The sequence below is a fragment of the Kitasatospora sp. NPDC022856 genome (assembly GCF_055561235.1).
The window spans coordinates 114,042-227,495 of the sequence record NZ_JBVHHE010000014.1; the positions used below are offsets into that span (position 1 = coordinate 114,042).

Sequence of the window (113,454 nt, forward strand, 5' to 3'; positions counted from 1 at the left end):
CGTCCGGCACCTGGACGTCGGCCCCGGGTACATCCTGCGGTTCGGCAACGCCTCCGACGGCCCCTGTTGCACCCTGAGCGCCCTGCACAAGCCGACCGCGGTCAGGGACCCGCAACCCTCCGCGCTGACCGCCATCACCGGCCTGGACCGGCCGCCGACCAGCGTCCGCCGGCTGCCCGCCAAGGTGATCCGGATCGGCCGGGCGCCCGACAACGACCTGGTGCTCGGCGACCTGTCCGTCTCCCGGCACCACGCCGAACTGCGCGCCCATTCCGACGGCCGGTACGAGATCGCCGACCTGGACAGCCACAACGGCACCTACCTCAACGGCCTGCCGATCCGGCAGGCCCTGGTCGGTCCCGCCGACATCGTCGGCATCGGCCACTCCGCCTTCTGCCTGGTCGGCGACCAGTTGCAGGAGTTCGTCGACACCGGCGACATCGACCTCGACGTCGAAGGCCTCACCGTCGAGGTGGGCGACGGCCGCGTCCTGCTCGACAAGGTCTCCTTCCCGGTCGGCCAGCACTGCCTGCTCGCCGTCGCCGGTCCGAGCGGCGCCGGCAAGTCCACCCTGCTCAACGCTCTCACCGGCCTGCGTCCCGCCGACCGCGGCACCGTGCGCTACGACGGCCGCGACCTGTACCACGACTACGCGGAACTGCGGCACCGCATCGGCCTCGTGCCGCAGGACGACATCCTGCACACCCAGCTGACCGTCCGCCGGGCCCTCGGCTACGCCGGTGAGCTGCGCTTCCCCGGCGACACCGCCCCCGCCGAACGCTCCGCCCGGGTCGAGGAGGTGATCACCGAACTCGGTCTGACCAAACGCGCCGACCAGGTGATCTCCACCCTCTCCGGCGGCCAGCGCAAACGGGTCAGCGTCGCCCTCGAACTGCTCACCAAGCCGTCCCTGCTCTTCCTCGACGAGCCCACCAGCGGCCTCGACCCGGGCATGGACCGTTCGGTGATGCAGATGCTGCGCGGCCTGGCCGACGACGGGCACACCATCGTCGTGGTCACCCACAGCGTGCTCAGCCTCGACCTGTGCGACCGCCTGCTGCTGCTTGCCCCCGGCGGGCGCCTCGCCTGGTACGGGCCGCCCGGCGAGACCCTCGACCACTTCGGGTTCAAGCACTGGTCCGAGGCCTTCGAGGCGTTCGAGAACGAGACCGACCGCGACTGGGCGGGCCAGTACCGCGCCTCGCCGCCGTACAAGCGCTACATCGCGGGCGCGACCGCACGGCCGCCCCAACCCGGGCAGCTCGGACAGGCCGGGCAGCCCGGCGGCGCCGCTCCGGCGGCCGCCGTGGTGCAGCCCCTGCCCAAGCCCAAGCCGCGCGGCTGGAGCAAGCAGGTCTCCACCCTGGTACGGCGGTACGCCACCGCGCTCTCCGCCGACCGCACCTTCCTCGCCGTCATGATCGCTCTGCCGTTCGTCATGGGCGCCCTGACCCGGGCCCTGGCCGGCAGCCGCCTCGACGACTCCACCGCCCTCAACACCCTGCTCATCCTCTGCGTCAGCGGCGTACTGATCGGCGCCGCCAACGCGGTGCGCGAACTGGTCAAGGAACGCAGTATCTACCAACGCGAGAGAGCCGTCGGCCTGTCCAGATCCGCGTACCTCTGCTCGAAGATCGTGGTGCTCGGAACCATCACCGTCGTCCAGTCGGTGGTCCTCACCATGGTCGCCCTGGCGGGGGTGCAGCTCGGACCACCGGGCACCGAGGGCGTCCTGCTGCCCCCGCTGCTCGAAATCACCCTCGCCGTCGCCCTGCTCTCGGTGACCGCGATGATGCTGGGCCTGGTGATCTCGGCGCTGGTGAAGAAGGAGGAGGTGACCATGCCGCTGCTGGTGCTGGTCGCCATCGTCCAGGTCGTCTTCTGCGGCGCACTGCTCCAGCTGAACGGCGCGCCGGTGCTCAATCAGCTCTCCTGGCTGGTCCCCTCCCGCTGGGCCTTCGCCGCGATGGCCGCCACCCTCGACCTCGGCGCGGCCTTCCCGGCCACCTTCAGCGACGACCCGCTCTTCACCCACTCCGTCGGCACCCTGCTGCTCGACCTGGGCATGATGGTCGTCCTCTCGGTGCTCTGCGGGGTGCTGGTCAGCCGACTGCTGCGCCGCCACGAGCCCGCCATCATGCGCGGGTAGCGAAAGCCACGGTGGGCGGGGTCGGGACGCGGGGCACCCCCACGACCGGGCGCACCCCTACGACCGGGTGGCCGCCTACGAGCAGGTCACCGGTACGAAGGCCGCTCCCCCGCCGGGCGGTTCGAGCACACGGCAGCCGAGCCGGTGCAGCCGGCGCAACACCGCGCGGGCCTCGCGGTCGTTCAGCGAGAAGACGAACGGGCCCGGGAGGAGCAGGGTCCCGATCCGGCCTTGCTCCACGTGTCTTTCGAGCCGTTCGAGTCCCGGCGGGCCGTCGGCCGGGCGGCGGCCGTCGTCCAGATAGGTACAGGGCCCCGGCAGCCCGTGGTCCCGCGCGAGCAGTTCCAGGGCCTGGCGCCGGCAGTCCGTCCCGGCCGGGTCACGGGGGTGGCAGCGGAGGTAGAGCGCGGTTCGCGCAGGATCTACCGGCCTTCCCTTGCCAATGAACATGCCACTCACCTGCCAGTGATCTCGGAGGAACCCCGTGCGGACCGCCGACTCCACCGGACACCACGGAACAGTGCGGGATACATGGCGGCCGGTACCTGTTCCGAGCGAACATTCCCTACGCATGCGGCCCACGAGAGGGTGGGGGCGGCCGGGTCCCGCAGCCGGCGCGGTGGCCGGGCGGGCCGTTCTCGTCGGGCTGACTGCGGTTACCTCCCCGGCGAGGTGGCAGGATGCGTGGCATGGACATTCGCCGCAGGAACAACGTGAGATTCGCCGGCCCCGCCGACGGGCCGGTGGTCGTGCTGGCGCACGGGTTCGGCTGCGACCAGAACATGTGGCGCCTGATCGTGCCGGCCCTGGCAGAGCGGTACCGGGTGGTGCTGTTCGACTACGTCGGTTCCGGTGGGTCCGACCTCTCGACCTGGAGCGAGGAGCGGTACTCCTCGCTCCGGGGCTACGCGCAGGACGTGGTGGAGGTGTGCGAGGAGCTGGACCTGCACGACGCGGTCTTCGTCGGGCACTCGGTCAGCGCGATGGTGGGGGTCCTGGCCGCCGAGGCGGCGCCGCAGCGGATCGGCGCGCTGGTGATGGTGGCCCCCTCACCGTGCTACATCGACGGGGAGGACTACCGGGGCGGCTTCAGCACGGAGGACATCGAGGAACTGCTGACCTCCCTGGAGTCGAACTACCTGGGCTGGTCCTCCGCCATGGCACCGGTGATCATGGGAAACCCGGAGCGGCCGGAGCTGGGGCAGGAGCTGACGAACAGCTTCTGCGCCACGGACCCGGACATCGCCCGGGTCTTCGCCCGGACCACCTTCCTCACCGACAGCCGCGGGGACCTCGCGAGCGTCCGGGTGCCGACCCTGGTCCTGGAGTGCTCCCAGGACGTGATCGCCCCACGCGAGGTCGGCGCGTACGTGCGGTCCGCGATCCCCTCCTCGCGCCTGGTCACCCTGGACGCCACCGGACACTGCCCGCAGCTGAGCGCGCCCGAGGCCACCGCCGAAGCGATCCTGGCCTTCCTGGAGGAGCGCCGGTGATGACCCGCCCCGGTGACGGACCGGAGCGGGCGGGAGCCGGCGATCAGGCCGCGACGACGGCCGCGTTCAGCGCTCTCCTGGAGGACAGCGCCGAGGACCTGTACGAGTCCGCGCCCTGCGGCTACCTGTCGACGCTGATGGACGGCACCATCGCCAAGATCAACACCAGCCTGCTCGACTGGCTCGGCCTCGAACGCGCGGAGGTGGTGGGCCGGATGCGCTTCGCCGACCTCCTGACCGTCGGTGGAAAGCTGTACCACGAGACGCACTTCGCGCCGCTGCTGCAGATGCAGGGCGAACTGCACGGCATCGCGCTGGAGATGAGGACCGCGGCCAGGGGCCTCCTGCCGGTGCTGGTGTCCTCCGTGGTCAAGCGCGGCACCAGCGGGAAGCCGCTGCTGATCCGCAGCACCGTCTTCGACGCGTCCGACCGCCGCGCCTACGAGGCCGAACTCCTGCACCGCCGCCAGGACGCCGAGCGGGCCCGCGCCGAGGCGGAGCGGGCCCAGGCGGAGGCGGAGCGGGCCCGGGCGGAGGCCGAGCGGGCCGGCGCCGAGGCCGAGCGCGCACGGGCGCAGGCCGAAGCCGCCCTGCGGCAGGCCGAGGCCGACCGGCAGCGGTTGGCCGAGGCCCTCACCGTCCTGCAGAAGTCCCTCGTCCCCTCGTCACTGCCCGCCGTACCGGGGCTGGAGGCCGCCGCCTACTACCACACCGCCTCCCCCGACCGGCTCGGCGGCGACTTCTACGACCTGTTCCCCCTCGACGACGGCCGCTGGGCGTTCTTCCTCGGTGACGTGTGCGGCAAGGGGCCCCAGGCCGCCTCCCTCACCTCGCTCACCCGCTACACCCTGCGCGCCGCGGCCCTGCACGACCCCGAACCCGCCATGGCACTGACCACCCTCAACGCCGTCCTGCACGAGCACTACGCCGCCGCGGGCGACCCGCGCTACTGCACCGCCGTCTTCGGCGTCGTCGAACCCGCCGACGACGACGGCCGCGTCGGCGTGCGCATCGCCTCCGGCGGCCACCCCCCTGCCCTCGTCCTGCGCGCCGACGGCAGCACCGAGTACCTTCCCACCCCGGGCGGCCTGCTCATCGGCATCCTGCCCGACGCCCCGTTCACCACCGCCCGCACCACCCTGGCGCCCGGCGAGACGATCCTCCTCTACACCGACGGCCTCACCGAGGCCCGCACCGGCCCGACCCGGGAAAGCCTCTTCGGCGACGACGCCCTGCTCGCGTTCGCCGCCGACCACGCCCCCGCCCCACCCGACGAGACGATCAGCGCCCTCACCGCACTGCTGAAGAGCTTCGGCGACGGCCTGGACGACGACACCGCTCTGCTCGCCCTCGGCGTCCCCGCCACCGCCTCCCCCATCCGCCCGACGACGAACCCACGGCGATGAACCCACTGAACATCACCCACCGCGACGCGCCCACCGGCCCCGCTCTGCAGGTCGTCGGCGACCTCGACTACGAACACGCTCCCACCCTGCGCGCACGCGTGGAGTACCTCGCGCTGCGCCCCGGCCAGTGCCTGGTCATCGACCTGTCCGGCGTGGAGTTCTGCGACTCCAGCGGCATCACCGCCCTCCTCGCCGCCCTCCGCCACACCCAGGCCGCCGGTGCCGAGCTGACCCTGACCGCAGTGCCCGAGAACACCCTGCGCATCCTCGCGATCACGGGACTCACCCAGATCTTCACCATCGTGTGAGGACGGGGCACCGAGCGGGCGCGGCCGACCGCCCCGGCGACGGCTCCGGGACGGCTCCGGGACGGCGAGTCCGAGCACACGCAGCGGTTCGTCCGGGCACTCGCCCTGCGTCGACCCACGTCCGCGGCGCGTACGACCGCGCCCTGGACGTGGGGAGTTCCGGAGCCAGCCGACGTCAGGCTCCGGAGCGAGCGGCTGTCAGGCGGAACCACCCCGACGGGAGGGCCTGGCGTGCCTCGGCCTGGGGATCCGGTCGTCCCGGACCACCGCCGCCCGTGGCCGCCGGTGGTGGTGCGCCGGGGACGGAGCCGTGGCGGCCAGGATCGCCGCCAGCACCAGCGGGCCGAGCAACAGCACGAGGTTCACGGTCATGTGCGCCTCCCAGGGGTTCCGGAGCGGACACCGGCCGTCTGCCCCACACCTCCGGGCCCATGCCGAGCCGGCTCAGACTCCCCGCTGCCGTCCGTACGCGGCGCGCCGGGCCGCCGTCACTGCTGGAACGGACTCGGCTCCCAGGCGTGCCCGCCGATCGGGTAGACGAACAGCGGCCGGCCCTTCACCGCGCTGGTGCGAAACGGCGTGCCGTGGCCCAGGTCGACCGGGACCGTCCCCTTCCGGTCGCCGCTCGACCACTCCAGTTCGAGGTACCAGCTCACCTCGTGCGAGGTGGTCTCGGCGGAGACCTCGATGACCTCCGGGTCGTTCTCGCTCACCTTGACCGGCAGACCGGTGCTGCCCTCGGTCACCACCGCCCGCGGGTGGGCCGCGTCCAGATCGAGGTCGTAGGAGTGGACGTCGACTCCGCTGCCGCAGCCCTCGCCCATGGAGTAGGCGTTCCAGGCGAGGGGAGGTCCGATCCGGACGACCCGGACGTTGAGCTTCGAGAGCACCACGGTGTCCTTGCCGGTGCCCTGCACGACGACCTCGATCGACTGGTAGTGCCCAGGAACCGCGCCGACCTGGGAGACCCAGCCCGCCACGTCCGGCAGCTCGGGCGGGCGGGGGACCTCGGACGGCGGGCGGTCCACCACGTACTGGTCGCAGGCGGTGTCCCAGCCGGACGGCCGGACCGAGACCGTGAACGGGGGGCTCGTGTCCGCCCCGCCGGTCGGCCCCGGCGAGCCCGGACCCGCTCCGGCGGACGGGGAGGCAGGGGCGGAGGCGGAGACCGGGGCGGAGGCGGAGACCGGGGCGGAGACCGGGGCGGAGGCGGACGGCGAGTCGTCAGCGCCCGGGGCCGGGGAGCCCGCGGACGACTCCAGCCCCGTGGCGACGGCCCCGACGGCGGCCAGCACCGCGGTGACCGTCACCGCGGCCAGGATTCCCCGCCGGCGGAGCCGCCTGAGCCGCTGCGCGGCCCCGGGAACCGGGTCCGGTCCGACGCGGTCGGCGACCACCGGCACCACCTCGGCGGCACCTGCCGGGTCCGGAGCCTCCGGCGTCACCGAGATCACCGGCGCGACCGAGGCCGCCGCTTCCGTCCGAGTCCCCGCCGGATCGGCCGGTCCGGACCCCGGTGACGTCCTGCTCCCCCGCGCCGCGTGGACGATGACCCACAGTCGGTACAGCTCGACCAGTTCCTCCGGCGTCGCCCTGCACAGCCGCGCGAGGAGGTCCAGCGGGGCGAACTCCGTCGGTACCACGTCGCCGGTGCAGTAACGGTGGAGCGTCGAGGTGCTCAGATGCAGCCTCTTCGCCAGCGCCCCGTAGCTGAGCCCCGAGCGGCTCTTCAGCTCCCCGAGCAGCCGGGCGAGCTCGTCCCGCTCCCCCATCTCCCCCAACCCCTCCGCCACCGTTCCTCCGCCCCGCTCTTCCCTGTCCGCAGTGCTCGCGCCGTACGGTCTCCGGCCGCTTCCGGCGGTCGGACTCGGCGCTGTGGCGCCCCGCCGCGGCCGGATAACCGTGAAGCGATCTTCGGAAGAGAAGCACGCCACGCACCGTCCCACGGTTCCCGAGGCAGGTCTCGCCGTTGCGCCGTCCCGTGGACGCGTCCCAGGAAGGTTACGTCCTCCCAGCTCAAAGCCGGTAAAGCCGTCCCCGCGTCCCAGACCGCCCGGCTGCCGTTGCGGCTGGGACGAAGCGGCCGAGAAGCTTCCGGCGAACACCGAAGAGGAGCACAAGTGAGCACTGTTCAGGCACCCCGGACCGCGATACGCCCCGGCGACCGTTTCAACCGCGGCGCGGTGGCGCTGACGATGGGCGGCATCCTGCTGCTGACCGCGGCCTGCGGCGACGACGGGGGCAAGGGCGACGAGGCCCCCCGGGCAGCGGGCACCGCCGCCGCCGACGGGCCGGCGGCCACGGCCACGGCCACGGCCCTGCCCAAGACCTCGGCCGCCGTGCTGGACGTCGCGCCGAAGGACGGCGCCCGGGGCGTCGCACCGGACGCGCTCCAGGTGTCCGTCTCCCACGGCAGGCTCACCAACGTCGACGTGACCGACAAGAACGGCAAGCCCGTCCCCGGCTCGATCAGTGCGGACGGCACCGGCTGGAAGCCGGCCGCCGCACTCGCCCCCGGCACCGCGTACACGGTGAACGCCCAGGCGCTGGACGCCGACGGCCTCGCGGCCGCCTCCACGAGCACCTTCACCACCCGCACGCCCGACAAGCAGGTCTCCACCAACGACAACATCGCCGACGGCCAGACCTACGGCGTGGGCATGATCGTCAAGGTGGAGTTCAGCAAGAAGATCACGAACAAGGACGCCGTCGCCAAGGGCATCACCTTCGAGACCGACAACGGCACCGAGGTGAAGGGGCACTGGTTCGGCGACGACCGGCTGGACTTCCGCCCCGCCGACTACTGGAAGCCCGGTACCAAGGTGACGATCCACTACCGGCTGAAGAGCGTCGAGGTCTCGCCCGGCGTCTACGGCGACGTGGACAAGGACGAACCGTTCACCGTCGGCCGCTCCCAGGTCTCCACGGCCGACTCGGCCGCCCACACATTGACGACCGTCCGGGACGGCAGGAGCACCACCGTGCCCGCCACGCTCGGCGACGACAAGCACCCCTCGTGGGGCGGCACCATGGTGATCATGTCCAAGGAGAAGGTCACCCACATGAACTCCCGGACGGTCGGCCTCGGCGACGAGTACGACATCCCCGCCGCCCCGCACGCGATGCGGCTCACCAGCAGCGGCACCTACCTCCACGGCAACTACTGGTACAAGGGCGACCCGTTCGGCAAGGCGAACACCAGCCACGGCTGCGTCTCGCTCAAGGACGTGGAGGGCGGCAGCGACACCTCCGTCGCGGGGGCGTTCTTCAACAACTCCCTGATCGGCGACCTGGTCACGGTCGTGAACACCAAGGAGAAGACCGTGGCGCCCGACAACGGACTGGGCGGCTGGAACCTCCCCTGGGCGAACTGGTAGACCCCGGCGGCCGTTTCATCCCCCGGGGAATCGCGTGCGCTGCGCACGGTCGTGCCCGGCGGCTCCGTCGAGGTCCACGACGAGCTCGCCCCCGACGGCCGCGTCCGCCGCATCGAGGAGACCACCCTCATGCTCGCAGGCACCGACGGCGACCGGAACCCGGGCAGCGCCCGCCGACACCCCGCGCCGACCCTCGATCGTCTCGCCGGGACCGGGAGACGGTCCTCGCGCCCGCCGGGTGTGGCGCCCTCCTCCGGTGCGGAGCGAGCGCCACACCCGGGCCCGGTCAGCCCGGGAGGGTGTCGCGCAGGCGCTTCCTGTCCGGCTTGCCCACGGGGGTGAGCGGGATCTCGGGCACCAGGTGCAGGGCCTCCGGGGCGTAGATGCGGCCCTGGCGGGCGGTGACGAAGGCCCGGATCTCGTCCAGCTCCGGGCGGTGTCCCGGGGCGGGGACGACCACGGCGTGGACGTGTTCGGCCTGCTGGGCGTCGCGCAGGCCGAGGACGACGCACTCGGCGACGGCCGGGTGGGTGAGGAGCAGGTCCTCCAGCTCGGAGGGGTAGACGTGCCCGCCGACCACGATGATCTTGTCGGTGAGGCGGTCGGCCAGGTAGAGGAAGCCGTCCTGGTCGAGGTGGCCGATGTCGCCGGTGTTCAGCCAGCCCTCGCGCAGCACCTCGGCGGTGAGGTCGGGCCGCTTCCAGTACCCCGCCATGAGGGTGCGCGAGCGGACGTGGATCTCGCCCAGCTCACCGGCCGGCAGCTCGGTGCCGTCGCCGGAGCGGATCGCCACCTCGACGCCCGGGAGGGGGCGGCCGACGGAGAGCCGGCCGCCGTGCCCGACCCGGTCGTGCTCGTGCGGGCCGAGGGCGGCGATGTTCTGCGCCTCCGACATCCCGTAGCCGCTCGCCAGGATCGGCCCGAACACCTTGATCGCCTCGCGGACCCGGGTCGGTGAAGCGACGCAGCCGCCGTACAGGATCCGCTCCAGGCTGGACAGGTCGGTGCCGGTGATCGCCGGGTGGTCCAGCAGCCGGTAGAGCAGCGGAGGCAGGACCCACAGATCGGTGATGCGTTCGCGCTCGACGGCGGCCAGCACCTCTCCGGGGTCGAAGGAGCGCTGCAGGAACACCGAGCCGCCGTGGTACAGCGTCAGATCGGCCAGCACGCCCGCGAGATGGGCCAGCGAGGTGGCCGCCAGGAGGCGGCGCTTGTCACCCTGCGGGCCGAACGGGACGTCGAAGACCCTGCGGTAGGGGCCGTGCAGACTGAGGATGCCCTTCGGGATGCCCGTGGTACCACCGGTGTGCCGGATGCCCAGGTCGTCGTCCGGGCCGACCCGCACGGCCGGGGGCTCGGCGGGCCGGCGGGCGGCGGCGGCGATCACGTCCTCACCGATCGCGTCCCCGCCGACCACCCCCGGGCCGGGGCCCAGGGTCAGCACGGTCGGCACGTCGACCAGGGCGAGCAACTCGGGTGCGGTCGCGTACCGTTCGGCATCCACGAGGAGGACGGCGGTGTCGACGCTCGTGACGATCTCGGCGAGCACCGGGGCGCTCATGCCGTCGTACAGGTTGACCAGCCGGGCGCCGGCGAGTCCGGCGGCGTAACGGGCACTGAGCGCCTCGGGTGTGTTGCCGGTGAGCAGCGAGACGGTAGAGCCCCGGGTGACGCCCCGGGCGAGGAGTTCCTGGGCCAGGCGGTAGGTGGCGTCGACCAGTTCGCCCGCGGTGATCGTGGCACCGTCGGCGGTGGTGACGGCCGGCCGATCGGGGTCGCGGGCGAGGGACCGGAGGATCAGCGCGGGGGCGCTGACGAACTCCGCGTCGTACATGGCCACTTCTTCTTTGTAGTTTGCAACCATATCGACAGGCTAACCCCAACCCGGCTGCCGCGATGCCGATTCGGGGACGGGGTGCACACCGGCCGGGCACCGCTCCGGCCGGCCGGCCGGGCGAACCCCGCCCCATCCGCCGGGCAAGTCATGGGCAAGGCGCGGTAAAGGCTGTGCGCAGCTCCTTGAGGGATCCGACGGCCCGTCAGTAACGTCATGGCCACTTCAGCAGATGGTGGGTCCGCCCACATCCCGCACGCATGTCTTGACCCCGACAACGAGAGGCGCCCCTCAGACTCGGGGCGCCCCGGTCCCCGTACAGCGCGCCGCACCAGCCGGCCCGCGGCCGACCGCCGGGGCCGGCCCGCACATGCCGAGTACCGTCAGCACGGGCCCGAGCCCGTACCGGCGCGCACCCCCGCCGGCACCGGCCGCGCCCTCGTCCCACGGAGGGCCGACCTTTGCGCCACCACTCCCCCCGCAGCCCGCGTCCGTCGCGGCCGCGCGAACTCCTCGCCGTCCTGCCCGCGCTCGCCGTGGCGGCCACCGGCCTGCTCGCCGTCGCCCCGCCCGGCGCAGCGGCCGCCACCTCCGACGCGTCCGGATCGCCCTCCTCCGGGTGGACGGCCACCGGCACCGGCGACAGCTGTACCGGCATCCAGCTGCTCGGCAATCCCGGCTTCGAGACCGGCAGTGCCGCGCCCTGGACCACGACCGCCGGCGTCATCGACAACGCCGGTCGGGAGCCCGCCCACAGCGGCGGCTGGAAGGCCTGGCTCGGCGGCTACGGCTCGTCCCACACCGACACGCTGTCCCAGTCGGTCGCCCTCGCGGCCGGCTGCCGCGCCACCCTCGGCTTCCACCTGCACATCGGCACCGCCGAGTCCGGGGCGACCGCGTACGACAGGCTGACGGTGTCGGCCGACGGCACCACGCTGGCCGCCTTCAGCAACCTCGACGCCGCTCCCGGCTACACCCTGCGCGGCTACGACCTGTCCGCGTTCGCCGGCCGGACCGTGACGATCACGTTCACCGGTACCGAGGACCCTTCGCTCCAGACCACCTTCACCGTGGACGACACCCTCGTCCGCACCTCCTGACCGCCGCCGAACGGCTGCGGCGCCCGGTCGCGGCCCAGCCGAACGCCCCCGCCCGCGCGGCGGGCGGGGCGCAGGACTCGGCCGGGACGCGCTCTCACCTACCGTATTCGCTCCATCACCCTCGGCGGCGGCTTGCTTCATGAGTCGAATGATCGACTGAGAAGGTGCTGCGGAATCCTTCGGAATCGGCGGGCCCTGGCGTACCTTCAAGGAAGCAGAGGCCAATCGAACAGTTTGTTCGTCCACTTGTTGAACTCAAGGCCGAGGCGGTCAGAGGAGGGTTCCATGGTCAGCAGTACCGGCGACGGCCCGGTCCGCGGCGGGAGGCCCACGGCGAGGTCCGGCCGGACGACGGGGCGGATGTGGATCCGCACGTACCGGGTGGACGCCGACGGGCGACCGCTGGACGCCGTCGAGCGGCGGGAGGAGTACGCGCCCGTCGCCCCGGTGCCGCTCGCCAAGAGCACCTGGCCGCCCTGCGCGTGCCCCCGGCACAGCGCTTCGCGGTCCGCATAGCTCCCCGGGGCCGCCGGCGACGCCGACGACGGCGGCCGGGCAGGTCCGGCGACCGCCGCTCACGAGGTGCGCCCACAGCGGCAGGCCTCCGGCCCTTTGTCGGGTTCCGCAAGATCCCTTTCCGGCTCGGGCGCGGCTCAGTACTCGTTCTTGATGACGAAGTACGATCCGCGGATCGTCCCGGCGAGCTTCGACTTCTGGCGGGCGAACTTGAACCGCTGGGCGAGCTCCTCCGGAACGTCCATCCCGTCCGAGAGCTTGAACCCGACCGCTCGCTTCCCGGCATCGTCGACGGTGTACATCACGTTGACCGACAGTCCGCTCTCGTAGAAGACGTAGGCCATCCGGATGTCCTCGACCTGGAAGGACGTGGCCTCCAGGGGCCTGGACGCGATGACGATCTCGCGTTCCTCCCGCAGGATCCGGTGCACCCAGTCGACGACCTCCGCGGCCTGGTCCGCGGGTTCCACGGTGAAGACGTGGTCGTACTTGTTCTTGAAGTAGCGGGCCTCGTTCGCCCGCAGGCCGGCGAGTGCGTCCGCGACGGGCGACGACTCCAGGCCGACGGTCGATACGGTGCCGAAGTCCACGGCGTAGGTCATGGCGGATTCCTTCCCAGGGGCACGGGCGGACGGCAGGGGCTTGGGGCGGTCCGCGCGAAGGGCGAGGTCACGCCCCCGAAGCGGCGCGGAACGGCTCGACCGGCGGGCGTGCCGTGCGGTGGTTCCCGCGCGGCTCCGGCGACGAAGGCGCGTCCCGGCGGGCGCCGTCCGCGGTTCCGCCCCGCACGGCTTCACCGGCGCCGATCGTACTGGTCCGCAATGCCGCGGGCCCGGAGCGGCCGACCGGCGTGTCCACCGTGCGCGAAGGGCCGGTGATGCCGATGCCGCCGAAGTCGCGAGCCGGGCTCGACCCCAGGCCGCCGGGCTCCGGACTTCGCGACCGCCCCGCCGACCCATTGGGTAGTTCGCGGTAAAATGTCGGAAACGGCACCACATCGACCTTTCGTGACCACAACGACGGCTCGGGCCATGACCCGGTCACCACGCCCGGGTCGGGCGCTCGGATCCACCGGACCCGGTCGTCCGAACCGCTCCGGACGCGGTTCATCGGCTCGGCACCCCATGAACCGTCGGCCCGGACACCGCGGAGGCACGCCCGAGCAGCAGCGATCACGCCGCACGGACCGGCGTCGCGCCCTGGAGCGTCGAGCGTCCGCACCCGACTCCACGTACCACGGGCAGGTGATCACATGAGTTCGGTGCCGCCCTCACGAGGTGGTGCGCGCCCGGCCGGAGCGGTCCCGGAGACCGTGGAGGCACACCGGGCGGGCGACGCCCCGGTCGGGTCGCTGCACTTCATGGGCGACGCCCTGCTGGCCTGTGACCGGGACTGGAACGTCACGTACGCCAACGCCGAAGCAGAAATGATCTTCGGCCCCTTGTCCTCGCTGCTGGGCAGCACGCTATGGAACGCGGCGCCGCAAGCCGTCACGGCAGGAGTGCGGAACCTCTTCCGGCGGGCCACGGCGGACAGCGCGCCGGTCGAGGACGAGAGACGCCTCGAATCGACCGGGCGTTGGTACCGCTTCCGGCTCATCCCGGTCGCCGAAGGCTTCCTGGTCTTCCTCACCGACGTCACCGACCGCCCCCCGCACCGACGCCGCAACGCCGCCGGACACTCCGCCCGCGTCACCCAGCTGACCGGCGCCCTCGCCCGCGCCATCACCGCGGACGACGTGGTCAGCACCGTCGCCGAACACGTCCTGCCGCCGTTCGACGCCACCGGTCTGATCATCCAGGCCCTGGAGAAGGGTCGCCTGCGGGCCGTCGGCTGTGCCGGGTACCCGTCGCTGTTCACCGATCTCCTCAACAGGGCCGGGCCCACCGACGCGGCGGAGGGTACTCCCGTCCACGACATCATCGCCGATCCGCACACGCTCCTCTTCTTCCCCTCTCCGGAGGAGTTGGTCACCAGTTACCCCGCGACGACGGAGTTCGTCGCCGCCGGAGGGAAGAAGTCCTGGGCCTTCCTGCCGCTCATGGTCTCCGGCCGCCTCATCGGGTTCTGCTGCATCAGCTGGAGCCGGCGGCGGAACCTGAACAACAGCGAGCGAGCGCTGCTGGGCGCACTGGGCGCACTCATCGCCCAAGCGCTGGAACGAGCCCGCCTCTACGACGCCCACTACACCCGGGCCAAGGAACTGCAACGCGGAATGCTCCCGCACGCACTGCCCTCCCTCCCGGCCGTCACCGCCACCGCCCGATTCGTTCCCACCAGCGGCGACATCGGGGGCGACTGGTACGACGTCATCCCCCTCAGCTCGGGGCGGGTCGCGCTGGCCATCGGCGACGTCATGGGCCACGGACTGTCCGAAGCGGTGACGATGGGACGCCTGCGCACGGCGGTGCACACCCTCGCCGCCCTCGACCTGCCGCCCGACGAACTCGTCGCCCACCTGAACGACATCGTCGGCGGCCTCGGCGACGACTTCTGTGCGACCTTCCTCTACGCGGTGTATGACCCTGCCCCGGCCACCTGCACCTTCACCAGCGCCGGCCAGCCCCCGCCCGCCATCGTGCACCCCGACGGCACGGTGCGGCTCCCGGACATCGCCGTCAACCCGCCCCTGGGCACGGCGACACCCCCCTTAGACACCACCGAACTCGACCTCCCCGCCGACAGCCACATCGTGCTGTACACGGACGGCCTGGTCGAGTCGCGAACCTGCGACCTGAGCACGGGAATCGACCGGCTCGCGGCCATTCTCACCACGGCCACCGGCGCCGACGGATGGCTGCCACCCGACACCGACCGCGGCGAGGTCGCCAGGGGCCTCGACCTGATCGGGGACGCGGTCGTCTCCGGCCTGCTGCCCGCCGGACAGTCCTGCGACGACGCCGCCCTGCTCATCGCCCGCACGCACCGCATTCCGAGCCGCAACATCGCCTCCTGGCAGCTGTCGGACTCGGCCCGGGCCGCCGGCGAGGCCAGACACCACACACGCGACCGACTCACCGAGTGGGGGCTGAACGAACTGGTACCCACCAGCGAACTCCTCGTCAGCGAACTGGTGGGCAACGTCGTCCGGCACGCCAACGGCCCCGCCCACCTCCGCCTGCTGCTCACCGACGTCCTCATCTGCGAGGTCATGGACGACAGCCCGACCACACCCCATGTCCGGCACGCCTCCTACACCGACGAGGGAGGACGCGGCCTCCAGTTGATCGCCGCGCTCTGCCACCGCTGGGGCACCCGGCACGAAGCCAGCGGGAAGCGCATCTGGACGGAGCAGCTCCTCCCCTCCTGAGAGCGCGACCGACAGCGCGGCACACCGGCCCCGGCCGGGGCCGCCGCGCGTCCTGGTGACGGCCTTGCGTCACCCGAGCCGCTGCTCAAGGGTGCGCAACTTGACTTCCAGCCGGTCCAGTTGAGGGAGCTCCTGAAGGCCGTCCCCGGCACCGGGGCCGGCGGACCCCTGGCCACCGTCACCGGTGCGGTGCCCATCAACCTTGGCTCCGGGTGCCGCGGACGGCAGGAGGGGCCGGGAGTCGAACGCGGTGACGCGCTCGTCGCCGGAGGCGGCTTCCGCACCGGGCAAGCCGGCAGCGGCCGCTCCGCCGTGGAGCCGGCCACGGCGGAGCGGCCCGCCGAACACACCACCCCGACGGGTGATAGCCTTCAGCTCGGCCCGTTCGCGCCGGGCCGCGCTGCGGGCGCGCAGCTTGGCGGCCTCCTTCGACTGGCGCTCCTCTCGGACCTCGTCCACGGCCTCGTCGAGGCTGCGGACGTTCTCCAGCAGCATCAGTGACCAGACCGCGAACGTCTCGCGCGGGGCCCGGAGCCAGCGGACGATCCGGATCTGCGGCAGCGGGCGCGGGACGAGGCCCTGCTCGCGCAGCGCGGCCCGGCGGGTCTGCTTCAGCGCCCGGTCGAACAGGATCGCGGCCGAGACGGACATGCCGGAAAAGAACTGCGGGGCGCCGTCGTGGGACACGCCGCGCGGGGCGTGCACCCAGTTGAACCAGGCCGAGGCGATCGCGAACACCCAGACCAGCAGGCGCGAACCGAACGCGGCGTCACCGTGACTGGCCTCGCGCACCGCGAGTACGGAGCAGAACGTCGCGGCGCCGTCCAGGCCGAACGGGACGAGGTACTCCCACCCGCCGGACAGGCCCAGGTTCTCCGTACCGAAGCCCACCAGGCCGTGGAACGAGAGCGCGGCGGCGACGCCTGCGCAGCAGAACAGCAGGACGTAGGAGGAGATCCCGTAGACCATCTCCTTGCGCCGATGACGCTCCTCGGTGCGCTCCCAGGAGTCACCCGAGTCCTCGGCCCTGCCGTTCCTGAAGCGGAGGATCGCCACCAGAACGGCGCTGAACACCAGTGCCACACCGCCGATGACGGCCCACAGCAGTTGTACGGACGAGAGTGTCATTCCGGGCCCCGGCCTTCCGCAGGTCGATGGGAACAGGTCGATGAGAACGTCGATGCCAGCCCGAGCCGCCCGGCCCCGCCCTTGGCGGCCGGGCCGCACCGGTACGATGTCGGGACGTGACTCGACGACCGTCCAGAGAGCCGGTCGGACACGCCGTCCCACCCATTGACCGAACCGTTGTCAACCGGTCCCCCCGGCGTCATCCACGGGTGTACAGCCGGGACGCGGGTCGTGGCAGGCCCCTGCGAGCCGGGCCCGGCGACAGGACGTCGTTCTTCCCGTGATCCGCTGACCGCCCGGTCCCCCGGCCGCCGCCGCGCCGGATCGTGGCGGGGCGGTGTCGAACTCGGTCGGCCGACGGGGTTTGCCCGACGTGATCGGGGTCAGAAGGGCGTCAGGGCGTCGCACCTCCCGACCGGGCCATCCCCCCGGGTCGGTCGGGGTCAGCGCGCGACGCCCGTGCGGTTCCCAGGACCGTCGCCATCCCCCCGGTGGCGGCCCTGGGTCCGCCCCGCCCGGCTGCCATGCGTCGGGCGTGGCCGGGGCGGCACAGCCCCCCGGCCACCGATCGCCGACGCGGACGGCCGACGGCCTCTCAGGTGGCAGCGGAGTTCCCAGGTGGGCCCAAGGTCCGGCGGACGGCGTCGCGCAGCCAGTGGTGGGCCCGGTCGGCCGCGTGGCGCGGGTGCCACGCCATGCCGATCGTCACGGGCGGCAGTGCCAGCGGGATGTCCAGCAGGCGCAGTCCGAGGGCGAGCGCGTCGTCGGTGAGGGGCGAGGGCGCGGCACCGGGGAGTGCGGCCGGTACGAGGCAGACGACGTCACTGCGGGCGGCGAGGGTCATGGCGGCCAGGTGGCTGGGGAGGACGACACCGACCCGCCGCCGCAGGTCCTGCTCGGCCAGGGCGGTGTCGAGGGGGCCGGTGAACCGGCCCCGGCGGCTGACCGCGACGTGCGGGGCGGCGGCGAGCCGAGCCGCGGTCAGGGGTCCTTCGGTCAGCGGATGGCCGGGCCGGACGGCCGCGACCATTCGCAGGCCCACCAGTTCCTCGACCCTGGTCTCGGGGTCCACGTGGTCGATGGACCCCACCTCCAGGTCGATCCGCCCGTCACGAAGGGCCGGGCCGGCCTCCAACTCCTCGGCCAGGAGCCGGAACGAGACTCCCGGCGCCTCCCGCTCGGCCAGGCGCAGCAGCCCGGGGGCCAGGGCCGCGCCGACCAGGTCGGCCGCCTGGAGGGTGAAGGTGGTGCGCAGGGTGGCGGGGTCGACGCCGGTCCCGGGGCTGAGCAGGACTCCGAGGCGCTGCACCACGGCCGCGGCCTCCTCGCGCAGGGCCTGGGCGCGCGGGGTGGGGACCATGGTCTGGCCGGCCCGGACCAGCAGCGGATCCTGCAGCGTGCGGCGCAGACGGGCCAGCGTGCGGCTCATGGCGGCGGGCGAGGTGTGCAGCCGGGCGGCGGCGCGGGTCACGCTGTGCTCGGCCAGCAGGGCGTCCAACGCGACGGCGAGATTGGCGTCGAGGACCGGATCCGGGCTGCTCACCAGCATCATTCCATTTCAGTCAATGATTGCGTGCCGAAGTTCCCATTGTGGCAGCACTGGAGTCCTCAGCAGGATGGGGGCCTACCGACCGGCACGAACCACGAGGTTTTCATGATCGTCATTACCGCTCCCACCGGCAACATCGGCCGTCCGCTGCTGTCCCGGCTCCTGGAGTCCGCGCCCGCCGCGGGCGAGGAACTGCGCGTCGTCGTGCGCGACCCCGACCGGCTTCCGGACGCGGCGCGCGGACGCGTGGAGGTGATCGCCGGCTCGCACGGGGACGCCGAGGTCGTCGACCGGGCCTTCCGGGGCGCGGACGCCGTCTTCTGGCTCGCCCCGCCGGACGCCTCCCTCACCCCGTACGACGCCTACAGCGGCTTCAGCGGACCCGCCGTGCGGGCGCTCGCCGACCACGGCGTCGGCCATGTGGTGGGCGTCTCGGCGCTCGGCCGCGGCACCCCGCTCGCCGACCGGGCCGGCCTGGTCACCGCCTCGCTCGCGCTGGACGACCTCATCGCCCACAGCGGTGTCGCCTACCGGGCCCTGGCCAACCCGTCCTTCTTCGAGAACCTGCTGGAGGAGGCCGACTCGATCCGCGAGACCGGCGTCTTCACCGACGTCGTCGACGCCGACCGCAAGGCCCCGTTGGTCGCCGCCGCCGACATCGCGGCCGTCGCCGCCGGTCTGCTGCTGGACCGCTCGTGGACCGGCAACGGCAGCGTGCCCGTCCTCGGGCCGCAGGACCTGTCCCCCAACGACCTGGCCCGCATCATGACCGAGCAGTTGGGCCGCCCGGTCCGCTACGAGCGCCAGGCCTTCGACGACCTGTACACCACCCTCGTCCACTACGGCCTCGACGAGGCGTTCGTCCGGGGCATCGTCGACATGAAGCGGGCCAAGGACCAGGGCCTGGACGCCGGTGTCGTCCGTACTCCGGACACCGCCTCCCCCACCGGCTTCGAGCAGTGGTGCGCCCGGACCCTCAGGCCCGCCGTCCTCTCCTGAGGCCCCGCCGGCCTCTCCCGAGGCCCCACCGTCCGCCGCCGGGACCCCCGGTGGCGCGACGTACCGAGACCACCTGCCGCTCTGGAGGCACCCCGATGTCCGCTGAAGTCACCGAACCGCCGGTCACGGCGTTCATGCTCGTCAAGACCACCCCCGAGTGGCTCGCGCTGACCGTCCCGCAACGCGTCGAGGCCTTCACCACCCAGGTCCTGCCCGCGATCGAGGCCAGGACCACCGGTGTCCGGTCACGCTTCTACGACACGGAGTTCTACTCCGCGCGCGTCACCGACGTCTGGGTGTGGGAGGCCGACAGCCACCACGCCTACCAGCTGCTCATCGACGCACTGCGCGAAACCCCGTTCTGGGACCGCTACTTCGAGGTCGTCGATCTTCTCGTCGGCACCGAGAACGGCTACGCCCGCACCTACGGCCTGGAGCCCGTCGCCACCATCGCCACCTGACGGACCGGCCACCCCCGCGCCGCCCTCCGCCGTCACCGGCCGGAGGGCGGCGCGGCCGCGTCCCCGGGCCTGAGGCCGCTCCCCCACACACCCGCCCCGGCCCACGCCCCCGACAGGGGTGGGGCCGGGGCGCGGTCACCGCGGCTGGGCGCCGATCCGGGGCGAGCCGCCCACCGGGCGGCGGCGCCACCGGGCCGCGACGGCGAGCGGATCGCGCGCCCGCGCGGCCCGCCACGGGTGTCAGGTACGACGGACGGCCCGGCGGCCGGCCCCGACGCTTGTACGGCGACGCCGGGGGGTGAGCGCGTGGGTGAGCGTCAGCACGAGGACGGCGGCCTCGCAGGCGAGCGCGGCCGGCCCGAACCGGCCCTGCCACTCGATGATGCCGACCGCCACCCGCACGGGGACCATGGTGTCGAACAGCAGGTAGCCGGCGAACGCGGCCGCGGCCGGCACGACGCCGGCGATCCACGTCCACGGCGTGCCGCGCACGCCGAGCGGGACGGCGAGGAGCAGGCACAGGGCGCTGAGGCCGGCGACCACCGAGACGTCCGGGTTCTGGCCCCAGAGGGCGGCCACCAGCGGCACATGGAGCGCACCCGTCATCACCAGGGCCGCGGCGGCGGGCCACCGGAGCGGCGGGCGCTCCTCGCGGGGCCGTGCCCTCGACAGCACCCGCGCCGGCGGCAGAGCGGCGGCGTCGGGCGGGGCCTGCTCCGCGACGGCCGCCAGGGGTTCCGTGTCGTCACCGCTCGTCGAGGGCCCGGCCGGCCGGTCCGCGACCGGAGCGGGCCGGAGCAGCTGGACGAGGTGGGCGACATCGGCCACCGGGCGCAGCGACGCGGCCGCGTGCAGGGCCGCCTGGATGCCGCTGTCGGCTTCGGCCGCGAGCAGGGCGGTGAGGTGGGCGACGTCGCCCGTGGGTCTGGTGAGGACGGCGGCGCGCAGGATCTGGTCGGCGCCGGTGCTGTCGCGGGGTCTCAGGAGGATCAGGAGGCGGACCAGGTCCTCGACCGGGCGGGCGGCGACCGCTCCGTGGAGGACCGGGGCCAGGGTCGGAGTGTGGGCCGGGTTCAGGTGGCAGAGCAGATCGGCGACTTCCTCCACCGGGCGGCTGGCCGCGGCGCTCATCATCGCCGCCGCGAGGTCGCCGCCGAGCGGGACGGGGGACGGCTGGTTCACCCGCAGGGGAACGGGGGTGAGGTCGGGGGCGGCGGTGTCGGGTACGGGACCCGACCCCGAGACAGGCAGGGTTATGGTCAGGGGGCGGGACATCGAGGTCTCCTGGATCGGGGGAACGGGCCGGCGCCGGGCCGGGCGGGCGAAGGAAGCAAACGGATCTGCCCGGTTCAAGCCTGGCCCGCATTACGCCGACTGCCACTCCAGGCGATCATTCGGGCGACGCCCGAGCCGCACCGGTGCGGCGGGCCGGCGTTTCCCTCCCCGGTGGGCCGTCCCAGCACGGCCGCCTGCCGCGGCGACCACCCTTTCGGGGAGGACCTGGTCCGGACACGCGGCGGCGGGGGGGGGGCCCCCCCCCCCGGGCCCCCCCCCCCCCCCCGGGCCGGATCCTGAGGGCGTGACCTACCAGCGGTACCACCGGTGGCGCCGGCCCGAGGAGTGCGTACCACGGGCCACGAAGCCCACCAGCCACAGCACCAGTACGGCGATCGCCACCCACCAGAGAATCTTCAGTGCGAACCCGGCGCCGAACAGGAGCAGAGCGAGCAGGAGAACGAGAAGAAGGGGAACCATCGGAACCTCCGCAGTCGGTGTCGAGCACCCGACTGCCCCGGGGGCCGCTCGCCTATTCGTACGAATCTTTCCGGCGGCCCGGGGCAAGGGCCTCGCTTGTTCGGCGGCGGCGGGCCGTCGGCGACCGTCGCGGACGCCCCGCTCGCCGACCCCGCCTGCGTGATCGGCGGGCGCGGGGGACAGTGGTCCGAGGCGTGACGATCCGGTCCGCCCCCGCGCGTACCGGATCCCTCCGACGGAAGGTGCAGCAGTGGCAACCGACTACGACGCCCCGCGTACGAACAGCGACGACGAGGAGGTCGACAGCGTCGAGGAGTTGAAGAGGCAGCGTGCCGAGCGTTCCGGCGGGGCGCCGGACGTGGACGTGGCGGAGGAGGCGGAGTCCGTGGAGCTGCCGGGCGCCGACCTCTCCGGGGAGGAGCTCACCGTCCAGGTGGTGCCCGTCCAGGGGGACGAGTTCACCTGCGCGCGGTGCTTCATGGTGCACCACCGCAGCCGCTTCTCCCGTGAGGAGGACGGGCAACCGGTCTGCCGGGACTGCGTGCCCGCCCCCGGCGACTGACCGGGCGGGCGGCCCGCTAGGTGCACCAGAAGAGGAACGGCGTGCAGGTGGGCGTCGGCTTCGCGGTGACGGTGGCCGAGGGGTGCGGAGCGGCCGTCGAGGGCTGCGGGGCGGTGGGCGGGGCCGTGCTCGAAGCGGCCGGGACGGGAGGCGGCGACTCCGGGGCACGACTGCTCGTCGGCGCGGCCGGGGCGGTGCTCCTGGTGGCCGGGGCGGTGGCGGAGGCGGTACGGCTGGCGCCGGTGCGCTGTGTGGTCGGCGCGGCCGGGACCGTGGTCACGCCCGTCGCGGTGGGGGGCTCGGCGGAGGTCGGGGCACTCGGCGTGGGCGTCGCGACCGGCCCGCCCGCGGCCGGCGCGGGCGAGGCGCCCTCACTGCCGTTCGCGGCGAGGGCCGCGACACCGAGCCCCGCGACTGCCAGGCCGACGACGGAGAGCGCGAGCACGCCGGCCCGCCGCGCCGGCCGGCGCCCGGAACGCCGGGACCGGGCCGGTGCGGCGGACCGGCCGGCCGCCGGAGGCGGGGGAACAGCGGGCGGTGGCACGGCGGCCGGTGCTCCCTGGGACAGCGTCAGAGTCGCGTCCGGCAGGGTCTCCCGGGTCGCCGCGGGGGCCCCGCAGCCGGGGCAGGTCATCGCGCCGTTCAGATGGCGGCGGCAGGGTGCGCAGTAGTCCATGTGGTCTTCCCGTGCTGCCGGGGTGGCCGGCCCACACCGGTCGTCGGCGGCTCCGCGCACGTCGTCGTACGCATGCGGAGCCTAGGCAGCCCGGCTGTGAGGGTTCCAGACCCAGCTGTGACGCTTCTGCGAAGATTGCGCACCCTCCGGAGCGGCGAGTCCCCGTACCCGCGGCCGGGATGGGAGGAGGGTCCGACAGCACGGCCGCCATCCGCGAACGCCCTCGTGCCCCGTAGGGCGCACGGCCGGACGTCCGCCGGGCGTGGGGCGACGGTGGACGTCGGGGGCCGGGGCGGACCTGCCGGGCCGTCACGGCGTGCCGGTGAAAGCGCGCCGGTAGGCGCGGGGCGGGACTCCCCGGCGCCGCACGAACTGTTCGCGCAGGACGGCGGCGCTACCGTAGCCGACCCGGCGGGCGATCTCCTCGACCGGCAGGTCGGTGGCTTCGAGGAGTTCCTCGGCCCGGCTCAGGCGCAGGTCCCGCAGCCAGGCGTGCGGGGTGGTGCCGGTCGCGGCGGTGAAGCGGCGGGCGAAGGAGCGCCTGCTCATCAGGGCGCGGCGGGCCAGTTCCGTGACGGGCAGGGGCTCGTGGAGGTGCTCGCGGGCCCAGCCGAGGACCTCGGCGAGCCGCTCGTCCTGACCGTTCCCGGGGACGGGCGCGGCCAGGTACTGGGCCTGCCCGCCGTCGCGGTGGGAGGGCAGCACCATGTCGCGGGCGACGGCGTTGGCCAGGGCGGCGCCGTACTCCCGCCTCAGCAGGTGGAGGCAGAGGTCGAAACCCGCGGCGGCTCCGGCACCCGTGACGACGTCTCCGTCGTCGATGTAGAGCGCGTCCGGGTCCACCGTGACGTCCGGGTAGCGGCCGGCGAGCAGGTCGGCGAACCGCCAGTGGGTGGTCGCCCGCCGGCCGGTGAGCAGTCCGGCGGCGGCGAGCGCGAACGTACCGACGCAGTGGGCCGCGACCACGGCGCCGCGCGCGTGCGCGGCCCGCAGCGCGTCGAGCACGGCGGGGGCGGGCGGTTCACGGAATCCGGCCCCGGGCAGCGCGATGAGCAGATCGGCGCCGGCGAACCGGTCCAGTCCGTGCGGGACGGCGAGCGGCACTCCGCAGTCCGTGGGCACCGGTCCGGGGCGGTCGGAGCAGAGGGCGAAGTCGAAACCGGGCACCGCCGCTCCGTGCGGACCGAACACCTCGGTGACGATGGCGACGGCGAGCATGCCCACGCCGGGCGGGACGTAGGCGGCGACGGTCCGGAAAGGCGGCACGCAGGCAGTGTCGCACAGGGTTGGCACGAATCCTGCGATCACCGGCAGACGTGCCACTCGTGAGCCGCCGTCAAGACCGGAAGGATCGAAGCCATGACAGACGCACCGCTCGGCCGCAGCGCCGCCTTCAAGGTCCTGACCACCGGATACGTGGGCTCCACCGGCCCCGGGGTCGCCGCCACCGTCTCCTACGTCTCCGACGCCGGACGGCACGTGATCTTCGACCCGGGCATGGTGGCGAGCCGTGACCACATCCTCGCCCCGCTCGCGGAACTGGGCCTCGGCCCCGACGACATCACCGACGTGGTGCTCAGCCACCACCACCCCGACAACACCATGAACGTGGGCCTCTTCGGCCGGGCCCGGGTGCACGACCACAAGGTCGAGTACCTGGGCGACCACTGGACCAACCGGGACGCCGAGGGCTACGAACTCACCCCGTCGCTGCGGCTGATCCGCACCCCGGGCCACAGCCCCGAGGACATCACCCTGCTGGCGGGCACGGACTCGGGCGTGGTGGCCTTCGCCGGCGACCTGTGGTGGCACGCCGACGGCCCGGCGGACGACCCGGTGGCCCCGGACCGCGAGGTGCTGCGCACCTCCCGGCTGCGGGTGCTGGCCGCGGCGGACCTGATCGTGCCCGGCCACGGCGGGCCCTTCGTGGCGGACGACACCACCCCGCGGTAGCGGTCCGGCCGGCCCGGTCGGGCGCCGCCCGGCGGAGTCCACCGGGACCCGGAACCGCCAGGACACGAGGACGCGTCCTCGCCCGTACGAACTGCGCCGATCCCAGGGGGCCGTCCGCACTCGCACGAGTGCGCATCACCACGACGGGCGGGCCGAGTCGTGGGGCCGGTGGTGCCGCGCCGCGCGACCGGGCCGCCCCGCCGCCCACGCCCACCGGCGTCGAACCCGAACGCGGCACAACGGCGAGCCGAACGCCGCGGAACGGGGAGCCGATCGCCGACGAAGGAAACCTCCGGCGCTTCGGCGGGCGTCATGGACCGGTCGGTGATGTCGGCGCGTTCCCCTTGCGGGAATGCGGGACGCGCCACCGGTTCCCGCGTGCGGACCGGCCGGGTTCGGCGCAATCCCGGCCGGTCCGACCCGAGGGCGCCCGCGGGGATCTCCAGCCCGCCCTCCTCGGCGCGGTCGCCCAGGTGGGCGCCCTGCTCGGCGGCGCTCCGGAGGTCCGTCGGCGGGGGTTCGGTTCCGCCGGCCCCGGCCTCGGAATCCGCTGGGCAGAGGCGGTCGGCCGACGAGTCGCCGGGCCGCTCGGAGCCGGTCCGGAATTCCCGGTCGGCGCCGACCGGACCCCGCGCCCGGGCGGCCCGTGACGATGGATCACCGGCGCCGTCGGGCACGTCTCGGAGCGGGCGGACGCGCGGCGTTCCGACCGGTACCGATTCCCCGCGACCAGGGAATCCGGCCGACGCCGGATATCGCCCGTTCCGGCGAACACCGGAAATTCCTCGGACATACTTCGCGCCGGTTCGCCCAGGGCATTTGACGGATTCTCGGCCGAGGCCGAGGACATTCCGTCCGGCTCCGTTCCGGATCGAATCACCGTCGGGCCGGTCCGCTGATACCTGTCCCGCGGCATCGGCCGGGGCAGCGCGGACCGACCGGTCTGCGCCGGCCCGGCGTCCGGCCGGCGGGGCGGACACCCGGGGGCGGACACGCGGGCCGTCAAGCGACCGCGCGGGTGGGTCTCCGCCACCGCCGGGAGCGAGCGCTCCGGCCGGCGCCGGTCGCGCCGCCCGGGACGGGGGGCTTGGGTCCAATGTCGGTATTGTCCGCGAACCAACGTCTGCGACAAGCGATTTGAGTAACCGCCAGCTCTGCGCCACGGTCACTTTCGGCAGGTCGCGACCGTCCCGCCGGGCGCCGCCGAACAGTCCCTCGATGGTCTACGCCAATCCTTGACAGCGCTCACGTGGGTGCCACAGGATGATCGCCAGCCGCCGCTTACCCAGGGCGCGGAACAGGTGATTCATCCACTTCACACAGGCCGTTCACGGGGGACGGGCTGTCGACGCCCGCAATGACGCGGGCGGCACAGTCATGTCGAAGTCTGTACACAGTTCCCTGTAGCCGCCGCATGCCATCTGCCGAACTGGCCGGGGGGCTTTCGCCTGCCCTCTCGCAGGCCCGGTCGGCCGTGCCACCAGACGAGATGAGGTTTCGTCAGACGTGCAAGGCAATGCAGACACATCAGCCATACCCGCCGTACGAGCAGTACCCCTCGCCCGTAGACCCGAGCACGCGCCGCCGGACTTCGAAGCCGACATGTGGGCCCGGATGGCCCTGCCCGCGGCACCGTCCGAGTCGCCCGCCGAGCCGGCCGCGGCTCCGGGCCTCAGGCTCGCGCTGTCCCTGCTGGAGGAAGGCGCGCTGACCAGCCGGGCCGACCGTTCCCGCAGGTCGCACGGGGCTCGGGCGGTCCCGTCCGCCGGGGCCGTGTACCCCTACGAGTTCGCCGTCCTCACCATGGAGAACGGCGCGCCGGCCGCCTTCCGGGTCGACGCCGACCGCCGGACCTGCACCCGGCTGGCCACCGGGGACGTCGCCGGAGCACTGCACGCCTCGACGCTGGCGATCCCCGGAGACGGCGGCGCGGTCATCGTCACCCTCACCCGGCCCTGGTTGTCGATGCGCAAGTACGGCGACCGCGGCTACCTGTACACCCAGCTCGACGCCGGGCACGCCGCCGGGAACCTGCTGCTGGCCACCACCGGCCGGGGCGCGCCGGGGACGCTGCGGCTGCGCTTCCCCCGGTTACCCCTCTCGGACCTGCTGGAGGCGGGCGAGAACTGCCGGGAGGTGCACTCCGCGCTCCTGGTACCGGCGGCCGAGGCCGACGACGCCTGGACCCGCTGGACGGTGCACGACGGCGCCGCCCGGGACGGACACGCGCCCACCTGGCGGTCCTGGCTGGAGCAGACCTGCTGGGACTCCCTCTCCGCGCGGGCGGAGCACCCCGGGACGGACGGCGCACCCGACGCCCTCGCCCCCCTCGCGGACCTGCGCGACCGCGGGCGGCCAGGCGGTGGCCAGCCCGGTCTGGGCGATCCGTCCGAGTGGCCGAAGCTGCTCGCCACGCGGGCCTCCAGCAAGGCGTTCGTTCCCGGTACCGTCCCCGCGGCCGACGTCTGGCAGGCCGTCTCGGCCCTCTCCACGCCGGTGCGGACGGACCTGCCGGCCGCCTCGCCGATGGGCGCCACCCTGGTCCTGCGGTCGGCCGAGGAACCGGGGCAGAACGCCGTGCACCCGTTGACCGGCGAGGGCGCGCGGCGCACCGACCGGCTGCCCTCCGCCGACGAGGTGGTGCGCGCCTGCATGCAGCAGCGCACCCTCGCCGGTGCCGCCGCCGTGGTGCTGCTCCACGCACCGCGCACCGCGCTCACCGACAGCGCCGGCGACTCGGCCGCCGGCGCCGAGGACCTCCGCGAGCTGGCCTTCCGCTGCGGCGCCCTGGGGCAGCTGCTCTATCTGGGAGCGAACCGCGCCCGGATCGGCGTGACCGGCGTCGGCGGGTTCGACGCGGCGCTCTGGCACACCCTGGCCGGGCTGCCGGAGAGCGACGAGATCCTCTACGTCCTGATGCTCGGCCGTCCGGACGACTCCGGCGTCAAGCTCGACCGGCTCGCCACCGCCCATGCCCAGAACGAGCGGTGAGGCCACGATGAACGCCGTCCTTCCCCACGCCTTCACGGACGCCCTCGCCCGCCACGGCGACCGCGTGGCGGTCACCGACCCCGACGCGTCGCTCAGCTACGCCGAACTGGCCGACCGGGCCCGGGCCGCCGCCGCCCGCCTCGCCCCGTACGGCGTGGCCGGCGACCGACTGCGGATCGGCCTGTACGCCACCAACTCCACCGACTACGTGGTGGGTTACCTGGCGGCACTGTTCGCCGGCGCGGTCCCCTTCCTGGCCGACTCGGCCTTCGGACCGTTCGAGCTGTCCCGGATCGCCGAGGACTGCGGGCTGGACCTGCTGATCCACGCGCCGGACGCCGACGTCGAGCAGGTCACCGCGGAAGTCCTCACGGCCGGAGGCGAGTTCGGCGCCCTCACGGTCAGCCGGGTGCGCCGCTCCGCCACCCCTCCCCCGCCGCTGCTGCCCGGCACCGAGGTGTGCCGCTTCACCTCCGGCTCCACCGGCCGGCCCAACTGCATCGAGTTCTCCGGCACGGCCGTGCTCGCGGCGGCCCGCAACTGGGCCGAGGGCACCGGGCTCTCGGCCCAGGACCGGATCGCCTGCCTGGCCGCGCTCTCCAACGGCCTGGCCTTCAACACCTCGCTGCTGGCGGCCTTCCTGCCCGGTGCCTCGCTGCACCTGTCACGCGGCCTGCCGACCGCCTCCCGGATCGTGCGGCTGCTGGAGAGCACCGGCGCCACCCGCCTGGTGGCGTTCCCGGCGCTGTACGAGTCGATCGTGCGGCGCTCCTCGACCGGGGGCTTCACGGGTGTCCGGGCCGCGATCTCCTCCGGCGCCCCGCTGCGCGACAGCGTCCGCGAGGAGTTCACCCGGCTCACCGGCGTACCGGTCCACAACTACTACGGCGTGGCCGAGGCCGGGCCCCTGACCTACGCGGCCGACGGTGACGGCACCGGGCTCGGCACCGCGCTGCCCGGCGTGGAACTGATCGCCGACGAGCAGGGCGTCCGGGTCCGGAGCGAGTCCATGGGCTCGCGCTACCTCAACGCGCCCGGCGTCTTCGAGGAGCGGATCGACGCCGAGGGCCGCTACCTCACCGGCGACCAGGGCCACCTGGTCGACGGCGTGCTCCACCTGACCGGGCGCACCGGGCGGCTGGTCAACGTCGGCGGGCGCAAGATCGACCCGATCGAGGTCGCCGAGGTGCTGCGCGAGGCCGCCGGGGTGCTGGACGCGGTCGCCTTCGAGGCCGAGAGCCGGCACGGCGAGCCGATCCTGGCCGCCGTCGTCGCCGTCGGGCCCGGTCCGACCGCGCAGTCCCTGCGCAGCCACTGCTCGGCGGTGCTGCCCTCCTTCAAGGTGCCCTCGGTCCTCCACCTGGTGGACCGGATCCCGGTGAACTCGATCGGCAAGCCTTCCGTCGAGCGCCTGCGGCGGCTGCTCGCCGACGCCCAGAGCAACTGAGCCCCTCCCCCAGCCCAGGAGAACCCCATGGACAACAGCTCCCTCCACACCAAGATCCTCGACCTCGCGGTCGCGGCCGGCGACGGCAGCTTCACCGCCCGCGAGCTCGCCGAGGCCGGCTACTCGCTGCGCGCGGTCAGCTTCTCCTCGCTCTCCTACATGCGCCTGATCGACAGCATCGAGAACGACCTCGGCGTCTACCTGGACCCGGAGGTCGACGCCGAGCACTACGAGACCATCGACAGCGTCGCGGCGCTGGTGGTCGCCAGCGGTGTCGGCGCCGATGCCTGAGGCACCCGCGACCGGCGGCCCCACCCTGGGCGTCGTCGGTCGCGGGCGGCTCGGCGCGGCGCTGCTGGCGGCCTGCCGGGCGGACGGCACGCGGGTTTCGCTGACCGCCTCCCGCGGCGGCGGCTGGCAGGTCGACGCCGTGCCCGACGTCCTCGTGGACGCCAGCGCGCCCGACGCGCACCCGGACGTGCTCGACTACTGCGCGGCGCACCGGGTGCCGCTCGTCGCCTGCGTCTCCAACCTGACGGACGCCCAGTGGACGTCCCTGGCGGAGCTGGCGACGGTGGTCCCGGTGGTCCGGGCCACCAACCTCTCCTTCGCCCACTACCTCCAGCTGCGCATCGCCGAGTTCACCGCGGCCCTCACCCGGGGTCCGCTCGGCGCGGCCACCACCACCGTCCGGGAGCGGCACCCGATCGGCAAGGCGCACCGGCCGAGCGCCACCGCCGTGGTCCTGGCCCGGGCCTGGGCCGGCGCGAGCGGCCGGGAGGTGGCCGACATCGCCGACGAGCGAGCCGGACTCCCCGTCAGCGAACACGAGTTGACCCACACCTGGGACGGCGAGTCGCTGCACGTACGGCACCACGTCGGCAGCTGGGCGGTGCCGGCCAGGGGTGCGCTGACGGCCGCCGACTGGGCCCGCACCGCGCCTCCCGGCCTGGTCACCATGCGGACCGTCTACGACGACCTGACAGCAAGGAGCACGCCATGACCACCGCAGAGGGGCGGCCGCTGAGCCCCGCCGAACGCCGGCTCGTGCTCCAGGTCGCGGTCGGCGCGCGGATGCTCTCCCTCGACGGGCACGACGACTTCAACCAGGGCCAGATCTCGGCCCGGATCCCCGGCCGGGACGAGTTCTTCATCAAGGGCGCCCTGGTCGGCTTCGACGAGGCCGCCCCCGCCGACGTGGTCCGCTGCCCGGTCGACCACACGCTGCCCGCCCCGCCACTGGCGCCCCCGGAGCTGCCGCTCCACCAGGCGATCTACCGGGCGCGCCCGGACGTCAACGGCATCGTGCACAGCCATGCGCCGTACACCCTGCTGTTCGGGGCCACCGACCTGCCGATGCGCCCGATCTCGCACGACGGCGCGTACTTCCGGGACCGGATCGGGCTGTTCACCGAGACCAGCAACACCGTCCTGGACATCGAGACCGGTGACCACATCGCCAAGGACCTCGACGACCACCCGGCCGTCCTGCTCCGGAACCACGGTGGCGTGATCGTCGGCAAGAGCGTGCGGCACGCCGCCGTCTTCGCCCAGGTGCTGGAGCGCGCCTGCCGGCTCCAGCTGACCGCCGAGGGCACCGGCGTCCCGTACGCCTGGTCCACCGAGCAGGACGTGGCCGCCAAGCAGGACTTCATCTACGCCGACCTCTCCGTCCGCTCGTACTGGGACTACGCCGTCCGCCGGGTCGGCCGGCACTGGCCCGAGACCGCCGACTGGGCCCGCGGCTGACCCGCGGGCCCGGCCCGCCACGGGCCGCCCCTCGGGGCGGCCGGAGATCCCCCCACCACCCCCGCAGACACGCACAGAGCCGGAGCGCCATGCCGACCTTGACCACCACCACCGACCCGCCGCGCCACCACCGCGCCCGGGTGCAGCGACGGACCGTCCGGACGCTCGTCGTCGCCGAGGTGATCAGCGGCAGCGGCATCGCCACGGGCTTCGCCGTCACCAGCCTGCTGGCCGAGGACCTCGGCGGGAGCGCCACCCTCGCCGGCCTGTCGCAGACCGCGGCGACGCTCGGCGGCGCGGCCGCGGTGGGGGCGATCGCGGCGATCACCCACGTCCGGGGGCGCCGGCCCGGGCTGGCCACCGGCTACCTGGCCGCCACGGTGGGCGCGGTGGCCTGCGTGGTGGCCGCCGTGGCGCGCAGCTTCCCGCTGTTCCTGGTCGGCATGGTGCTCTACGGCGCCGCCGGGGCGACCGGCCTGCAGGCCCGCTTCGCCGCCGCCGACCTGGCCGAACCGCAGCACCGGGGCCGGGCGATGTCGCTCGTGCTCACCACCACCGTGGTCGGCGCCGTGATCGGCCCCAACCTCACCGGGCCCGGCGCGGCGATCGCCGAACACCTGGGCCTGCCGCCGCTCTCCGGCACCTACCTGTTCGCGGTCGTCGGCTTCGCGATCGCGTTCACCGCGATCGCCGTCCTGCTGCGCCCCGACCCGCTGCTGCTGGCCCGCGGGCAGGACGAGGCCGGGGAACGGGAGAAGCCGCCGCCGCTGCGCACCATGCTGAAGGCGCTGCGCGGCAACCGGCCGGCCGTGCTGGCGATCCTCAGCATCGTCGCCGGACACCTGGTGATGATCGCCGTGATGTCGATGACCGGCATCCACATGCACCACGCCGGTACCGGCCTGGGCGTGATCGGCATGGTGCTCAGCGGCCACCTGGCCGGGATGTACGGCTTCTCCACCCTGTTCGGCTGGGCCGTGGACCGCTTCCGGAGCACCCCGGTGCTCTACGGGGGCACCGCCGCGATGCTGCTGTCGCTGTGGCTCTGCGGCACCGCCGACGGCGACGACGTCGTCCAGCTCTCCATCGCGCTGGCGCTGCTGGGGCTCTCCTGGTCGGCGGTGCTGGTGGCGGCCTCGGTCCTGCTCTCCGAGAGCGTGCCGGTCACCGAACTCCCGGCCGCCCAGGGGTTCTCCGACATGGCGATGAACCTGGCCGCGGCCGCGGGCGCCGCACTGTCCGGCGTCATCCTGGAACGCCTCGGCTTCGCCACCCTGAGCGCGCTGTCCGCGATCGTCCTGCTGCTGCCGCTGCTCGCCCACCCCGCGCTGCACCCGAAGTCCGACCGATCCGCCTGACTCCCCGGCCGCCCCGGGCCTCTCCCTGCGAACGGACCGCCACACCATGACGATCCCCACCACCGTCCACGTCACCCGGCCGGAACCCAACACCTCCACCGAGGTCCGCCCCGCCACCCGGGGCGCGGCCGTCCCGGCCACCCACACCCAGCGGGAGCGCCTGCTCTGGGGCCGGCACGTGCACCAGGTGAACAACAACATCGCGCTCGGCCTGCGCTTCGACGGGCCGCTCGACGTCGCCCTGCTGGAGCGCAGTCTGAACCTGCTGGCCGAGCGCCACGAGACCCTGCGCACCGTCTTCCCCGAGGTGGACGAGGCGGCCGGGGAGGAGCACGTGATGCTGCTGCTCCCGCCGGAGCCGCGCGCCCTACCCGTCCTGGAGGCGCCCGACGAGCCGGCGCAGACCCGCCTGCCGCGCGTGCTGGCCCTGCTCGCCGAGCACGCCAACCAGCCCTTCGACCTGGCCGCCGGACCGCTGTTCCGCCCCGTGCTCGGCCGGGTGAGCGAGAGCCTGCACGTGCTCTCGATGACCACCGACCACATCGTCTTCGACGCCTGGTCGGCCCGGATCATGATCAACGATCTGCTGACCATCTACGCCACCGAGCAGGGCGACGCCGTCCCCGCGCTCCCCGAACTCGGCGTCCAGTTCCCCGACTTCGCGCTCTGGCAGCACGGCCACCTGGACGGCGTCCAGCTGGAGCGCCAGCTCGGCTACTGGCGCAAGCAGCTCGACGGCATCACCCCGATCCCCGCCTCCGGCCTGGCCGACCCGCAGGCGCCGACCGGCGCCGAGCCGGGCGTGACCAAACTGCTCGAACCGATCGGACCGGAACTGAGCGCCACCGTCGAGGAGTTCGCCGCCCAGGAGCGGGTGACCTCGGCCGTGGTGGTCTCCGCGGCGCTCAAGGCGGCCATGTGGCGGCTGCGCCTGGAGACGGTGGGCGAGGACGCCGCCGGCGACGTGGCGACCTTCGGTTCGCTCGCCAACCGGACCCGGCCGGAGACCGACGCGATGGTCGGCTACGTGGCCACCCCGGCCACCTTCCGCACCCGCTTCACCGGCGCGACGCCGTTCGGCGAACTCGTCCGCCTGGAGGCGCAGACGCTGTTCAACGCGATGCGCCACCAGCGGATCCCGTTCTCGCTGATCAGCCGGGAACTCGCCCCCGAGCAGTACGGCATCCGCTTCCGCGAGCCCGGCAGCGTGCCGATCTACCTCAACTTCGACATGGACATGGTGGAGGACGAGCGCGAGCCGCTGCTCCAGCCCACCGGCCTCGGCGTGCAGCCGATCGGCATCCCGATGCCCGAAGTCCCGCGCGGCGGCCTGCGGGTCATCGGCTACCAGCGCAAGGACGGCATCGCGCTCGAACTCCGCTACCGCCACGACCTCTACGGCCGCGACTGGTCCACGCGCTTCGTCCGCCTGATCCACGCGTTCCTGCAGCACGGCGTGGACGCGCCCGGCACCCCGATCGAGGAGCTCCCCGCATGACCGCCACCCACGACCTGCCCCGACTGATCGCCGTCGACCTCGACGGCACCCTGCTGCGCCCCGACTACTCGGTCGCCCCGCGGACCCGCCGCGCCGTCGCCCTGGCCCACGAGCAGGGCATCGAGACGGTCTTCGTGACCGTCCGCCACGCCGCCGCCATCGAGTACATCGTCGAGGCCCTGGACCTGACCGGCGAGGCGATCTGCTGCGGCGGCGCCGCACTCTGGCAGGTGCCGTCGATGGAGCTGACCGAGGCGTCCACGATCGACGCCGCGACCGCGCGCGAGACGGCCGCCCGGCTGAAGCGGGCGCTGCCGGACGCCAGGATCGGCTGGATGCTGGCGGACCGCCGGGTCGGCTACGCACCCGACTACCCCGAGCCGCTGCTGATCGGCGAGTCCTACCGCGCCGACCCCGGGACCATCGACGTCCCGGTGCTCAAGCTCTTCGCCGTCACACCCCGGCTGCGCGAGATCGACACCGCGGAGGTCGAGGAGATCCTCGGCGGGCTGGTCACCGTCTCCCACCACCACAGCGGTGTGGTCGACCTGGTCGCCCACGGGGTGAGCAAGATCGCCGCGCTGGAGAAGCTCTGCGCCGGGCGCGGCATCGCCCCCTCGGAGGTGATCGCCTTCGGCGACGCCCGGACCGACCTGGACATGATCCGCTGGGCCGGCCGCGGGGTGTTCATGGCGAACGCCGACCCCGCCCTGCACGCCGAGGCCGACCTGATCGCGCCCTCCAACGAGGAGGACGGCGTCGCCGTCGTCCTGGAGAACCTGCTGCGGTCGCAGCACCCGACGCTCACCGAGGTGGCCCGATGAAGGTCCAGCGCATCCTGCCCACCGAGGAGGCCGCCGACCTGCTCGACCTGGTCCGGGACCTCACCGCCAACGAACTCGCCCCGAGGGTCGCCGAGTTCGAGGCCAACCACGAGTTCCCCCGGGAGGTCGTGCGCACCCTCGGCAAGGCCGGACTGCTGAGCCTGCCCTACCCCGAGGAGTACGGCGGCGGCGGGCAGCCGTACGAGGTCTACCTCCAGGCGCTGGAGGAGGTCGCCTACCACTGGCTCGCCGTGGCCGAGTCGGTCAACGTGCACAACCTCGCCTGCTTCGGCACCGCCACCTACGGCACCCGGGCCCAGCGCGAGGAACTGCTGCCCGCCATGCTCGGCGGCGAACTCCTCGGCGCCTACTGCCTGTCCGAGCCGGAGGCCGGGTCGGACGCGGCCTCGCTCACCACCAAGGCGGTCAAGGAGGACGGCGGGTACCGGATCTCGGGGACCAAGTCCTGGGTCACCCACGCCGGTTACGCGGACTTCTACAACGTGTTCAGCCGGACCGGCGGGCCGGGCGCCCGCGGCCTCTCCTGCCTGGTGGTACCCGGCGGCACACCCGGCATGGTGGTGCACGAGCGGGAGAAGAAGCTCGGCGTCTGGTCCTCCCCCACCGCCCAGATCGGCTTCGACTCCGTCCAGGTCCCCGCGGACCGGCTGATCGGCCGCGAGGGCAAGGGCTTCCTGATCGCGATGGGCGCGCTGGACTGCGGCCGGCTCGGCATCGCCGCCTGCGCGGTCGGCCTCGCCCAGGCCGCCGTCGACTACGCGGTGCGTTACGCCAAGGAGCGCCGGCAGTTCGGCGAGCGGATCATCTCCTTCCAGGGCATCGGCTTCATGCTGGCCGACATGGCCACCCAGGTCGCCGCCGCACGGGCGCTCACCCTGGCGGCCGCCCGCCTCAAGGACGCCGGCCTGCCCTACTCGCTGGAGGCGGCCAAGGCGAAGCTCTTCGCCACCGACATGGCGATGAAGGTGACCACCGACGCCGTCCAGGTGCTCGGCGGCGCGGGCTACGTGGCCGACCACCCGGTGGAGCGCTGGATGCGTGAGGCCAAGCTGCTGCAGATCGTCGAGGGGACCAACCAGATCCAGCGGCTGGTCATCGCCCAGGGCCTGGCCTGACACCGCGGTGTGGTGCGCCCGGCCGGACCGGTCGGGCGCACCACACCGTCACGCTCTCCCGTGCGGGCCCGGACTCCCGACAGCGCCGCGGGGCGGGCGCTCCGGCGCAGCCCGGTGCTACGCGCCGGGGTGCGCCGGCAGGGCGAGCCAGCGCGACCAGGAGATCTCGCGGCCGACGAAGCGCGGCCGCCCGAACGGCCAGTCGGCGGCGATCCACTCCGGTACCAGCGCGTCCAGCGCCCGCTCGACCCCGCTGCCCACCAGCTCGTCCACCACCCACCAGGAGATCTCGGCGTCCGCGCCGGCCCGCTCCGGCGGGTCGATGTAGACGCAGCCCAGCAGGGCCGTCTCCGCCGTGTCGAACAGCGCGTAGTTGAAGGACTGGTGTGCGGCGATCTCCTTCTCGTGCCGCAACAGGTCGGCCTGATCGGCCTCGTAGGTCATCGTGGCCGCGGGCCAGCCCCAGGCCGGACCGAAGAGGGTCCACAGCCGCTCGCGCGAGCCCATCACCGCCGGATAGTCCAGCGGGGCGTCCGCCTCCCGGATCGGCCGCAGATGATGACCGCCACCCGGCAGCGGCACCAGGACGGGGTGGACGAAGTCGTCGGGAAGCCAGTTCATGGCGCCCGACCGTAGCACCGCGCGGGCGTCCGGGCTCCTGGATTTCCCCCCGCACCCCGCCCGGTGGTCACCGCCGGGTCCAGGCCTGGCACGCCATCTCGTGCCAGGTCGTGCGCACGGCCGCGCCGCCCAGCGTGAGGTGCTGGCTGGACCAGGTCCGACAGCACCCGCCCGTCACGCGCGGCCGGGCCGGTGCCGCCGGCCTCGCCACGCGGACCGGGGCGGCCGGGGAGGCCGGGGAGGCCGGACGGCGCCGGCGTGGTGGACCACTGGTCGAAGGTGTCGTCATGCCGCAGGCTCTGCCCACGTCGCCGGGGCACCGAACCCCGCCGCCACTCGAACGGCCCAGCCCAAACCGCCCCCAGGCGTACGCTGCGCCGCACCGGACAGCCGGAAGCCGGGCGGGCGTGCCCGCCCGGGGGCGCCCGGCGTCGACGGCCGGGGACCGACGGATAATGGCCTGGCCGCAGGCCGCCCGCGCCGGTGGCAGTGACCGACGGAGAGGCGGAGAACCGATGACCCTGGACGAGGGCCGACGCGTGAGGCTGGCCGAGGACCTGGCGATCGGTGAGGCGGTCGCCGGGGAACCCGGGGCCGCCGTCGGGTTCCTCTCGCTGGGGGCCGGGGCGGAGGGCACCGTCGAGCGGGTGGACGGGGAGCTCCCGGAGAGCACGGAGGTCCGCGAGTACCAGCGGCTCAAGGCACTGTTCGAGGACTACGGGCACACCATGCCGGCGGCGAGCCGGGAACGGCTGGAGACGGAGATCGCCGCGCTGGAGCCGGCGTGGGCCGCGTACCGGGAGCGGGGGCGGCGGGTGACGGTCCGGGTCCGGCTGGACAGCGGCTTCGTCCTCGACGGGCTGCACCAGGACGTCCTCGCCCCGCTGTGACGCAGGGCGTCCCGGTGCGACGGCGGCGGCCGGGGTTCCCCTCGGCGGACGGAGACGCCCGGTAACGGGACGGCCGGTGGCACCGGTGCCCCGTCCGGTCGGCAAGGGCCGGTCTCCCGCGGGCAGCGGAGGAGCCGGGGCCGGCTCCGGCCCGCACCACCCGTACGCTGGTGGCCGGTCCCCTCGCGTCGACGAGCGCGAGGGGGCCGACCATCTTCGCAGGCCGTCCACCGCCGGGGCGGGTGGAGCGGGGCCGGGGCGGGGCGGGTGGAGCGGGGGCGGCATACGATCGGCGGGTGTCGGAACGCAACGATCCCTCGTCATCGGCTCTGTCGGCCTCGGTGGCCGCAGCGGCCTCGTCCGTGTCGTCCTCGCCCTCGTGGTCCCGGTGGTCCGAGGACTCCACCCTCTCGATCGGCTCGGTGGCCTCGGTGCTGTCGATCGGTTCGGTCGGCTCGGTGCTCTCGGTGGGGTCGGTCGGCAGCGTGCTGTCGATCGGCTCCGCCGGTTCGGCCCTGTCCGTGCTGTCCGCCGGGTCGTGGCTCTCCCTCGGGTCACTGCTGTCCGCCAACTCGCGCTGGTCGGTGCTGTCCTGGCGCTCCCGCCACGGGCTGATGGCCGCCGGTGCGGTGGCCGTCGCCGCGGGCGCCGTGCTCGTCGGCGGTCCGCGGCCGCGGCGCGCCCGGTAGTGGCCGGCCCGCGCCCGACGCGCGCTTCGCTGCGGCGGCTGGTACGGAACCCGGCGTTCTGGTTCGTCGCCGTGCTCGCCGTGATGTGGCCGGTCCTGCGGCTGATGCCGCCCGAACAGGTGCTGGCACTGCGGGAGTGGGCGTCGACCAACCTCGACAACCTGCGCCTCTGGCCGTCGGGGCACCCCGTCGAAGCCCTGACGGTGTCCGTGTTCGTACCGCAGAGCACCCTCTGGGTGTGGCCGGTCTTCGCGCTGTCCGTGTTCGCCGTGGTGTCGGCGCTCGGCGCCCGCCGCGCGGTGGCGGGACTGGCCCTGGCCCACCTGACCGCGACCGGGCTGACGGAGGCGCTGGTGTGGTGGCGCATCGAGCACGGCGAACTGCCCGCCGCCGAGGCGCACGTGCTGGACACCGGCCCGTCCTACGTGGTGGTCGCCGCGCTGGCGGTGGCGATCGTAGTGGCCCGTCCGGCGTGGTCGCGGGCGGTGTGGCTGGTGATGCTGGCGGTGGCCGCACCGGACCTGCTGTCCGGGCTCGGGGACGGCGAGGTGTCCGCGGTGGGCCATGTGCTCGCCTTCGCCGCCGGCCTGGCCATCGCGGGCGCCCACCGGCTCGGCCTGCCACCGGTGGCCCGCCGGGCCCGTCCGGGCACGGCGCCGGCCCCGTCCGGAGGCCCTCGTCGCTGAGGCGCCGCCGCTCCGGGTGGAGGCTCCTCGACGGGCCGGCCGCCGCAGGTCGTCCCACGCGCGGGGGCGCCGGGCCGGGGACACCGAGAGCCCGTGCCTGCGGGCCGGGATCGTCTGCCGTCAGAATGCGGTGCGGTCGGCGCTGCGGGGGTCGTCGGCCGCCGTGTGGCCGTCGTAGAGGCCGGTGCGGGCGAGGCGGCGCCAGGGGCGGACGAGGTGCAGGGCGGTGTGGATGTCGGGCGCGGTGCTGTCAAGGTCGAGGTCGGCGATGGCGAGGCCGGGCCGGCCGTCGCCGGGGCAGCGCGCGAGCCAGCGGCCGCCCGGGGCGACCAGGCCGGCGGGGACGGTGGCGCTGTACTGGGCGGGCAGGGCGTAACCGAGCCAGTAGGAGTGGAGGTTTGCGTAGGCCTGGGCGAGGGTGGCGCGGGCGGCGTCGTCGACCATGACGGAGAGCAGGACGCAGTCGACGTCCGGGGCCTCGTACTCGGCGAACAGGGCGGGGAAGTTCGCCTCGATGCACAGGGCGGTTCCGAAGCGGATGCCGTCCACGTCGAAGACGAGCGGGTCGGTGCCCGGGGTGTAGAGGTAGGAGAGCTCCGTGTGCGAGAGGAAACGCTTGTCGTAACGGGCGCTGAGGCGGCCCTGGTCCGAGACCACGTAGAGGCTGTTGTGCGGCCGGCCGGGGGCGGTGAGGGGGTGGATCGAGCCGAACACCGTCCACAGGGCCAGCTCCCCCGCGAGCGCGGCGACCGCCTCCGCCTCCTCGCGCAGGACGTCCCAGGCGGCCCCCTCCCAGTTCGCCGGGCCGAGGCCTCCCTCCGGGCGGCCGGCGACCGCGTGCTTGTCCGGGTAGACGAGCGAGCCCTCCGGGAACTGCACCAACCGGACGCTTGCACCCGCCGCCTGACGCATCAGCGCCCGCATCTGCCGCCCGGCGCCCCGGATCGCCTCCTCGTCCCGCGGGTCCTCCGGGACCGTGCTCTGCGCCACCGCCAACCGCAATGTCCTCGCCATCGGGGGACGATACAACGCCACGGTCGCCGGCCCTGGGGAACGGCCGCGGACAGGCCGCCGATGACCGGATCCCGCGCGAGGATCAGGCCACCGACCGGCCCACGTCCCGCGCCCCGGCCCGACGGACGAGCCGCGGCCCCGCCCTCCGGGTGCCGCGGCTCGCCGTTCCGGACCGGGGAGGTCAGCGGGCGAACTTCTGCCGGGCGGCCGGGGTCACCGGGGTGAAGAAGTTCACCAGGTTGCCGTCGGGGTCGCGGAGGAGGAGCGAGCGGTTGCCCCAGGGCATGGTGGTGGGCTCGTTGACGAAGTCCTCCACGACGCCGGTCAGGTCCCGGTGCACGCGGTCGACGTCGTCGACGAGGAACTCGATGACGACGCTGCGGTTCGCGCCCGGCTCGGCGGAGCCGGGCGCGAAGAGCGGGACGGTGCGGGTGCTGCCGATGGCGAGCGCGGCCGTGGCGGTGGTGAGTTCGGCGAAGTCTTCGTTGGCCCACTGCGCCGTCACGCCGGTGGCGCGCTCGTAGAAGCCGACCAGTCGTGCGACGTCGGCCGTGATGACGCGGATCGAGACGAGGTTCACGGGTGTTTCTCCTGGGGTACGTCGTGCTGTCGACCACACGTTATGGCCGATACCGGACAGAATCGGCCCGGTATCGGCGAGTGGATTCCGGGCCGGCCGCGACCGGTCATCCCCTGGTCGAACCCCATCGGCGGAGGGAACCGCCCGGACCCTCGTTGCGGGCGGCAACCCGCTTGCCGGGGGCCGGAGTTACGGCCTTCCCGAGGCGTAGCGGACCGGTGACGTACCGACCGTGGCCGTGAAATCGCGGGTGAGGTGGGCCTGATCGGCGTAGCCGAGGTCGGCGGCGAGCGCCGCCCAGTCGATGTCGGTACCGCGGTCGGCTCGCTCGGCGGCCTCGTGCAGGCGGGCCCGGCGCAGCACCCACTTCGGGGTGGCCCCGACGTACTCGGCGAACAGCCGCTGCAGGCGGCGCACGGTGATGCCGAACTCCTCGGCGAGTTGGTCGACCCGGCGCAGATCGGTGGTGCCGGCGATCCGCTCGACCATCGCGGCGACCTGCTCGGCCACCGGGTCGGGCGCGGGTGTCCGGGCGAGCAGGAAGGCGTCCACCCGGGCGGCGAGGGCGTCGAGGTCCCCGGCACCGCGGAGCACCTCGTCGTTGAGCCGGTCCGCCCCGGGGCCGAAGACCTCGGCGGCCGGGACGACCCGGTCGGCCAGGTCGGCCACCGGGCGGTCGGTGAACGGACGGAAGCCGCCGGGGCGGAACTTGGCGCCGAGCACGTGGCCGGTCCCCTCCAGCCTGCGGACGAAGAGGGACTTGCCGACCCCGTGGACGTGGGCCGCCGGCGCCTCCAGGACGAGATGGACGCTGGGGTGGACGAGCACCTTCTGCTCGTGGGCGGGCAGGCCGTCACGGTTCCAGCGCACCAGCCAGTAGAACTCGACGAAACGCGCCAGCTCCGGGGCGGGCTCGTACCGGATCAGGCTGATCGCGGCCGCGGCCCGGTCGGGATGGAGCACTCCGCGTCCGAGGTCCGGGAAGGTCATGCCGCCAGGCTAGCCGTCGCGTTTGTTCAAGACGGCGCCCGGCCCCCGGGGCGAGGATCGACACATGAACGGTCACGCACTCCACCCCCTCATGTCCCGCGCCGCAGCGGAGGCCGCGCGCATCGCCCGCGGTGTCCGACCGGAGCACCTGGACGGGCCGACGCCCTGCACCGCGTTCGACACCAGGACCCTGGTCAACCACTGGGTGCTGTACACCTCCCACGGCCTCGAACGCCGGGCACGCCGGGAGCCGCTGCCGGAGGAACTGGTGGCGCGCGACTTCACCGCCGACCCCGATTGGGCGCTCGCCTACGCGGACCAGCTCGACCGCGCCGTGGCGGCCTGGTCGGACCCGGCCGCCTGGGAGGGGGAGATCGATCTGGGCGGGATGTCGGTGTCGGCGGCATCGGTCGCCCGGATGGTGGTCAAGGAGATGGTGCTCCACGGCTGGGACGTCGCCCGGGCCACCGGCCGGCAGGCGGACGTCGACGACGATCTGGCCCGTCTGGTTCTCACGGTGGTCGAGGAGAACGCCGAGATCTACCGCCAGTACGGCGGCTTCGCCGAGGCGGTGCCGGTGGCCGCCACCGCCTCGTCCCTCGACCGCGCCCTCGCCGCCTCCGGCCGCGACCCGGGCTGGGAGCGTTCCACGGGCTGAGTTCCCGACGGCCGCCGTCGGTACGCCGGTCGAACCGACGGAGGGCGAACCGACGGCGGCGCAGCGGCCCTCGCGCGGCCGCGAGCGGCGTGAGCCACTGGAAGCCGACCGGACGGCGCCGCCCGGAGGTCGTGTTCCACCGCGGCTGAGATCCGCAGCCGAGACCCGCGGCTGAGCCGCGGGTCTCGGCTGCGGGTGCCCGGGGCCGTGGTGCGCTCCTGGCCCGGGCCGGACGCCCGGGCCAGGGGTCGCTAGGCGAGCCGCCCGCCCGCGTTGCGGATCAGTCGCCGGAGCACCTTCACGGCGGTGACGTAGTCCGCGTCGTCGATGCCTTCGTGGAGGGCGGCGCGGATCGCGGGGGCGTTGCGCGCCAGGTCCAGGCGGGCCCGCTCCCCCTCCTCGGTGAGCCGGAGCCGGTCCCCGGTGTCCCGGCTCAGCCAGCCGCGCTCCAGGAGTACCGCGGCCTCCGCCGCCAGATCGTCCTCGGGCCGGAGGTACGAGGCCATCGCCTCCCGCAGCTCGGACAGCGTCATGCTCGCGCCGTCGGGCGAGATGTCGTTCACCGACAGATTGCGCAGCAGCCAGAACTGCGGCTGCGTGTAGCCCTTCTCGGCCTGCCGGGCCCGGGTGAACGCGATGAGCGACTCGTAGGCGACACCGGTCCAGTAGGCGGCGGGCTGGCCGGCGAGTTCGACGTCGGACATCTGCTGGGTCGTCATGGGGGTCCCCTCGTGGTGCTCAGGTGGAATCCGCGGGCCCGGCACCTGCCGGGCGGGTCATACGACGACCGTAGAACCTCAAGTCCGGTTGAGGGCAAGCCGGCCCGAGCCGGTCGGACGAAGCCACTCTCGACGCCGCCGGTCCGGATCCGTCGTCACCGAGGGCGCACCGCAAGGAGATCTCCGTTCAGAACAAGTTTGTTGCGCAGACCTGTCTGCATGACAACTCATCCTGGCCCGGCCGCGGGCGACCCTCGCCATCTCCTGACGATGCAACGGGACCTGGTCCGCCGTGTCCGCCGTGAGCAGCGCGGAGCCTGGTTCCCGCTCCTGGTCTTCGCCGCGGTGCGGTTCGGCGCTGCGCCGGTGGTCCGCTTCGGCCAGGGCGACAACGTCCGGCTGGCGATCTGGTACTACCCGGTGGCGTTGGGGCTGGCGTTCGCCCTGATCGGCTGGTTCTACCTGCGCCGTTCCGCCCGGCTCGGTGTGGGCACCCGGGTCGGTCCCTACCTGGCCGTCGGCCTCGTCCTGGCCGTCGGCCTCGTCCTGGCCGTGCTCACCACGGGTTACCAGGTGTGGGCGGCGCTGGGGACGGCGCCCTACCCCCACTTCCGCGAACCGACGTTCCTCTACACGCTCTACAACGTGGTCGGCCGGATCCCCCCGACCGGCTGACGGGGAGGGCCCGGCGCCGTGCGGCCCGCCCTCGGCGTGGGGGCGAGCCGCACGGCGCCCCCGGGCGGGGCGGCGGTCGGGTCCGTCCGTCAGAGGTTCAGGTCTGGGTGGAGCCGGGCGACCGTCCACACGCGCCGACGGCGCAGGGCCAGCGAGGTGAGGACCAGGAACAGGACACCGAAACCCGCCAGAACGGCGATGTCCCGGATGACATGGGAGGACGGGCCACCGCTGATCGTCACCCGGAGCCCGTCGACCAGGTAGGTCATCGGCAGGAAGGGGTGGACCGTCTGGAACGGTGCCGGAGTGGTCTGCATCGGGTACAGGCCGCCGGAGGCGGTGAGCTGCAGGATGAGCAGGACCAGTGACAGGACGTCGCCCGCCGTACCGAACGCCGTCCGCAGGCAGTGGTCGATGGCGATGAACGCGGCGGCGCCGACCGTGAGGAGCAGGACGGTCGTCCACGGGGCGGCGGCGTGCAGCCCGAGACCGGCGCTGACGACGCCGTAGAGGATCACGGCCCCGAGCACGCCCAGCGCCGCGGCCGGGAGCCAGCCCGCCACGGCGACGGTGGAGGCCCGGGTACGGGCGGCCAGCGCCCGGGTGTTGACCGGTCGCAGGAAGAGGTAGGCGAAGAGGCCGAACACCCACAGCGCGATGCCGAAGAAGAACGGGGCCAGTCCGCGGCCGTACACGCCGGCCGGGTGGAGGTTCGACCGGTCGATGGCGACGGGTGTCCCCAACACCTCGGCGGCGTGTTCCAGTTGGGCCGAGTCCAGGACGGGCACCTGCTTCTTCCCGTCGTCGATCACGGTGGCCAGGGTCGTGGCGCCGTTGTGGGCCTGGTCGGCGGCGGTCTGCAGCGCCACGGATCCCTGCTGGAGGGCGGACAGCCCCGTGGACACGGTGGCCGTCCCGGCGGCGATGCTCCGGGCGCCGGAGTCGACCAGGGCCAGCGGGGTCTGCGCGTTCTGGGCCGACTGCTGGACGGCCGCGGCCGTCCTCCGGAGACCGACGGCCTGCTGGAGCGCCGCGTGGGCGTTGCCGGCAGCGGTGGCGGCGTGACCGTCGATCTGCCCGGCCGCGGCGTCGGCCGCCGTCACGTCCTGTTGGAGGCGCTGGAACAGGGGGTCGTCGCCCAGTCCCGGGTGCGCCGCGGCCAGGTGGTCCAGATCGGTCACCGCCTTGGCGGTTCCCTGCTTCACCGTCGACGTCGCGATGTGGACGGCGTCCACGCCCTGGGTGACGAGAGTGGCCGCGCTCACCACGGCGTCGGCGGCCGCGCCCAGCGGCGGCGCGGCCTCGCCGAGGGCGGTGGCCGCCGCGTGCACCTGGGTCGTGGCCTGGCTCAGCTTCTGGGCGCCGTCGGCGAGCTGGGTGGAGCCGGACCGCAGCGTGGCGCTCGCGCCCGCGGCGGCTGAACTCCCCTGCTGGGCCACGGTGGTGGCGTTCACCAGCCCCTGAGCCGCCTGCGCCGCCGTGTCCAGCTTCCCGCCGATGTCCGCGAGCCGACCGTAGACGCCGCGGACATAGGCCTCGTGCGCGGCGGAGTTGACCTGCTCCTGCAGCTTCGCTTCGACGACCTCGGTCATGACGCCCGCGATGTAGTTGTTCGCGTCGTTGAGCAGGATGTGGATCCGGGCCTGTTCGGGCTGGGTGTCGGGGCCGGTGGCGAGGCCGGCGCTGAAGTCGGCGGGGATCCGGATCGTGAACGCGTAGCGCCCGCGCTCCAGGCCGTCGCGGGCCGCGGCCTCGTCGACGAACGCCCAGTCGAACTGCCGCGAGGCCTTGAGCTCCGTCACCACCTGGGCGCCCGCGTCCACCCGCTGTCCCTGCCGGGTCTCGGCCGGGTGGTCCTCGTTGACCACCGCCACGGGGATGTGCCCCGTCTTGCCGTAGGGGTCCCAGTTCGCCCACAGGTACATGGCGCCGTACAGCAGCGGGACCAGGCACAGCACGAGCGGGACGAAGCGCCTCAGTGGGCCCCGGAAGCCGCGCAGCTCCAACACGGCCAGCCTGATCGCGGTCATGCGTCCTCCTCGCCCCGGCGCGCGCCGGGGCTCCCGCCGTCCGGTTCCCGCCGCCCGAGCAACCGCCACGACCGACGCGCCGACGCGTCTGTCCCGTCTGGCTCGGCTGCCCTGTCTGCCTCGTCCGGCTCGTCTGGCTCGGCCGGCTCGCGTGCCCCGTCCTCCTCGGCGGCCGCCGCCGGCCGCTCGGGCAGGTGGCTGCGGCGGGGCAGGGCCACCAGCACCGGCGCCGGGTCGAGGCCGGCACCGGAGGCGGGAGGGTCGAGGGCGCCCGCCAGGACCGTGCAGCCCACCCGGCAGACCCGCCCCACGAGCTGCCAGGCCCGGACGCGTTCGTCCGCCGGGCACCCGCGGTCCACGTCGTCCGCGACGATCACGGCGGGGCGCGTGGCCAGAGCGAGCGCGAGGGCCACGCCCAGTGCCTCCACCGGCGGCAGGTCCCGGACCAGCGTCCGGTGGTCCACGTCGACACCGAGGACCGAGAACGCCTCCCCGAGCTGTGCTCTGCTCAGCCGGCGGCTCAACCAGCGGCGCTCGTCCACCAGCTCCCGCACCCGCAGATCCGGGTCCAGGCCGAGGGCGGGCTCCGCACGGGCCACCGCCACCAGGTCCCTGACACCACGGCCGTCGCGGGGCAGGACGTGCCCGCCCACCCGAACCGCTCCGCCGTCCAGCCGCATCCGCCCCGCGAGCGCGAGCAACGCCGTCGTCCGGCCCGAGCCGCCCGGCCCGTGGAGCACCAGCAGCCCGCCGGGTTCCACCTCCAGGTCCAGATTCTCGAACACCGCTCCCCGGGGCCCTCGCACGCTCGCTCCGCGCGCGACCACGTCCATGCCGGCAATCTCCACTCCCAGTGGGTAACCCGTCCGTGCCGCGCCATGTCTGTCAGACCGGTCACACTCCCGCGTCCGCGGACCGCGGTCACCCCTCCCGGCCGGGCGGCGGGAGGGCGGACTGCCGGGCCGCGCACAAGCTACCCACGGCACGGCGGAGTTGGGCGGCCTCGCAGTCGAAGCACATCGGCCTCCCCGTAGCGCCATGGGCGGCGCGGCGAGCGCGAGGCTGTCGGCCGGCGGTCGGCCGTGCCCGGTCGACTGGGAGCTGGCCGGCGCACCGACCCTCGACACCATGGGGCACCGAGGGCATCAAGGAGGGGGTGCGGATCGGCCTCGGGTTGGGGCTGCTGCCGCGCCGGTCGGTCCGGCTCGAACTCCGGCACGGGGTGCCGGCCGAACTGGCCGTCAGCCCCACGCCCGAGGCCCGCACGGTGACGGTCGACTGGACCCTGGCCTGGCCGCTGACGGCGTACCAGCAGCTGCCGCTGCCAGTCCTGCGGGAGGTGACCCGGGCGCCGGACCACGACCGGTCGACGCCGCAGGGACGCGGCGGTGGAGGTGCCGTCAAGCGCCGATCGCCCTCTCAGAGGCGCAGGTCCGAGCAGCACGAAGTGATCGGTCGGCCGTGCCATGACGCCCTCCCCTCCGTGGCGTCCGGGGCCGTCCCACCCCGGGAAGGGCACCCACCAGCCACGGAGGGCCCCGCCGAACCGCCGCCCGCCGCGGCCCCCGACGTCGAGCGCCGACTCGAACGGGCCCTTCAGTACGGCAGGGGGCCGCGCCCGGCGCGCACCTGACCCGGGGGAGGACCCGGGGGATCCGCGTGCCGAGGGCGGATCCTCCGGGCGGTGGTCAGTGCGCCTTTCGGTGGGTCCGGCGGGTGGCGCTCCTCATCCGGAGCCGGTAGGCGAGGAGGAGTCCGGCGATGAGCAGGGTGCTGCCGGCGGCCACGACCAGCGGGATGCGGCTGGAGGAGCCGGTGTGCGCCAGGACGTAGTCGTGGTTGTCCCTGTCCGTGTCCGTGTCCGCCTGGGCGAGAGCGTCGTCCACGGTCGGGGACGGGGTGGGGAACGCCGTCCCGGGTGCTGCCGCTCCGGTCGTGGCGGCCGGGGTCCGGGCCGACGGGGACTCCTGCGCCGGCTCCGAGGCGGAGGGCCGTACGGGCGGGGGTGACGGTGCCGGCTTCGCGGTGGTGGCGGGCGCCGGCACGGCAGAGGACGACATGGTGGGAGCCGGTCCGGCGGGGGTCGGTGCGGCCGTCGGGTTGCCGGCGGCCGGGGAGATGGAGGTGATGGAGACGTCGTCGTAGTAGATGACCACGGGGGGCGTCCCGCCGTTCACGTATCCCTTCTCGGCCTTCCAGTTCGGCCGGTACAGGCCGATCTTGTGATACGGGGCCGTGTCGCGGTGGGGGGCGTTCGTGGTCCGGCTGTAGTCGTTGGGGCCCTGGTGGGAGCCCACCAGGGTGCCGTCGAGGCGGGCGGTGAGCGAACCGGGTGTGGTGGCGGTGGACCAGGTGATGTCGAAGGACCACTGGTTCCAGTGACCAAGTCGTACGGGCCCGAGGTCGTACCTGGCCTCGTTCAGGGGACCCGCCCCCTCGGTCCAGTGGACGAGCATCAGCCACCTGTCCGCCTTGACCGCGAGGACGACGGCGGGGGTCGTGCCCTCCCCGCCGTGCCATTGGGACACGATGGTCTGGGCGTCGAAGGACGTCCAGTCCTGCGGCAGGTAGTTGGCGAAGGTGTAGCGGTAACTGCCGTACGGCAAACGGCTGGTGGCGATCTCGGCGCGGTAGGAGTTGCCCTGGTCCGGCATGGTGAACCGGGCGGCCTTGCCGCCGTGGCCGCCGGGCGCCGCCACGACGTCCACCGAGCCCTTGCCGTCGATGCCCTCGCGGGGCCACACGGCGGTGTTGCCGGACTCGAAACCGTCGCTGAAAGGGACGGTGGTGGACTCCGCGGCCGCGACGGGGCCGACGGAGACGCCGCCCACCGCCAGGACGGCCGTCAGAAGTACGGCGGCCCGACGGCTGCGGCTGTGACGCTGGGACATGGACCATCCTTGGAGCTGAGGAGTGACGGCTGCGGTGCGGTGCGGGGACCCACGCCGGGGAGGGTGACGCGGACCCCCGCACCCAGCTCTCTCCGGACACGCCTGGCATATGCGGTGAGAGCCGACTACCGGTAAGAGACGGGCGTCTCGCCGCCCCGTCCCGGCCCGTTACCCACGTGTTATCGATGGCCTTCGGCCCACCGGTAGACCGCCGACCCGTCGGACCGTCCGAGGTAACGAACCGGCCAAGCCGCGGGCCGGGGCTCTCGCTCGGTACTCCCTCCTGGCTCATGACGACGCCCGGTCGGTGCGCAGGGCGCCACCGGGCGCGGACCTACCCGCACGCCCGAGGAGAACCGTGGGAAGTCAGCCCTCGCTCATGTCGCCGTCCCCAGCGACGAGGCCGCCTGTTCCGCCCCGACCCTTCTCAGGCGCTGCGCGCCGGCGGCCCCTCGGTCACCTCGAACACCTGGTCCGTGCCGGTGACGTCGAGCAGCCGGACCACCTGGTGCGAGGGGCGGGCGAGAGCCAGGAGAGTCCCGCGCTGCTCGGCTTGCAGGCGGGCCCGGAGCAGCTCGTTGAGGCCGCTGGAATCGCAGAACGGGACCGCCCACAGGTCGACGAGCACCACGGACGGGGCCGGGGTGCGTAGCAGGACCTGGTTGAACACGGCATGCAGGACGTCGACTTGGTCGATGTCCAGGTCCCCCGAGACCTCGATCACAGGCCCGGTACCGGTCTCCCGGACGACGGCCGCGATCTCACGCCCTGGGGTATCGCTCACGGTGGCCCCTCTTTCCGCTGTCTCGCATCGAATGGACACGACGATCCTAGAGGGGGTCCGACCGCTGGTGATCCGGCGAAGCCTCTGTCCACCGCCCCGTCTCGTCAGTGATCGAGGCCGGGGTGTGCGGCGCCTGTCGGCCCCTGGGTGGGCGATCCCCGCTGGGGCCGCCGGTCGTCGCGGCGGGCCTGCCGTCCACCCGCGGGCACGCTGCCACACACCCGCCCGACTCGACCGGATGCGGCCGCCCGCCGTCCGGGCCTCCGCGAGCCCGGGCGTCCGGAGGCCGGGGCCCCGCTGGTCAGGGCAGAGGCGTGCCGCCGGTGGCGTTGACGATCTCGGCGGTGATGTACGAGGACTCCTGGGAGGCGAGGAAGACGTAGGCGGGGGCCATCTCGGCGGGCTGGGCGGCGCGACCGAGCGGGGACTGCTCGCCGAAGTGCGCGACCTTCTCCTCGTCCATCGTCGCCGGGATCAGCGGCGTCCACACCGGGCCGGGCGCGACGGCGTTCACCCGGATGCCGTCGGGCGCGAGCTGCCCGGCCAGGCCCTGGGTGAACGCGACGATCGCGGCCTTGGTCATGGCGTAGTCCAGGAGGTGGGGGCTGGGCTTGTACGCCTGGACGGAGGCGGTGTTGATGATCGAGGCGCCTTCGCGCAGGTGGGGCAGGGCGGCCCGGGTAGTCCAGAACATCCCGTACAGGTTGGTCCTCATCACCCGGTCGAACTGGTCGGTGGTGATCGCGGCGAGGCCGTCGGGCTGGGACATCTGGTAGGCGGCGTTGTTGACCACGATGTCGAGGCGGCCGAACACGTCGACGCAGCGGGCCACCAGCTCGGCGCAGAAGTCCTCGTCGCGCAGGTCGCCCGCGACGGCGAGGGCGCGCCGCCCGGCGTCCTCGACCAGCCGGGTGGTCTCCGCCGCGTCGGCCTCCTCCTCGGGGAGGTGGCAGAAGGCGACGTCGGCGCCCTCGCGGGCGAAGGCGAGGGCGACGGCGCGGCCGATGCCGGAGTCGCCGCCGGTGATCAGCGCGACGCGGCCGGCCAGCCGGTCGGCGCCGCGGTAGCTGTCCTCCCCGTGGTCGGGGCTGGGGCGCATGGTCTCACCGCTGCCCGGGTGGGGCTGGGACTGCTCGGGGAACGGCGGCTGCGGCTGCTGGGAGGTGGGGTCCTGAGGGGTGTGCTGGTCGCTCATCACGGCGGATCCGGTGCTCCTTCGGAGTGGGTGCGTCGGGTTCGGGGCGAGTCTGGCCCCGCGCGGGGCCGTTCGCGCGGTGGGACGGGCCGTGCGGGTGGTCCGTGCGCCGCCCGGGTGTCCGCGGCGGCGCACGGGGTACACGTGCGCCCGACCACGGGCCGTCTACCCCGGAAAGGAACGCGCATGGACGCGATCGTGCTGCTGAAGGAAGACCACAAGACCGTCGAGAGCCTGTTCAAGGCCTTCGAGAAGGCCGGCGACCGGGCCTTCGCCGAGAAGCGCCGGATCGCCGACCAGGTGATCGAGGAGCTGACGGTCCACGCCGTCATCGAGGAGGAGGTCTTCTACCCGGCCGCCCGCGAGGCCGCGCCCGACACGAAGGACCACGTGCTGGAGAGCGTCGAGGAGCACCACGTCGTCGTGTGGATGCTCTCCGAGCTGGCCGGCATGGACCCGGAGGACGAGCGGTTCGACGCGAAGATGACGGTGCTGATGGAGAACGTCCGCCACCATGTCGAGGAGGAGGAGAAGGAGTGGTTCCCCGAGGTCCGCAAGGCGATGGGCCGCAACCGCCTGGTCGAACTCGGCGAACAGCTGGAGGAGGCGAAGAAGTCCGCCACCCGCGACCCCCTCAAGGTGCCCAGCGCCACCGCGTGACGGGGGCGCGAGATGTACGGGAGGGTGTCGTGTCGTCGCCGTCGAAGGTGAGAGGTTCCGCTGCTTCGACTGCCAGGGCGCGGCGGTGACACGTTCGTTCACGGGGGATCGTGTGGTGAAACCGAACATCCGCCCGTGAGCATCCGGGGGGATGCGGTGGGAGGCCGTCCTCGGGGCCTCTCCGCTCTTCCGGCCCGGCGTGTTGTGCTCGCCGGCGCCGGGCCTCCCGGTGTGCAGAGGAGCAGAGGAGCAGAGCAGCAGCCCGGTGGGCCGCCGGTCAAGGGCCCACCGGGCTGTCGGCTTTCCGCTGGTGGGGCGGCACTCGGGGGAATCGTGCCGGTGCGCGCGGGGGATCCTACGGCTCGGTCGGGCCGCCCCCGCCAGGCCCCCCGGAAGCATCCCCCGACAGACCGTGACGGAATGTCAAAGCGATCTCGTTCACGTCCGATCTCTTGACGCTCGTCGGCATGAGGGTCTTCCATGTCACTGCACGTCTGAACCTGTTGCATTCCGTTTCCTTCTGTTGTCATGGTTCCGTCTGTGTGCGCCCGGCACCCACCCCTCCGCCGGGCACCTCTCGTCCCCGGGCCTCGGGTCCGGCCACCTGCCCCCGTCGTCGTGACTTCCCCACCACCACCAGCAGCCCGGCCGCCCTACCGGCCTGCGACGCACCCCTCCTTCCGCGCAGAGTCGCGCGTCCCCCACTGGAGCCGTCATGTTCACCACGCCCCAACGCCGAGCCGTGGCCGCCACCGGCCTCCTGCTCACCTTCGGTCTGAGCAGTGCCTGTTCCACCGGCCAGGAGTCCACCTCGGCCTCGGGGGCGGACGCCCCGGTCGCTCCGGTCAGCGGGAAGATCTCCATGACCTACCTCCAGAAGCAGGGCGACCAGGAGTACTTCGTCGGCGAGGCCGAGGGCGCCAAGGCCAAGGCGACCGAGCTCGGCGTCGACCTCAGGATCGTCAACCTCGGCAGCGACGCCAACAGGGCCGTCAGCGAAGTCCGGTCCGCCATCGCGCAGAAGAGCAACGGCCTGATCGTCGTCGTCCCCGACCCGGCGGTGGGCCCGCAGGTGGTCCAGGCCACGCGGGACGCCAAGGTCGCGCTGCTCACCTCCGACGACCAGATCTGCGCCACCGGCCCCGACCCGTCCACCTGCGCGAAGCAGAACCTGGTGCCCCGGATCGGCTTCTCCGGCGCCCAGATGGGCGGAGAGGTCGGCAAGCGGGCCGCCGAGGAGTTCAGGAAGGCCGGCTGGAACCCGGCCGAGACCCGCACCATCTCCGCCTGGAAGCAGGACGTCACCGTCTGCACCGACCGCGTCAAGGCGGCCAAGGAGGCCTTCGCCGCCGGCGCCAGCGCCGGTGTCCAGAACATCGACGTCGCCACCGACAACACCCCGGCCGGCGCGCAGGACAGGATCGCCGCGACCGTGACCGCGAACCCCGGGGTGAGGAACTGGGTCGTCTGGGGCTGCAACGACGAGAACGTCCAGGGCGGCGTCACCGCGCTGGAGAACGCCGGCATCGGCCCCGACCGGGTCATCGGGGTGGGCCTCGGCGCCTACCTCGCCTGCAAGGACTGGGCCGGCGGCAGGCCCACCGGCATGAAGGCCGCCCTGTTCATCAACGGCAAGGACGTCGGCGCCCTGGCCGTCCAGACTCTGTACGACAAGCTCAAGAACGGCAAGGACATGCCCGCCGAGGCCTTCGCCCCCACCACCATGGTCAACGCCACCACCTGGCAGAGCAGCGGCGTCACCTGCCACTGACGTCGTTCAACGGCAACATCGCCAACCTGAGGCCTCGCCGCCTTCCACGCGCTGCTGCCCACCGGCAGGCCCCGCCCCGCCCTGGCCGAGTACGCGCTTCTCTACGAGCCCTTCGACGCCGAACTCGTCAAGATCCTCTCCGGCCAGGACACCAGCACCGGCCTCGCCAAGCCAACGTCGTGACCGAGGCGGCGAAGCTCCTCCCCGGCTACACCACGCCCTGACCCGGCGGGCGGCCCCCGGCCGCGGAGCCTCCCGCCGGGTGGCGCCCCACCGCCGACCGTCGGAGCGAACCCCCGGGGCCCGAGCCCCGGGGTTCGCTCCGCCCGCGCGGTATCAGGGCCGCGCGGGACCGGACCGGCGCCGGATCAGGGCAGCGGGGCGCCACGGGCGGCGATCCACAGCTCGTACCACTCCTCGTGGCTGAGCTCCGGCTCGCGCAGCACGGCGTCGCGGCAGGCCGCGATGCGTTCGGGGCGGGCGGTGCCGATGACCGGCGCGATGCCGGCCGGGTGGCGCTGGAGCCACCACAGCACGATCGTCTCCGGCGTCGTCCCCCTGCGCTCGGCGAGCCTGCCGACGAGTTCACCGGCCGGCGTCGGCTCGCTGCCGGTGAAGCGGCCCCGGGCCAGGGCGCCCCAGGCCTGGAGCCGGATCCCGTGGGCGGCGCAGTACTCGACCGTCCCGTGCGGGAAGCCGTTGGAGGCGGCGGCGGAGGTGTTGACCAGGACGCCGGCCTCGACCCAGTCCCGGCGGTCCAGGCTCATCTCCAGCTGGTTGACGACCAGGGGCACGTCGAGCACCGACTGGAGCCGGGCGATCTGCGCGGCGCTCATGTTGGACACGCCGAACCGCCGTACCAGGCCCTGCCGGTGGAGCGAGCCGAGGGCCTCGGCGATCTCCTCCGGGCCGGCCAGCGGGTCGGGCCGGTGCAGCAGCAGCACGTCGAGGCTGTCGGTGCGCAGCCGGGTCAGGCTCTCCTCCACCCGTCGGAGGATGCTCGGCCCCCGCAGGTCGTAGTGGCCCGGCCGCCCGCCTTCGGGAAGCCTGATACCGCACTTGGTCTGCAGGGTGATGCGCTCCCGCAGGCCGGGGGTGCGGGCGAGCACCTCGCCGAAGACCGCCTCGGACTTGCCGTACCGGTAGATGTCGGCGTGGTCGAAGGCGGTGATCCCGGCGTCCAGCGCGGCGCCGACCGCCGCCTCGGCGTGGTCGATGTCCGTCGCCGTGTACGGGCTGTCGTCCCAGCTGCCGCCAAGGCCCATGCATCCGTACAGGACGCGGTCGGCGGTGGCCCCGGTCATGCCGCTCCCCCGATCAGGTCCGCCAGCATCTCCGCGACGGCGAGCACCGGAAGCTGGGTGTTCGCCGCCGGGACGGTCGGCAGGACGGAGGCGTCGACGATCCGCAGGTTCGCCACGCCGCGTACCCGGGCCTCGCCGTCGACCACCGCCAGGGGGTCGTCCGGCGCTCCCATGGCGCAGGTGCCGACGGGGTGCCAGTAGGCGCCGAGCCGGCCGCGCAGGTCCTGGTCGGACAGGTCCCGGGCGGGGTGGCCCCGGACCGGACCGGCCAGTGGCTTCAGGGCCGCCGTCGCGGCCATCCGCTCGACGATCTCCAGGCCCGAGCGCAGGACGGCGAGGTCGCGGCCGCCTTCGTCGGTGAGGAAGCCGGGGTCGATCTCGGGGGCCGTGGCGGGGTCGGCGGACGCCAGCCGCACGGTGCCGCGCGAGGTCGGTTTCATGACGAAGGCGGAGATGCCCGCCTCGTACCGGCCCGGCGGGAGCTTGCCGAACAGCGGCGGGCCGGCGACGGGCAGGATGTGGAGGTCCCAGGAGTCGTCCGGGCAGAGTTCGCCGGCCGCCCGGACCAGCATCCGGCTGACGTACAGGTCGCCGTCGGCCTCCTTCGCGGCGAGCGCCGCGTTCAGCTCGTCGGTCGGGGCCAGCGGCACGAAGACGCCGGGCTGGTCGGTGAGGTTCGATCCGACCCCGGGGAGGTCGATCTCGGGGCGGATGCCGACCGTCCGCAGGTGGTCCGCCGGGCCGACCCCGCTGCGCATCAGCACCGCGGGCGAGCCGAAGGTGCCGCAGGCCAGCAGGTAGGCGTCGGCGACGAGGGTCTCGTGCCGGCCGCCGATGTCGACGCGGACGCCGCGGACCCGGCCGTCCCCGATGTCCAGCCGGTCCACGGCGGCTCCGGCGAGGACGGTCAGGTTGGGCCTCGCGCGTGCCGCGTCCAGGTAGGCGAAGGCGGCGTTGTGGCGCACTCCGTCGAAGGCGTTGAGCAGGGGCGTGCCGTAGCCGGGCCCGCCCGGGGTGCCCATGTCCACCTCCCGGAAGCCGAGTTCCGCGGCCGCCGCCAGGGCGGCGCGGCTCCACGGCGAGAACTCGCGCTCCGGTACCCGGCGCAGGCCCATCTGTTCGACCGCCGCGAGGCGGTACGGCTCCAGCGCCGCGGCCGTCCAGCGCGGACCGCCGGTCCGGGCCCACTCGGCGTGGTCGGCCTCGGATCCCCAGGTGTTCCAACAGCCGTTGATGCAGGAGGAGCCGCCGAGGACGCGGGCGCGGATGCGGTGCGCCGGGGCGTGCCGCTCCCACACCTCCTCGCGCGGCAGGGCGCGGGCGTTCAGCACCTTCGCCGGCCAGTCCTGCCGGTCGGGGCCGAAGTCGGGACCGGCCTCGACCAGGCAGACGGTGCGGTCCGGGTCCTCGCTCAGACGGGCCGCCAGCACGCAGCCGGCCACTCCCCCGCCGAGGACGATCACGTCGTAGCCGGCCGGTGTGCCCGTCACGCGCCCGCTCCCGCCGCCGCGGCGTCGAGTTCGGTGAGGCGGGCGAGGAGTGCGTCCCGGCCGATGGAGTCGGTGCCGGTCGCCGGCACGGTGCAGGCGTAGGCGCCGGCGATCGCGCCGTACCGCGCGCAGCGCGCCGCCGGCTCACCGGACAGCCAGCCGAGCAGGAAGCCCGACGCGAAGGCGTCGCCCGCGCCGTTGGAGTCGATCACCGGTGCGGGCGGGGTGACGACCGGGACGTGGGTGATCTCCCCGTCGGCGAGCAGGTACGCGCCCTCGGCGCCGGCGGTGGCGACGACCACCCGGGCCCGGCCGCGTTCGGCGATCTGCCGCATGGTCCGCTCGGGGTCCGCCAGGGCGGTGGTGGACACGAACACGACGTCGGCCTCGTGGGCGAACGGCTCGTGGTAGGGGTTGGTGCCGTCCCAGTTGTGCAGGTCGGTGGAGACGGTCAGGCCGGCCTCGCGCAGCAGCGGCAGGGCGAAGGCGCAGGGATGGGTGATCGAGACGTGCGCGTGGCGGCTCACCGCGGCCAGCGCCCGGACGGTCTCCTCGGGCAGCCGGTCCGCCTCGTGCGAGCGGCTGTCGTCGTAGAGCGAGAGGCGCCGCCCGTCGGGGCCGACCAGGTTGACGGCGCGCTTGGTGCCGCCCGGCAGCGGGACCTCGGTGAGCGGGATCCCCCGGTCGCGGTGCAGGGCCCGGATCAGGTCGCCCGCGTGGTCGGCGCCGATCATGTCGAGGTGGTGGGTGCGCAGGCCCAGCGCGCTCAGGCCGAGGGCGACGAAGTCGCCGGTCTGGCCTGCCCGCATCTCGATCCTGGGCACCATGTAGCTGTCGGCGAACGGGAGCGGCAGCTCGGGCACGTACACGATCGTGTCGACACCGGCGCCTCCCAGGACGAGGACGTCTGTCTCGGTGCTCATGGGTGTTCCTCTCGGACGTAGGGTCCGGGTGGCGGTGGCCGTGGGCCCCCACCCGGTGGTGGGCCGCTCCCCCGGCAGGCGGGTCGGCGGGGCGGTGCGGCGGACGGGCAGGGTCCCGCGGACGGCTCCGGCGGAGCCGTCACCCGGTCGAACGCGGGGCCGCCCCGGACCGTCACGGGGTGGCCGGCAGGTCCCGGTAGACCTCGGCGACGGCACGGGGGCCCGGCAGGGCGGCCAGCTCCTCCAGGGTGAGCGGCCGGCCGGCCGGATCGGCTATCGGCAGCCGCCAGTTGGGGTACTCGTCGACCGTGCCGGGCAGGTTCTGCGGGCGGCGGTCCCCCACCGTGTCGGGCAGCCAGACGCCCAGCAGCTTCGCCGGGGTGAGCGCGAGGAACCGGTGCAGGCCGAGCACCTCCCGGCTCGGCACCTCCGGGCCCGGCACCTCCCCGGTCCGCGGGCCGGGTGCGCCGGGTGCGCCGAGTGCGCCGGCCCGCTCCGCCTCGGCGAGCCAGCCGGCGCTCTCGGCCGCCGCCGCGGCCGCGGCCTGCTCCACGGGTTCGGCGAGCAGGCCGAGCTTCTCGTGCAGGCCGACGTGGTCACCGTCCAGCCAGGCGGCGGTGCTGGGCAGGTCGTGGGTGGTGAGGGTGGCCAGGCAGCCGTCGCGCCACTCCTCGGGCGGGAGCGGACCGGAGCGCTGTTCCGAGCCCCCGAGGTACTCGAAGCGCAGCACGGACGTACCGAGGATCCCCCGGTCCGTCAGCTCCTCGCGGACTCCGCGCTCGACGGTGCCCAGGTCCTCGCCGATCACCATGCTGCCGGCCCGGTGCGCCTCCAGGGCGAGCACGCCCAGCATCGCCTCGTGGTCGTACCGGACGTAGGCGCCCTCGGCGGCCCGCGCCCCGGCGGGTACCCACCAGAGCCGGAACAGCCCCATGATGTGGTCCAGCCGCAGTGCGCCGGAGCGGTGCAGCGTGCCGCGCAGCACCTCGGCGAACGGCGCGTACCCGGCCTCGGCGAGCGTGTCGGGCCGCCAGGGCGGCAGGCCCCAGTCCTGGCCGTGCGGGTTGAAGTCGTCGGCCGGGCAGCCGACCGTCATGCCCTCGGCGAGGTAGCGCCGCAGGCTCCAGGCGTCCGCGCCCTCGGGATCGACGCCGACCGCCAGGTCGTGCATGAGCCCGATGGCCATGCCCGCCCCGGTCGCGGCCCGCTGCGCCTCGCCGAGCTGTTCGTCGACCAGCCAGGCGACCCTGCGGTGGAACTCGATCCGGCCGGCCAGCTCGCGCCGGGCGCCGGCGACGTCGGGCCCGTCGGGGCTGCGCAGCCCGGCGGGCCAGGACCGCCACCGGGTGCCGTGCACCTCGGCGAGGGCGCACCAGGTCGCGAAGTCGGTCAGCCCCGGCCCCTCCGTGTCGGTGTACCGCCGGTAGGCGGCCTGCCGGGCCGCGTCGAGCGGTACCCGGTGGAGGAGTTCCAGGGCGCGGAACTTGAGGTCGCGGACGGCCGCCCGGTCGATCAGTGCGCCGGTGAGGACGGCCTCGCGCAGCCGGCCCCCGCTCGCGGCCAGCTCCTCGACGGCGGCCCGGTCGGCGGGTGACAGGGCCGCGTACTCGGGTACCGCCTCGATGCGCAGGTTCATCGGGTCGGGGTAGCGCCGGCTGCCGGGCCGGTACGGGGACGGGTCGGGCAGCGGGCCGGGCACGTAGGCGTGGAGCGGGTTGAGCTGGACGAAGTCGGCGCCGAGGGCGCCGGCCCAGCGGCCCAGGTCGGCCAGGTCGCCGAGGTCGCCCATGCCCCAGGAGCGCGCGGAGAGCACCGAGTAGAGCTGGGCCAGGAATCCCCAGCCGCGCCCGGCGGGACCGGCCAGCCGGGTGGGCGCGACCAGCAGCGGGGCGGCCTCCCGCCGGCCGGCCCGCTCGGCGTGGAGGGTGTGGCGGCCGACCGGGAGTTCGGCGAGGTCCGTGCCGAGGTCGCGGACGGGCCTGGTCCGGCCGTCCTCGGTCTCGACCAGCAGGTCGGTGCGGGGCGGTGTCCGCAGGTCGGCGCGCGGGCGTCCGGAGCGGAGCACGACGCTGGGCGGGAGCAGGCGTTCGGCGAGGGCGCGCCGGCGCTCGGAGAGGGCCGCCCGGACGGAGCCGCCGGTGGCGGCGTCGACGCCCAGGGCGGCCAGCACGGCCCGCAGCGTGTCCGGGGGAGTCTCGATCCGTCGGCCGACGTCGGTGGTCCAGTGGGTGGAGACGCCGTGCAGTTCGGCCAGTTCGGACAGCTCACGCGTGGGCGACATCGGTCGGACTCTCCCGTCGGTCGGTGGTGGATGGGGCGGCGGCGGGCCGGCCGGCGGCGGATCGACCGGCGTCGGGCGGGAAGAACCGTTCGAGCACCACCGCGACCCCGTCCTCCTCGTTGCTGGGGGCCGTTTCGTCCGCGCGGCGCCGGAGTTCGGCGTGGGCGTTGCCCATGGCGACTCCGTATCCGGCCCACTCGATCATCGGGATGTCGTTGGGCATGTCGCCGAACGCGATGGTGTCGGCGGGGGTGAAGCCGAGCAGGGCGGCCGCGGCGGCCAGTCCGCTCGCCTTGCTGACTCCGGCGGGGAGCAGCTCCACCAGCCCCTCGCCGGAGTGGGTGACGGCGACCTCGTCCGCGCAGACCCGTCGGGCCAGCGCGGCGAGCTCGTCGTCGCCCAGGTGGTCGTGCCGGATCAGCACCTTGTCCACGGGCCGCGCCCAGAGGTCGTCCGGGCTCTCGGCCAGCCGCCAGCCGTGCCGCAGGCGGCTCTCGAACCCCGGTGTGACCAGGAAGTCCCCGGTCAGGCCGGCGGTCACCACCGCGAGTCGCAGCGGCCCCGCCTGCTCGGCGATGCGCGCGACCAGGGGTCGCACGGTCGGACCGTGCAGGCCCTGCGAGGACAGCAGCCGGTCGGCGCCGACGTCGTAGAGCTGGGCGCCCTGGCCGCAGACCGCCAGTCCCCGGTAGTCGAGTCGTTCCAGCAGGGTCCGGCAGCCGGCCGCTGCCCGGCCGGTGACCACCAGGTGGAGGGCGCCGGACGCCTCGGCCCGCGCGAGCGCGGCCCGCGTCCGGGCGGAGAGGCTGAGGTCGCCGCGCAGCAGGGTCCCGTCCAGGTCGGTGGCGACCACCCCGAAGGGCGGCGGACGGCGGCGGGTGGGTGCGGTCATGGGTCAGTCCCTCTCCAGTCCGGCGCCGACCGGCGTGACCCGCCGGGGGGTTTCCAGCGGGCACTCGTCCCAGGCGGAGCGGCCGTCGCGCAGCCGCAGCAGGAGGACCAGCGGCCCCTGCGGCCGCTCGCGCAGCACGGTGGTGAAGTACCCCTCGGCCCCGGCCAGCCGGTGCTCGCCGGTCGGCAGTACGAGCAGCACGCTCTCGGCGTGCGGCAGGCGGTAGTCGATCCGCAGGCCGTCGCCGACCGGCTCGACCAGGCAGCGCCCGTCCACGAGGGCGGTTCGGCCCGGGTCGTCCAGGAGGACGGCGAGTTCGGCGCAGCGGGCGAAGTCGGCCCTGGCGTACGCGGCGGCGAACAGCTGCTCCAGCGCGGTCCGGTCCACCGCCGGCACACATCTGCGGTAGTTCGCCAGGTCACCGCGGCCGAGCGCCGATTCGGCGATCTCGCGCCGGTGGGTGACCCAGTCGGTGTCGGCCAGGCTCTCGAACCAGCCGTACCCGGCGGCCCGCTCCGGCGTCAGTCCGGGCAGGACTCCGGCGGCGGCGGCCGCGAAGGTCGCCAGCCGGGTGGTGGCGGCCTTGCGCCAGGTGAAACGGCGGGCGAGCGCACGGGAGTTGTCGGAGAGGCGGCGGTACTCGGCCGGGTCCTCGCGGTGGATCCGGGCGGCCTCCAGGATCCGGTCCGTCAGGGCGGCGGCGAGCAGCGGGTCGTCCTCGGTGAACGAGCGGGGGACGGCGAAGCCGGTGACGTCCGGGTGTTCGCGCGGCAGCTGGTGCCGGTAGTGGGTGGTGACCTCCTGTGCGGTGCCGATCGGCACCGCGCCGCAGGCCATCAGCTGTCCCTGGGCGATCAGGAAGGAGTCCAGCTCGAACTTGGACGGGAAGAGGCAGAAGTCGGCCGCCACGGCCTCCCGGTGGAGCACGTCCTCACCGGCCATGGACCAGTCCAGCCGGACCCGCCCGGGGTGACGGTTCGCGACCTCCTCGAAGAAGGGGTCGCCGACCGGGCTGACCACGCCGTCCCCGCCGGCCGCGACGGCGCAGCGGACGACGAAGTTGATGTCCGGGTCGACGGCGAGCACGGCGTCGATCGCCCGGAACAGTTCGACCTGCCCCTTGTGGTGCACGGAGAAACGGGCCACGTGATAGAAGGTCGGCAGGGCCGGGTCCAGCCCGCGGGCGGTGAGCAGTCGCGCGCGGTCGGCCCCGGCCGGGTCGCGGGCCAGCCAGCCGTCGGGCACGGCGCAGCCGCCGACGAACTGGCGGGCCGCCGACTCCCGGACGATCCGCGCGACGGTCAGGTCCTGGAAGGCGCGTTCGAAGGGCGTGTGCCGGAAGGTGGAGTAGAAGTCCAGCTGACCGGGGGTGAGGAAGTCCAGCAGGTCGCAGTTGGCGGCGACGAGCGCGTAGTAGCCGATGCCGTCGGCGGTGGGGCGGTCGGCCAGGTGGGTGCTCGGCAGTTGGGAGGTCATCGCCGCGGCGAGCCGGCCGGTGGCCGGCGGGTCGGCGAGCGCGTCCAGGTCGGCGTCGGTGTCGAACAGTTCCAGCAGCCGCTCCAGCTGCGGCCGGTGGACCTGCTGGTTGATCGGCATGTTGCTGGCCAGGGTGCTGACCACCAGGAAGCGCGGGTCGGTGCGCAGCACCGGCGGCAGCAGGTAGTGGTAGTAGGGCTCGTAGGCCTGCACCACCGCGGGCTCCGCGCCCAGGTCGAGGTGGGCGCGCAGGAAGCGCAGGCCGGAGACCTGGAAGACGAGCGGCTTGAAGAAGGCCAGGTCGTGGCCCTCGCTCGTGCGGGCCGGGTAGATCCGCTCGGGCAGCAGGTCGAGGTACTCGTCGGACAGGAAGTAGATGTCGACGCCCTCGTGCCGGAGCCGGTGGGCGCGGGTGGTGAGCCGCAGTTCGAGCTCGGCGGGGTGGCCGGGCCAGACGGCGCGGTCGAGTACCAGCGGCACGGTGTGCCGGTCGACGTGGTCCAGTTCCTCCAGCTCGTAGTGGGCCCTGAGGTGTTCGAGGCAGCCGTGCGCCGGGGTGATCACGGAGACGCGGTGGCCCTGGTCGGCGAACTCGCGGGCCAGGTTCCACACCAGTGAGGCGAGGCCGCCACGCATGAGGCGGATGTCGAAGCCCACGCTCTCGAAGGCGAATTTGACGATGTGCACCGCCGGGTCCTCTCTGTCGTCGCGTCGGTCGTGCTGTCTCAGGCCTCGCCGGGGGCGTGCAGCGTGAGCAGGGTGTGCGCGGCCAGGGTGGCGGCGTCGGTGATCCGTCCGGACCGGACGAGGGCGCGCCATTCGTCCGGATCGGCCCAGCGCTGGACCATGTCCGCCTCGGAGGCCTCCCGCTCCGGCTCCCCCGCCGTCAGCTGTTCCGCCAGGAAGACGTGGCAGCCCTGGCTGGAGTAGCCGTAGGCGACGTGCAGCCGGCCCAGGTAGGTCATCCGGGCGGCCCGCAGGCCGGTCTCCTCGCGCAGTTCGGCGCGGGCCAGGTCGAGCGGGGCCTCGCCGCGGTGGCCCTCGGGCCAGGAGCCCTGCGGGAACTCCCAGTACCGGCCGCCGGCCGGGTAGCGGTACTGCTCCACCAGGTGCACCCGGCCGTCCTGGCGGGGGACGACCAGGGCGTAGTCGGGTTTGTCGACCACCCCGTACCGGCCGGCGCTGCCGTCGGCCCGTTCGATGTCGTCCTCGCGGACGGTCATCCACGGATTGCGGTAGACCTCGCGGGAGCGGACGGTGCGGATCACGGGTTGTCCTCCAGCAGGGCTCGGGTGCCCTCGGCGACTCCGCGCACCCGCAGGCCGTGGGCGGCCAGAAAGCCGGCCAGCCGGTCGCTGGTCAGGCAGGTGTTGGTGGGGCGGCTGGCGTAGCGGCCGGCGGCCTTGGGCACCTTGCGGACCAGCGAGCGGGGCACGCCGAGGCCGTCGGCGACGGCCTCGGCCCAGGCCGCCCGGGAGATCCGGTCGGGGCCGCCCAGGTGCAGCAGCGGGGGCGCCGCGCCGGCCAGCGCGGCGGCGGTGACGGCGGCGACGTCCTCGACCAGGACGGGTGTCGTCCACTGGTCGTCCGGGGCCTCCACCGGCTCGCCCCGGCGCAGGCTGTGGGCGCAGGCCGAGAAGAAGTTGAGCCACTTCCCCGCGTCGGCCGGCTCCCAGCCGTAGATCAGGCTGACCCGCAGCACGGTGGCGCCGGGTGTGCGTCCGACGATCCGCTCGGCCCGCAGCTTGGCCCGGCCGTAGGCGTTCGCGGGGGTGGTGGGCGCGTTCTCGTCGTTGGCCGGCGAGCTGCCGTCGAAGACGTTGTCGGTGGAGATCAGCACCGTCCGGCAGCCGGGTGCGGCGGCCGTGAGGTTGGCCGCCGCGGCCGTGTGCAGGTCGGCGGCGCGTTCGGGGTTGGCCTCGCACCAGGTGACGTCGGAGGGGCCGTGCACGAGCACCAGCCGGTCGGGGCGGACCTGCTCCACCACCCGGGCGCAGGACCGGGCGTCGGCCGCGTCGAGCGCCACCCAGGGGGCGGGCGGGGCGGTGAGCGGGTGCCGGGAGGCCAGCACGGGGCGGTCGCCGGAGGCGGCCAGCCGGGTGGCGACGGCGCGTCCGACGAAGCCGCTGCCGACGATCAGGGTGCGGGTCACCGGGCGGCCACCGCCTGCCGGGCGGTGCCGCGGGCGGTGAGCAGCCGGCCGGCGCCGATCAGCCCGTGGTCGTCGTCCGGCTCGCCGAGGACGACCATCCGGCCGATCTCCTCGGCGCTCAGGCCGAAGCAGCCGAGCCGTCGGAGCTCCTCGGTGAGCAGTTCGACGAAGCGCGGGCCGACGGCCAGGGCGAAGCCGCCCATCAGGACGTAGCGCCGTACGCCGATCGAGGCGAAGACGGAGGTGATCGCGGAGGCGAGGTGGGCGAGGCCGCCCCGCAGCACGGCGGTGGCGAACGCGTCGCCGGCGCGGACGGCGGCGACCAGGGCGCGGTTGTCGAGCCGCGCGGGGTCGGGCGCGTCCTGCGCGAGCCGGGAGCCGGCGTAGCCGGCCGGGTCGGCGAGGGCCGCGCGGCGGGCGGCGGCCTGCATGCCGCGGCCCGAGGCGATGGCGCCGAGGTGGCCGCGTCCGCCGCAGTCGCAGCGCGGTGCCCGCGGGGACGGGTCGCTCGTCCAGTGGCCGAGCTCGCCGCCGTGCCCCTCGGGGTCGAGCAGCACCTCCCCGGCGCGGTAGACCTTGCTGCCGATCCCGGAGCTCACCGTGATCAGGCAGAACGGCTGCCGGCCCTCGGTGGCGACGTACCGCCAGACGGCGGCCGTCAGGTCGTTGACGACGACGACCGGGAGGCCGAGCCGCTCCTCCAGCAGCGGGCGCAGCGGCAGCGGTTCGCCGCGGCCGCCCCAGACGGTGGGTGCGGTCGTCACGCGGCCGTCGGCCGTGACGGGGCCCGCGAAGGCGAGCGCCAGGGCGCTGCTGCGGTGGCGCCGCACGGCCCGGCCGGCCAGTTCGGACAGTTGTGCGACGATCCGGTCCTGCAGTTCGGGCACCGGCGCGCCGGGGTGCCGGTCCATGCCCTCGGTGGGGGTTCGGCGGATGTCGGTGAGCGCGTCGGTGGCGGTGTCGTAGCGGGCGATCCGCAGCGTGGTTCCGCCGAGGTCGGCGACGGTGAAGGCGGACTCAGGCACGGGCCCCTCCCCGGGCGTACTCCATGGGCTGCACGTAGCCGTCCTCCAGGACGACCGCCGAGTCGATCTCGGCTCCCGCGGGCACGCTCGCGCCGGGCAGCAGGACGCTGCGGCGCACCACCGCCCCGGCGCCGATCCGCACGCCCGGGAAGGCGACGCTGTGCTCGATCCGGCCGTGGTTGGCCAGGTCGGCGGGCACCACGCTGCGCTCGACGCCCGGGGCGCGGACGACCAGGCCGCGCGCCGTCGCGGGCCGGACCGTGAGCGGCAGCCGGTCGAGGGGCAGGGTCGGGCCGTCCCCCACCATGGCCAGGTGGGCCCGGTGGTAGCGCTCGACGGTGCCGATGTCCTCCCAGTGCCCGGGGACTTCGTAACCGAGGATCCGCTCGCCCCCGGCGAGCATGGCGGGGATGACGTCGCGGCTGATGTCGTGCTGCCAGTCGGTGCCGTCGAGGTGTTCCAGGTAGCGGTGCAGCACCGTCGCGTCGAAGACGCAGAAGGCGGCGAACACCAGGTCGCTGGTCGGCTCGGCGGGCTTCTCGACGAAGCCGGTCAGCCGCCCGGCGGCGTCGAACTCGACCATCCCGAAGAGGTGGACGAAGCGGCGTTCGATCCGCTGGTAGGCCACGGTGAGCGCGGCGCCGGTGCGGCGGTGCCGCTCGATCAGCGGGCGGTAGTCGAAGCGGTAGACGTGGTCCGCGTGCAGCACCAGCACCTCGCTGGTGCCGGGGCCGAAGACGTAGCGGGCCTTGCGGATCAGCGCGTCCGCGGTGCCCCGCTCCGGCGGCCCGTCGGGGCGGACGAGCGCGCTCGCCCCGCCCTCGCGGTAGGCCCGGTCGTAGGGGCCGAAGTGCACCCGGAAGCCGGGGCGCCACCACGTCCGGTGCAGGTCGTCCATCAGCTGCTTCTCCTCGTACTGGGAGAGCAGCAGCACCTCGCCCAGGCCGGAGGCGGCGGCGTTGGCGAGCGAGAAGTCGATCAGGCGGCAGGCGCCGCCGAAGGGCACCAGCGGCTTGAGCCGGCCGTGGCCGAGCCGGCCCATCCGGCGGCCCTCGCCGCCGGCCAGCAGGACGGTGCGCACGGAGTCAGCCATGTCGGATCACGTCCCAGGTCGCGCGGCCGGTGGTGAGGGTGAGCAGGAAGTGCAGGTCCTCGCCGGGGGCCGGCAGCGGGCAGGTGAACACGTCGCCGCTGCGGTCGAGCTGGTGCACGATCACCTGACGGCGGCCCGGTCCCGGCGGGGCGAGCCGGACCAGTTCGACCCGCTCGGCGTGCGGCAGCCGGTAGACGATCGAGCCGTCCTCGACGGTGCAGCGCCCGTCCAGCCTGGCGCGCAGCGCCGGGTCGCGGTCCGCGGTCGGCTCGCAGCGGACGAAGTCGGCGCGGGCCCAGGCCGCTTCGAACAGGGCGCGGTCGGTCGCCGGGTCCGGTTGCTGGCAGCGCCGGTGGGCCTCGGCGTCGCCGAGCCGGGCGGCGGCCCCGGCCACCGCGGCCCGGTCGCTCTCGTACGCCTCGTCCGGCAGCAGGTCGAACCAGCCGTGCCGGAGCACGCGGTCCAGGCCCAGCTCCGGCGAGCGTCCCTCCCAGAGCGGGGTGAAGGCCGCCACGTGCAGGTCGGCGGCGTGACTCCAGGTGAACCGCCGGGCGTTGGCGACCGCGTTGGCGCGCAGCCGGCGGTACTCCTCCGGCCGCTCGCGCAGCAGTGCCGCGGCCTGGTGGATGCGCCCGGCGAGGGCGTCGGCGAGCAGGGGGTCGTCCTCGGCGAACGAGCGGTTGACGGCGAAGCCGGTGGCCCGCTCGGCCTCGGGGCCGGCCAGCGGGTCGGCGACGTGTCCGAAGTGCGCCATGCCGCGCTGGGCGGTGGCGATCGGCACCGCGCCCGCGGCCATCGCCTCGCCCTGGGCGATCAGGAACGTGTCCATCTCGAACTTGGACGGGAAGAGGCAGAAGTCCGAGGACGCCGCGTACTCGACGATCCGCCGCTCGTCGACGCGCTGCCACTCCAGGTGCACGCGGCCCTCGTGGCGTCGCACCACGTCGTGGACGTAGGGGTCGTCGATCCCAGAGTCGCTGATGCAGCGCAGCACGAAGTTGGCGTCCAGGCCCTCGTTCAGGACCCGGTCGACGGCGCGGAACAGTTCGACCTGCCCCTTGTGGTTCACCGCGTAGCGCGCGTTGTGGAAGAAGGTCGGCCGGGCGGGGTCGAGCCCGAGCCCGCCCAGCACGGCGGCCCGGTCGACGGCGGGCGGCTCGCCGGTGGTCCAGGTGTCGCCGACGGCGCAGCCGCCGACGAAGCTCTTGTGGGCGTTGCGGCGCACCGTGTCGTGGATCGGCAGCCGGGTGAAGAGCTGTTCGAAGGGGGTGTCGGCGAAGTCGGTGTAGAACTCCAGGTGGCCGGGTGAGAGGAAGTCGACCAGGTCGGCGTGGTCGGCCACCAGGTCGTACACCCGGACGTGCCCCGGGCCGTACTCGTAGTGCAGGTGCGTGAGTTGCTGGTAGCCGCTCATCACCTGCTCGTGCTCGGTGAGCGGGTGTCCGGCGTCCTCGGCGGGCAGCTCGACCCCGGCGCCGAGGAACTCCAGCAGCCGTTCCACCTTCGGGCGGTAGACCTTCTTGGTGATCGGCATGTTGCTCTGCACGGTGCCCACCACCAGCTTGTCCGGGTCGTGGCGGAACGCCGCGGGCATCAGGTAGTGGTAGTACGGCTCGTGGGCGTGCAGGACGGCCTTCTCCTCGGCGAACCGCTCGCGCACGAAGCGGATGCTGTCCACCTGGTAGGCGAGCGGTTTGAAGAAGACCAGGTCGTGGCCCTTGCTCTGGTAGGGCGGGTAGAACCGGTCGGGCAGTTCGTCGAGCAGCCGGTTGGAGAGGAAGTAGAGGTCGACGCCGTCCAGGCGCAGCAGGTGCGCGGTGGTGGTCAGCGGGATCCGCACCTCGGCGGGGAAGCGCTCGCCCCAGGTCTGCGGGTCGAGGACGAGTGGCAGCTCGTACTCGTCCCGGTAGTCCAGGGTCTCCAGGTCGTGGAGGCGCCGCAGGTCGTCCAGCCGGCCGTGGGCCGGGGTGACGATGGAGACGCGGTGGCCGCGGTCGGCCAGCGCCTTGGAGAGGTTCCAGAGGTAGACGGAGGTGCCGCCCTGGATGAGGCGGTGGTCGAAGCCGCCGCACTCGAAGTAGGTCTCGATGATGTGCACGGGTGTCAGTCCTTCGCCGCGGAGGCGGGGAGGCGGGCGGCCTCCACGGCGTGCCGCAGGTTGATCGCCGCGTGGTAGGCGCGGTCGTGGGCGTACGCGTAGTCGAGTTCGTGGACGAGCCGGCGCAGCCGCAGCAGCCGCCAGGCGGGGTGGCCGGCCAGCGGCCGGCCGTCGGTGATCAGCAGGTCGCCGGTGCGGGCCGCCCAGAGCCGGGCGGCGGAGGTGAGCCGGGCCAGCTCGGCGACGTGCCGGGGGGTCCAGCCGGGGGTGTCCGGCGCCGCGCCGGCGGCGAGCAGCAGCGCCGTCCGGCAGGTGTCCTCGGGGTCCGTCCGGAGCGTCCGGGCCGCGTGGTCGGCCAGCTCGTCGGCGGTGAAGATCTCCAGGCCGCGTTGCAGGGCGGCGAGGTCCTGCCAGGGCGACTGCGCGGTGGACGGGTCGGCCGGGTCGGCCTCCGGGGTGGAGAGGTCGATCACGCACAGCTCCCAGCTGCCGTCCGCGCGCTCGCGGCGCAGCAGGTGGGACAGGTGCAGGTCGCCGTGGCAGGGGCCGGCCGGCCAGGGCCGCGGCGGCAGGGCGGCGATCCGCGCCAGCTCGCGGTCGAGACCGGCGGCGGCGGCCTGCCGGACGGCGACGGGGAAGCGGTCGTCGTCGAGGATCAGCGGGCGCAGCGCGGCGGTCCGCCCGGCGGTCTCGGCCAGGAAGTCGCTCGCCGGGAACTCCGGGTGCGGGCCGAGCCGTTCGGCCAGGTCCCGGTGGAACTCGTGCAGGAACCGGCCGGTCGCGCGCAGCGGCCCGGCCAGGACGCGCTGGGAGTCGGCGACGGCGTCCTCCGGGTCGGCGCCGGCGTGCAGGAGGGGCCACATGGCGCGGATCGCGGCGCTCAGCGGAACGTTCAGGCCGTCGCCGTCGACGTAGCGGTAGAGCACGCCGAGCGGCTCCCGGCGGCCGGTGGCGGTCTCCACGTAGGCGTAGTCACCGGCCGGCTGCTGGGTCCGGCCGCCCGGTGCCATCAGGCGGAGCAGCTCGGGCTCGCGGGTGCCGACGCCGATCCGCCGGTACGTCTTGTGGGCGTGCGCGGTGCCGCCGAGGTCGAGCAGCGAGAGCGCGTTGGAGGACCAGCCCGGGTCGAACGGCAGCCGGCCGCGGTACTCGGCGGGGTCGCCGCGGAACTCGATCAGGTTGCCCCGGGCGGTGGGCAGCCGCAGGCCGTCCCGCAGGGCCCGGACGACCAGTTCGTCGTACTCGGGGGTGCGGTCGGCGCCGCGGCCGGGGTCGTCGTCCATGACGGGCACGAACCAGCGGCCGGTGCGCTCGCCGGCGGGGGCGACGATCAGCAGGCGGACGGTCTCCAGCGTGGCCTGGTCCAGGAGTTCGAACCGCCCGGCGCGGCGGCCGGTCTCGTCGATCCAGGAGGCCCGGCGCAGGAGGTCGACCGTGGCCGGCGGAAGGCTGCCGAGCAGCAGGGTGTCCATGTTCAGCTCCCGGTCATCTCGTAGCGGTCGACGCCCCGGTGCCACACCAGCAGGGCGAGTGCCGCCAGGGCGGCGGTCACCACCGGCAGCCAGCGCAGCAGGTCCGTCGCTCCGAAGAGCAGGTAGGACGCGGGGGCGTAGGCGGTGAAGGCGTAGGGCAGCAGCCAGGTGAGCAGCCACCGCAGGGAGGGGTGGTACAGGTCGAGGGGGTAGCCGGCGAAGTCGCCCAGCTGGTTGGCGGCGTACAGGGCCGGGAAGCTGTTGGTGGTCCAGAAGGACAGCGCGGCGAACGCCGTCTTGATCGAGGCGAGGATCAGGGCGCCGCACAGCACCAGCAGCGGGACGAGCAGCAGCCGGCCGGCGCTCGGGCCGAGGTCCAGCTGGTCGGCGGCGTACCAGGTGATGGCCACGCCGGTGACCAGCTCGCCGAAGCCGTCCGGGTAGAGGAAGCGTTCGGACAGCAGCGCGTACAGCGGGTGGACCGGCCGGATCAGGTACCGGTAGAACTCGCCGGACTGCACCAGGCGCCGTGCCAGGATCCACAGTTGGTCGGTGAACAGCCGGTCCAGGCCGCGCGGGAGGAGCGAGAACCCCAGCAGGAACAGCACCTGGTGGAAGTTCCATCCCGCGATCACCGGGACCTGCCGGAAGACCATCCCGACCACGGCGAGCTGGCCGCCCACCCGGAGCAGCAGGCCGCCCGCCCCGAGGGCGAAGTCCATCCGGTACTCGGTCAGCCGGTGCAGGCTGACGGCGCTCAGGTACCAGGTCAGCCGGGTGTAGCGGGCCGCGGTGGTGAACGCGCTCATCCGCCCAGCACCTCCACCCTGCGGACGGCCCCGCGCCAGGCGAGGGCGGCCAGGGCGGTCAGGCCGACGGCCCAGCCGGCCTGACCGGCCAGGATCCCGGCGGCCTCGGCGGGCCCCCGGTAGTGGCCGAGCAGCAGCCGCAGCGGTCCGTCGACCAGGGCCTGGAACGGCAGCAGGTGCGCGACGGCGGCCAGCGGCCCCGGCATCAGGGCGAGCGGCACGACCTGGCCGGCGAAGAACGCGACCACGCTGTCCTTGACGATCCGCACGCCCCAGATGTTGGTGGTGACGAAGCCGGCCAGGCCGACCAGCAGGTTCACCCCGAACCCGATCACCAGCGAGAGCCCGGCGGACAGCGCGAACAGCAGCCCGCCCGCCCAGTTCGGCGCGGACAGCGGCAGCAGCAGCGCGTACAGCAGCACCACCGGGACGGCGACCGTCCCGGCGTTGACCAGGGAGACCGGCAGGCCGGCGGCGAACCGGGCCAGCGGGTAGCTGACCGGGCGCAGCAGCGAGACCGCGATGTCGCCGCGCTGGACCTCCCCGGCCACCTCCTCGTCCACCCGGCTGGCCTGGAGCAGCGCCAGCATCTGGGCGAGCAGCACGTACGTGGTCAGCTCGGGCAGGTCGTACCCGCCGGGCAGGCCGCCGGTGCGGCCCGCGTACACCGCGCGCCAGAGGAAGACCTGGAGGCCGACGGCCGTGGTCGCGGTGACCGCGTTGATCACGAAGGTCGAGCGGTACTGCAGCAGGCCCTGAAGGCTGGCGGCGGCGAACGGGGTGTAGCGGCGCCAGGTGACGGCGAGCGGGGTGCGGCGGTGCCAGGTGGCGGAGGCCGTCACAGCAGCGCCTCCCGGGGCTCGGCCCGGCCGGTGTAGATCCGGCGGAGCACCGTTTCGAGGTCGGGCTCGGGGGCGACGCAGTCGGTGACGTCGAAGTGCTCCAGCAGGAAGCCCATCACCTCCCGGGCGGACGAGTGCCGGGTCGGGTACTCGACCCGGATCCGTCCGCCCTCGACCGGCCGGGCGGTCACGCCCGGCAGCCTGTCCTCGATCATCGCGATCGCCTGGGCCGGCGCGGGCCAGCCCTGGTGTTCGAAGACGACCGCCCGGGTGTCGGCGGCGCGCAGCAGCTCGTGCACGGTGCCCTGGTGCACCACCTCGCCCCGGTTGACGACCAGGACCTGGTCGCAGATCGAGGTGATGTCGCCGATGTCGTGGCTGGTGAGCATGACGGTGGTGCCGAGTTCGGCGTTGACCCGGTTGACCAGTTCGCGCACGGCCTCCTTCAGGACCAGGTCCAGACCGACGGTCGGCTCGTCGAGGAACACGACGGCGGGATCGTGCAGCAGGCTCGCGGCCACCTCGGCGCGCATCCGCTGGCCGAGGCTCAGCTGCCGCACGGGAGTGCTGCCGAGGGCGTCGAGGTCGAGCAGCTCGCGGTAGAGCGCCATGTTGCGCCGGTAGACCGGGGTGGGGATCTCGTGGATGCGGCGCAGGATCCGGAAGGAGTCCGGGACCGGGAGGTCCCACCAGAGCTGGCTCCGCTGGCCGAACACCACGCCGATGTTGGCGGCGTTGCGGCGGCGCTCCCGGTACGGCTCCAAGCCGGCCACCAGGCAGCGGCCGGAGGTCGGGTTCATGATCCCGGTAAGCATCTTGACGGTGGTGGACTTGCCCGCGCCGTTGGCGCCGATGTAGGCGGCCCTGGCGCCGGCCGGGATCTCGAAGGAGACCCCGGAGACGGCGCGCACCACGCGGTGCTCCCGGCTGAACAGCGTGCCGAGGCTGCCGAGCAGACCGGGCCTGCGCTCGTAGACCTTGAACTCCTTGACCAGGTTCTCCGCGACGATCACCGGCCGGCCTCCGTGACCTGCTCCAGGGCGCGCCCGAGCAGGGTGATGCCCTCCTCCAGGAGCGCCCGGTCGATGGTGAACGGCGGGGCGAGCCGGATGATGTGGCCGCCGAGCGAGGTGCGCAGTCCGAGGTCGAGGGCGGCGAGGTAGACGGCGCGGGCGATCTCGGGCGCGGGCTCCCGGCTCTCCCGGCTGCGGACGAACTCCAGCCCGTGCAGCAGTCCGAGGCCCCGGACGTCGCCGAGGACCTCGAACCGGGACTTGAGTTCGGCCAGCCGGTCGTCGAGCAGCGCGCCGAGGGTGCGGACGTTCTCGATCAGGGTGTCGCGGGCCACCACCTGCAGGGTGGCCTTCGCGGCGGCGATGCCCAGCGGGTTGTTGGCGTAGGTGGAGGCGGTGGATCCGGCCCGGGCCGCCCGCGGGTGGCGCAGCACCTCCGCGCGTCCGGCCAGGACGGCGAACGGGAAGCCCGAGGCCATGCCCTTGGAGAGGGCGACCAGGTCGGGCTGGACGCCGAAGCGCTCGCTCGCCAGGAAGCTGCCGGTGCGACCGCCGCCGGTGAGGACTTCGTCGGCGACCAGCATGACCCCGTTCTGCCGGGCGCTGTCGGCGATCTGCTCCCAGTAACCGGGCGGCGGCACGATGACTCCGGCCGCGCCGAGCACCGGCTCGAAGACCAGCGCCGACACGTTGGACTTCTCGGTGATGTGCCGCCGGACCAGCGAGGCGCACCGCACCCCGCAGGAGGGGTACTCCAGTTCGAGCGGGCAGCGGTAGCAGTACGGCGAGTAGCCGAGGATGCTGTTGCCCGCGTGGGCCTGGTTGCCGATGTCCCAGTGCACCAGCATCCGGGCGCCCTGGGTCTTGCCGTGGAAGCCGTGGCGCAGCGCGCCGATCCGGTTGCGGCCGGGGTCGGCGACGGCCTGCACGGCGCGCAGCGCGGCCTCGACGACCTCGGCCCCGGTCGAGAAGAAGCCGTAGGTGTCGAGCTGTTCGGGCAGCAGGCGGGCGAGCAGCTCGCACAGCTCGGCCCGGTCGGCCGTGGCGAAGTCGTGGACGTTCCACAGCCGGCCGGCCTGCTCGGCGAGCGCCGCGACCACCTCGGGGTGGCAGTGGCCGAGCGACTGGGTGAGGGTTCCGGCGGCGAGGTCGATGTACTGGTCGCCGTCGAGGTCGGTGAGGACGGCGCCGCTGCCCTCGACGAACACCCGGCGCCCGAGGGCGGACTCCTCCGAGGCTCCCGGCGCGAGGTGGACGGCCTCCCGGGCCAGCAGCTCGCTCTGGCGCGGGCCGGTCACCGGGCGCCGCCCATCGGGCCGACCTCGAAGACCAGCAGCTGGAGGTCCTCGTCCGAGGCGTTGGCGAGGCCGTGCTCGCCGTACGCGCGGTTGGGGACGACGTCCCCGGCCCGGACCTCGAACTCCTCGCCGTCCAGGGTCATCAGGCCCCGGCCGGACAGGATCACGTAGGTCTCCTCGTCGTCGGCGTGGCGGTGCAGGCCGATCGAGGTGCGGGGCGGCAGCACCACCAGGTCGATGAAGGCGACGGGGGCCGGGGCGCTCTCGCCGTGGTAGGCCCGGTGGGCGAGGATCGTGCCGGCACCCCCGTGGTCGGCGTTCACCCCTCGGAGCAGGCCCTCGTGCAGGTTGGACACCCGGCTGCGGGTCACACCACGGGCCGGCGGCGGTTCGGCGGGACTCATCTCGGTGCGGGCTCCTGTCGGGGACGGGGCGGACGGGTCGCCCGTCGGCGGGCCGGGTTCAGTGCGCGACGGCGAGCGGACCGGGGAGGGTTCCCGGGCGGACGGCCAGGGCGTCCAGCGCCTCCTCCAGCGCGGCGGCCGGGATGTCCTCCAGGTCGTCGACGAAGACCGCGGAGCCGATGCCGTCGGGCACCACCAGGTGCAGCCGGCGCCCGCGCCGCTCCCAGGACGCTCTCAGGGCCCGCTGCATCAGCTCGGGCGTGCAGGTCCGCGGGTCGTGCACCGGAAGGCCGAGTCGGGAGATCAGGCGGACGATCCGCTCGCAGTCCTCGGCGCCGATCACGCCGAGCACGCGGGCGAGTTCGCTGGAGATCGCCATGTCGACGGCCACCGACTCGCCGTGGGCGATCCGGTAGTCGCTGGCCGTCTCGATCACCGGCCCGAAGGTGTGCCCGAAGTCGACCAGCCGCGCCAGGTCGTGCTCGCGGAGGTTCGGGCAGAGCTCCTCCATCATCAGCGCCATGGAGGTGCGCAGTACGTAGTCCTCGACGCCGCGCCCACCCTCGGCGGCCAGCCACGAGGGGGGCGGGCAGGGCTGCCGGAAGACCTCCGGGCACTCCTCCAGGGCGCGGAACAGCTGCGCGTCCTTGATGATCGCCATCTTGGCGATCTCCCCCAGCCCGCAACGGATCTGGCGCGCGGGCAAGGTCCGGAGGAACGCCGGATCGTTGATCGACGCGTGCGCCGGGTGGTACGACCCGAGCATGTTCTTGGTGCCGAGGGCGTTGACCCCGGTCTTGACGCCGACGCCGACGTCGACCTGGCCCACCAGGGTGGTGTTGACCTTGATGTAGCGCACGCCCCGGCAGTAGACGGCCGCCGCGAAGCCCACCGTGTCGCAGGTGACGCCGCCGCCGACGGCGATCATCACGCCGCGCCGGTCCAGCCCGGCGGCCTTGGCCTCCGCGCAGATCCGCTCGACGGAGTCCATGGTCTTCTGTGCCTCGCCGCCGCCGATCACCACCACGCTCCAACTGCCGGGCGCCAGACGCTCGGCCAGGTAGCGGCGTAGCTGTGCGCCGTAGAGCCGGTCCACGGACGGGCCGAGGAAGGCGATCACCCGGCGCCCTTCGCAGTACTCGGCCAGCAGCGGGTTCCCCGGTGCGAACACGCCGTCGGTGAGGTCGACGCGGTACGAAGTCCCCTCCGGTGCACGGAGCGCGAAGCCCCCGTCGTCGGCCAGCACCCCGTGCCCGGCCCATGCTGTCTGCTCCGCCACAACACTCCTCGGATCGGCCGGTCCCTGACCGGACGTGTCGTCAACTGCGGTAACGGGCCAGAGTTAAACAGTTGATAGCCAGACATGGCAAGGATCTTCAGAAACTTGCAGCAATCTCTTGCAGAGGCTTGGGGCCGGTGCGAGCATCGAGGCTCCGCCACCCGAGGAGTCCTCAGATGACCGCACCCATGACGGCGCCGGCCCCCGCACGCACACGTTCGGACTGGTGGGAGGACGCCGTCATCTACCAGGTCTATCCGCGCAGCTTCGCCGACAGCGACGGCGACGGCTGCGGGGACCTGAACGGAATCCGCGACCGTCTGGGCCACCTGCGGGAGCTGGGTGTCGACGCGCTCTGGATCTCGCCGTTCTACACCTCACCGCAGGCCGACGGCGGATACGACGTGGCGGACTACCGCGCCGTCGACCCGGTGTACGGCACGGTCGGCGACGCCGACGCGCTGATCACCGACGCGCACGCCCTCGGCCTGCGGGTGATCGTCGACGTGGTCCCCAACCACTGCTCGGACCAGCACCCGTGGTTCCTGCGGGCACGGCGCGAGGGCGCCGGCTCCCCGCTGCGGTCCCGGTTCCACTTCCGCCCCGGCCGCGGGCCCGGCGGCGAGGAGCCGCCGAACGACTGGATCTCCCTGTTCGGCGGCCCCGCCTGGACGAGGATCACCGAACCCGACGGCACCCCGGGCGAGTGGTACCTGCACCTCTTCGCCGCCCAACAGCCCGACCTCAACTGGGACTCCACCGCCGTCCAGGACGAGTTCCGGTCCATCCTGCGGTTCTGGCTGGACCTCGGCGTGGACGGATTCCGGGTCGACGTCGCGCACGGCCTGGTCAAGGCCCCGGGCCTGCCCGACCTCGGGCGCTACGAACAGCTCGGCCTCCTCGGCGAAACGTCGGTACCGTACTTCGACCAGGACGGCGTCCACGAGATCTACCGCTCGTGGCGCGCCCTGCTGGAGGAGTACCCGGGCCAGCGGATCGCGGTGGCGGAGGCCTGGACCCGGACACTGGACCGCACCGCCCGCTACGTCCGCCCCGGCGAGCTCCACCAGGCCTTCAACTTCAAGTTCATGAACGCGCCCTGGGACGACGTCCGGCTGCGCGAACTGATCACGACGTCCTTGGCCGCCATGGGCACCGTGGACGCCCCCACCACCTGGACGCTCTCGAACCACGACGTCATCCGGCACGCCACCCGGTACGCGCAGGGCGACCCGGCCCGCGGCCTGCGCCGGGCCCGGGCCGCCGCGCTGCTGATGCTCGCGCTCCCCGGCTCCGCGTACCTCTACCAGGGTGAGGAGCTGGGCCTCCCCGAGGTCACCGACATCCCCGACGAGGTCCGCCGGGACCCGGCCTTCCACCGCGCCGACGGCGGCCACGGCATGCGCGACGGCTGCCGGGTCCCGCTCCCCTGGTCCGGCACCCGGGCCCCGTACGGCTTCGGCCCCGTGCCCGGCGGCCCCTCCTGGCTGCCCCAGCCCCCCGAGTGGGCCGACCTCAGCGTCGAGGCGCAGACCGGCGATCCGCGATCCGTCCTGGAGCTGTACCGCAGCGCGCTGCGCCTGCGCCGGACCCTTCCCGCGCTCGGCGCCGGCCGGTCCGTCGAATGGCTGGACCTGGCACCCGGGGTGCTCGCGTTCCGGCGCGACAGCGACCAGGGCGCCGTGGTCTGCGCCGTCAACACCACCGGCGCGCCGGCCCGCGTCACCGACGGCGGACTCGGCGCCCTCCTGCTCTGCTCGGCCGAACCACCGGTCACCGAGCACCCCGGCGAGGTGCTGCTGGCAGCCGACAGCACCGCCTGGTGGCTGGCCGGCTGACGAGCGTCCCAGGGGCTTCCCGCTGCCGTCACTCTAACGGCGACGCCAGAGCTTGTCATCGGATGGATGACGCGCTACAAAGGTGTCAGGTGAAGCGCACTGGCCCCCTGATCCTTCTGGAGGTGTTTCGCGATGCTGATGCGCACCGACCCGTTCCGCGAACTGGACCGTCTGACCCAGCAGTTCCTGAACACGACCGGCACCTGGTCGCGTCCGACCCCGATGCCGCTGGACGCCTACCGCACCGGCGACGAGTACGTGATGTGCTTCGACCTGCCGGGTGTGAGCCCGGACGCGATCGACATCGACGTCGAGCGGAACATGCTCACCGTCAAGGCCGAGCGCCGTCCCCGCCCCGAGGGCGACGACGTGAAGTGGGAGCTGTCCGAGCGCCCGCTCGGGATCTTCTCCCGCCAGGTGATGCTCTCGGACACCCTCGACCCGGCCGGGATCAGCGCCGACTACGACGCCGGCGTGCTGACCCTGAGGATCCCGGTCGCCGAGAAGGCCAAGCCCCGCAAGATCGCCATCGGCCACAGCGGCACCCCGAAGCAGATCCAGGCCTGACCCGCACCCTGGAGCCGTTCCGGGCCGCCCCGCCCCTCCCCCGCGGGGCGGCCCGGAAGACCCCGCTACGACCTCCTCCTCGGCCGCCCCGCACCACGGCACCGCTCCTGATGACACGTCCCGCACCGCGCGGGCCCCTCTCCCCCGGAAGGCCACCGTCATGACCCGGCACCGCCACCTGATCCAGCAGGTCCGCGCCCTGGGCCGCTACACCACCGACGAGGAAGCCGAGCGCGTCCTCACCGCGGTCCTCACCGTCCTCGGCTCCCAGCTCACCGGCGAGGAACGCTGCGACCTCGCTGCGGCGCTTCCCGAGCGGGCCCGCGCCCTCTTCGCCGCCCAGATCCCCCTTCCCGAACCGGTCACCGCCCCCGCCTTCGTCGAAGCCGTCGCCCGCAACCTGGGCACCAGCCTCACCGCCGCCCGCTGGGACACCTCCTCCGTCCTGGCCGCCCTCGGCGACCTCGCCGACGACCGGCTCACCGACCGCCTCCTCACCCACCTGCCCCGCGGCTACGCACTGCTGTTCGGCCGCGCGGACCTGACGATCGCCGCCTGAACGGCCCCGCGCACCCAGGCGTCCCCGCCCCGGCCGGACGCCCGTTCCGGAAGCTCGACCTGCCGCCCGGAGTCGCCGTGCGCGGACCAACGGCGGCCGGTCAGAGGTCGGCCCGGCCGCCGCGGACCACGCAGGAGGCGCTGTTCTCCCAGCCCCACCCGTCACCATCGGGGTCGGAGGAAGCGCTCACGCAGTACGGGTAGCCGTTCGGCGCCCTGGTCGGCAGCGGGGACGGGGTACTGCCGGTGTCGGCCCGGCCGCCGCGGACCACGCAGGAGGCGCTGTTCTCCCAGCCCCACCCGTCACCGTCGGGGTCGGAGGAAGCGCTCACGCAGTACGGGTAGCCGTTCGGCGCCCTGGTCGGCAGCGGGGACGGCGAGGGCGACTGGCCGGGCCGGTCGTAGATCGTGGCGGGGCGGGCGGTGGCGGCGATGCCGTTGGCTCCGTCGAAGAACCGCTTGCCCCAGGCGGTCGGCGAGTTCGTGTCGAAGCCGTCGACCAGGTCGAGGTACTCGACGCCGCCGCCGTTGCCGCTCCAGGACCAGCCGATGTAGCCGACCGAGAGGGACTGGGCGGTGGCCATGATGGCGTCCTCGTCGGGGTTGCCGTCGCTGTGGTTGGCGCCGAACTCACCGACCACGATGGGCAGTCCGGCGTTGACGTAGGCGCCGAGGTAGGACTGGACCTCGGCGGCGGTGTCGTAGACGCCGTACATGTGGATCGAGAAGATCGTGTTGCGGTCGGGGTCGGACTGGAAGACCGAGCCGGCGTTGTCGCGCATCGTGTGGGACCAGTCCTGGCCCCAGTTCGGCCCGTCGACCATCAGGGCGTGGTGGAGGCCGGCGGCGCGGATCCTGCTGATCGCGCTCTTGGTGGCGGCGGTCCAGGCGGCGTAACCGCTGTTGCCCCAGGGTTCGTTGGCGATGTTGACGACGACGTAGGCCTCCTGGCCGGCGAGGACGCTCTTGTTGTCCACCCAGAACTGGGCGGCCCGGTCGAGCGTGGTGGCGGCGCCGTCCTCGCCGTAGCCGGTGGCGTCGTGGACCTCCAGCACGCAGATCACCTTGGCGCGCTTGCACTGGTCGATCAGGGTGGCGAGCTGGGCGGAGCCGGTGCGGGTCCAGCGGTCACCGTTGCTGAGCACGACGCGGACGGTGTTGGCGCCCCTGCCCGCGATGTCGGCGATGGCGGTGGTCCGGGTGGGGTACCAGGTGTACGCGTGGTTGACCCCTCGCATCACGAACTGGCTCCCGTTGGCCTCGTAGACGCGGCCGTTACTGACGTGGATGCCGGTACCGGCGGCCTGGGCACCGCCCGGGGCGAACCCGAACACCCCGAACAGCAACCCGAAGGCGGCTGCGAGTGCTGCTCCGACCGTCGTGAGCGCTCTGCGGCTCTGCGGCTTGTCCATTGAGACTCCTCAAATCGTTTGTGGGGGCCTGGAGTCGATGGCCTCGACCAACGCGCGGGTACGCGTCGACGCCGTCATCGCCCTCCAGTCGTTCGCGAACGGCCTGCCGGTGATGGGGCGTCAGGCCTTCGGGGCGCTCACCAGGGCGAGCCACGCGTCGGCCAGCAGGCGGTGGCCGAGTGGGGTGGGGTGCACGCCGTCGGCCGCGATCAGGGCGGGATCGCCCGCCGTCCGGGCGGCCTGGTTGAGCAAGCCGTCGGCGGCCAGCAGACCCGCGTCGTGCGCGGCGGCGAGGCGGCGGACGGCCTGGATCCGGGCGTCGAGGTCGGCCCGCCAGCCCCACTGCTCCTCCCGCACGGGCAGCAGGAACGGCTCGATCAGCACCAGTCGGGGAGCGCAGTGCCCGGACAGGTCTCCGAGCAGCCGGTGGTAGTCCCGCTCCCACCGGTCGACCGGGCTCGGCAGGCCCCGGTCCTGGCGGCGCCAGGTGTCGTTGACGCCGATCAGGACGGAGACCAGCCCGGGCCGGTGGGCGAGGGTGTCCGCCGGCCAGCGCTCGCGCAGGTCCGCGAGGCGGTCGCCGCCCACGCCCCGGTTGAGCACCACCGGGGTACCGGGGAGCCCGGCGGCGGCCAGCGCGGCGTAGCCGTGGCCGAGGTCTCCGGAGCAGCCGCGGTCGCGGCCGGCCTCGGTGATGCTGTCGCCCTGGAAGAGGACGGTGGTGCGGGGGTGCATGCGGGACTCCTCCCGGAGGGCCCGCCGCCCGGGCTGACGGTCACCGGGCGGCGGACGGTCAGTGGGTCAGCCCGCCGCGGCCATCGCCTTCGCATGGGCTGCGAAGAGCTGCGCGCCGGCACGGGTGGGGTTGGCCGGGTCGTTGTTCCACATCACCCGGTGGCCGTCGTGGTCGGGGTAGAAGGAGCCGTCGTCGACGCGGGAGGTGAGCAGCCAGAACCGGTCGCCGGCCGCGCCGTTCGCGAGTGCGGCGTCGGTCCAGACGCGATAGGCGGCGTCGCGGGTCGCGGCGTCGGGGATGTCGCGGGCCGGGTCGATCTGCAGGCCGAACTCCTCGACGACGACGGGTTTGCGGAGCTCGCGGCCGTCGGCGAGATGGTCGGTGATCCAGCGGGTACCCCATGCGGTGGCGTTGGCGCCGTGCTTGGAGCCGCTGGTCTCCCCCCAGTTCTGCGGGTAGACGTGCACGGTCCCGTAGTCGACGGCGGGCAGGGCGGTGAGCTTGCGCCAGTCGCTGCCCTCGTAGTCGGAGTAGGGATAGTCCGCGTGGCCGGGCTCGCCGTAGAAGCCCTCGTCGCCGACGGCGAGGAGCTGGCGGGGGGCCAGGGCCTTGACGTAGTCGCTCATCTCGCGGGCCCAGCCGAGGAGAGTGGCGCCGGACTTGTCACTGCGGCAGCGCGGCTCGTTGGCGAGCTCCCAGGCCATCACGGTGGGGTCGTCGTCGTAGCGCAGACCGGTGTAGCGGTTGCGGCGCCCGATGACGTGCTTGGCCCAGGCCCGGTAGGCCTTCTTGCAGGTGGCGTCGGTGTAGAAGCGGTCGTGGTGGGTGCCGTCGCCGTAGGAGTCGTCGGGCAGGTCGAGGAACCAGGAGACGTACTGGCGCATGCCGCCGTAGTCGGGCCAGTTGTTGACCAGCGGGAGGACCAGACGGAGACCGAGCCGGCCGGCCTTGTGGACGGCGTAGTCGAGGCTGTCGAAGGCGGCCTCGTCGTACTGGAACGGCTTGGGCTGGAGGGCTCGGTGGGAGTGCCCGTCGCCGTCGGCGAAGGCCCAGGCGCGGATCACGGTCAGGCCCATCGCGGCGGCGTCGTTCAGCACGGCGTCGATCATGTAGTGGGACTGCTGGTGCAGGTAGTAGCAGTTGGTGCCGCCGAAGCGGAACTTCTCTCCGTTCAAGCGCAGTTCACCGTTTCCGGCGGTGACGAACGAGCGCCTTGCGCCGCCCTCGCTGCCGCGGCCCTGCCGCTGCTCGTCGTCCTGGCCGGCGCCAGTGGTGGCGGAGGCGGCGCCGCCGAGCAGCGGGGTGGCGGCGACGCCGAGGGCGACGGCGCCGAGCAGGGTGCGGCGGGCGGTGGTGCGGGGCTGGTCGTTCACGGGTCTCCTCCGGACAAGCGGCGGGTGGGATGGAGCCTGGGGGCGTGAGGGTTCGGTCAGCGGGCCCGCGGGACCTTCGCGCGGAACAGGGTGGCGTCACCGTCCAGCCGGACGGGTCCGCCGGCAGCGGGCAGGTAGGCGGACCGGCCGGGTCCGAGGGCGGGCCCGTCGCCGACCCGGGCGGTGCCGCGGACGCAGAGCAGGATCTGCGGTCCGTCGTCCACGATCCGCAGGGGTGCTCCGAGTTCGATCCGGGAGAGGCTGAACTCCTCGGCGGGGGTGAGGAACTCGAGCTCCTCGGGCCCGACGGGGACGGCGGGGACGTGCTGCGGCGCGGTGGGACGGAAGTCGACCACGGCGGCCAGCCCGGCGGTGTCGACGTGCTTGGGGGTGAGGCCGCAGCGCAGCACGTTGTCGGAGTTGGCCATGATCTCGACGCCGAGGCCGTGCAGGTAGGCGTGCGGAACACCGGCGTCCAGGTAGAGGGCCTGGCCCGGGCCCAGCCGCACGTGGTTGAGGAGCATCGCGGCGAGGATCCCCGGGTCGCCGGGGTGGTCGAGGGCGGCGCCCCGGTAGGCGGCCCAGACGGCCGCGTCCGGGTCGGCACCGGAGGCCAGGTCCGCCAGGGCGGAGGGGAGTTCGGCGGCGGCCCGCTCTCCCCTGGTCCGGTCCTCGGCGAGTGCGCCGGTCAGCACGGTGCGCAGGGCCTGGTCAGCGGGGGCGGTACGCAGCTGCCGGATCCAGGGGTCCAGTACCGGCAGTGCCAGCCGCTCCCAGAGCGCGGCGGTGACCCGCGGGTCGCGGAAGCCGCAGAGTGCCTCGAAGTCGCTCAGTGCGCAGATCAGTTCGGGCTTGTGATGGCGGTCGCGGTAGATCCGGTGCGGGGCGTCCAGCGGGATGCCGGCGGCCTGTTCCCCGTCGTACCCGGCCACCGCCTGGGCGGTCGTCGGGTGGACCTGCACGGAGAGGGCGTGGTCGGCGGCCAGCAGCTTCAGCAGGAAGGGCAGGCGGGGTCCGAAGCGGCCGGCCACCCGGCCGCCGAGCTCGTGCTGCGGATCCCGGGTGATGACGGTGTCCAGGCCTTCGCTGCCGTGGCCGCGGTCGATCCGGGCGGGAGCGCCGGGGTGGGCACCCATCCACAGCTCGGCCTCGGGCACGCCGGTGGGCCGGCGGCCCGTCAGTTCGGCGAGCGCGGTGGTGGACCCCCAGGTGTAGTGGCGGATGGGAGTGGTGAGCAGGTCGGCGGTCATGTCGGTGCTCCGGTGTGCGTGGGCCCCGACCCGTCCCCGGGCTTCCTCACCCTCACGAGGAGTCGGGGACGGGTCGGGAGTCTGTGGGAGGGGGTCAGCGGGCCGGTGGCCCGCTGCTGCCGCGCGGCACCAGGACAGGGGTGGAGGCCGGCCCGGTGGGCGGTCGCCGGTGCTCGATGACGTCGAACAGGGTGCGGGCGACAAGGGCTCCGTAGCCGTGGACGTCGTGGCTCATCGCGGACAGCGGGGGGTGGGTGAGCCGGCACAGCTGGGAGTCGTCCCAGGCGATCAGCGACAGGTCGGTGGGTACCCGGAGGCCGAGTTCGGCGGCGACGGCGATGCCGGCCACGGCCATGATGTCGTTGTCGTAGATGATCGCGGTGGGGCGGTCGGCGGAGGCCAGCAGCATCCGGGTGGCCCGGGCGCCGGCCCGGCCGGAGAAGTCGGTGGGCAGGCTGCGCGGCGGCTCCAGGCCGAGCTGTTCGGCGACGGCCTCCAGCGCCCGGGTACGAATGGCGCTGTGGCCGAGTGCCGGGTCGCCGCCGACCCGGGCCAGCCGGCGGTGGCCGAGCATCGCCAGGTAGCGGACAGCGTCCTCGACGGCGGCGCAGTCGTCGGTCCAGACGGCGGCCAGCGCCCCGCCGGCGAGCGTCGGGTGGCCGGCCGCCACGGCGGGCAGGCCGAGCGCGGCTACCGCCGGGACACGCGGGTCGGCCTCGGTGAGGTCGACCAGGACGGCGCCGCCGACGCGGCGGGCGCGCCACCAGGTGCGGTGCACGGCGATCTCCTGCTCGCGATCGCGCACCAGGCGCAGCAGCAGGGTCGCCGAGCGCTCCGCCAGGACGCTCTCGATACCGGAGATGAACTCCATGTAGAAGGGTTCCAGGCCGAGTTGGTGTGCCGGGCGGGCGAGGACCAGTCCGACGGTCTCGCTGCCGGGGGCGCGCCGGGCCAGGCTGCGGGCGGCTCGGTCGGGTACCCAGCCGAGTTCGTCGGCGGCGGCCCGGATCCGCTGCCGGGTGGGCGCGGACACCCCGGGCCTGTCGTTGAGGGCCAGTGATACGGCGCCGGCGGAGACACCCGCGCGGGCGGCGACGTCGCGGATGGTGACGCGTACGCTCATCGCCGTGCCCTCCTGGCAGTGCTCCGGGCAGGGTGCCGGGCCGGGTTCCGGGCCGGGTTCCGGGCCGGGTTCCGGGCGGGGTTCCAGGCCGGCGGCACCGCGGCGCGGGTGCGGTGCCGCCGGACCGTCGCCCTGGGGAGCCGGTTCACTTGCTGGAGCCGGCGGCGAAGCCGGCGTAGATCAGGCGCTGGAGGGCGAGGAAGACCACCAGCGTGGGCAGGATGACCAGGATGGTGCCGGCGGAGATGATCTCCCAGTTGACGCCGAACGGTCCCTGGAACCGGAACAGTGAGGTGGAGATGGTGCCCAGGTCGCTGGAGGGCATGTAGAGGAAGGGGATGAAGAAGTCGTTGTAGACGGTCACGCCCTTGACGATCACCACGGTGGCGATGGCGGGCTTGAGCATCGGCAGGATGATCCGCCAGTAGATCGTGAAGCTGTTGGCACCGTCGAGGCGGGCGGCTTCGTCGAGGGAGACCGGGATGGAGCGGATGAACTGCAGGAAGATGTAGATCGAGACGATGTCGGTGCCGAGGTAGAGCAGGATCGGCGCCCAGCGGGTGTTGAACGCGCCCAGGTTGTCGATGATCTGGAAGGTCGCCACTTGGGTGGTGACGCTGGGCACCAGGCTCGCCAGCAGGAAGAGCGCCATGACGAGCTTCTTCAGCCGGAAGTCGAAGCGGTCGATGGCGTAGGCGGTCATCGAGCCGATGACCACCGTGCCGGTCACCGAGACCAGCAGGATGAAGGTGGTGTTGAGGAAGGCGGGCAGCATCTTGCCCTGGGTGAAGGCGATGTGGAAGTTCTCGAAGTTGAGCCAGTTGCCCGGCAGGTCGAGCGGGCCGGTGTCGAGGGCCTCCTGACGGGTCTTCAGCGCGGTGAACATGATCACCACGAGCGGGATCAGCACGACGGCGCCGGCCAGGACCAGGGAGAGGTACTTGGCGCCGCCGGCGGCGGCGGACCGGGCGTGGATCCTCCCCGCGGCGCGGGGGTGCCGCGCGGGGGTGACGGGGTCGGTGGTCACGACAGTTCCACCCTCTCCTCCGGCACCAGGCGGCGCTGGATCCAGGTGACGAGCAGGATCAGGACGAGCAGGACGACGGCGCTGGCCGAGGCGAGGCCGTACTTGTCGAACTTGAAGGCCATGTTGATGCTCTGGATGACGAAGGTCTGCGAGCCGTTGGCGCCGCCGGTCATGATGTAGGGGATCTCGAAGACGGCCAGCGAGCCGGAGACGGCGAGGATCGCGCTGAGACTGATGACGGGCTTGATGCCGGGCGCGATGATGTGGCGGAACTGCTGCCAGCGGTTGGCGCCGTCGAGCGCGGCCGCTTCGTAGAGGTGGGGCGGGATGGACTGGATGGCGCCGAGGAACAGCACCAGGTTCAGGCCGGTGTAGCGCCACACCGACACGCCGGCCAGCGACGTGTTGACCAGGTCCGGGTCACCCATCCAGAGGTGCTCGCCGTGGACACCGAGGAGCGCGAGCAGGGAGTCCAGGGTGCCGTGCGGCCGGAAGAAGTAGAGGAAGACGAAGCCGATCGCGACGCCGTTGATCAGGTACGGGAAGAAGAGGATGCCCTTGAAGAAGTTCCGGAACCTGGTGTCGAAGCTCAGCACGGTGGCGAAGTAGAGCGCCAGGCAGATCTGCACCACCGCGGCGATCAGGTAGACGCCGCTGACCAGGAACACCTTGAACAGCTCGGGGCGGGTGAACAGGTCGGTGTAGTTCTCGAATCCGACGTTGTTCTTCTCCGGGCTGATGCCGTCCCAGTCGGTGAAGCTGTAGCCGATCATGTCGCCGATCGGCAGGTAGGTGAAGGTCACCAGCAGCCCGAGCGGCACCAGCAGGTAGAGCCACGGGGTGAACCACCAGTGCCTGCGGACGCCCTCGCGCCGGGCGACGCGGTCCCGGACACCCTTGCGCCGGGCGCCGCGGCCCCGGTCGGCCGGGGCGGCGGCGAGGGTGGTCCGCGCGGGGGGCTTTCCGGTGCCCCGGTCCCTCTGCAGTGCAGTCATCTTCGTTCCTTCGTAGGTCCTGGCGTCCGGTGAGCGGCACGGCCCGGCCCCGGTGTCAGAGCGGATGGGCCCGGGCCGCGCCGCTCGGGCCCGTGGGTCAGCCGACCGTCTTCTGCGACTCGGACCACTTCTTGTTGAGCTCGGCGAAGTAGCTCTTCTGGTCGCCGGCGGCGGCGCCGCGGGCGATGTCGACCAGCTTCTGCCGGTAGTCCGGGGCGTCCAGGTTGATCTCCGCGCCCTTGTCGATCTTCTTGACCGCGGCCAGCTTCTCCTGGTTCTGGCTGATCATCCGCACGCCCTTCTCGATGAAGGGCTTGAGCGCGCTGGGGAGTTCGGTGCCCTTGACGGAGGAGATGCCCTGCTCGTTCTGAGCGGCACCGGACTTGTTGACGAACCAGTCGATCCAGGCCCGGGCCGCTTCCTGGTTCTTGGAGTGCTTGTTGATCGCGTACTTGTAGTCCGGCTGCAGGACGGTGCACGGAGTGCCGGTCGTCGAGGGGAAGGGCATGTAGCCGATGTCGTCCGGGTTCGCGCCGGCCTTGGAGGCGGCATCGCGCACCTGCGAGATGGACCAGGAGCCGAGGTACATCGACCCGACCTTGCCGGTGGCCAGCAGGACCTTCGAGTTGTCCCAGTTGGTGGTGGTCGGGTCCTCCTCGGAGAGCTTCTCGTGGACGACCGAGTACAGCAGGCTGTCGATGGTGAAGATGTCGTTGCCGCCGGTCCACGGCAGCGGAGTGGTGGCCATGGCGTCCTTGGCCCCGGGGTCGCAGCTCGGGGAGCTGACCGCGTCGGTCCACTGCCGCAGCGGCCAGCCGTCGTGGTAGTTGGTGTAGTACGGGGTGGCGGCGCCCTTGGCCTTGAGGGCCTTCAACGCGGTGACGAACTCCTCCGGCGTCTTCGGCCACTCGGTGACGCCGGCGTCCGCCCAGACCTTCTTGTTGTAGACGAAGCCGGTCACCGTGCCGTAGTTGGCGATGCCGTAGACCTTGCCGGCCACCGTCGAGTAGTCGGTCCACTGGTACTGCTTCGACAGCTCGGCGGCCTCGCCCAACGGCGAGAAGAAGTGGGGGAACTGGGTGATCGACAGGTCCGAGGGGATCGGCAGCACGTCACCGTAGTTCTCGGTGTTCATGCGGATCTTGACTTCGCCCTCGTAGTCCTTCATCCCCTCGAACTTCACCCTGACGTTCGGGTAGACCTTCTTGAACTCGGCGGCGTACTTGTCCAGGACGCCCTCGCCGAGCTGGTCCGTGCGGTTCGTCAGGACCGTGATCGAGCCCGACACCTTGGCCGGGTCGGCGTTGACCGTCGGGGCCGAGGAAGCGCCGTCGCCGCCATTGCTGCTACACGCCGTGAGCACCACCGTGGTCGCGGCCGCGACGGCCGCCCATCCTCTTCGCATCTCGCTCATCCTTCGTGCTGATCGTCCTGTGACACGGGGGGAGGCAACACCCAGCAGGCCTGGCCGGTCTCCCTGGCTGCTGGACGCTTAACGTAGACGTCACTTCGCCGTCATGTCCATAGAGCGGTCAACATTGCTATCCACGAGTTCTGTGTCCAATCAAGGCGCTCTTTACTAAAACATTGCCTAACAAGATATCGAATCGTCCTTGATGCCCGATCGCGACCGGCGGGGCGCTGGACAACGTTGTCGCGGTGGATCAGAATCACCGGGATCGCCCCGGCGGCGCCCCGTCCAGCGCTACGGCACCCCCTGCCACACATGCGGAGAAGTTACAATGAGTTACGACATGGCCGCTCCCGCGACGACACCCGGACCTGTTGGGCCGGCCCCGGGCGGCGCCCTCGCGGGACCGCTGATCGCGGCTATCGACATCGGTGGCACCAAGATCGCGGGCGGCCTGGTCGACACCGACGGCGCACTGCTCCACCAGCTCCAGGTGCCCACCCCCGCCGACGGTGACCGGCACGAGCTGATGGCCGCCGTCGACCACGTCCTCGACGACCTCGCCCGCCTCCCCGACTGGCAGCACGTCCGGGCCCTCGGCATCGGCAGCGCCGGCCCCGTCGACATCGCCGCCGGCACCGTCAGCCCGGTCAACCTGCCCGGCTGGCGCGGTTTCCCGCTGCGCTCCGAGGCCGCCGAGCACCCCGCCGTCCGCGGCCTTCCGGTCGTAGTCGGCGGCGACGCCGTCGCCATGACCGCGGCCGAACACTGGCGCGGCGCCGCCCGCCCCTTCCGCAACGCACTGTGCCTGGTGGTCTCCACCGGCGTGGGCGCCGGGCTGGTGCTCGACGGCCGCCTGTACACCGGCGCCACCGGCAACGCCGGGCACCTCGGCCACATCAGCATCGACTACCGGGGCCGCCCCTGCCCCTGCGGCTCCCGCGGCTGCCTCGAAGGACTGGCCTCCGGCACCGCCATCGCCCGCACCGCCGCAGAACTCGGCTGGCGGCCAGGCCCGGACGGCGTCGCCACCGCAGGCGCGGTCGCCGTCGCCGCCCGGGCCGGCGACCCGCTCGCCCTGACCGCCTACGACCGCGCCGCCCTGGCGCTGGCTGCCGGGATCGCCGCCACCGCCACCCTCGTCGAGATCGAGGCCGCGGTGATCGGCGGCGGCGTGGCCAGGGCCGGCTCCGTCCTCTTCGACCCGCTCACCCGCCACCTCGCCTCGTACGCCACCCTGTCCTTCGCCCGCGGACCGAGCCTGGTGCCCGCGCACCTGGGCACCGACGCCGGCCTGGTCGGCGCCGCCGCCCTCGCCCTCCCAGCCCTGCCCGCCCACCGCTGACGCCCTTGGCCTTCCCACCGGCCCGCGGGACGACGGCGCCGACCCGCGGGACGACGGAGCCGTCCCGCGTCGTCCCTGCCCTCCGGACCCGGATCCCCACCCGCCCGACCGCCCGGGGATCGGCGGAGAAGGCCCCGCCGCCCGCGAGATGAGCCGCGGGCACGCGGCGGTCCGCCGGCCGGACGACCTGACAGGATGTACCGGGAACGCGTGCACGCGCGTCGCCGGGCCACCAGCCGTCGGAGGGGAACAGCATGCAGCACCGGGTGACGATCCGAGACGTCGCCGCCCGCGCCGGGGTCTCCGCCGGCGCCGTCTCGCTCGCCCTCAACGACCGGCCCGGCGTCTCGCAGGAGACCCGCCGCCGCATCACCGAAGCCGCCCGCGAACTCGGCTGGTCCCCCAATCTCGCCGCCCGTTCACTGGCCCGCGGCCCCCGGGTGCACACCATCGGCATGGCGATCAGCCGCGAAGCCGTGGCCGAGGGTCTCGACGCCCTCCACATGGCGCTCATCGGCGGCATCGAGAACGTCCTGTCGGAACGCCCCTGCTCCCTGCTGCTCCGCCTCACCGCCAGCAGGGAGATGGAGATCGCCCTCTACAAGCAGTGGTGGCAGTCCGGCCAGGTCAACGGAGCGGTGCTGACCGGGGTGACCGCGGACGACCCCCGGATCGAGCCGACCCACCGTCTGGGCATGCCGGTGGTCGCCGTCACCCACCCCGACCACAGCGGGCCCTTTCCGGCGGTCTGGATGGACGAGGCGGCGGCGATCACGGAGGCCGTGCGCTACCTCGCCGTCCTGGGGCACCGCCGGATCGCGCACATCACGGGCCCGGCCAGGCTCGGCAGCGCGCTGGTCCGCTCGCGGGCGTTCGAGGACGTCGCCGTCGAACTGTCTCTCCAGGACCACCGCCACGTGCCCACCGACCTGTCCGCGCACCAGGGCGCCAGAGCCACCCGGGAACTGCTTACCGCCGATCGGCCGACCGCGATCGTCTACGACAACGACATCATGGCCGTGGCCGGCCTGGCTGTCGCCGCCGAGTTGGGCCTGCGGGTCCCCGAGGACGTGTCGCTCGTCGCCTGGGACGACTCCGACCTGTGCCAGATCACCAGACCCGGACTGTCCGCCCTCAGCCACGACCCGTTCGCGTTCGGCTCCGAGATCGCGCGGTGCCTGCTCGAACTGCTGGACACCGGACGGGCCGATTCCCGCATTTCCGGTACGCCCGTCCTGGTCCCGCGCGGTACCACCGGCCCGCCGCCGCGCCGGCCGTGAGCCCTGCCCGTCCTCAGTGCCGGGCCGCTGGGAGGGGTGGTGCGGCAGTGCTTCCGCGGGGTGTCAGCTGCGGGGCGGTGTCTTCGTAACCGCCGCTCTTCTGCCCCGAGATCAGCGCCAGCAGGGTCCGGGCGGCGTGCGCGCCGTAGGCGTGGATGTCCCGGGTCAACGCGGTCAGCGCGGGCCGTACCACCTGGACGAGTGGGGAGTCGTCCCAGGCGACGATCGACAGGTCCCCGGGCACCTGGAGTCCGATCTCCTGCGCGACCGACAGGCCGGCCACGGCCATGATGTCGTTGTCGTACAGGATCGCGGTGGGCCGGTCGGGGGTGAGCAGCAGACGCCGCGTCGCCCGCGCACCCTCCACGCCGGTGTAGTCGGTGTGGACGACCGGCGCGGCCTCCAGCCCCAACTCCTGGCACACGGTGGTGAAGGCCACGTCACGCAGTGAGGTGTGCACCAGGCCGGTGAGCCCGGCGACCCGGCCGACCCGGTGATGGCCCAGCGCCGCGAGGTACTCCAGCGTCTCGCGGATCGCCGCGGCGTCGTCGGACCACACCGGGGTCAGGCCACCCGAGCCGGACGGGTGACCGATGACGACCGTCGGCAGGCCGAGCTCCTCCAGGGCCGGCACCCGCGCGTCGTCCTCCCGCAGGTCCACCAGAATCGCACCGTCGATCTGCCGCTCGCCCCACCAGCGCCGGTACGCCTCCAGTCCGCGTTCGTGGTCGGAGACCACCTGGAGCGCCAGCGAATAGGAGGCGTCGGACAGGACGTTCTCGATCCCACCGATCAGCTCCATGAAGAACGGCTCGGTCCCCAGCATCCGGGCCGGCCGCGCCAGCGCCAGACCCACCGCCGATGACTTCGCCCCGCTCAGCGCCCGGGCGGCGCTGTTGCGCACGAACCCGATCTCCTCGGCGACCTCCGCGATCCGGGCCCGGGTCGCCTCCGAGACGCCCGGCTGACCGTTGAGCGCGTTCGAGACGGAGACCTTCGACACGCCGACGATCTTGGCGATGTCGGCGATCGTCGGCCGTCGCCCGGCCGGACGCTGCTGCGGGGACACCTGATCCACGAGGACCCTTCTGGACGGCTTGGGCAGACCTTGCCCCCAAGCTACTACGGGCCCGGCCGTCCGCAGAAGCCGCCCCGGCATGCTCGGGGCAACCGGTTAACCAGCGGTTGAAAGCGAGCCGGTGACCACAATGGCGCCCCTCGGAGTGAAGCGGTTAACTCGACGAGCGCCGTAGCCGGACGCACCGGCGGCCGCCTCGGCGCGACCGCCGCCGACTCCGGTCGCACCCCAGCGGTCGGAGGTGGCGCGCCGGTGCGGCTCAGCAGGCGGCCTGCCGCACACCGGTGATCGACCGCAGCTGGCGAACCGGTAAAGGAAAGGCACTTAACTCCACGCTCGTCGTCAACGATCAGCGCGCTCCCGCAGACTCGATTGCCATCTCAAGCAGGGACTTCATCGCTCGACTGGGCCCACAAACTTCACCTAACCGGTTTATGGACAGGTTCAGTAGGAGGGGCTACGGTTGCTCCCACCCGCCTTCGGAACCACCCCCACAGCGAATGGAGCCGCACGATGAAGGACGTCACCCAGCTCGACCAGGGCTGGGCCCTGCACCACGCGGGGAGTCGGCTCCCCGCCGCCGTGCCCGGCTGCGTCCACACCGATCTGCTGGCCGCCGGTCTGATCCCGGACCCGTTCCTGGAGGCCAACGAGACCGACGTCGCCTGGGTAAGCCGCCAGGACTGGACCTACACCCTGGACCTGCCGGACCACGGCACCCGGCACGAGCGCACCGACCTGGTCTTCGAAGGGCTCGACACCGCCGCCACCATCACCCTCGGCGGCACGGAACTCGGCTCCACCCGCAACATGCACCGCGGCTACCGCTTCGACGCCACCGGCCTGACCGGCGAGCTGGCGGTGCGCTTCACCAGCGCCTACCGGGAGGCCGAGCGGGTGCGCGCCCTGGTCGGCGACCGCCCCAACGTCTATCCGGAGCCGTTCCAGTACATCCGCAAGATGGCCGCGAGCTTCGGTTGGGACTGGGGCCCGACCCTGCCCGGTGCCGGCATCTGGCGACCGGCCCGGATCGAGCGCTGGTCCACCGCCCGACTGGCCCGGGTGCGCCCGCACACCACCGTCAACGGCACCACCGGCACCGTCGAACTCCACCTCGACCTGGAGCGCACCACCACCGGCGCGGCCCGCGAGCTCACGGCCACCGCCACCATCGGCGACCACACCGCCACGGTCGCCTTCCCGGTCGGCCAGGACACCGCCGTCATCGTCCTGGACGTCCCCGACCCCGCGCTCTGGTGGCCGCGCGGCTACGGCGACCAGGCCCTGTACGACCTCGACGTGACGCTCGCCGACGCACAGGGGCCGCTCGACAGCTGGCACCGCCGCGTCGGCTTCCGCACCATCGAGCTCGACACCTCCGACGACGAACACGGCAGCGGCTTCACCCTGGCGGTCAACGGCGTCCGCCTGTTCGTCCGGGGCGTCAACTGGATCCCCGACGACACCCTGGTCAGCCGGGTCACGCCCGAACGCTACCGGGAGCGCCTCACCCGCGCCGCCGAGGCCAACGTCGACCTCGTGCGGGTCTGGGGCGGCGGCATCTACGAGGACGAGGCCTTCTACGACACCTGCGACGAACTCGGCCTGATGGTCTGGCAGGACTTCCTCTTCGCCTGCGCCGCCTACCCGGAGGAGCAGCCGCTGCGCGGCGAGATCGAGGCCGAGGCCCGCGAGAACGTCGTCCGCCTCATGCCGCACCCCTCACTCGTGCTGTGGAACGGCAACAACGAGAACCTCTGGGGCTTCCGCGACTGGGGCTGGGAGACCGAACTCGCCTCGGCCTCCTGGGGCGAGGGCTACTACCTCGGCGTGCTGCCCCGCATCGTCGCCGAACTCGACCCCACCCGCCCCTACACGGCCGGCAGCCCCTGGTCCGGCAGCTGGGACCACCACCCCAACGACGTCGACCACGGCACCCACCACTCCTGGGAGGTGTGGAACCGCCAGGACTACGCCGAGTACCGGGCCACCGTCCCCCGCTTCGTCGCCGAGTTCGGCTGGCAGGCCCCGCCCGCCCACGCCACCCTGCGCCGCGCCCTGCCCACCGAAGAACTGGCCGCCGACTCCCCCGGCATGCTCCACCACCAGAAGGCCGAGGACGGCAACGGCAAGCTCGACCGCGGCGTCGAGCGCCACTTCGACCTCCCCGCCGACTTCGACCGCTGGCACTACCTCACCCAGGTCGTCCAGGCCCGCGCCGTCGCCGCCGGCATCGAGCACTGGCGCTCCCACTGGCCCCGCTGTGCGGGGACCGTCGTCTGGCAGCTCAACGACTGCTGGCCGGTCTCCTCCTGGGCCGCCATCGACGGCGACGGCCGCCTCAAGCCGCTCTGGTACGAGCTGCGCCGCGTCTTCGCCGACCGACTCATCACCCTCCAACCCACCACCGGCGACGCCGCCCCGACCGTCGCCCTGGCCAACCAGGCAGCCCAGCCCTGGCACACCGTCGTCACCCTGCGCAGGGTCTCCGCCGACGGCACCACCACCACGACCACCGAACTGCCGGTGACCGTCGAAGCCCGCTCGGTGCTGCGCCTGCCGGTACCGAACGCGCTGGCCCCGACGGCCGGCTCGACCAAGGAGTTCCTGGCCGCCGACGCCGACGACCTGCGTGCGGTGCACTTCCCGGTACCGGACAAGCGGTTCGACTACGCGCGGCCCGAGTTCGAACTGACCGTGGAGCCGGTGGCCGGCGACGACACGGCCCGCGACATCGTGGTCACCGCCCACACCCTCGTCCGCGACCTGCTGCTGCAGGCGGACCGGCTGGCACCCGACGCGGTCGCCGACCGAGGCCTCCTGACCCTGCTCGCGGGCGAGCGGGCCCGGATCCGGGTCACCGGAGCACCCGGCATCGACGCCGACACCGCCCGCGCCGCCCTGTACTGCGTGGAACCCGCGTGACCAGGTCCACCTGACGCCCCGCTGACGGCTCGCTGCTACCGGGCTCCCACCGCCGGCATCAGCGAGCCGCCAAGAGCTTCGCCGCCACCACCATGGTCGACGCCACCACCTGGCAGAGCAGCGGCGTCTCCTACCCCTGACCCACACACGCCCGGGTGCCGCCGGGCCTCGCCGCTCCCGACGCGGTCGCGGGCCGCCGTACGCGCGGGCCGCGACCGCTCCCCGACCCTGCCGAGGGCCACCGGCCTTGATCGGTCGGCGGGCCGGCGCTGCCGCGCACGCCGGGCGGCGGCCGTACGGGGTGGGAGCGGGGTCGGTTCACCGGCGGGGGCGGTTTCCGCCGGCGGGGGCGGTTCGTGCCCGTTCGGACACGGGGCGGTTGCGCCCGTGCGCAGGAGTTGGCGCCGCGCGCTGCCCTTTCGCCCGACGGTCTGGACGGGCCCGACGGCCGCGATCGAGCATCTGGTGATCCATCGTCACCTCGCCGCCCCGTCAGCGGCGTTGCCACCGGCTGCCGATCACCGTGGAGGACCGCCGTGCAGCACCGTTCCCGCCCCACCCCCAAGGCGCTCGGCGCGGGCGCCGCCCTGAGCCTGGCGCTGGCGCTCACCCTGAGCCCCGCACCGGCCCTGGCCGCGCCCCCGGGCCCGGGGGCCGAACCCGATCCCGTCCCCGCCCTGGTGGCCGGGGAGGGCACCGCCGCTCCGCAGCTGGTGACCGGACTGGCAGAGGCCGCGCCCGGCGGCGCGGGCGAGGCGGCACGGGCCCATCTCGCGGCCCACCCCGACCGCTACCGGATCGACCCGGCGCAGCTGACCGAGCTCGCCGTCGAGGCGCAGCGGCGTGTAGACCGGAAATCCTTCGGCGCCGTACGGTGAGGGACCGTCATTCGAGGCGGTGAAGACCACAAGATTTCCCGTCTCGCCTCGGTTGTCGCCCCGTCATCCGCCGACCGGAGCACCAGTGGGAGGCCGGGGCTCGGGCGTTCCCGGCCCAGAACCCTGCTTGTGGTGCCCTTCCTTACACAGACCCCGATGTCCACCTGTCGGAGCGATCTCCGCGCCGCGAGACCGGCTTCCGGCCGGAGAACCCGGGGCCGGCTGTCCTCCGCGCTCGGGTGTCCTGCGAGCCGTGCGCGTCGGCCGCGCAGGAGAGACCAGACGGTTCCACCGCCTGGACGACTTCCTCCGGAGCGGCGGAGACATCCGGTCCGCCGCCCGTAGGCTGGGGCCCGCGGCGCCGCCGGGGGGGCGGAGCGTGCCGCGCTCAGAGTCGACCGAGGAGCCGAGCATGGACAGGCGCAGGGTGGTCGTGACCGGGGCGACCTTCCCGGACCAGGTGGTACGGAAGCTGGAAGCCGGCGGGTTCACCGTCGAGTCGCTCCCCGGCGACCTGAACGAGGACAAGGTGGTCCAGGCGCTGCACGGCGCCTGGGGCTACGTACTGGGCGGGTCGGAGGTGATGTCCGCGCACGCGTGGGACCGGCTGCCGGATCTCGCGGTGGCGTGCTTCATGGGCACCGGCTACGGCTCCTTCATGGAAGTACCCGAGGGCGCTTCGCCGACCCGGTTCTGCTACACCCCGCACGCCAACGCCGTGGCCGTCGCGGAGTTCACCGTCGCTCAGATGCTCGACCTGGTCCGCGGGGTGACCCGCCGGGTGACGGGCGTGCGGGCGGGGCTGTGGAGCGAGGACGCGACGCCCTCGCTGGTCGGCGCCCGACTCGGGGTGGCCGGCATGGGCCACATCGGCCGCGAGGTGGCCCGGATGGCGCACGCCGCGTTCGGCATGGAGGTCCTGTACTGGAACCGCACGCACCGCCCGGAGCTCGACGGGCTGCCCTACACCGCGGTCGCCTCCCTGGACGACCTGTTCGAGGCCGCCGAGGTCGTGACCCTGCACTTCCCCCACCAGCCGGGCGTCAACGACGGCGTGATCGGCGCACGGCAGTTGACGGCGCTGGGCCCCGACGGCTTCCTGATCAACACCGCCCGCGCCGCCCTCGTCGACCCCGACGCCCTGCGCACCGCGCTCGCCGAGGACCTGATCGCCGGCGCGGCCTTCGACGGCTACTACACCGAACCGACGCCGGACCCGGCCGAGGACCCGTACGGACTGCTGGAGTTCGTCCCGGACCGGCTCCTGGTCACGCCCCACTGCGCCTACCTCAGCACCCAGGCCGTCCGGCGCATGGCCGAGATGGCCGCGGAGAACCTGCTCTCCGTCGCCCGGGGCGACGAACCCCGCTACCCCGCCACGGCCGGGTAGCGCGCCGCGCCGGGTGGTCGGTGACGCGGCGGGCGGGTGGCCGGTCCTGGGCGCGGGATGCCTTCGACGTCCCCGGTGACGGTCCACCCTCGCCCGCCGCGGTCCGGGCCGCCGGCTCGCGGCGACACCCGGACCGCGGCGGGCTCCTCGCCGGACCCTAGCGAACGACCTCGTAGCTCAGCGCCGGGAACGGGAAGTCGGCCCAGTGCAGGCTGCCCAGCACGTAGGACAGGTCGCTCGGCTTGCCGGGCAGGCCGGTCCGGCAGTCGGCGGTGAAGTAGACCCTGATGTCCACTTCGGTGAAGTCCACCGCGGACAGTGCGGGGGACGGCAGCGCGCGGCAGCCGGTGCTGCCGGTGTCGACCGGGAACCTGGTGCCCGTCAGGTCGGCTCCGGCGGCGAAGTAGGCCACCGGGGCGTGCGGGAGTTCGACGGCGGCGGCGGGCTGGGCGAGAGCTCCGCCCAGCAGCAGGGCGGCCGCGGTGGCGGCGACGGCGGTGAGGCGCTTCAGGTGGACGGTCATCGCGGGACTCCTCCTCGAAAGGTCTTCCTACGGTGCGGTCAAGCTCATTGCATCTTCAACTACGCCTGCCACCCGTGCCAAGACCATCCGGGCCCGCCCTCCCCCCAACACCGGTAGGCGGCCGCGGCGATGAGCACACCCGGTGCCCACCGCCGCGGCCGCCGCTACCGGCGCCACGCGCCGGGGGTCACCGCAGCGTGGGCAGCGAGGCGTAGCAGGGGAACACGTCCTTGGTGGGCGAGACCATGACGTCACCGGTCCGCGGGCCCACGACGCCGTCCTGGGCCAGGCTCGCCCACGGGGGACGGCGGCGGGACGGGCGGGACGGCCGGCGCGGCAGGCGCCGTCGTACCGGTGCAGGACGCCCGAGCGGGCCCGCCCGCCGTGGTCACCGTGCTCGGCGGGCGGCTCCGGGGAGGCACCGCGGCCGGTGGGGGCCGCCCCGGGGCTGTGTCACTTCCGCCAGAACAGATGGTGCGTCACACCGCTGGAGCTGGGCACGACGTCCAGGTGGAAGCGGTCGAGCAGCTCGTCGGGGGACTCCCAGAGCCGCAGGCCGGACCCGAGCTTCAGCGGCGAGACCGCCACGTGCAGGGTGTCGACGAGGTCGGCGTCGAGGAACTCCCGGACGGTGGTGACTCCCCCGCCGAGCCGGACGTCCTTGCCCTGCGCCGCCTCCCGCGCCTGCTCCAGGACCGTGGCCGGGTCGCCGTCGACGAAGTGGAACGTGGTGTCGGAGAGCGTGAACGACGGCCGCGTGTGGTGGGTCATGACGAACACCGGGGTGCGGAACGGCGGCTCGTCCCCCCACCAGCCGCGCCACTCGTGGTCCTGCCAGGGCCCGCGCTGGGGCCCGAACTTGTTGCGGCCCATGATCTCGGCCCCGATGTCGCGGGGGTAGTCGCGGGTGAAGTAGTCGTCGAGGCCCCGGCTGCCCCCGGGGTCGGTGCGCATCGGCCAGCTCGCCGTCGCGCCGGCCCAGGAGAACAGCCGCTCGGGGTGGTCGAAGCCGAACGGGCGCTCGAAGCTCTGGTCCTCGCCGGCCGCGACGCCGTCACTCGAGACGACGAAGTTCTGGACCCTCAGCAGTTGCGTCATGTGTGTTCCTCCAGTGGTTCCTGCCGGACGACGACGGTGCGGCTCCCGGGCGCGGGACAGACACGGCGGCAGTCTTGCAGGCGCCACCGACAATCGGGCCGAACCGCACCGGTCGGCGGCGGGCCGCTGCGGCTGCCCGGCTCACCCGAGGACCAGCGGCATCTTCGTCCCCGGTGCCCCGTGCGCCCCGAGTGCCGTCCGCTCGGCCGGGGTCGCGGCCCGCCGCCCGGTGCCGACCAGCAGCGCGTCCGCGTCCGCGAACGAGGCCGGGAACGCTCCTCCGGCGATCCGCTCCAGCAACCGACGCGCCCCGGCCAGCCCCTCGGCGGGCGGGCCCGGCAGGTGCGGCAGGTGAGCGACCAGATCGAGGTGGTGCAGCGTCCACTCCAGCACGTAGGCGTCCAGGTAGTCACCGGCGGTCAGCACCTGCCCCTGGGTGGCCACCCGAAACCGCGGATCGGCGAGTTCGGCGGCGCGCCCCGCCGCGGAGCCGACGTCGTCGAGGTGGAGGCGGAGCAGCCCCGGGTCCCCGTAGGCGGCGGCCAGCCGGACGGTCAGCGCGTCCAACGGGTCCTGGCCGTCGGGCGGTTCGGCGGACACCTGCCAGTACGACGCCGCGTCCCGGGTCGGCTCCGCGGGGGACGGGGTGACCAGGGTGATCAGTACGTCCTGGGCGTCGATCACCAGGTGGCACACCAAGTCCCGCACCAGCCACCCGGCACAACCCGACGGCTCGGCGAAGTCCTCCTCCGCGAGCCCGTCCACCGCGGCCCGCAGCGCCGCCCATGACCGTCCGAAGAGATCCACGCCCGCAAGCTACCACCGCCCCCGCCCGGGCCGCCGGAACCGGCGACCGGGTGGAGCGGGAGCGGGCCGACCGCCTCTGCCCGCGCACCCGCGGCGAAGCCTTCTCGGCGCGGGATGCGGCGGCGGTGCCCTACTCGGTCGGTGCCCTACTCGGTCCAGACGAGCACGGCCTGCCGGTAGCGGGCCGCCGTCCGGAGGAAGTCGGCGAGGGCCCGGTAGTGGCCGGAGGCGAGGTGCGGCGCGTCCTCCTCCGTCCAGCCGGCGGGCAGCGCGACAGCGGCGGCGAGTTCCGCCGGGTCGACCCCGTCGACCAGGGCGCCGGGGGACAAAGCCGTGAGCGCGTCCGCGACGGCGCGGACCTGTTCGGGAGTCAGGCAGCGCGGCGGGCCGTAGCACCGGTCCCCCGCGTCGGGGAGCTCGTCCTCCCCGTGGACGACGTCGACCGGGGGGCGTGGCGGCGGAGCAGGAAGCCGAGTACGTGCCCGGCCCGTCCGGTCTCGTGCAGCCGCTCCCGGGCGGCCGCCCCGCCTCCGTCGAGCTCGGCGACCCGTGCCCGCGCCCGGTCCGGCTCGGCCGCCGCGCGCCGCAACTGGTCGGCGCTCAGCCGAGACAGCGACCGTTCATTCCCAGGACCGTGAGCCTGGAGCCTGACGGTTCGGCGTCCCTGCGGGGAGAGCGGGTGGTCACGGTGGATGGCCTGCACCCGCGTCAACTCCCGGGCTACGCGGCGGTCGTGGGACAGTCGTGGTGATGGGGCGGCAGGCACACGACGTTCAGGACCGGCTCCTCGTCGTCCACGATCTCGAAGGTGAAGACGGCGCCGGAGGGTTCGGCCTCGACCGAGCGCTGACCCTCGAAGGTGAGTGCCGGGTACGGCCGCCAAGGACAACCGGCTCGGTCCAGGGCGGCGATGACGTCGGTGTAGTACGGCTGTCCGGGAAGGGCCGGTCGGCCGGCCAGTGCGGGTGGGAGGTCGATGACTTCTCGCCAGGTCTGGAGGCAGACGAGCACGACGGCTCCGCAGCGGCACACCGCCAGTTCCAGGTCCCCGTAGCCGACCAGTCGGGGCCACTCGTCAAGGTGCCCGACGGCACCCACCCACGGCTCGCCGAACTCGGCGGTCACCGAGGCCAGAATCACCCCGTTCGCGACCGGCCCCAGGTGCCCGGTCCGCGCCAGGCCGGTCAGGACATCGAGTATCTCCACGACAGCGGAGCCTGCCACCTGCGGCGATGGCTGTCCAACCGGTTGACCGGCCCCGGACGGCCGCGCCCGACCCGGAGCGAACGGCCGAGCAGGTCCCCACACGGGAGGCTCGTGGACGCGGGCCCACCACAAGGGGTCGACCCGCAGCCGGTGGGCGCGTGCCACAGTGAAACCGATGCCCGGCAACGGTGGTGACGCCGACTCGGCGACCTCTGTGTTCCCGATTCCCGGATGCCGGCCGATCCTCGTGGACTCCCGAACCGGATTCTGCGGGGTCTCGTCGCTCGCGGAGCGGGAGAGGTGGCGGGTCGCCGGCTGAGCGTTCGGCGCAGGCCGGCGCGGACGGCCAACAGTGCGGTGAGGGCGGCCCGTTCAGGCTGTGGGCGCGGTGGAGGTCAGCCGAGCCGGAGGTCAGCCGAGCCAGACGATGTCGAGGACGTACAGGCGCTCGGCCAGGCGGTTGACCGAGTAGACCAGGCTGAGCTGGCCGACGGAGGCGCAGCGCAGGTCCTCGCCTTCGAGGTCGGTGGCGTCCCACTGCGGCCATCCCCAGGGGGTGCAGTAGGCGATGTCGAGCAGGTCGCGGACCGTCAGCCGCGCGTGTCGGGGCAGGTCGACGAAGGTCTTGGCCGCCTGCGGGGACAGGCGGGCCGGCCAGACCCGGTCGGTCACGGGTTCGTCCCGGTGAGTTCGGCGAGGTCGATGCCGTCCTCGTCGTCCGTGCCGGCGGCGAGGAACGCGTCGACCGCCGGTGCGCTGTCCAGGCGGAACCGCCAGGTCCGGACCACCTCGTGCAACGGGGAGAGGTCGTAGGTCTGGCGGGAGTCCTCCAGCGCCTTCGCCCAGTCCCGCTCGAAGGCCGGCAGCCACCGGGCGGACCGCTCGGGCGGCTCGGCGTGGATGCGGACGAGCAGTTGGGCGGCGGCGCGAGGCGCCGGGGCCGACGGCGGGGCGGGCAGGTGGTCGGGCTGGGCGCTCAAGAGGTCCTCCACTTCGTCGTCGGTCACGGTACGGCAATCGGTGGGCGCGAGGGCGGGGCCGCTACCGGATTCCCTCCTGGTTGGCCGATTCGCGTGCGTCCCGAGCCGTCGGTCCGGCCTGCCCCGGGTCCGGCGGTCCGGGGCGTGCTCGTCCGCCCCGTTTCCCCAGAGGGGGGCGCCGCCGCGTCGAGTTGCCCCGCGCCGTACGGGTCGCGAGTCCGCGCCCCTGCCCCGCCGCCCGGGGGCCCGGCGCGGACGCGACAACCCCCGTGCCGCTGCTGCCGCTCACGAATCTCACCCACCGGACCCGCTGCCGCCCGGACCGCCGCAGGGGCGACGGGCCGCGGCTTCGGGGTGTGCGGCGACTCTTCGGCGGCGTACGCCCCTCCACCGTGTCGGATGCCTCCGGCAGCGGTCGCCACTCGACCGATCCATCGAGCAACGCCCCTCCAGCCAAAGGGAGATGGGGCGCGGACAGGGGTGCCGTTCAAGCACCGCGTCGGGTGCCGGGAACCCTGGTCGGCCTCCGTCCGCCAACACCCGCCCGCCCTCCGCGCGTTCGCTTTCACACCGGGTTCCACCGAGGTCGGGCCACGCACCGTCGGCACCCCGTGCGATGGAACATTCCGCAATCCTCGTACACCCCGCCCGGCTAGCCGTACATTCACTGCACGACTGGTGATGGACTACGCGTAGGAGTGGTTGTGGGAAACGGGAACACTTTCGGTACGGACAGCGGTGTGGGATCGACGATTTCGCTGTTGGAGGGGAGACTGCCCGCAGTGCGGGACCGGCTCGCCCGGGCGGAGCAGGAACTCGCCGCCGCCAGGGCCGAGGCGGAGGCGGTGGCCAAGGCGCTGGCGGGCCTGCGGGGGCTCGCCGGCGTGTCGATCGGTGACGGGGGCGAGTCGGGCGCCCCCGAGGCGCAGCCGGTTTCGGCCGAGGCACCGCAGGAGGCGGCCGCGGCGACGGAGCCGACCCCGGCGGCACCGGCACCGGCTGCGGCGGAGGCGCCCGCTGCCCCGGCCACGCCTGCCGCTCCGGAGGCGTCCACCGCTCCGCCGGCGAAGGCGCGGAGCAGGAAGCCGGCAACCGCCAAGAAGGCGGTGGCGGCGAAGAGCGCCGCGTCTGACGCGGAGCAGGCGGCGCCGTCGTCGGCCCCCGGCAAGAAGCGGACCGCGACGAAGGCGGCGGCCAAGGACAGCGGGCCCAAGCCCACGGCGAAGCGGACGCCTGCCAAGAAGGCCACGTCGACTCCGGCGGCGGCCCCCGCCAAGAAGGCGGCTCCGGCTCCGGCGACCACCGCCAAGAAGGCCGCACCGGCGACCCCTGCCAAGAAGGCCGCACCGGCTCCGGCGACCACCGCCGAGGGCAAGACCGCCTCGTCGGACCGCCGGCGCCAGGTGGCGGACGCGGACAGCGTGGTGGCGGTGCTCGCGAAGGCCGAGGGCCCGCTGCGCGCCCGCGAGGTCACCGAACTGCTGGGCCTGGAAACGCACGAGGGCAACATCAACACGATCCGCACCAGGTTGGAGCGTCTCGCGAAGGCCGGCCGCGCGCAGCGGCCCGAGCGCGGCCTCTACACGGCCGTCGCCGGGGCGAAGGCCTGACCGCCGGACGGGGGCGTGCACCGGTCGACTCCGGTGCACGCCCCCGGCGATGACGTCCGTCGGGCGGCCGGGCCCGTCGCGACGGGCCCGCCTCGGCCGGTGGGGGTGAGGGCATCGGCACGAGAGGACGAGGCCGGTGCACGCAGGGACCGGTGCGGCGGGCCCGAGGGGACGGCCGCGACACCCGCGCAGCGCTCTGTCCTCAGGGTGGGCGGGCTCCCGACCGAACCGCGGCAGGTCCGCGGGGACGCGGCCCGCTGTTCCCGGGGTGGGTCGGGGTGGGGCGAAGCCGCCACCCCGGAACCGTCGGTTCGGCGGCCGGCCCCGGTCCGGCTCCGCACCGGGCCGGGGGCCACCGCCTCCGTCACCGCAGGACGGTGTCGAGCCAGTCGAGGATCCGGCCCATGGCGAGACGCTGGGCGCCGGTGTGGCAGTGGGCGCCCGCACCCTCGGCGACGGTGAAGCGGGCGAGGGTCTTGGGGCAGGTGAGGCGGTCGTAGAGCTGCTGGGCCTGGCCGTCGAAGAAGAGGTCCTCCTCGGCGTCGCAGACGAGGGTGGGGCAGGTGATCCGCTCGGCGATGCCGTCGGCGAGCGTGTAGTCGAGGTAGGAGGCGAGGAACGCTCGCGGGGTCGCCACGTCCATGACGTAGGAGCCGTGCGTGATGGCCCAGCGCACGGTCGGGTTGGTCTTCATCAGCGCCTCGATGGAGGCGTCGATCTCGGGAGCGTGCTCGGCGCGCAGCAGGGCCTCGGCCTCGGGGCGCGGCATCGGCAGGTTCTTCACGCTGACTTCGCCGAGGTCGTACACGCCGTCGACGGCGATCACGGCGGCCAGTCGGTGTTCGAAGGCGGCCGCCCTGGGCGCGAGCAGGCCGCCCATGCTGAGGCCGAGCAGGGCGATGCGCTCGGGGTCGACCTCGGGGCGCTCGGCGATCAGCCAGTCGACCACCGGGGTGACGACGCTCTCCCAGTTCGGGCGGAAGGGCAGCCCGTCACGGAAGCGGGCGGCCGGCTGGCCCGGGCCGTCGAAGGTGAGCACGTGGTAGCCGCGCTCCTGGCCGGCCGCTCCCCCGAAGAAGTGCATCTCCTCGGCGGACCCGTCGAAGCCGTTGTGCATGACGATCGTGGGCGCGGGGGCGTCGCCGGGGGCCCGGTAGAAGTAGCCGTGGAGCACGGTGCCCTCGAAGGGGATCTCGACGGGTTCGATGCGGGGCTCGAAGAGGGCGGCCGCCGAGCGGAAGGTGTCCACCGCGCGCTCGTAGGAGGACGCGATGCGGGGGTCCTTCGGGTTGCCGTGCAGGAAGAACTCGGCGGAGCGGAAGTAGTTGCTCGCCCGCAGGTAGGCGTCCCGGGCACTGATCCGGTGGCCGCCGGCCAGGGCGGTGGCGGCCTCGGCGGCGGTGCGCTCGGCGGTGGCGGACCACTCCTCGTACCAGCCGTCGTAGTCACCGGCGGTGATCCTCTGGGCCGTGGCGATCACCTCGCCGAAGTCGGAGCCTCCGTAGGCCGCGTGGCCGATCGCCCGGAGGGTCTCGTACCAGAACTGCGGGTCGTTCTCGAAGAGCAGGGGCTTCATGGCGTTCTCCTAATGCAAGATTGGTTGCGTTAATTACGGTAGTGAGCCGAAGCCATAGACGCAAGTTCTCTTGCGTTAGTCTTTGGCTGTGAACGAAGACCAGGTACGGCGCAGGACCGGCGGCCGAAGCGCCCGCGTACGGGAGGCGGTGCTCGGCGCGACGGCCGAGCTGATCGCCGAGCACGGCCACGCACGGATCTCCATCGCCCAGATCGCCGAACGCTCCGGCGTCCACCAGACGTCGATCTACCGGCGCTGGCGGTCGACCGACGCGATCGTGCTGGAGCTCGCGGTGGAGCGCCTCTCCGCCACGTCCGTGATCCCCGACACCGGGACACTGCGCGGGGACCTCGTCGCCTACGCCCACGGGGCGGCGGCGTCGATCGAGGGACCGGACGGCCTGGCACTCCTACAGGCGCTCGTCGCCCTGCCCGCCGGGAGTGCCGACCCCGGCCTCGACCCCAGGACCGTGCTCGCACCGCGCGGCAGGGACCTGCAGGACATGCTCGACCGGGCCGTGGCACGCGGGGAGCCGCAGCTGCACCTGATGGACGTCCTGGACGGGATCGTCGCACCGCTCTACCTGCGGGTCCTCTTCCGGATCGGGGGGATCGACGAGGCGTACCTCGACTCCCTGGTCGTCAGGACGCTGGCGGCGACGGACTGACCGCCGCGCTGGCCCTGCCGGGGCGGCGAAGAAGGCCCCCGACGCGGCCGCGGGCCGGGCCGCCACCGCCGGGCGACTGCGGGCCGTTCGGCCCTTCCAGCTGTGTGCAAGGTTCATGACGCACAGACTGGCGCCGGACGGCGTCCACTTCCCAGGTCCGTGCGGGGCGGGTACTGTCCACCCCTGTCCGCGGCTGTCCACCCGGTCTGCGACGGTCCACCCGGTCCGGCGATGCGCGCACCAGGCCGTGCCCGAGCACCTCGGGGATCCGCTCGCGTACGCGGGCCCGGCCGTCGTCGTGCTTCTCAGCGCGCTCGAACTCCGCGCACTCCGTCGCCGGGGCGGGCGCGGAGTGCGCGGAGCGACAGCCGGCTGACCGGTGTGGGGGCCGCCCCGGGCGCGGGACGGCCCCGGTCGGCCTCGCCGGGTGGGGTCAGCGGGCCCGCAGCGGGCCGGCGAAGGACTTGCGCAGGGAGGACGGGGCGACGACGGGGAGCAGCGAGGCCAGCAGCTTGCCCTTCAGGGTGTCCGGGGTCCTGGTCAGTCGGACGTCCACCCGGGTGCCGTCGCCCTCCGGGGTCAGCCGGAAGACCCAGCCGCCGCCGGGCCCGAAGAGCTTGGAGTCGAGGGTGGTGATGGTGACCTCGTCGCCCCCGGGCTTCCAGTCGTAGCGGGCGCGCTCCCAGGCGGCGGCGGTGCCCTCGGTCACCTCGGCCCAGCCCTCCCCCGCGCCGTGCACCGCGAATGCGCCGCGTCGATGGTGGGCCACGCCTGGGCGCGGGCCGGGCCGAAGTCGGTGAGGACGGCCAGCACGGCGTCCGGGTCGAGCGAGGAGATCAGCTGGAAGTTGACGACGGTCACGAGGTCCTCCGGAGGTGGTGCGGGGCGGGCTGGGCCCGGTCGCACCCACCCTGGTGCGCGGACGCGGGTACGGCATCCGTCAGTTGACCGAGGACAGGGCCCGCGTCATGGCCCTACGTCGACCGCCGGGTACGAAGTACCCGCGCCGGGTGGGGGTTTCGCCGGCCGCGGGTGGCGGGGCGGGGCGGTGACGGGCAGTCGGCGGCTCGCTGGTTCGCCCCGGCCGGGCCGTCGGCGGGTGCCGGGACCGACCGTCATTCGACGGATCCGCGGCGCCGCCCGTGCCGCGAGGGTGGAACCACCGAGGCGCCCACCGTCCGCTCGGACGGGTTCGGGGCGCCGCATCGGCCCACTGACCCGCGTACCGGTACCCGTACCCGTACCGAACGGAAGGACTGTCCCATGGCATCAGGAAAGAGCACCCGGAAGCGCCGGCTGGCAACGGCCGCGGTCTGGGCCGCGGCCGCGAGCGTCGTACTGGGCACGGCCGTGGCCGGGGGCACCGCGAACGCGAGCGCGCCGGTCGCGGTCGGCGTCAGGCCGACGATCGTCCTGGAACACGGCGCGTTCGCCGACGCGTCCAGCTGGAACGGCGTGATCAAGCGGCTCCAGGCGGACGGGTACCCGGTGGTGGCCCCCGCCGTCCCGCTCCGCGGCCCCGCCTCCGACGCGGTCGCGCTGCGCGGCCTGCTCCAGCACATACCGGGGCCGAAGATCCTGGTGGGCCACTCCTACGGCGGCTCGGTCATCAGCGCGGCCGGCGCGAACGACCCGCAGGTCAGGGCCCTGGTGTACGTGGCGGCGTTCCTGCCCGCGCCCGGGGAGACGGCGCTGGAGCTGTCCGGCAGGTTCCCCGGGTCCACCCTCGGGGACGCGCTGGACCCGGTCACCTACCCGCTGGCCGACGGCACCGCCACCACGGACCTGTACATCCGGGCGGACGCGTTCCGCCACCAGTTCGCCGCCGACGTCCCCGCCGCCCAGGCGGCGCTCATGGCCGCCACCCAGCGCCCGATCGCCCAGAGCGCGCTCCAGGAGCCGGCCACCGTCGCCGCCTGGACGGAGAAGCCGAGCTGGGACGTCGTCACGACCCAGGACCTGAACATCCCCGAGGCCGCCCAGCTCTTCATGGCCCGCCGCGCCCACGCCCGCGTCACCCTCGTCCCGGCCTCGCACTCGGTCGCCGTGTCGCATCCGGGGACCGTGGCGCAGGTGATCGAGGAAGCCGCCCGGACCACCCGCTGAGGCGGACCGGAGCGGCGGCTCCCGGGGCCCGGCGTCCGGCCCGCCCCGGCAGCGGCACCGCAGATCTGACGCTCCATCAGCAGGAGCAGGCATCCGAACCGGTGACCGCGGACGCGGAGCGCCGGACCGACACGCACGAGGAGAAGGACATGGCAGTCAGTTACACCGGTGTGGTCACGGTGACCGGCGAGGGGCGCAACGGCGGGCAGGTCACCGCCAGCGACGGCCTGCTCAGCACCGCACTGGCCATCCCGAAGGCGCTGGGCGGCGCGGGCGGCGCCACCAACCCGGAGCAGCTGTTCGCGGCCGGCTGGGGGGCGTGCTTCCTGGGCGCGGTGCGGCGTGCCGCCGCCGAGCGCGAGGTCCGGCTGACCAGCACCGCCGTCACCGTCGAGGCCACGCTGACCCACGGCGACGACGGGGAGTTCGGCCTCAGCGCGGTGCTCGACCTCGAACTCGGCGGCGTGGACCAGGCGATGGCCGAGGAGCTGGGAGCCGCCGCGCACCGGCTGTGCCCCTACTCCAAGGCGACCCGGGGCAACATCCCGGTCACCGTCCGCGCGAGCGCGGTGGCCGGCTGACGCGGCCCGAGTCACTCGCGGCGGCGGTGAACACGTTCTGACGCGCACGGCGCACAGAGCGAATCACGCGCACACACCGAGGGCCCCGCCACGGCGGGGCCCTCGGTCGTGTCGTGTTCCCGACCGGACCGGCCGGGAGTACGGGGGCCGGCACAGGCGCGCGGCCCCCGATCGGGCTCCCGGCCGGTCAGCGGGCCGGGGCGGTGGGGCGGACGCCCCGCTCGTCGAGCCAGTCGAGGACGTAGTCGGCGACGGACCGCCAGCCGCTGTCGATGACCAGGGAGTGGCCCCGGTCGGCGAACTGCTTGAGGTCCGTGGTCGCGGTGGAGTCGCCGTACGCCTTGTAGACGGCGCGGGTCACGCAGTCGGGCACCAGCAGGTCCTCCTGCCCCGACACCAGCAGCAGCGGCCCGCGGGCCGCGTTCCGGGTGTCCGCCGAGGTGCTCGGGTGCCGGGGGCCGCCGCCGCAGCCGAGGTCCGCCAGCAGGCGGCGCGGGGCGGGCACGACGTAGCGGTCGTACAGCCGCTCGCCCTCCGCGCCGCCGACCGTGGTGCCGAGGAGGTCGCGGAAGCGCTCGGGGGTGAGCGGGACGGCGAGGCGCGCGGACGCGCAGGCGCAGTCCGGGCAGCGCAGCGCCACGTCGTTGACGGGCGCCGGGGCGAGGGCCACCGCGGCCCGGCCCAGGCCGGCGCCGACCAGGTGCTGCGCGACCAGTCCGCCGACCGAGTGCCCGATGATCACCGGCGGGACCTCGAAGGAGCGCACGATCCCGGCGTAGTGGTCGGTGAGGCCGTCCAGGCCGAGGTCGGGCACCCGGTCCGGGTGCTCGCGGGCCTCCCGCGCGGTGGCGGCCTCGCCGGGCCACCCCGGCGCGAGGGCGCGGTAGCCGTGGCCGGTGAAGCGCTCGACCCAGCACTCCCAGGACAGCGCGTGCAGCCAAGCGCCATGGATGAACACGACGGGAGTACGGATCACAACGGGCCCTCCGAGCGGGATGTCGGCCTGCACCGGCGTGCGGCGACCGTTCCAGCATCGGTCCGGGCGTCGCCCACGGGATCAGTCGAATGACTGAGGCCACGGGGTACCGACAGGAACGGACGACACCCACCAACGGGCGACACCACCGGGCGCGCACGGCGCGGCACCGGGGCGGCGCAGTGGCCGCCCCCACCGAAACGTCCCGGCCCGCACCCCGGGGAGAGGGGTACGGACCGGGACGGCCTGGGGACGGGTCAGCGCCGGGTGGCGGGCCCGCAGCGGAAGTTGGCGCCGTCGGCGGTGTCGCCGTGGCCCTGGTAACGCGGGACCATCGGGTAGGCGCACAGGTCGCGGGTGACGGTCCGGCCGTCGGCCGTCGGCAGGGTGGCGGGCAGCGTCCGCGGGGCCTCGCCGTGCTCGACCCAGGCGGTCAGTGCGGCGAGGTCGGCGCCCTGACCGAGGAGTCCGCAGTGCGACGCCCCCGGGGCGAGGAAGACGCGGTAGAAGTCGTCGACCTTCTTCGCGCCGCCCATCCGCTGCTCGACCCGCTCGCGGTACTGCACCGTGCCGGCGGCAGGGATGAACTGGTCGGCGGATCCGTGCCAGGTGAGGAGCTTGCCGCCGGCCTTCCGGAAGCCGGACAGATCCGGGTCGTCGGTGCCGATGATCCGGTCGTACTCGGCCTCGGACTGCCGGAACAGCTGGGCGAACCGGCCGGTGGTGAGGGTCGTGAGGTCGAAGGCCGGCTGCTTCTTCAGCCAGGTCGACACCCAGGCGGCCGGTACCGGGAACGGCGTGCCGACCCGCTCTCCGGTGGTCTCGTCGACCTTGCTGCCGGCGAGGCCGGCCAGGTCGGCGCCGATCGGCACGCCCGACCACAGCTTCGTGCCCGAGGCGGTGCGCGGGCCGTCCCAGATCCGGCGCACCACCTCCGCGTCGGCGGCGGTGATCGTCAGCCGCCCGCCGTCGCACTCGACGGTGGTGCCGATCAGCCGGCGCGGGTCGAAGCCGCACGCGTCGGGGTCGGTCAGCAGCCCGTCCGCGGCGCCGTCGAGCCGGTCGCAGGCCTGGACGGCGGCGTCGGTGAAGGCCTTGAACTCGCACGCGGTCGGGAAGGTCCCCGCCTCGTTCATCACCACCTGCGGCCACAGCGTGGCCACCTCGAACTCGTCCCAGTTGACGGCGGGCGCGTTGGCGAGGATGCCGTCGTAGTCGGCCGGGTACTTCTGGGCCTCCGCGTAGCCCTGGCGCCCGCCGGTCGAACAGCCGTTGAAGTAGGAGTAGGACGCGGCCCGGTCGTAGTGGGCGGCGACGACCTCCTTGGCGACCACCGCGGCCTCGTGCTCGGAGCGGGAGGCGAAGTTCTCCAGCAGCGCCCGGTCGGCCCGGCCGTCGGCCTTCAGCGCCCACGTGGTGTCGAGGTAGGTGCCGACGCCCGCGTCGGTGGTGGCGGCGGCGTAGCCGCCCTTGACCGCGCCGGCCAGGCCCGCGCCGTAGTCGCCGGCGGCGTACGCGCTGCCGCCCACCGTCTGCAGCCGGCCGTTCCAGTTCTGCCGCGGCAGCCAGACCCGCACCGTGGCGTGGTCGCCCTGGCCGGGGTGGGTGAGGGTGATCGTCACGTCGCAGAACGCCGGGACGTCCGGGACCTGGGCCGCCGGCTGCGGGAACACCGCGGGTACGTCGAAGGTGCCGGCGGCGTGGGCGACCGCGGCGACCCGCTCCACCGCGGTGCCCGTCGGGGCGTGCACCGCGGGGCTGGTACAGCCGTGCGGGGCGGCGGAGTCGGGCGCGGCGGCCGAGGCGCCGGGCGCGTACACCGCGGCGGCGAGGGGCACGGCGGCGGCGAGGGCGGCCAGGAAGCGTCGGTTCATGGAGGTCCCTTCCCAGGGGTGGTGTGGTGTGGTGCCCGACGGGGAACGGCGTTGTTCGGTCGGGCGGGGCGGCGGCCGCCGGTCGGGGCGGACCACAGACTCCCGGCGGATTCGCGGGTACCGGGGTCGGGCCCGCGACCGGGGCTCGCCGGTCAACTGTGTGCCGCGGCCGGCCACCACCACATCAGTCATCCGACTGCCGGTCGGGCAGCGCCGTCGGCGCAGTCGTACCGGCCGGCCACGGCTGTTGCGCCCCCTCACGCACCGTCAAACCGGTCCGGCACGGGGCCCGGACCGACTGCGGGGAGGGGCTCGGCCACCAGGGCCGCCCTCCCAGGGTCGGCTTTCGGGGTCGTCTTCCGGGGTCGGCTTCCGGCGTCGTGGGAACTCCCGCCCCGGCGCGGGAATCCGCCGGACCGCTGCCACGTTCCCCGGGTACGACACATCCGCCACCTGCCAGCCGGAGGTCCCTGTGAAGCCCCGCGAACACGGCACCGACGACGCGGCCGAGGCCGGCCGGGCCCGCTTCCGCACGCTGCCCGAACGGATCCGCCCGGAGCAGACGTCCACCTCACTGCCGGCCTCACCGGCCGGCCCCGCACGGGGCTCGTACAGCCAGGACGACTGGCTGGCCCGGAACGTGTGGTGCGGCACGCTGCTCTGAGCCCGGGGCGGTCCGGTCCCAGCGCCTGTCTGACGATCCAGGTCGCACGCGCAGCAGGAATCCCCTACCGCTCGGGCTGCTCCCCCGGCTGGTCCGGGAGGGCGGCCAGGGCGTCCCGCAGGGCCGCGCGGGAGGTCACGCCCAGCTTGGGGAACACCCGGTACAGGTGGGAGCTGACGGTGCGCGGCGAGAGGTGCGTCCGCTCGCCGATCTCCTTGTTGGTCAGGCCACCGGCGGCGAGGTCGGCGATCCGGCGCTCCTGCCAGGTCAGCGCCGCCGGGTGCGCCGCGGCGGAGTGCGCCGGGGCGCCGCAGAGCCGCAGTTCGGCCCGGGCCCGCTCGGCCCAGCCCCGGGCGCCGAGCCGCTCGAAGGTCTCGACGGCCCCGCCGAGCACCGGGCGGGCGGCCCGCGGCCCCAGGTGCTGGCGCAGCCGGATGCCGTGCGCCAGCCGGACGCGTGCCAGCTCGAACGGGAAGTCACCGGCGGCCGGGTGCTCCTCGGCCCGGCGGTACATCTCGGCCGCCTCGGTGCCGTCCTCGGCCGTCATGGCGAGGGCTCCGAAGGTGATCACGGCCAGCCGGGGCGAGACCTCGGGCAGGCCGGCGTCCCGGGCCGCCAGGGCGTGCCGGCGGGCCTGCTCGGCACGGCCCGTGTGCAGGGCGGCCTCCACCAGGTCGAGCACGGTGCGCGAGGCCTGGTGCGCGCAGGGTTCGAGGACGCCGGGGGCGGTGATGCCGATCGCGCACAGGTAGGCGGCCTCGTAGTCCCCTTCGCTGAGGGCGGCCGTCGTCCCCACCGTGTCCGCGATCTGGGTGAGGAAGCCGATCCGCCGCGGCCGGGCCCACCGGTCGACCACGGCCTGCAGGTCCCGTGCGCGGTCGAGGTCGCCGCGCAGCGCCGCGAGCACGGCCAGGTAGGCCCGGCTCTGCTGGGCGAAGAGGACGTGGCCGTGGGCCAGGGTCAGTTCCAGGACCTGCTGTCCGGTCCGCTCGGCCGCCTCCCAGTCACCCGAGGCGGTCTGGTCCAGCATGATCAGGTGCAGCATGGTCATGCCGGTGCCCACCGCGCCGGCCCGCAGTTCGCGCTGCACGCTCCGCCGCAGGTACGTCCGGTAGTGGCTCAGGGCGTCGACGTGGTAGGCGGCCACGCCCAGCCGGGTGATGTCCCACGGGTCCAGGTCCGGGTAGGCGGCGAACGCCGCGGCGACGCGTTCGCCGACCCCGGCGCCGCGGCGCACCACGTCGCACCAGGCGTCCTGGTAGACGCGCGAGTTCGGGGGGACCAGGACACCCAGGGAGTCCAGCAGGCGGTGGGTCCGCTGCCAGGACGTGCTGTCGCCGGCGTACTGGCTGACGGCCAGCAGGAGGTTCACCAGCCGGGTGAGTTCCTCGCTCGGCGCGGGGGCATCACCGACGGTCCGCCCGGCCGCGCCCCCGATGGTCCGCGCCGGGACGCCGCCGACCGGCTGCCCGGCCGCGCCGTCGACGATCCGCTCGACGGCCGCCGCCACCTGGCGGTGGGCGGACCGCACGTCCCCGTCCTCGTAGAGGACGGCGTACGCGAAGGCCAGGGCGGAGGCCGTCGTCCCGGCCCGGCCGGGCGCGCTGTCCGCGCCGACCAGGCGCTGGGCCTGGTCGAGCAGTCCGGCGTGCCCCGCGACGAACGCCGCGTCCCCGAGCCGGCGGGAGCGGTCCTCCGGGGTCCGGCTCAGCTCCGCGGCCCGGGTCAGCCAGGTCACCGCGGCGGCCGCGCCGCCCCGGCGGGTCGCCGACGCGGCCGCCTGCTCCAGGGCGGCGGCCACCTCGTCGTCCGGATCGACCGCGGCGGCGGCCAGGTGGGTGGCCCGGCGCTCGATGTCGTCCCGGTGCACCTCGGCCAGCGCCGCGTGGGCGGCGCGCCGCTCGTTCGGGGTGGCCGCCCGGACCACGGTCGAGCGCACCAGCGGGTGCCGGAACACGAACTCGCCGCTGAAGTGGTCCTGGTCCAGCAGGCCGACGGCCGCCGCCTCGTCCACGTCCCGCATGCGGTAGCGCGCACCCGCGGTCGGGCCGGCCGGGGCCCCCGCGTTGACGCCGTCCAGGGCGCCGCGCAGCAGCTCCGCGCGGGCGGCCGGTCCCAGCGCCGCGATGCGCGCGCCGAAGACCTGGCGGAACCGGTCGGGAAGCGGGACGACTTCATGGCCGTCCGGCTCCGCGGGGGCGGGCCGTGCGGCGCTCCCGCCCAGGTACGACGGGAGTTCCAGGAGGGCGAGGGGGTTGCCCTGGGCCTGGTCGAGCACCCGGCGGCGGACCCGCGGGTCCACGTGCGGGTGGCGCTCGTCGAGCAGTCGCTCGGCGGCGGGCCCGTCCAGCGGCGGCACCGGCAGCGCGGGCAGCGCGGCCGCGTCGAACCCGGCGGAGCTCTCGGGCCGCAGGGCGACCAGCAGCTTCACGGTGTTGCCGGCGAGGCGGCGGCCGACGAACCCGCAGACCTCGACGCTGGCCGCGTCGAGCCACTGGCCGTCGTCCAGCACCAGCAGGAGGCGTTCCTGCGCGGCCGCGACCGCGACCAGGTCGAGCACCGCGATCCCCAGGGCCATGACGGACGGGGCCCGTTCCCGGCTGCGTCCGAAGACCACGTCGAAGGCGACCCGGTGGACGTCGTCCAGGCGCTCAGCGTAGGGGAGCAAGGGGTGGAGCAGCTGGTGCAGACCGGCGAAGGGCAGGTGCGACTCCGCCTCGACGCCGACCGCCCGGACCACCCGGTAGCCGACGCCGCCCGCGTACTGCGCGACGTGCTCCAGCAGGGCGCTCTTGCCGACACCGGTCTCACCCTTGAGCACCAGGGCCTGGCCCTGCGGCGCGGCCAGGAACGAGGCGAGGACGGCCCGCTCGGCCTCCCGGCCGACCATGGGCGTGGCGAGGGACTCCACCGTGTGCTGCTCCTTCCGCCCGGCGGGCCGGCTGTGGCCCCGCGCCCACTCTCTCCTCCTCCGGTGCCCGGGGGCCAGGCAGTTGACCGGCGGTTGGCAGGCGGTTTCGCCCGCCGCCTCCCGGTGGACGGGTGCGACAACCGACCCGCCCGGATGAGATGATCTCCGTCGAGGGAGCAGGTCGGGGGGTGTGGGGCGATGGAGCAGGCGACCTTCGGCGCGCTGCTGCGGGCGGCACGCGGGCGTGCCCGGTTGACGCTCGACGGGCTCGCCGGCGCGTCCGGCGTCAGCGTGCGGGCGATCGGCGACCTGGAGCGCGGCCGCAGCGTCCCCCGGCACGGCACGCTGGACGAGCTGATGGACGCCCTGGCCCTGGACGAGGACGAACGGCGCACGCTGACGGCCG

General features: G+C 73.8%; 100 protein-coding genes and 3 pseudogenes (2 of these 103 running past the window's edge). 43 read left to right on the forward strand and 60 right to left on the reverse strand.

The genetic code is table 11. From position 1 onward, the window contains the following. Positions 1-2,149, forward strand: the 3' portion of a protein-coding gene (locus tag ACZ34W_RS19400) for an FHA domain-containing protein (protein WP_465605654.1). The gene continues 233 nt to the left of window position 1, outside the view; 2,149 of the gene's 2,382 nt are visible here — the last part of the coding sequence; its start codon lies off the left edge, out of view; its stop codon occupies positions 2,147-2,149. Between the two features lie 75 nt (positions 2,150-2,224). Here the strand turns inward: ACZ34W_RS19400 and ACZ34W_RS19405 are convergent, their stop codons facing one another. Beyond that, positions 2,225-2,599, reverse strand: coding sequence for a hypothetical protein (locus ACZ34W_RS19405; protein ID WP_465605656.1), 375 nt, complete (start codon positions 2,597-2,599; stop codon positions 2,225-2,227). A 239-nt stretch (positions 2,600-2,838) separates the two neighbouring features. Here ACZ34W_RS19405 and ACZ34W_RS19410 point away from each other — a divergent pair, with 239 nt between their 5' ends. From ACZ34W_RS19410 to ACZ34W_RS19420, 3 genes are read left to right on the forward strand one after another with little or no spacing between them, the layout of a single operon-like run. Then, positions 2,839-3,642 (forward strand): alpha/beta fold hydrolase, encoded by an 804-nt coding sequence (locus ACZ34W_RS19410; protein WP_329485231.1) that lies wholly within the window; start codon positions 2,839-2,841, stop codon positions 3,640-3,642. After that, on the forward strand, positions 3,642-5,048 hold the full coding sequence (locus ACZ34W_RS19415) for a SpoIIE family protein phosphatase (protein WP_465605658.1): 1,407 nt from the start codon (positions 3,642-3,644) through the stop codon (positions 5,046-5,048). Before ACZ34W_RS19410 ends, ACZ34W_RS19415 begins: the two co-directional genes overlap by 1 nt. After that, a complete protein-coding gene (locus tag ACZ34W_RS19420) occupies positions 5,045-5,356 on the forward strand; it encodes an STAS domain-containing protein (RefSeq protein ID WP_465605660.1) in 312 nt (103 codons plus the stop codon). Before ACZ34W_RS19415 ends, ACZ34W_RS19420 begins: the two co-directional genes overlap by 4 nt. 198 nt (positions 5,357-5,554) lie before the next feature. On the opposite strand, the gene ACZ34W_RS19425 is transcribed toward ACZ34W_RS19420, so the two are convergent. Continuing rightward, on the reverse strand, positions 5,555-5,728 hold the full coding sequence (locus ACZ34W_RS19425) for a hypothetical protein (protein ID WP_465605662.1): 174 nt from the start codon (positions 5,726-5,728) through the stop codon (positions 5,555-5,557). Positions 5,729-5,844: 116 nt separating this feature from the next. Then, complete coding sequence (locus ACZ34W_RS19430) at positions 5,845-7,128, reverse strand: helix-turn-helix domain-containing protein (RefSeq protein WP_465605664.1); 1,284 nt, start codon at positions 7,126-7,128, stop codon at positions 5,845-5,847. Positions 7,129-7,476: 348 nt separating this feature from the next. On the opposite strand from ACZ34W_RS19430, the gene ACZ34W_RS19435 reads away from it, so the two are divergent. Both ACZ34W_RS19435 and ACZ34W_RS19440 read left to right on the forward strand, forming a co-directional pair. Further along, positions 7,477-8,733: a L,D-transpeptidase gene (locus ACZ34W_RS19435; RefSeq protein ID WP_465605666.1), complete on the forward strand. Its 1,257-nt coding sequence runs from the start codon at positions 7,477-7,479 to the stop codon at positions 8,731-8,733. Positions 8,734-8,772: 39 nt separating this feature from the next. Continuing rightward, positions 8,773-8,907, forward strand: a pseudogene (locus ACZ34W_RS19440) (nuclear transport factor 2 family protein); the annotation flags it as partial. Positions 8,908-9,019: 112 nt separating this feature from the next. On the opposite strand, the gene ACZ34W_RS19445 reads toward ACZ34W_RS19440, so the two are convergent. Beyond that, a complete protein-coding gene (locus ACZ34W_RS19445) occupies positions 9,020-10,597 on the reverse strand; it encodes an AMP-binding protein (RefSeq protein ID WP_465605668.1) in 1,578 nt (525 codons plus the stop codon). A 431-nt stretch (positions 10,598-11,028) separates the two neighbouring features. Between ACZ34W_RS19445 and ACZ34W_RS19450 the strand changes: the two genes are divergently transcribed. Beyond that, a complete protein-coding gene (locus ACZ34W_RS19450) occupies positions 11,029-11,667 on the forward strand; it encodes a hypothetical protein (protein WP_465605670.1) in 639 nt (212 codons plus the stop codon). Positions 11,668-11,952: 285 nt separating this feature from the next. Then, positions 11,953-12,183, forward strand: a complete 231-nt coding sequence (locus tag ACZ34W_RS19455; RefSeq protein WP_329485239.1) for a hypothetical protein — start codon at positions 11,953-11,955, stop codon at positions 12,181-12,183. 137 nt (positions 12,184-12,320) lie between these two features. On the opposite strand, the gene ACZ34W_RS19460 is transcribed toward ACZ34W_RS19455, so the two are convergent. Further along, positions 12,321-12,785, reverse strand: a complete 465-nt coding sequence (locus ACZ34W_RS19460; RefSeq protein ID WP_329485240.1) for a phage tail protein — start codon at positions 12,783-12,785, stop codon at positions 12,321-12,323. A 650-nt stretch (positions 12,786-13,435) separates the two neighbouring features. Between ACZ34W_RS19460 and ACZ34W_RS19465 the strand changes: the two genes are divergently transcribed. Beyond that, positions 13,436-15,493 carry a SpoIIE family protein phosphatase gene (locus ACZ34W_RS19465; protein ID WP_465605672.1) on the forward strand — a complete coding sequence of 686 codons (2,058 nt, stop codon included), beginning with the start codon at positions 13,436-13,438 and terminating at the stop codon, positions 15,491-15,493. Between the two features lie 69 nt (positions 15,494-15,562). On the opposite strand, the gene ACZ34W_RS19470 is transcribed toward ACZ34W_RS19465, so the two are convergent. Further along, on the reverse strand, positions 15,563-16,621 hold the full coding sequence (locus ACZ34W_RS19470; protein WP_465605674.1) for a DUF2637 domain-containing protein: 1,059 nt from the start codon (positions 16,619-16,621) through the stop codon (positions 15,563-15,565). Between the two features lie 595 nt (positions 16,622-17,216). Then, positions 17,217-18,173, reverse strand: a complete 957-nt coding sequence (locus ACZ34W_RS19475) for a LysR family transcriptional regulator (RefSeq protein WP_465605676.1) — start codon at positions 18,171-18,173, stop codon at positions 17,217-17,219. Positions 18,174-18,275: 102 nt separating this feature from the next. Here ACZ34W_RS19475 and ACZ34W_RS19480 point away from each other — a divergent pair, with 102 nt between their 5' ends. Beyond that, positions 18,276-19,169: an NAD(P)H-binding protein gene (locus ACZ34W_RS19480; protein ID WP_465605678.1), complete on the forward strand. Its 894-nt coding sequence runs from the start codon at positions 18,276-18,278 to the stop codon at positions 19,167-19,169. Between the two features lie 95 nt (positions 19,170-19,264). Beyond that, entirely contained in the window at positions 19,265-19,630 is a 366-nt protein-coding gene (locus tag ACZ34W_RS19485; protein ID WP_329485244.1) for a darcynin family protein, read from the forward strand. 240 nt (positions 19,631-19,870) lie between these two features. Here the strand turns inward: ACZ34W_RS19485 and ACZ34W_RS19490 are convergent, their stop codons facing one another. Next, positions 19,871-20,905, reverse strand: coding sequence for a hypothetical protein (locus tag ACZ34W_RS19490; protein WP_465605680.1), 1,035 nt, complete (start codon positions 20,903-20,905; stop codon positions 19,871-19,873). Between the two features lie 309 nt (positions 20,906-21,214). After that, a complete protein-coding gene (locus tag ACZ34W_RS19495) occupies positions 21,215-21,385 on the reverse strand; it encodes a hydrophobic protein (protein WP_329485246.1) in 171 nt (56 codons plus the stop codon). Between the two features lie 250 nt (positions 21,386-21,635). Here ACZ34W_RS19495 and ACZ34W_RS19500 point away from each other — a divergent pair, with 250 nt between their 5' ends. Beyond that, positions 21,636-21,947: a DUF4193 domain-containing protein gene (locus ACZ34W_RS19500; protein ID WP_465605682.1), complete on the forward strand. Its 312-nt coding sequence runs from the start codon at positions 21,636-21,638 to the stop codon at positions 21,945-21,947. A gap of 16 nt (positions 21,948-21,963) precedes the next feature. On the opposite strand, the gene ACZ34W_RS19505 is transcribed toward ACZ34W_RS19500, so the two are convergent. Together ACZ34W_RS19505 and ACZ34W_RS19510 are read right to left on the reverse strand one after the other, a co-directional pair. Then, positions 21,964-22,392, reverse strand: a complete 429-nt coding sequence (locus ACZ34W_RS19505) for a hypothetical protein (RefSeq protein WP_465605684.1) — start codon at positions 22,390-22,392, stop codon at positions 21,964-21,966. Between the two features lie 540 nt (positions 22,393-22,932). Continuing rightward, positions 22,933-23,841 carry a GlxA family transcriptional regulator gene (locus tag ACZ34W_RS19510; RefSeq protein WP_465605843.1) on the reverse strand — a complete coding sequence of 303 codons (909 nt, stop codon included), beginning with the start codon at positions 23,839-23,841 and terminating at the stop codon, positions 22,933-22,935. 141 nt (positions 23,842-23,982) lie between these two features. Here ACZ34W_RS19510 and ACZ34W_RS19515 point away from each other — a divergent pair, with 141 nt between their 5' ends. From ACZ34W_RS19515 to ACZ34W_RS19560, 10 genes are all read left to right on the forward strand, one after another. Further along, on the forward strand, positions 23,983-24,576 hold the full coding sequence (locus ACZ34W_RS19515; protein ID WP_465605686.1) for an MBL fold metallo-hydrolase: 594 nt from the start codon (positions 23,983-23,985) through the stop codon (positions 24,574-24,576). A 1,614-nt stretch (positions 24,577-26,190) separates the two neighbouring features. Next, the gene (locus tag ACZ34W_RS19520) at positions 26,191-27,567 is read left to right on the forward strand and encodes a nitroreductase family protein (RefSeq protein ID WP_465605688.1); all 1,377 of its coding nucleotides are present in this window, start codon (positions 26,191-26,193) and stop codon (positions 27,565-27,567) included. Continuing rightward, the gene (locus ACZ34W_RS19525; RefSeq protein WP_465605690.1) at positions 27,548-29,014 is read left to right on the forward strand and encodes a class I adenylate-forming enzyme family protein; all 1,467 of its coding nucleotides are present in this window, start codon (positions 27,548-27,550) and stop codon (positions 29,012-29,014) included. The genes ACZ34W_RS19520 and ACZ34W_RS19525 overlap by 20 nt, the downstream gene beginning before the upstream one ends. Before the next feature lie 27 nt (positions 29,015-29,041). Beyond that, positions 29,042-29,305, forward strand: coding sequence for a hypothetical protein (locus tag ACZ34W_RS19530; RefSeq protein ID WP_329485254.1), 264 nt, complete (start codon positions 29,042-29,044; stop codon positions 29,303-29,305). After that, positions 29,298-30,017, forward strand: coding sequence for a dihydrodipicolinate reductase C-terminal domain-containing protein (locus ACZ34W_RS19535; protein ID WP_329485255.1), 720 nt, complete (start codon positions 29,298-29,300; stop codon positions 30,015-30,017). Before ACZ34W_RS19530 ends, ACZ34W_RS19535 begins: the two co-directional genes overlap by 8 nt. Beyond that, positions 30,014-30,763 (forward strand): class II aldolase/adducin family protein, encoded by a 750-nt coding sequence (locus tag ACZ34W_RS19540; RefSeq protein WP_359806725.1) that lies wholly within the window; start codon positions 30,014-30,016, stop codon positions 30,761-30,763. Before ACZ34W_RS19535 ends, ACZ34W_RS19540 begins: the two co-directional genes overlap by 4 nt. A gap of 89 nt (positions 30,764-30,852) precedes the next feature. Further along, positions 30,853-32,121 carry an MFS transporter gene (locus ACZ34W_RS19545; RefSeq protein WP_465605693.1) on the forward strand — a complete coding sequence of 423 codons (1,269 nt, stop codon included), beginning with the start codon at positions 30,853-30,855 and terminating at the stop codon, positions 32,119-32,121. A gap of 46 nt (positions 32,122-32,167) precedes the next feature. After that, positions 32,168-33,619 carry a condensation domain-containing protein gene (locus ACZ34W_RS19550; RefSeq protein ID WP_329485258.1) on the forward strand — a complete coding sequence of 484 codons (1,452 nt, stop codon included), beginning with the start codon at positions 32,168-32,170 and terminating at the stop codon, positions 33,617-33,619. Then, positions 33,616-34,443, forward strand: a complete 828-nt coding sequence (locus tag ACZ34W_RS19555; RefSeq protein ID WP_465605695.1) for an HAD family hydrolase — start codon at positions 33,616-33,618, stop codon at positions 34,441-34,443. Before ACZ34W_RS19550 ends, ACZ34W_RS19555 begins: the two co-directional genes overlap by 4 nt. Beyond that, complete coding sequence (locus tag ACZ34W_RS19560; RefSeq protein WP_329485260.1) at positions 34,440-35,579, forward strand: acyl-CoA dehydrogenase family protein; 1,140 nt, start codon at positions 34,440-34,442, stop codon at positions 35,577-35,579. The genes ACZ34W_RS19555 and ACZ34W_RS19560 overlap by 4 nt, the downstream gene beginning before the upstream one ends. Before the next feature lie 117 nt (positions 35,580-35,696). On the opposite strand, the gene ACZ34W_RS19565 is transcribed toward ACZ34W_RS19560, so the two are convergent. Then, positions 35,697-36,200 (reverse strand): GNAT family N-acetyltransferase, encoded by a 504-nt coding sequence (locus ACZ34W_RS19565; RefSeq protein WP_329485261.1) that lies wholly within the window; start codon positions 36,198-36,200, stop codon positions 35,697-35,699. 515 nt (positions 36,201-36,715) lie between these two features. Between ACZ34W_RS19565 and ACZ34W_RS19570 the strand changes: the two genes are divergently transcribed. The 3 genes from ACZ34W_RS19570 to ACZ34W_RS19580 all read left to right on the forward strand — a co-directional run bounded on the left by ACZ34W_RS19570 (position 36,716) and on the right by ACZ34W_RS19580 (position 38,465). After that, positions 36,716-37,090, forward strand: coding sequence for a hypothetical protein (locus tag ACZ34W_RS19570; RefSeq protein WP_465605698.1), 375 nt, complete (start codon positions 36,716-36,718; stop codon positions 37,088-37,090). 329 nt (positions 37,091-37,419) lie between these two features. Next, complete coding sequence (locus tag ACZ34W_RS19575; RefSeq protein ID WP_465605845.1) at positions 37,420-37,779, forward strand: hypothetical protein; 360 nt, start codon at positions 37,420-37,422, stop codon at positions 37,777-37,779. Beyond that, positions 37,779-38,465, forward strand: a complete 687-nt coding sequence (locus tag ACZ34W_RS19580; protein WP_465605700.1) for a rhomboid-like protein — start codon at positions 37,779-37,781, stop codon at positions 38,463-38,465. The genes ACZ34W_RS19575 and ACZ34W_RS19580 overlap by 1 nt, the downstream gene beginning before the upstream one ends. Positions 38,466-38,585: 120 nt before the next feature. Here ACZ34W_RS19580 and ACZ34W_RS19585 read toward each other — a convergent pair whose 3' ends face one another. The 3 genes from ACZ34W_RS19585 to ACZ34W_RS19595 form a co-directional block, all read right to left on the reverse strand. Continuing rightward, entirely contained in the window at positions 38,586-39,479 is an 894-nt protein-coding gene (locus ACZ34W_RS19585) for a carbon-nitrogen hydrolase family protein (RefSeq protein WP_465605702.1), read from the reverse strand. Positions 39,480-39,660: 181 nt separating this feature from the next. Next, entirely contained in the window at positions 39,661-40,059 is a 399-nt protein-coding gene (locus ACZ34W_RS19590) for a VOC family protein (RefSeq protein ID WP_352292756.1), read from the reverse strand. A 189-nt stretch (positions 40,060-40,248) separates the two neighbouring features. Next, positions 40,249-41,049: a DUF6597 domain-containing transcriptional factor gene (locus ACZ34W_RS19595; RefSeq protein ID WP_465605704.1), complete on the reverse strand. Its 801-nt coding sequence runs from the start codon at positions 41,047-41,049 to the stop codon at positions 40,249-40,251. Positions 41,050-41,113: 64 nt separating this feature from the next. On the opposite strand from ACZ34W_RS19595, the gene ACZ34W_RS19600 reads away from it, so the two are divergent. After that, positions 41,114-41,707: a TIGR03086 family metal-binding protein gene (locus ACZ34W_RS19600; protein WP_396489068.1), complete on the forward strand. Its 594-nt coding sequence runs from the start codon at positions 41,114-41,116 to the stop codon at positions 41,705-41,707. A gap of 251 nt (positions 41,708-41,958) precedes the next feature. Here ACZ34W_RS19600 and ACZ34W_RS19605 read toward each other — a convergent pair whose 3' ends face one another. Further along, positions 41,959-42,426 carry a MarR family winged helix-turn-helix transcriptional regulator gene (locus ACZ34W_RS19605; RefSeq protein WP_329485269.1) on the reverse strand — a complete coding sequence of 156 codons (468 nt, stop codon included), beginning with the start codon at positions 42,424-42,426 and terminating at the stop codon, positions 41,959-41,961. Between the two features lie 219 nt (positions 42,427-42,645). Between ACZ34W_RS19605 and ACZ34W_RS19610 the strand changes: the two genes are divergently transcribed. After that, entirely contained in the window at positions 42,646-43,101 is a 456-nt protein-coding gene (locus tag ACZ34W_RS19610) for a hypothetical protein (RefSeq protein ID WP_465605707.1), read from the forward strand. Positions 43,102-43,190: 89 nt separating this feature from the next. Here the strand turns inward: ACZ34W_RS19610 and ACZ34W_RS19615 are convergent, their stop codons facing one another. The 5 genes from ACZ34W_RS19615 to ACZ34W_RS19635 form a co-directional block, all read right to left on the reverse strand. Beyond that, the gene (locus tag ACZ34W_RS19615) at positions 43,191-45,131 is read right to left on the reverse strand and encodes a YhgE/Pip domain-containing protein (RefSeq protein WP_465605709.1); all 1,941 of its coding nucleotides are present in this window, start codon (positions 45,129-45,131) and stop codon (positions 43,191-43,193) included. After that, a complete protein-coding gene (locus ACZ34W_RS19620) occupies positions 45,128-45,916 on the reverse strand; it encodes an ATP-binding cassette domain-containing protein (RefSeq protein WP_465605711.1) in 789 nt (262 codons plus the stop codon). The genes ACZ34W_RS19615 and ACZ34W_RS19620 overlap by 4 nt, the downstream gene beginning before the upstream one ends. Positions 45,917-46,819: 903 nt before the next feature. Next, on the reverse strand, positions 46,820-48,022 hold the full coding sequence (locus ACZ34W_RS19625; RefSeq protein WP_465605713.1) for a polysaccharide lyase: 1,203 nt from the start codon (positions 48,020-48,022) through the stop codon (positions 46,820-46,822). A 427-nt stretch (positions 48,023-48,449) separates the two neighbouring features. After that, complete coding sequence (locus ACZ34W_RS19630) at positions 48,450-48,806, reverse strand: STAS domain-containing protein (protein WP_465605715.1); 357 nt, start codon at positions 48,804-48,806, stop codon at positions 48,450-48,452. Positions 48,807-49,107: 301 nt separating this feature from the next. Continuing rightward, complete coding sequence (locus ACZ34W_RS19635) at positions 49,108-50,001, reverse strand: SDR family oxidoreductase (RefSeq protein ID WP_465605717.1); 894 nt, start codon at positions 49,999-50,001, stop codon at positions 49,108-49,110. 186 nt (positions 50,002-50,187) lie between these two features. Here ACZ34W_RS19635 and ACZ34W_RS19640 point away from each other — a divergent pair, with 186 nt between their 5' ends. Both ACZ34W_RS19640 and ACZ34W_RS19645 read left to right on the forward strand, forming a co-directional pair. Beyond that, a complete protein-coding gene (locus ACZ34W_RS19640; protein WP_329485275.1) occupies positions 50,188-50,661 on the forward strand; it encodes a hemerythrin domain-containing protein in 474 nt (157 codons plus the stop codon). A 715-nt stretch (positions 50,662-51,376) separates the two neighbouring features. After that, positions 51,377-52,432 (forward strand): substrate-binding domain-containing protein, encoded by a 1,056-nt coding sequence (locus tag ACZ34W_RS19645; protein WP_465605719.1) that lies wholly within the window; start codon positions 51,377-51,379, stop codon positions 52,430-52,432. Positions 52,433-52,800: 368 nt separating this feature from the next. Here ACZ34W_RS19645 and ACZ34W_RS19650 read toward each other — a convergent pair whose 3' ends face one another. The 18 genes from ACZ34W_RS19650 to ACZ34W_RS19735 all read right to left on the reverse strand — a co-directional run bounded on the left by ACZ34W_RS19650 (position 52,801) and on the right by ACZ34W_RS19735 (position 74,283). Next, positions 52,801-53,736: an aldo/keto reductase gene (locus tag ACZ34W_RS19650; RefSeq protein WP_329485278.1), complete on the reverse strand. Its 936-nt coding sequence runs from the start codon at positions 53,734-53,736 to the stop codon at positions 52,801-52,803. Next, a complete protein-coding gene (locus ACZ34W_RS19655; RefSeq protein ID WP_465605722.1) occupies positions 53,733-55,226 on the reverse strand; it encodes a GMC family oxidoreductase in 1,494 nt (497 codons plus the stop codon). The genes ACZ34W_RS19650 and ACZ34W_RS19655 overlap by 4 nt, the downstream gene beginning before the upstream one ends. Next, positions 55,223-56,149: an adenosine kinase gene (locus ACZ34W_RS19660; protein WP_465605724.1), complete on the reverse strand. Its 927-nt coding sequence runs from the start codon at positions 56,147-56,149 to the stop codon at positions 55,223-55,225. The genes ACZ34W_RS19655 and ACZ34W_RS19660 overlap by 4 nt, the downstream gene beginning before the upstream one ends. 172 nt (positions 56,150-56,321) lie before the next feature. Continuing rightward, positions 56,322-58,430, reverse strand: a complete 2,109-nt coding sequence (malQ, locus tag ACZ34W_RS19665) for a 4-alpha-glucanotransferase (RefSeq protein WP_465605726.1) — start codon at positions 58,428-58,430, stop codon at positions 56,322-56,324. Continuing rightward, entirely contained in the window at positions 58,414-59,322 is a 909-nt protein-coding gene (locus ACZ34W_RS19670; RefSeq protein ID WP_465605728.1) for an HAD family hydrolase, read from the reverse strand. The genes malQ and ACZ34W_RS19670 overlap by 17 nt, the downstream gene beginning before the upstream one ends. 3 nt (positions 59,323-59,325) lie before the next feature. Beyond that, positions 59,326-61,485, reverse strand: coding sequence for a glycogen/starch synthase (locus tag ACZ34W_RS19675; RefSeq protein WP_465605730.1), 2,160 nt, complete (start codon positions 61,483-61,485; stop codon positions 59,326-59,328). Between the two features lie 38 nt (positions 61,486-61,523). Next, entirely contained in the window at positions 61,524-62,066 is a 543-nt protein-coding gene (locus tag ACZ34W_RS19680) for an NUDIX hydrolase (RefSeq protein ID WP_329485284.1), read from the reverse strand. Continuing rightward, positions 62,063-62,950, reverse strand: a complete 888-nt coding sequence (locus ACZ34W_RS19685) for a sugar nucleotide-binding protein (protein ID WP_359806651.1) — start codon at positions 62,948-62,950, stop codon at positions 62,063-62,065. The genes ACZ34W_RS19680 and ACZ34W_RS19685 overlap by 4 nt, the downstream gene beginning before the upstream one ends. Beyond that, complete coding sequence (locus ACZ34W_RS19690; RefSeq protein WP_465605733.1) at positions 62,947-63,975, reverse strand: ROK family protein; 1,029 nt, start codon at positions 63,973-63,975, stop codon at positions 62,947-62,949. The genes ACZ34W_RS19685 and ACZ34W_RS19690 overlap by 4 nt, the downstream gene beginning before the upstream one ends. After that, positions 63,968-65,068 (reverse strand): sugar phosphate nucleotidyltransferase, encoded by a 1,101-nt coding sequence (locus ACZ34W_RS19695; RefSeq protein ID WP_465605735.1) that lies wholly within the window; start codon positions 65,066-65,068, stop codon positions 63,968-63,970. The genes ACZ34W_RS19690 and ACZ34W_RS19695 overlap by 8 nt, the downstream gene beginning before the upstream one ends. Further along, positions 65,061-67,166 carry a glycosyltransferase gene (locus ACZ34W_RS19700; RefSeq protein WP_465605737.1) on the reverse strand — a complete coding sequence of 702 codons (2,106 nt, stop codon included), beginning with the start codon at positions 67,164-67,166 and terminating at the stop codon, positions 65,061-65,063. Before ACZ34W_RS19700 ends, ACZ34W_RS19695 begins: the two co-directional genes overlap by 8 nt. Before the next feature lie 5 nt (positions 67,167-67,171). Next, positions 67,172-68,638: a hypothetical protein gene (locus tag ACZ34W_RS19705; RefSeq protein WP_465605739.1), complete on the reverse strand. Its 1,467-nt coding sequence runs from the start codon at positions 68,636-68,638 to the stop codon at positions 67,172-67,174. A 2-nt stretch (positions 68,639-68,640) separates the two neighbouring features. After that, entirely contained in the window at positions 68,641-69,447 is an 807-nt protein-coding gene (locus ACZ34W_RS19710; RefSeq protein WP_329485290.1) for an ABC transporter permease, read from the reverse strand. Then, positions 69,444-70,289 carry an ABC transporter permease gene (locus ACZ34W_RS19715; RefSeq protein WP_465605741.1) on the reverse strand — a complete coding sequence of 282 codons (846 nt, stop codon included), beginning with the start codon at positions 70,287-70,289 and terminating at the stop codon, positions 69,444-69,446. Before ACZ34W_RS19715 ends, ACZ34W_RS19710 begins: the two co-directional genes overlap by 4 nt. Further along, the gene (locus ACZ34W_RS19720) at positions 70,286-71,302 is read right to left on the reverse strand and encodes an ABC transporter ATP-binding protein (protein ID WP_465605743.1); all 1,017 of its coding nucleotides are present in this window, start codon (positions 71,300-71,302) and stop codon (positions 70,286-70,288) included. Before ACZ34W_RS19720 ends, ACZ34W_RS19715 begins: the two co-directional genes overlap by 4 nt. After that, positions 71,299-72,600 carry an aspartate aminotransferase family protein gene (locus ACZ34W_RS19725; RefSeq protein WP_465605745.1) on the reverse strand — a complete coding sequence of 434 codons (1,302 nt, stop codon included), beginning with the start codon at positions 72,598-72,600 and terminating at the stop codon, positions 71,299-71,301. Before ACZ34W_RS19725 ends, ACZ34W_RS19720 begins: the two co-directional genes overlap by 4 nt. After that, positions 72,597-73,004: a cupin domain-containing protein gene (locus tag ACZ34W_RS19730; RefSeq protein ID WP_329485294.1), complete on the reverse strand. Its 408-nt coding sequence runs from the start codon at positions 73,002-73,004 to the stop codon at positions 72,597-72,599. Before ACZ34W_RS19730 ends, ACZ34W_RS19725 begins: the two co-directional genes overlap by 4 nt. Before the next feature lie 58 nt (positions 73,005-73,062). Continuing rightward, entirely contained in the window at positions 73,063-74,283 is a 1,221-nt protein-coding gene (locus ACZ34W_RS19735) for a sedoheptulose 7-phosphate cyclase (protein ID WP_465605747.1), read from the reverse strand. A gap of 176 nt (positions 74,284-74,459) precedes the next feature. Between ACZ34W_RS19735 and ACZ34W_RS19740 the strand changes: the two genes are divergently transcribed. The 3 genes from ACZ34W_RS19740 (at position 74,460) to ACZ34W_RS19750 (ending at position 77,247) form a co-directional block, all read left to right on the forward strand. Further along, positions 74,460-76,121 carry a glycoside hydrolase family 13 protein gene (locus ACZ34W_RS19740; RefSeq protein WP_465605749.1) on the forward strand — a complete coding sequence of 554 codons (1,662 nt, stop codon included), beginning with the start codon at positions 74,460-74,462 and terminating at the stop codon, positions 76,119-76,121. Between the two features lie 132 nt (positions 76,122-76,253). Further along, complete coding sequence (locus tag ACZ34W_RS19745) at positions 76,254-76,688, forward strand: Hsp20/alpha crystallin family protein (RefSeq protein WP_359835810.1); 435 nt, start codon at positions 76,254-76,256, stop codon at positions 76,686-76,688. 160 nt (positions 76,689-76,848) lie between these two features. Next, positions 76,849-77,247 carry a DUF2267 domain-containing protein gene (locus ACZ34W_RS19750; RefSeq protein WP_329485298.1) on the forward strand — a complete coding sequence of 133 codons (399 nt, stop codon included), beginning with the start codon at positions 76,849-76,851 and terminating at the stop codon, positions 77,245-77,247. Between the two features lie 100 nt (positions 77,248-77,347). Here the strand turns inward: ACZ34W_RS19750 and ACZ34W_RS19755 are convergent, their stop codons facing one another. The 8 genes from ACZ34W_RS19755 to ACZ34W_RS19790 all read right to left on the reverse strand — a co-directional run bounded on the left by ACZ34W_RS19755 (position 77,348) and on the right by ACZ34W_RS19790 (position 86,567). Beyond that, the gene (locus ACZ34W_RS19755) at positions 77,348-78,658 is read right to left on the reverse strand and encodes a cellulase family glycosylhydrolase (RefSeq protein WP_465605752.1); all 1,311 of its coding nucleotides are present in this window, start codon (positions 78,656-78,658) and stop codon (positions 77,348-77,350) included. A gap of 120 nt (positions 78,659-78,778) precedes the next feature. Continuing rightward, positions 78,779-79,393 (reverse strand): SGNH/GDSL hydrolase family protein, encoded by a 615-nt coding sequence (locus ACZ34W_RS19760; protein ID WP_465605754.1) that lies wholly within the window; start codon positions 79,391-79,393, stop codon positions 78,779-78,781. A 66-nt stretch (positions 79,394-79,459) separates the two neighbouring features. Then, entirely contained in the window at positions 79,460-80,767 is a 1,308-nt protein-coding gene (locus tag ACZ34W_RS19765) for a glycoside hydrolase 5 family protein (protein ID WP_465605756.1), read from the reverse strand. A gap of 56 nt (positions 80,768-80,823) precedes the next feature. After that, complete coding sequence (gene manA / locus ACZ34W_RS19770; protein ID WP_465605758.1) at positions 80,824-82,017, reverse strand: mannose-6-phosphate isomerase, class I; 1,194 nt, start codon at positions 82,015-82,017, stop codon at positions 80,824-80,826. Positions 82,018-82,111: 94 nt separating this feature from the next. After that, positions 82,112-83,140, reverse strand: coding sequence for a LacI family DNA-binding transcriptional regulator (locus ACZ34W_RS19775; RefSeq protein ID WP_465605760.1), 1,029 nt, complete (start codon positions 83,138-83,140; stop codon positions 82,112-82,114). Positions 83,141-83,285: 145 nt separating this feature from the next. Next, the gene (locus ACZ34W_RS19780) at positions 83,286-84,167 is read right to left on the reverse strand and encodes a carbohydrate ABC transporter permease (protein WP_465605762.1); all 882 of its coding nucleotides are present in this window, start codon (positions 84,165-84,167) and stop codon (positions 83,286-83,288) included. Further along, the gene (locus ACZ34W_RS19785; RefSeq protein WP_465605764.1) at positions 84,164-85,162 is read right to left on the reverse strand and encodes a carbohydrate ABC transporter permease; all 999 of its coding nucleotides are present in this window, start codon (positions 85,160-85,162) and stop codon (positions 84,164-84,166) included. Before ACZ34W_RS19785 ends, ACZ34W_RS19780 begins: the two co-directional genes overlap by 4 nt. A gap of 97 nt (positions 85,163-85,259) precedes the next feature. After that, positions 85,260-86,567 (reverse strand): ABC transporter substrate-binding protein, encoded by a 1,308-nt coding sequence (locus tag ACZ34W_RS19790; RefSeq protein WP_465605766.1) that lies wholly within the window; start codon positions 86,565-86,567, stop codon positions 85,260-85,262. A gap of 337 nt (positions 86,568-86,904) precedes the next feature. On the opposite strand from ACZ34W_RS19790, the gene ACZ34W_RS19795 reads away from it, so the two are divergent. Together ACZ34W_RS19795 and ACZ34W_RS19800 are read left to right on the forward strand one after the other, a co-directional pair. Next, on the forward strand, positions 86,905-87,918 hold the full coding sequence (locus ACZ34W_RS19795; RefSeq protein WP_465605768.1) for an ROK family protein: 1,014 nt from the start codon (positions 86,905-86,907) through the stop codon (positions 87,916-87,918). 254 nt (positions 87,919-88,172) lie between these two features. Further along, complete coding sequence (locus ACZ34W_RS19800; protein WP_465605770.1) at positions 88,173-89,198, forward strand: LacI family DNA-binding transcriptional regulator; 1,026 nt, start codon at positions 88,173-88,175, stop codon at positions 89,196-89,198. A 13-nt stretch (positions 89,199-89,211) separates the two neighbouring features. Here ACZ34W_RS19800 and ACZ34W_RS19805 read toward each other — a convergent pair whose 3' ends face one another. After that, positions 89,212-90,267, reverse strand: a complete 1,056-nt coding sequence (locus tag ACZ34W_RS19805; protein ID WP_465605847.1) for a LacI family DNA-binding transcriptional regulator — start codon at positions 90,265-90,267, stop codon at positions 89,212-89,214. Positions 90,268-90,789: 522 nt separating this feature from the next. Here ACZ34W_RS19805 and ACZ34W_RS19810 point away from each other — a divergent pair. The 3 genes from ACZ34W_RS19810 (at position 90,790) to ACZ34W_RS19820 (ending at position 95,469) form a co-directional block, all read left to right on the forward strand. Continuing rightward, positions 90,790-93,201 (forward strand): glycoside hydrolase family 2 protein, encoded by a 2,412-nt coding sequence (locus ACZ34W_RS19810; RefSeq protein ID WP_465605772.1) that lies wholly within the window; start codon positions 90,790-90,792, stop codon positions 93,199-93,201. 536 nt (positions 93,202-93,737) lie between these two features. Next, a complete protein-coding gene (locus ACZ34W_RS19815) occupies positions 93,738-94,079 on the forward strand; it encodes a hypothetical protein (RefSeq protein ID WP_465605774.1) in 342 nt (113 codons plus the stop codon). 412 nt (positions 94,080-94,491) lie between these two features. After that, entirely contained in the window at positions 94,492-95,469 is a 978-nt protein-coding gene (locus ACZ34W_RS19820; RefSeq protein WP_465605776.1) for a 2-hydroxyacid dehydrogenase, read from the forward strand. 157 nt (positions 95,470-95,626) lie between these two features. Here the strand turns inward: ACZ34W_RS19820 and ACZ34W_RS19825 are convergent, their stop codons facing one another. From ACZ34W_RS19825 to ACZ34W_RS19855, 7 genes and pseudogenes are all read right to left on the reverse strand, one after another. After that, entirely contained in the window at positions 95,627-95,992 is a 366-nt protein-coding gene (locus tag ACZ34W_RS19825; protein ID WP_465605778.1) for a hypothetical protein, read from the reverse strand. Between the two features lie 453 nt (positions 95,993-96,445). After that, positions 96,446-97,090: a dihydrofolate reductase family protein gene (locus ACZ34W_RS19830; protein ID WP_465605780.1), complete on the reverse strand. Its 645-nt coding sequence runs from the start codon at positions 97,088-97,090 to the stop codon at positions 96,446-96,448. Positions 97,091-97,231: 141 nt separating this feature from the next. After that, complete coding sequence (locus ACZ34W_RS19835) at positions 97,232-97,897, reverse strand: maleylpyruvate isomerase N-terminal domain-containing protein (RefSeq protein WP_465605782.1); 666 nt, start codon at positions 97,895-97,897, stop codon at positions 97,232-97,234. A gap of 146 nt (positions 97,898-98,043) precedes the next feature. Beyond that, positions 98,044-98,337: pseudogene (locus ACZ34W_RS19840) on the reverse strand (DUF1877 family protein); the annotation flags it as partial. A 280-nt stretch (positions 98,338-98,617) separates the two neighbouring features. Then, a complete protein-coding gene (locus ACZ34W_RS19845) occupies positions 98,618-99,103 on the reverse strand; it encodes a hypothetical protein (protein WP_465605784.1) in 486 nt (161 codons plus the stop codon). Between the two features lie 411 nt (positions 99,104-99,514). Further along, positions 99,515-99,775 (reverse strand): hypothetical protein, encoded by a 261-nt coding sequence (locus ACZ34W_RS19850; RefSeq protein WP_465605786.1) that lies wholly within the window; start codon positions 99,773-99,775, stop codon positions 99,515-99,517. Then, positions 99,772-100,110 carry a DUF6247 family protein gene (locus ACZ34W_RS19855; RefSeq protein WP_465605788.1) on the reverse strand — a complete coding sequence of 113 codons (339 nt, stop codon included), beginning with the start codon at positions 100,108-100,110 and terminating at the stop codon, positions 99,772-99,774. The genes ACZ34W_RS19850 and ACZ34W_RS19855 overlap by 4 nt, the downstream gene beginning before the upstream one ends. A gap of 713 nt (positions 100,111-100,823) precedes the next feature. Here ACZ34W_RS19855 and ACZ34W_RS19860 point away from each other — a divergent pair. Further along, positions 100,824-101,693, forward strand: coding sequence for a hypothetical protein (locus tag ACZ34W_RS19860; protein ID WP_465605790.1), 870 nt, complete (start codon positions 100,824-100,826; stop codon positions 101,691-101,693). A gap of 364 nt (positions 101,694-102,057) precedes the next feature. Here ACZ34W_RS19860 and ACZ34W_RS19865 read toward each other — a convergent pair whose 3' ends face one another. Continuing rightward, positions 102,058-103,269, reverse strand: coding sequence for an alpha/beta hydrolase family protein (locus tag ACZ34W_RS19865; protein ID WP_465605792.1), 1,212 nt, complete (start codon positions 103,267-103,269; stop codon positions 102,058-102,060). Positions 103,270-103,357: 88 nt separating this feature from the next. On the opposite strand from ACZ34W_RS19865, the gene ACZ34W_RS19870 reads away from it, so the two are divergent. Further along, positions 103,358-103,936: a TetR/AcrR family transcriptional regulator gene (locus tag ACZ34W_RS19870; RefSeq protein ID WP_465605794.1), complete on the forward strand. Its 579-nt coding sequence runs from the start codon at positions 103,358-103,360 to the stop codon at positions 103,934-103,936. A gap of 433 nt (positions 103,937-104,369) precedes the next feature. On the opposite strand, the pseudogene ACZ34W_RS19875 reads toward ACZ34W_RS19870, so the two are convergent. Next, a pseudogene (locus ACZ34W_RS19875) lies at positions 104,370-104,797 on the reverse strand (SRPBCC family protein). Between the two features lie 402 nt (positions 104,798-105,199). On the opposite strand from ACZ34W_RS19875, the gene ACZ34W_RS19880 reads away from it, so the two are divergent. Beyond that, positions 105,200-106,042 (forward strand): alpha/beta fold hydrolase, encoded by an 843-nt coding sequence (locus tag ACZ34W_RS19880; RefSeq protein ID WP_465605796.1) that lies wholly within the window; start codon positions 105,200-105,202, stop codon positions 106,040-106,042. Between the two features lie 149 nt (positions 106,043-106,191). Further along, positions 106,192-106,623 (forward strand): Ohr family peroxiredoxin, encoded by a 432-nt coding sequence (locus tag ACZ34W_RS19885; protein ID WP_329491978.1) that lies wholly within the window; start codon positions 106,192-106,194, stop codon positions 106,621-106,623. A 187-nt stretch (positions 106,624-106,810) separates the two neighbouring features. Here the strand turns inward: ACZ34W_RS19885 and ACZ34W_RS19890 are convergent, their stop codons facing one another. Both ACZ34W_RS19890 and ACZ34W_RS19895 read right to left on the reverse strand, forming a co-directional pair. Further along, positions 106,811-107,581: an alpha/beta hydrolase gene (locus tag ACZ34W_RS19890; protein WP_329485329.1), complete on the reverse strand. Its 771-nt coding sequence runs from the start codon at positions 107,579-107,581 to the stop codon at positions 106,811-106,813. A gap of 275 nt (positions 107,582-107,856) precedes the next feature. Then, positions 107,857-109,473 carry a tannase/feruloyl esterase family alpha/beta hydrolase gene (locus ACZ34W_RS19895; protein WP_465605799.1) on the reverse strand — a complete coding sequence of 539 codons (1,617 nt, stop codon included), beginning with the start codon at positions 109,471-109,473 and terminating at the stop codon, positions 107,857-107,859. Positions 109,474-109,945: 472 nt separating this feature from the next. On the opposite strand from ACZ34W_RS19895, the gene ACZ34W_RS19900 reads away from it, so the two are divergent. Continuing rightward, complete coding sequence (locus tag ACZ34W_RS19900) at positions 109,946-110,137, forward strand: hypothetical protein (protein WP_465605801.1); 192 nt, start codon at positions 109,946-109,948, stop codon at positions 110,135-110,137. A gap of 64 nt (positions 110,138-110,201) precedes the next feature. On the opposite strand, the gene ACZ34W_RS19905 is transcribed toward ACZ34W_RS19900, so the two are convergent. After that, positions 110,202-113,048 (reverse strand): helix-turn-helix transcriptional regulator, encoded by a 2,847-nt coding sequence (locus ACZ34W_RS19905; protein WP_465605803.1) that lies wholly within the window; start codon positions 113,046-113,048, stop codon positions 110,202-110,204. 198 nt (positions 113,049-113,246) lie between these two features. Between ACZ34W_RS19905 and ACZ34W_RS19910 the strand changes: the two genes are divergently transcribed. Next, a protein-coding gene (locus ACZ34W_RS19910; protein WP_465605805.1) for an ATP-binding protein crosses the window boundary here: on the forward strand, positions 113,247-113,454 show its beginning. 2,108 nt of this gene lie beyond the right edge of the window; 208 of the gene's 2,316 nt are visible here — the first part of the coding sequence; the start codon lies at positions 113,247-113,249; its stop codon lies off the right edge, out of view.

Bases quoted from the DNA above. Each gene is read 5' to 3' on its own strand.
- ACZ34W_RS19520 (WP_465605688.1), top strand. From the start codon at position 26,191: ATGGCCCTGCCCGCGGCACCGTCCGAGTCGCCCGCCGAGCCGGCCGCG.
- ACZ34W_RS19710 (WP_329485290.1), bottom strand. From the start codon at position 69,447: ATGAGCGCGTTCACCACCGCGGCCCGCTACACCCGGCTGACCTGGTAC.
- ACZ34W_RS19445 (WP_465605668.1), bottom strand. From the start codon at position 10,597: ATGGTTGCAAACTACAAAGAAGAAGTGGCCATGTACGACGCGGAGTTC.
- ACZ34W_RS19810 (WP_465605772.1), top strand. From the start codon at position 90,790: ATGAAGGACGTCACCCAGCTCGACCAGGGCTGGGCCCTGCACCACGCG.
- ACZ34W_RS19660 (WP_465605724.1), bottom strand. From the start codon at position 56,149: ATGAGCACCGAGACAGACGTCCTCGTCCTGGGAGGCGCCGGTGTCGAC.
- ACZ34W_RS19775 (WP_465605760.1), bottom strand. From the start codon at position 83,140: ATGAGCGTACGCGTCACCATCCGCGACGTCGCCGCCCGCGCGGGTGTC.
- ACZ34W_RS19790 (WP_465605766.1), bottom strand. From the start codon at position 86,567: ATGCGAAGAGGATGGGCGGCCGTCGCGGCCGCGACCACGGTGGTGCTC.
- ACZ34W_RS19635 (WP_465605717.1), bottom strand. From the start codon at position 50,001: ATGAGCGACCAGCACACCCCTCAGGACCCCACCTCCCAGCAGCCGCAG.
- ACZ34W_RS19830 (WP_465605780.1), bottom strand. From the start codon at position 97,090: ATGACGCAACTGCTGAGGGTCCAGAACTTCGTCGTCTCGAGTGACGGC.
- ACZ34W_RS19885 (WP_329491978.1), top strand. From the start codon at position 106,192: ATGGCAGTCAGTTACACCGGTGTGGTCACGGTGACCGGCGAGGGGCGC.
- ACZ34W_RS19540 (WP_359806725.1), top strand. From the start codon at position 30,014: ATGACCACCGCAGAGGGGCGGCCGCTGAGCCCCGCCGAACGCCGGCTC.
- ACZ34W_RS19585 (WP_465605702.1), bottom strand. From the start codon at position 39,479: ATGGCGAGGACATTGCGGTTGGCGGTGGCGCAGAGCACGGTCCCGGAG.
- ACZ34W_RS19670 (WP_465605728.1), bottom strand. From the start codon at position 59,322: ATGACCGCACCCACCCGCCGCCGTCCGCCGCCCTTCGGGGTGGTCGCC.
- ACZ34W_RS19565 (WP_329485261.1), bottom strand. From the start codon at position 36,200: ATGAACTGGCTTCCCGACGACTTCGTCCACCCCGTCCTGGTGCCGCTG.
- ACZ34W_RS19605 (WP_329485269.1), bottom strand. From the start codon at position 42,426: ATGACGACCCAGCAGATGTCCGACGTCGAACTCGCCGGCCAGCCCGCC.
- ACZ34W_RS19470 (WP_465605674.1), bottom strand. From the start codon at position 16,621: ATGACACTCTCGTCCGTACAACTGCTGTGGGCCGTCATCGGCGGTGTG.
- ACZ34W_RS19825 (WP_465605778.1), bottom strand. From the start codon at position 95,992: ATGACCGTCCACCTGAAGCGCCTCACCGCCGTCGCCGCCACCGCGGCC.
- malQ (WP_465605726.1), bottom strand. From the start codon at position 58,430: ATGTCGCCCACGCGTGAGCTGTCCGAACTGGCCGAACTGCACGGCGTC.
- ACZ34W_RS19625 (WP_465605713.1), bottom strand. From the start codon at position 48,022: ATGTCCCAGCGTCACAGCCGCAGCCGTCGGGCCGCCGTACTTCTGACG.
- ACZ34W_RS19760 (WP_465605754.1), bottom strand. From the start codon at position 79,393: ATGCACCCCCGCACCACCGTCCTCTTCCAGGGCGACAGCATCACCGAG.
- ACZ34W_RS19465 (WP_465605672.1), top strand. From the start codon at position 13,436: ATGAGTTCGGTGCCGCCCTCACGAGGTGGTGCGCGCCCGGCCGGAGCG.
- ACZ34W_RS19420 (WP_465605660.1), top strand. From the start codon at position 5,045: ATGAACCCACTGAACATCACCCACCGCGACGCGCCCACCGGCCCCGCT.
- ACZ34W_RS19510 (WP_465605843.1), bottom strand. From the start codon at position 23,841: ATGCTCGCCGTCGCCATCGTCACCGAGGTGTTCGGTCCGCACGGAGCG.
- ACZ34W_RS19475 (WP_465605676.1), bottom strand. From the start codon at position 18,173: ATGATGCTGGTGAGCAGCCCGGATCCGGTCCTCGACGCCAATCTCGCC.
- ACZ34W_RS19800 (WP_465605770.1), top strand. From the start codon at position 88,173: ATGCAGCACCGGGTGACGATCCGAGACGTCGCCGCCCGCGCCGGGGTC.
- ACZ34W_RS19480 (WP_465605678.1), top strand. From the start codon at position 18,276: ATGATCGTCATTACCGCTCCCACCGGCAACATCGGCCGTCCGCTGCTG.
- ACZ34W_RS19455 (WP_329485239.1), top strand. From the start codon at position 11,953: ATGGTCAGCAGTACCGGCGACGGCCCGGTCCGCGGCGGGAGGCCCACG.
- ACZ34W_RS19570 (WP_465605698.1), top strand. From the start codon at position 36,716: ATGACCCTGGACGAGGGCCGACGCGTGAGGCTGGCCGAGGACCTGGCG.
- ACZ34W_RS19865 (WP_465605792.1), bottom strand. From the start codon at position 103,269: ATGAAGCCCCTGCTCTTCGAGAACGACCCGCAGTTCTGGTACGAGACC.
- ACZ34W_RS19895 (WP_465605799.1), bottom strand. From the start codon at position 109,473: ATGAACCGACGCTTCCTGGCCGCCCTCGCCGCCGCCGTGCCCCTCGCC.
- ACZ34W_RS19600 (WP_396489068.1), top strand. From the start codon at position 41,114: ATGAACGGTCACGCACTCCACCCCCTCATGTCCCGCGCCGCAGCGGAG.
- ACZ34W_RS19430 (WP_465605664.1), bottom strand. From the start codon at position 7,128: ATGGGGGAGCGGGACGAGCTCGCCCGGCTGCTCGGGGAGCTGAAGAGC.
- ACZ34W_RS19410 (WP_329485231.1), top strand. From the start codon at position 2,839: ATGGACATTCGCCGCAGGAACAACGTGAGATTCGCCGGCCCCGCCGAC.
- ACZ34W_RS19755 (WP_465605752.1), bottom strand. From the start codon at position 78,658: ATGGACAAGCCGCAGAGCCGCAGAGCGCTCACGACGGTCGGAGCAGCA.
- ACZ34W_RS19820 (WP_465605776.1), top strand. From the start codon at position 94,492: ATGGACAGGCGCAGGGTGGTCGTGACCGGGGCGACCTTCCCGGACCAG.
- ACZ34W_RS19615 (WP_465605709.1), bottom strand. From the start codon at position 45,131: ATGACCGCGATCAGGCTGGCCGTGTTGGAGCTGCGCGGCTTCCGGGGC.
- ACZ34W_RS19705 (WP_465605739.1), bottom strand. From the start codon at position 68,638: ATGGACACCCTGCTGCTCGGCAGCCTTCCGCCGGCCACGGTCGACCTC.
- ACZ34W_RS19535 (WP_329485255.1), top strand. From the start codon at position 29,298: ATGCCTGAGGCACCCGCGACCGGCGGCCCCACCCTGGGCGTCGTCGGT.
- ACZ34W_RS19785 (WP_465605764.1), bottom strand. From the start codon at position 85,162: ATGACTGCACTGCAGAGGGACCGGGGCACCGGAAAGCCCCCCGCGCGG.
- ACZ34W_RS19415 (WP_465605658.1), top strand. From the start codon at position 3,642: ATGACCCGCCCCGGTGACGGACCGGAGCGGGCGGGAGCCGGCGATCAG.
- manA (WP_465605758.1), bottom strand. From the start codon at position 82,017: ATGACCGCCGACCTGCTCACCACTCCCATCCGCCACTACACCTGGGGG.
- ACZ34W_RS19740 (WP_465605749.1), top strand. From the start codon at position 74,460: ATGACCGCACCCATGACGGCGCCGGCCCCCGCACGCACACGTTCGGAC.
- ACZ34W_RS19650 (WP_329485278.1), bottom strand. From the start codon at position 53,736: ATGACCGGGGCCACCGCCGACCGCGTCCTGTACGGATGCATGGGCCTT.
- ACZ34W_RS19745 (WP_359835810.1), top strand. From the start codon at position 76,254: ATGCTGATGCGCACCGACCCGTTCCGCGAACTGGACCGTCTGACCCAG.
- ACZ34W_RS19645 (WP_465605719.1), top strand. From the start codon at position 51,377: ATGTTCACCACGCCCCAACGCCGAGCCGTGGCCGCCACCGGCCTCCTG.
- ACZ34W_RS19530 (WP_329485254.1), top strand. From the start codon at position 29,042: ATGGACAACAGCTCCCTCCACACCAAGATCCTCGACCTCGCGGTCGCG.
- ACZ34W_RS19550 (WP_329485258.1), top strand. From the start codon at position 32,168: ATGACGATCCCCACCACCGTCCACGTCACCCGGCCGGAACCCAACACC.
- ACZ34W_RS19560 (WP_329485260.1), top strand. From the start codon at position 34,440: ATGAAGGTCCAGCGCATCCTGCCCACCGAGGAGGCCGCCGACCTGCTC.
- ACZ34W_RS19485 (WP_329485244.1), top strand. From the start codon at position 19,265: ATGTCCGCTGAAGTCACCGAACCGCCGGTCACGGCGTTCATGCTCGTC.
- ACZ34W_RS19425 (WP_465605662.1), bottom strand. From the start codon at position 5,728: ATGACCGTGAACCTCGTGCTGTTGCTCGGCCCGCTGGTGCTGGCGGCG.
- ACZ34W_RS19695 (WP_465605735.1), bottom strand. From the start codon at position 65,068: ATGGCTGACTCCGTGCGCACCGTCCTGCTGGCCGGCGGCGAGGGCCGC.
- ACZ34W_RS19610 (WP_465605707.1), top strand. From the start codon at position 42,646: ATGACAACTCATCCTGGCCCGGCCGCGGGCGACCCTCGCCATCTCCTG.
- ACZ34W_RS19730 (WP_329485294.1), bottom strand. From the start codon at position 73,004: ATGAGTCCCGCCGAACCGCCGCCGGCCCGTGGTGTGACCCGCAGCCGG.
- ACZ34W_RS19405 (WP_465605656.1), bottom strand. From the start codon at position 2,599: ATGTTCATTGGCAAGGGAAGGCCGGTAGATCCTGCGCGAACCGCGCTC.
- ACZ34W_RS19525 (WP_465605690.1), top strand. From the start codon at position 27,548: ATGCCCAGAACGAGCGGTGAGGCCACGATGAACGCCGTCCTTCCCCAC.
- ACZ34W_RS19795 (WP_465605768.1), top strand. From the start codon at position 86,905: ATGAGTTACGACATGGCCGCTCCCGCGACGACACCCGGACCTGTTGGG.
- ACZ34W_RS19555 (WP_465605695.1), top strand. From the start codon at position 33,616: ATGACCGCCACCCACGACCTGCCCCGACTGATCGCCGTCGACCTCGAC.
- ACZ34W_RS19595 (WP_465605704.1), bottom strand. From the start codon at position 41,049: ATGACCTTCCCGGACCTCGGACGCGGAGTGCTCCATCCCGACCGGGCC.
- ACZ34W_RS19750 (WP_329485298.1), top strand. From the start codon at position 76,849: ATGACCCGGCACCGCCACCTGATCCAGCAGGTCCGCGCCCTGGGCCGC.
- ACZ34W_RS19490 (WP_465605680.1), bottom strand. From the start codon at position 20,905: ATGTCCCGCCCCCTGACCATAACCCTGCCTGTCTCGGGGTCGGGTCCC.
- ACZ34W_RS19495 (WP_329485246.1), bottom strand. From the start codon at position 21,385: ATGGTTCCCCTTCTTCTCGTTCTCCTGCTCGCTCTGCTCCTGTTCGGC.
- ACZ34W_RS19545 (WP_465605693.1), top strand. From the start codon at position 30,853: ATGCCGACCTTGACCACCACCACCGACCCGCCGCGCCACCACCGCGCC.
- ACZ34W_RS19640 (WP_329485275.1), top strand. From the start codon at position 50,188: ATGGACGCGATCGTGCTGCTGAAGGAAGACCACAAGACCGTCGAGAGC.
- ACZ34W_RS19515 (WP_465605686.1), top strand. From the start codon at position 23,983: ATGACAGACGCACCGCTCGGCCGCAGCGCCGCCTTCAAGGTCCTGACC.
- ACZ34W_RS19880 (WP_465605796.1), top strand. From the start codon at position 105,200: ATGGCATCAGGAAAGAGCACCCGGAAGCGCCGGCTGGCAACGGCCGCG.
- ACZ34W_RS19460 (WP_329485240.1), bottom strand. From the start codon at position 12,785: ATGACCTACGCCGTGGACTTCGGCACCGTATCGACCGTCGGCCTGGAG.